Annotated in this window: 96 protein-coding genes, 3 rRNA genes and 9 pseudogenes (2 of these 108 cut by a window edge); 67 read left to right on the top strand and 41 right to left on the bottom strand. The window is 70.8% G+C overall.

Going from position 1 to position 114,611, the window contains the following annotated elements; all coding sequences use genetic code 11:
* Together V2W30_RS09005 and V2W30_RS09000 are read left to right on the top strand one after the other, a co-directional pair.
* A protein-coding gene (locus V2W30_RS09005; protein ID WP_338695108.1) for a lysoplasmalogenase crosses the window boundary here: on the top strand, positions 1-29 show its 3' end. The gene continues 649 nt to the left of window position 1, outside the view; only the last 29 of its 678 coding nucleotides appear in the window; its start codon lies beyond the left edge, outside the window; its stop codon occupies positions 27-29.
* 78 nt (positions 30-107) lie between these two features.
* Positions 108-1,150, top strand: a pseudogene (locus V2W30_RS09000) (zinc-dependent alcohol dehydrogenase family protein).
* Positions 1,151-1,181: 31 nt separating this feature from the next.
* Here V2W30_RS09000 and V2W30_RS08995 read toward each other — a convergent pair.
* The 5 genes and pseudogenes from V2W30_RS08995 to V2W30_RS08975 form a co-directional block, all read right to left on the bottom strand.
* Positions 1,182-2,167: pseudogene (locus V2W30_RS08995) on the bottom strand (CopD family protein).
* Between the two features lie 180 nt (positions 2,168-2,347).
* Entirely contained in the window at positions 2,348-3,706 is a 1,359-nt protein-coding gene (locus tag V2W30_RS08990; protein ID WP_338695106.1) for a CoA transferase, read from the bottom strand.
* 64 nt (positions 3,707-3,770) lie between these two features.
* On the bottom strand, positions 3,771-5,276 hold the full coding sequence (locus V2W30_RS08985; protein WP_338695104.1) for a S8 family serine peptidase: 1,506 nt from the start codon (positions 5,274-5,276) through the stop codon (positions 3,771-3,773).
* A 60-nt stretch (positions 5,277-5,336) separates the two neighbouring features.
* A complete protein-coding gene (locus V2W30_RS08980) occupies positions 5,337-6,791 on the bottom strand; it encodes a S8 family peptidase (RefSeq protein ID WP_338703538.1) in 1,455 nt (484 codons plus the stop codon).
* Positions 6,792-6,853: 62 nt separating this feature from the next.
* A complete protein-coding gene (locus tag V2W30_RS08975; protein ID WP_338695101.1) occupies positions 6,854-8,386 on the bottom strand; it encodes a S8 family serine peptidase in 1,533 nt (510 codons plus the stop codon).
* Between the two features lie 358 nt (positions 8,387-8,744).
* Between V2W30_RS08975 and V2W30_RS08970 the strand changes: the two genes are divergently transcribed.
* From V2W30_RS08970 to moaA, 3 genes are all read left to right on the top strand, one after another.
* On the top strand, positions 8,745-9,113 hold the full coding sequence (locus V2W30_RS08970; protein ID WP_338695099.1) for a DUF485 domain-containing protein: 369 nt from the start codon (positions 8,745-8,747) through the stop codon (positions 9,111-9,113).
* Positions 9,110-10,735 carry a cation acetate symporter gene (locus V2W30_RS08965; RefSeq protein ID WP_338695097.1) on the top strand — a complete coding sequence of 542 codons (1,626 nt, stop codon included), beginning with the start codon at positions 9,110-9,112 and terminating at the stop codon, positions 10,733-10,735. The genes V2W30_RS08970 and V2W30_RS08965 overlap by 4 nt, the downstream gene beginning before the upstream one ends.
* 152 nt (positions 10,736-10,887) lie before the next feature.
* Complete coding sequence (moaA, locus tag V2W30_RS08960; RefSeq protein ID WP_338695095.1) at positions 10,888-11,886, top strand: GTP 3',8-cyclase MoaA; 999 nt, start codon at positions 10,888-10,890, stop codon at positions 11,884-11,886.
* 3 nt (positions 11,887-11,889) lie between these two features.
* Here moaA and V2W30_RS08955 read toward each other — a convergent pair whose 3' ends face one another.
* Together V2W30_RS08955 and V2W30_RS08950 are read right to left on the bottom strand one after the other, a co-directional pair.
* A complete protein-coding gene (locus V2W30_RS08955) occupies positions 11,890-12,150 on the bottom strand; it encodes a hypothetical protein (RefSeq protein ID WP_338695093.1) in 261 nt (86 codons plus the stop codon).
* A 309-nt stretch (positions 12,151-12,459) separates the two neighbouring features.
* On the bottom strand, positions 12,460-12,810 hold the full coding sequence (locus tag V2W30_RS08950) for a DUF3099 domain-containing protein (RefSeq protein WP_338695091.1): 351 nt from the start codon (positions 12,808-12,810) through the stop codon (positions 12,460-12,462).
* Positions 12,811-13,034: 224 nt separating this feature from the next.
* Between V2W30_RS08950 and V2W30_RS08945 the strand changes: the two genes are divergently transcribed.
* Positions 13,035-13,310: a GlsB/YeaQ/YmgE family stress response membrane protein gene (locus V2W30_RS08945; RefSeq protein ID WP_338695089.1), complete on the top strand. Its 276-nt coding sequence runs from the start codon at positions 13,035-13,037 to the stop codon at positions 13,308-13,310.
* A 60-nt stretch (positions 13,311-13,370) separates the two neighbouring features.
* Here V2W30_RS08945 and tyrS read toward each other — a convergent pair whose 3' ends face one another.
* The 3 genes from tyrS to V2W30_RS08930 all read right to left on the bottom strand — a co-directional run bounded on the left by tyrS (position 13,371) and on the right by V2W30_RS08930 (position 17,760).
* On the bottom strand, positions 13,371-14,642 hold the full coding sequence (tyrS, locus tag V2W30_RS08940) for a tyrosine--tRNA ligase (protein ID WP_338695087.1): 1,272 nt from the start codon (positions 14,640-14,642) through the stop codon (positions 13,371-13,373).
* A 66-nt stretch (positions 14,643-14,708) separates the two neighbouring features.
* The gene (locus tag V2W30_RS08935; protein WP_338695085.1) at positions 14,709-16,103 is read right to left on the bottom strand and encodes a metallopeptidase TldD-related protein; all 1,395 of its coding nucleotides are present in this window, start codon (positions 16,101-16,103) and stop codon (positions 14,709-14,711) included.
* A gap of 109 nt (positions 16,104-16,212) precedes the next feature.
* Entirely contained in the window at positions 16,213-17,760 is a 1,548-nt protein-coding gene (locus tag V2W30_RS08930; RefSeq protein ID WP_425244668.1) for a TldD/PmbA family protein, read from the bottom strand.
* A gap of 172 nt (positions 17,761-17,932) precedes the next feature.
* On the opposite strand from V2W30_RS08930, the gene fabG reads away from it, so the two are divergent.
* The 3 genes from fabG to V2W30_RS08915 all read left to right on the top strand — a co-directional run bounded on the left by fabG (position 17,933) and on the right by V2W30_RS08915 (position 19,897).
* Positions 17,933-18,652 carry a 3-oxoacyl-[acyl-carrier-protein] reductase gene (fabG, locus tag V2W30_RS08925; RefSeq protein WP_338695081.1) on the top strand — a complete coding sequence of 240 codons (720 nt, stop codon included), beginning with the start codon at positions 17,933-17,935 and terminating at the stop codon, positions 18,650-18,652.
* Positions 18,653-18,657: 5 nt separating this feature from the next.
* Positions 18,658-19,443 (top strand): enoyl-ACP reductase FabI, encoded by a 786-nt coding sequence (gene fabI, locus V2W30_RS08920; RefSeq protein WP_338695080.1) that lies wholly within the window; start codon positions 18,658-18,660, stop codon positions 19,441-19,443.
* A 79-nt stretch (positions 19,444-19,522) separates the two neighbouring features.
* Positions 19,523-19,897 carry a hypothetical protein gene (locus V2W30_RS08915; RefSeq protein ID WP_338695079.1) on the top strand — a complete coding sequence of 125 codons (375 nt, stop codon included), beginning with the start codon at positions 19,523-19,525 and terminating at the stop codon, positions 19,895-19,897.
* Here the strand turns inward: V2W30_RS08915 and V2W30_RS08910 are convergent.
* Positions 19,872-20,567, bottom strand: coding sequence for a FadR/GntR family transcriptional regulator (locus V2W30_RS08910; RefSeq protein WP_338695078.1), 696 nt, complete (start codon positions 20,565-20,567; stop codon positions 19,872-19,874). The two genes, V2W30_RS08915 and V2W30_RS08910, sit on opposite strands and share 26 nt — an antisense overlap.
* Positions 20,568-20,692: 125 nt before the next feature.
* Between V2W30_RS08910 and V2W30_RS08905 the strand changes: the two genes are divergently transcribed.
* From V2W30_RS08905 to V2W30_RS08890, 4 genes are all read left to right on the top strand, one after another.
* Entirely contained in the window at positions 20,693-22,039 is a 1,347-nt protein-coding gene (locus tag V2W30_RS08905) for a CynX/NimT family MFS transporter (RefSeq protein WP_338695077.1), read from the top strand.
* A 29-nt stretch (positions 22,040-22,068) separates the two neighbouring features.
* The gene (locus V2W30_RS08900; protein WP_324772382.1) at positions 22,069-22,188 is read left to right on the top strand and encodes an SGM_5486 family transporter-associated protein; all 120 of its coding nucleotides are present in this window, start codon (positions 22,069-22,071) and stop codon (positions 22,186-22,188) included.
* Positions 22,189-22,388: 200 nt separating this feature from the next.
* The gene (locus V2W30_RS08895; protein ID WP_338695074.1) at positions 22,389-22,595 is read left to right on the top strand and encodes a hypothetical protein; all 207 of its coding nucleotides are present in this window, start codon (positions 22,389-22,391) and stop codon (positions 22,593-22,595) included.
* A gap of 104 nt (positions 22,596-22,699) precedes the next feature.
* Positions 22,700-23,218, top strand: coding sequence for a histidine phosphatase family protein (locus V2W30_RS08890; protein ID WP_338695073.1), 519 nt, complete (start codon positions 22,700-22,702; stop codon positions 23,216-23,218).
* 106 nt (positions 23,219-23,324) lie between these two features.
* On the opposite strand, the gene serB is transcribed toward V2W30_RS08890, so the two are convergent.
* On the bottom strand, positions 23,325-24,584 hold the full coding sequence (serB, locus tag V2W30_RS08885) for a phosphoserine phosphatase SerB (protein ID WP_338695072.1): 1,260 nt from the start codon (positions 24,582-24,584) through the stop codon (positions 23,325-23,327).
* Between the two features lie 403 nt (positions 24,585-24,987).
* Positions 24,988-26,366, bottom strand: a pseudogene (locus tag V2W30_RS08880) (streptophobe family protein).
* 378 nt (positions 26,367-26,744) lie between these two features.
* Between V2W30_RS08880 and V2W30_RS08875 the strand changes: the two are divergent.
* The gene (locus V2W30_RS08875; protein WP_338695071.1) at positions 26,745-29,267 is read left to right on the top strand and encodes an FHA domain-containing protein; all 2,523 of its coding nucleotides are present in this window, start codon (positions 26,745-26,747) and stop codon (positions 29,265-29,267) included.
* 106 nt (positions 29,268-29,373) lie between these two features.
* Here V2W30_RS08875 and V2W30_RS08870 read toward each other — a convergent pair whose 3' ends face one another.
* The 3 genes from V2W30_RS08870 to V2W30_RS08860 form a co-directional block, all read right to left on the bottom strand.
* A complete protein-coding gene (locus V2W30_RS08870; RefSeq protein ID WP_338695070.1) occupies positions 29,374-30,111 on the bottom strand; it encodes a transglycosylase SLT domain-containing protein in 738 nt (245 codons plus the stop codon).
* A 297-nt stretch (positions 30,112-30,408) separates the two neighbouring features.
* Positions 30,409-31,476 carry an S-adenosylmethionine:tRNA ribosyltransferase-isomerase gene (locus tag V2W30_RS08865; protein WP_338695068.1) on the bottom strand — a complete coding sequence of 356 codons (1,068 nt, stop codon included), beginning with the start codon at positions 31,474-31,476 and terminating at the stop codon, positions 30,409-30,411.
* Complete coding sequence (locus V2W30_RS08860) at positions 31,473-32,171, bottom strand: SDR family oxidoreductase (RefSeq protein ID WP_338695066.1); 699 nt, start codon at positions 32,169-32,171, stop codon at positions 31,473-31,475. Before V2W30_RS08860 ends, V2W30_RS08865 begins: the two co-directional genes overlap by 4 nt.
* Before the next feature lie 183 nt (positions 32,172-32,354).
* On the opposite strand from V2W30_RS08860, the gene V2W30_RS08855 reads away from it, so the two are divergent.
* From V2W30_RS08855 to V2W30_RS08840, 4 genes are all read left to right on the top strand, one after another.
* Positions 32,355-33,500, top strand: coding sequence for a GAF domain-containing sensor histidine kinase (locus V2W30_RS08855; protein WP_338695064.1), 1,146 nt, complete (start codon positions 32,355-32,357; stop codon positions 33,498-33,500).
* Complete coding sequence (locus tag V2W30_RS08850; protein WP_338695062.1) at positions 33,493-34,134, top strand: response regulator transcription factor; 642 nt, start codon at positions 33,493-33,495, stop codon at positions 34,132-34,134. Before V2W30_RS08855 ends, V2W30_RS08850 begins: the two co-directional genes overlap by 8 nt.
* A 169-nt stretch (positions 34,135-34,303) precedes the next feature.
* On the top strand, positions 34,304-34,549 hold the full coding sequence (locus V2W30_RS08845) for a chaplin (protein ID WP_338695060.1): 246 nt from the start codon (positions 34,304-34,306) through the stop codon (positions 34,547-34,549).
* A 285-nt stretch (positions 34,550-34,834) separates the two neighbouring features.
* Positions 34,835-35,074 (top strand): chaplin, encoded by a 240-nt coding sequence (locus V2W30_RS08840; protein ID WP_338695057.1) that lies wholly within the window; start codon positions 34,835-34,837, stop codon positions 35,072-35,074.
* A gap of 188 nt (positions 35,075-35,262) precedes the next feature.
* On the opposite strand, the gene V2W30_RS08835 is transcribed toward V2W30_RS08840, so the two are convergent.
* Positions 35,263-36,045 (bottom strand): hypothetical protein, encoded by a 783-nt coding sequence (locus V2W30_RS08835; protein WP_338695056.1) that lies wholly within the window; start codon positions 36,043-36,045, stop codon positions 35,263-35,265.
* A 141-nt stretch (positions 36,046-36,186) separates the two neighbouring features.
* On the opposite strand from V2W30_RS08835, the gene V2W30_RS08830 reads away from it, so the two are divergent.
* The 3 genes from V2W30_RS08830 to V2W30_RS08820 all read left to right on the top strand — a co-directional run bounded on the left by V2W30_RS08830 (position 36,187) and on the right by V2W30_RS08820 (position 38,549).
* Entirely contained in the window at positions 36,187-36,984 is a 798-nt protein-coding gene (locus tag V2W30_RS08830; protein WP_338695055.1) for an ABC transporter ATP-binding protein, read from the top strand.
* A 68-nt stretch (positions 36,985-37,052) separates the two neighbouring features.
* The gene (locus tag V2W30_RS08825) at positions 37,053-37,484 is read left to right on the top strand and encodes an NfeD family protein (protein WP_338695053.1); all 432 of its coding nucleotides are present in this window, start codon (positions 37,053-37,055) and stop codon (positions 37,482-37,484) included.
* Positions 37,485-37,610: 126 nt separating this feature from the next.
* Positions 37,611-38,549 carry an SPFH domain-containing protein gene (locus V2W30_RS08820; RefSeq protein WP_338695052.1) on the top strand — a complete coding sequence of 313 codons (939 nt, stop codon included), beginning with the start codon at positions 37,611-37,613 and terminating at the stop codon, positions 38,547-38,549.
* A gap of 81 nt (positions 38,550-38,630) precedes the next feature.
* On the opposite strand, the gene V2W30_RS08815 is transcribed toward V2W30_RS08820, so the two are convergent.
* The 3 genes from V2W30_RS08815 to V2W30_RS08805 form a co-directional block, all read right to left on the bottom strand.
* Positions 38,631-39,143, bottom strand: coding sequence for an HNH endonuclease (locus V2W30_RS08815; RefSeq protein WP_338695051.1), 513 nt, complete (start codon positions 39,141-39,143; stop codon positions 38,631-38,633).
* Positions 39,144-39,287: 144 nt separating this feature from the next.
* A complete protein-coding gene (locus tag V2W30_RS08810) occupies positions 39,288-39,830 on the bottom strand; it encodes a YbhB/YbcL family Raf kinase inhibitor-like protein (RefSeq protein ID WP_338695050.1) in 543 nt (180 codons plus the stop codon).
* Between the two features lie 58 nt (positions 39,831-39,888).
* A complete protein-coding gene (locus V2W30_RS08805) occupies positions 39,889-40,671 on the bottom strand; it encodes a sporulation protein (RefSeq protein ID WP_338695049.1) in 783 nt (260 codons plus the stop codon).
* Between the two features lie 128 nt (positions 40,672-40,799).
* On the opposite strand from V2W30_RS08805, the gene V2W30_RS08800 reads away from it, so the two are divergent.
* The 6 genes from V2W30_RS08800 to V2W30_RS08775 all read left to right on the top strand — a co-directional run bounded on the left by V2W30_RS08800 (position 40,800) and on the right by V2W30_RS08775 (position 49,426).
* Positions 40,800-41,441 (top strand): DNA-3-methyladenine glycosylase, encoded by a 642-nt coding sequence (locus V2W30_RS08800; RefSeq protein WP_338695047.1) that lies wholly within the window; start codon positions 40,800-40,802, stop codon positions 41,439-41,441.
* A 556-nt stretch (positions 41,442-41,997) separates the two neighbouring features.
* Positions 41,998-43,523, top strand: a 16S ribosomal RNA gene (locus tag V2W30_RS08795).
* 308 nt (positions 43,524-43,831) lie between these two features.
* Positions 43,832-46,954: ribosomal RNA gene (locus tag V2W30_RS08790) — 23S ribosomal RNA — on the top strand.
* A 135-nt stretch (positions 46,955-47,089) separates the two neighbouring features.
* Positions 47,090-47,206 (top strand): 5S ribosomal RNA (gene rrf / locus V2W30_RS08785).
* Together the 16S, 23S and 5S rRNA genes form the textbook arrangement of a ribosomal RNA operon.
* A 304-nt stretch (positions 47,207-47,510) precedes the next feature.
* Positions 47,511-48,749, top strand: coding sequence for a hypothetical protein (locus V2W30_RS08780; protein WP_338703942.1), 1,239 nt, complete (start codon positions 47,511-47,513; stop codon positions 48,747-48,749).
* Positions 48,641-49,426: a hypothetical protein gene (locus V2W30_RS08775; RefSeq protein WP_338703537.1), complete on the top strand. Its 786-nt coding sequence runs from the start codon at positions 48,641-48,643 to the stop codon at positions 49,424-49,426. Before V2W30_RS08780 ends, V2W30_RS08775 begins: the two co-directional genes overlap by 109 nt.
* A gap of 50 nt (positions 49,427-49,476) precedes the next feature.
* Here V2W30_RS08775 and V2W30_RS08770 read toward each other — a convergent pair whose 3' ends face one another.
* Positions 49,477-50,751, bottom strand: a complete 1,275-nt coding sequence (locus V2W30_RS08770; protein ID WP_338695045.1) for a DUF1015 domain-containing protein — start codon at positions 50,749-50,751, stop codon at positions 49,477-49,479.
* 71 nt (positions 50,752-50,822) lie between these two features.
* On the opposite strand from V2W30_RS08770, the gene V2W30_RS08765 reads away from it, so the two are divergent.
* A complete protein-coding gene (locus V2W30_RS08765) occupies positions 50,823-51,878 on the top strand; it encodes an HAD hydrolase-like protein (protein WP_338695043.1) in 1,056 nt (351 codons plus the stop codon).
* Between the two features lie 59 nt (positions 51,879-51,937).
* On the opposite strand, the gene V2W30_RS08760 is transcribed toward V2W30_RS08765, so the two are convergent.
* Positions 51,938-52,816 (bottom strand): siderophore-interacting protein, encoded by an 879-nt coding sequence (locus V2W30_RS08760; RefSeq protein ID WP_338695041.1) that lies wholly within the window; start codon positions 52,814-52,816, stop codon positions 51,938-51,940.
* Between the two features lie 197 nt (positions 52,817-53,013).
* Between V2W30_RS08760 and V2W30_RS08755 the strand changes: the two genes are divergently transcribed.
* The 3 genes from V2W30_RS08755 to V2W30_RS08745 are packed head-to-tail and all read left to right on the top strand — an operon-like array spanning position 53,014 to position 55,960.
* The gene (locus tag V2W30_RS08755) at positions 53,014-54,060 is read left to right on the top strand and encodes a FecCD family ABC transporter permease (RefSeq protein WP_338695039.1); all 1,047 of its coding nucleotides are present in this window, start codon (positions 53,014-53,016) and stop codon (positions 54,058-54,060) included.
* Positions 54,057-55,094 (top strand): FecCD family ABC transporter permease, encoded by a 1,038-nt coding sequence (locus tag V2W30_RS08750; protein WP_338695037.1) that lies wholly within the window; start codon positions 54,057-54,059, stop codon positions 55,092-55,094. Before V2W30_RS08755 ends, V2W30_RS08750 begins: the two co-directional genes overlap by 4 nt.
* Positions 55,091-55,960, top strand: a complete 870-nt coding sequence (locus tag V2W30_RS08745; protein ID WP_338695036.1) for an ABC transporter ATP-binding protein — start codon at positions 55,091-55,093, stop codon at positions 55,958-55,960. Before V2W30_RS08750 ends, V2W30_RS08745 begins: the two co-directional genes overlap by 4 nt.
* Here V2W30_RS08745 and V2W30_RS08740 read toward each other — a convergent pair.
* The gene (locus V2W30_RS08740) at positions 55,944-56,291 is read right to left on the bottom strand and encodes an alkyl sulfatase C-terminal domain-containing protein (RefSeq protein WP_338695034.1); all 348 of its coding nucleotides are present in this window, start codon (positions 56,289-56,291) and stop codon (positions 55,944-55,946) included. The two genes, V2W30_RS08745 and V2W30_RS08740, sit on opposite strands and share 17 nt — an antisense overlap.
* Before the next feature lie 42 nt (positions 56,292-56,333).
* Here V2W30_RS08740 and V2W30_RS08735 point away from each other — a divergent pair, with 42 nt between their 5' ends.
* The 6 genes and pseudogenes from V2W30_RS08735 (at position 56,334) to V2W30_RS08710 (ending at position 62,435) form a co-directional block, all read left to right on the top strand.
* Positions 56,334-56,606, top strand: a complete 273-nt coding sequence (locus V2W30_RS08735; protein WP_338695032.1) for a hypothetical protein — start codon at positions 56,334-56,336, stop codon at positions 56,604-56,606.
* 7 nt (positions 56,607-56,613) lie between these two features.
* Complete coding sequence (locus V2W30_RS08730) at positions 56,614-57,429, top strand: TlyA family RNA methyltransferase (protein WP_338695030.1); 816 nt, start codon at positions 56,614-56,616, stop codon at positions 57,427-57,429.
* Positions 57,426-58,331: an NAD kinase gene (locus tag V2W30_RS08725; RefSeq protein WP_338695029.1), complete on the top strand. Its 906-nt coding sequence runs from the start codon at positions 57,426-57,428 to the stop codon at positions 58,329-58,331. Before V2W30_RS08730 ends, V2W30_RS08725 begins: the two co-directional genes overlap by 4 nt.
* A 176-nt stretch (positions 58,332-58,507) precedes the next feature.
* A pseudogene (gene recN, locus V2W30_RS08720) lies at positions 58,508-60,264 on the top strand (DNA repair protein RecN).
* A gap of 46 nt (positions 60,265-60,310) precedes the next feature.
* A pseudogene (locus tag V2W30_RS08715) lies at positions 60,311-61,083 on the top strand (hypothetical protein).
* Positions 61,084-61,305: 222 nt separating this feature from the next.
* Positions 61,306-62,435 (top strand): annotated as a pseudogene (locus V2W30_RS08710) (glycosyltransferase family 4 protein).
* Positions 62,436-62,465: 30 nt separating this feature from the next.
* Here V2W30_RS08710 and V2W30_RS08705 read toward each other — a convergent pair.
* The gene (locus tag V2W30_RS08705; RefSeq protein ID WP_338695027.1) at positions 62,466-64,130 is read right to left on the bottom strand and encodes a PucR family transcriptional regulator; all 1,665 of its coding nucleotides are present in this window, start codon (positions 64,128-64,130) and stop codon (positions 62,466-62,468) included.
* Positions 64,131-64,353: 223 nt separating this feature from the next.
* On the opposite strand from V2W30_RS08705, the gene V2W30_RS08700 reads away from it, so the two are divergent.
* Together V2W30_RS08700 and V2W30_RS08695 are read left to right on the top strand one after the other, a co-directional pair.
* Complete coding sequence (locus V2W30_RS08700; protein WP_338695025.1) at positions 64,354-65,883, top strand: APC family permease; 1,530 nt, start codon at positions 64,354-64,356, stop codon at positions 65,881-65,883.
* Between the two features lie 80 nt (positions 65,884-65,963).
* Entirely contained in the window at positions 65,964-67,574 is a 1,611-nt protein-coding gene (locus V2W30_RS08695; protein WP_338695023.1) for an NAD(P)/FAD-dependent oxidoreductase, read from the top strand.
* Here V2W30_RS08695 and V2W30_RS08690 read toward each other — a convergent pair.
* A complete protein-coding gene (locus tag V2W30_RS08690) occupies positions 67,571-69,373 on the bottom strand; it encodes a glycoside hydrolase family 15 protein (RefSeq protein ID WP_338703536.1) in 1,803 nt (600 codons plus the stop codon). The genes V2W30_RS08695 and V2W30_RS08690 overlap by 4 nt on opposite strands.
* A gap of 535 nt (positions 69,374-69,908) precedes the next feature.
* On the opposite strand from V2W30_RS08690, the gene V2W30_RS08685 reads away from it, so the two are divergent.
* Both V2W30_RS08685 and V2W30_RS08680 read left to right on the top strand, forming a co-directional pair.
* Complete coding sequence (locus V2W30_RS08685; RefSeq protein WP_338695021.1) at positions 69,909-71,600, top strand: CTP synthase; 1,692 nt, start codon at positions 69,909-69,911, stop codon at positions 71,598-71,600.
* Positions 71,601-71,715: 115 nt separating this feature from the next.
* Entirely contained in the window at positions 71,716-72,345 is a 630-nt protein-coding gene (locus tag V2W30_RS08680; RefSeq protein WP_338695020.1) for an NUDIX hydrolase, read from the top strand.
* 9 nt (positions 72,346-72,354) lie between these two features.
* Here V2W30_RS08680 and V2W30_RS08675 read toward each other — a convergent pair.
* Positions 72,355-73,211: pseudogene (locus V2W30_RS08675) on the bottom strand (IS5 family transposase).
* A 293-nt stretch (positions 73,212-73,504) separates the two neighbouring features.
* Between V2W30_RS08675 and V2W30_RS08670 the strand changes: the two are divergent.
* The 10 genes from V2W30_RS08670 to V2W30_RS08625 all read left to right on the top strand — a co-directional run bounded on the left by V2W30_RS08670 (position 73,505) and on the right by V2W30_RS08625 (position 84,500).
* Positions 73,505-75,628, top strand: coding sequence for a tetratricopeptide repeat protein (locus tag V2W30_RS08670; protein ID WP_425244510.1), 2,124 nt, complete (start codon positions 73,505-73,507; stop codon positions 75,626-75,628).
* 145 nt (positions 75,629-75,773) lie between these two features.
* On the top strand, positions 75,774-76,889 hold the full coding sequence (gene ald, locus V2W30_RS08665) for an alanine dehydrogenase (RefSeq protein ID WP_338695018.1): 1,116 nt from the start codon (positions 75,774-75,776) through the stop codon (positions 76,887-76,889).
* A 315-nt stretch (positions 76,890-77,204) separates the two neighbouring features.
* Entirely contained in the window at positions 77,205-78,386 is a 1,182-nt protein-coding gene (locus V2W30_RS08660; RefSeq protein ID WP_338695016.1) for a ParA family protein, read from the top strand.
* Positions 78,371-78,949: a hypothetical protein gene (locus V2W30_RS08655; RefSeq protein ID WP_338695014.1), complete on the top strand. Its 579-nt coding sequence runs from the start codon at positions 78,371-78,373 to the stop codon at positions 78,947-78,949. The genes V2W30_RS08660 and V2W30_RS08655 overlap by 16 nt, the downstream gene beginning before the upstream one ends.
* An 80-nt stretch (positions 78,950-79,029) precedes the next feature.
* The gene (locus tag V2W30_RS08650) at positions 79,030-79,950 is read left to right on the top strand and encodes a segregation and condensation protein A (protein WP_425244509.1); all 921 of its coding nucleotides are present in this window, start codon (positions 79,030-79,032) and stop codon (positions 79,948-79,950) included.
* Positions 79,947-80,585 (top strand): SMC-Scp complex subunit ScpB, encoded by a 639-nt coding sequence (gene scpB, locus V2W30_RS08645; RefSeq protein ID WP_338695010.1) that lies wholly within the window; start codon positions 79,947-79,949, stop codon positions 80,583-80,585. The genes V2W30_RS08650 and scpB overlap by 4 nt, the downstream gene beginning before the upstream one ends.
* Before the next feature lie 10 nt (positions 80,586-80,595).
* Positions 80,596-81,744, top strand: a complete 1,149-nt coding sequence (locus V2W30_RS08640; RefSeq protein WP_338695008.1) for a pseudouridine synthase — start codon at positions 80,596-80,598, stop codon at positions 81,742-81,744.
* A 194-nt stretch (positions 81,745-81,938) separates the two neighbouring features.
* Positions 81,939-82,676, top strand: a complete 738-nt coding sequence (locus V2W30_RS08635; RefSeq protein ID WP_338695006.1) for an NUDIX hydrolase — start codon at positions 81,939-81,941, stop codon at positions 82,674-82,676.
* The gene (locus V2W30_RS08630; RefSeq protein ID WP_338695004.1) at positions 82,673-83,689 is read left to right on the top strand and encodes an ADP-ribosylglycohydrolase family protein; all 1,017 of its coding nucleotides are present in this window, start codon (positions 82,673-82,675) and stop codon (positions 83,687-83,689) included. The genes V2W30_RS08635 and V2W30_RS08630 overlap by 4 nt, the downstream gene beginning before the upstream one ends.
* A 40-nt stretch (positions 83,690-83,729) precedes the next feature.
* Positions 83,730-84,500: a nucleotidyltransferase domain-containing protein gene (locus V2W30_RS08625; RefSeq protein WP_338695002.1), complete on the top strand. Its 771-nt coding sequence runs from the start codon at positions 83,730-83,732 to the stop codon at positions 84,498-84,500.
* Here V2W30_RS08625 and V2W30_RS08620 read toward each other — a convergent pair.
* Genes V2W30_RS08620 through V2W30_RS08605 form a run of 4 tightly spaced genes read right to left on the bottom strand, consistent with a single transcriptional unit; the run spans position 84,478 to position 86,983 of the window.
* Positions 84,478-85,182, bottom strand: a complete 705-nt coding sequence (locus V2W30_RS08620) for a nucleotidyltransferase domain-containing protein (RefSeq protein ID WP_338695000.1) — start codon at positions 85,180-85,182, stop codon at positions 84,478-84,480. The two genes, V2W30_RS08625 and V2W30_RS08620, sit on opposite strands and share 23 nt — an antisense overlap.
* Positions 85,183-85,203: 21 nt before the next feature.
* Positions 85,204-85,686: a Rieske (2Fe-2S) protein gene (locus V2W30_RS08615; protein WP_338694998.1), complete on the bottom strand. Its 483-nt coding sequence runs from the start codon at positions 85,684-85,686 to the stop codon at positions 85,204-85,206.
* The gene (locus tag V2W30_RS08610; protein ID WP_338694996.1) at positions 85,683-86,267 is read right to left on the bottom strand and encodes a DUF6529 family protein; all 585 of its coding nucleotides are present in this window, start codon (positions 86,265-86,267) and stop codon (positions 85,683-85,685) included. Before V2W30_RS08610 ends, V2W30_RS08615 begins: the two co-directional genes overlap by 4 nt.
* Before the next feature lie 20 nt (positions 86,268-86,287).
* Positions 86,288-86,983: a hypothetical protein gene (locus V2W30_RS08605; RefSeq protein WP_338694994.1), complete on the bottom strand. Its 696-nt coding sequence runs from the start codon at positions 86,981-86,983 to the stop codon at positions 86,288-86,290.
* A gap of 131 nt (positions 86,984-87,114) precedes the next feature.
* Between V2W30_RS08605 and V2W30_RS08600 the strand changes: the two genes are divergently transcribed.
* The 6 genes from V2W30_RS08600 (at position 87,115) to der (ending at position 92,121) form a co-directional block, all read left to right on the top strand.
* Positions 87,115-87,561 (top strand): YidB family protein, encoded by a 447-nt coding sequence (locus V2W30_RS08600; RefSeq protein ID WP_338694992.1) that lies wholly within the window; start codon positions 87,115-87,117, stop codon positions 87,559-87,561.
* Positions 87,562-87,701: 140 nt separating this feature from the next.
* Positions 87,702-88,064 (top strand): chorismate mutase, encoded by a 363-nt coding sequence (gene aroH, locus V2W30_RS08595; RefSeq protein ID WP_338694990.1) that lies wholly within the window; start codon positions 87,702-87,704, stop codon positions 88,062-88,064.
* Entirely contained in the window at positions 88,061-89,146 is a 1,086-nt protein-coding gene (locus V2W30_RS08590) for a prephenate dehydrogenase (RefSeq protein ID WP_338694988.1), read from the top strand. The genes aroH and V2W30_RS08590 overlap by 4 nt, the downstream gene beginning before the upstream one ends.
* 86 nt (positions 89,147-89,232) lie before the next feature.
* Positions 89,233-89,919, top strand: a complete 687-nt coding sequence (gene cmk, locus V2W30_RS08585; RefSeq protein ID WP_338694986.1) for a (d)CMP kinase — start codon at positions 89,233-89,235, stop codon at positions 89,917-89,919.
* Positions 89,877-90,563 (top strand): lysophospholipid acyltransferase family protein, encoded by a 687-nt coding sequence (locus V2W30_RS08580; RefSeq protein ID WP_338694984.1) that lies wholly within the window; start codon positions 89,877-89,879, stop codon positions 90,561-90,563. The genes cmk and V2W30_RS08580 overlap by 43 nt, the downstream gene beginning before the upstream one ends.
* Before the next feature lie 79 nt (positions 90,564-90,642).
* Positions 90,643-92,121 (top strand): ribosome biogenesis GTPase Der, encoded by a 1,479-nt coding sequence (gene der / locus V2W30_RS08575; protein ID WP_338694982.1) that lies wholly within the window; start codon positions 90,643-90,645, stop codon positions 92,119-92,121.
* A gap of 28 nt (positions 92,122-92,149) precedes the next feature.
* Here the strand turns inward: der and V2W30_RS08570 are convergent, their stop codons facing one another.
* Entirely contained in the window at positions 92,150-92,473 is a 324-nt protein-coding gene (locus tag V2W30_RS08570) for a hypothetical protein (RefSeq protein WP_338694979.1), read from the bottom strand.
* Between the two features lie 184 nt (positions 92,474-92,657).
* Positions 92,658-93,434, bottom strand: coding sequence for a hypothetical protein (locus tag V2W30_RS08565; RefSeq protein ID WP_338694977.1), 777 nt, complete (start codon positions 93,432-93,434; stop codon positions 92,658-92,660).
* A gap of 368 nt (positions 93,435-93,802) precedes the next feature.
* On the opposite strand from V2W30_RS08565, the gene V2W30_RS08560 reads away from it, so the two are divergent.
* Positions 93,803-94,420: a transglycosylase family protein gene (locus V2W30_RS08560; protein WP_425244508.1), complete on the top strand. Its 618-nt coding sequence runs from the start codon at positions 93,803-93,805 to the stop codon at positions 94,418-94,420.
* A 91-nt stretch (positions 94,421-94,511) separates the two neighbouring features.
* A complete protein-coding gene (locus tag V2W30_RS08555) occupies positions 94,512-95,108 on the top strand; it encodes a transglycosylase family protein (protein WP_338694973.1) in 597 nt (198 codons plus the stop codon).
* Here the strand turns inward: V2W30_RS08555 and V2W30_RS08550 are convergent.
* The 5 genes and pseudogenes from V2W30_RS08550 to V2W30_RS08535 all read right to left on the bottom strand — a co-directional run bounded on the left by V2W30_RS08550 (position 95,083) and on the right by V2W30_RS08535 (position 99,069).
* Complete coding sequence (locus V2W30_RS08550; RefSeq protein ID WP_338703534.1) at positions 95,083-95,754, bottom strand: ATP-binding cassette domain-containing protein; 672 nt, start codon at positions 95,752-95,754, stop codon at positions 95,083-95,085. The genes V2W30_RS08555 and V2W30_RS08550 overlap by 26 nt on opposite strands.
* A gap of 32 nt (positions 95,755-95,786) precedes the next feature.
* Complete coding sequence (locus V2W30_RS08545; RefSeq protein WP_425244507.1) at positions 95,787-96,992, bottom strand: ABC transporter ATP-binding protein; 1,206 nt, start codon at positions 96,990-96,992, stop codon at positions 95,787-95,789.
* Positions 96,950-97,228: pseudogene (locus V2W30_RS41530) on the bottom strand (ABC transporter permease subunit); the annotation flags it as partial. The gene V2W30_RS08545 and the pseudogene V2W30_RS41530, both read right to left, overlap by 43 nt.
* 361 nt (positions 97,229-97,589) lie before the next feature.
* The gene (locus V2W30_RS08540; protein ID WP_338694971.1) at positions 97,590-98,600 is read right to left on the bottom strand and encodes a branched-chain amino acid ABC transporter permease; all 1,011 of its coding nucleotides are present in this window, start codon (positions 98,598-98,600) and stop codon (positions 97,590-97,592) included.
* A gap of 4 nt (positions 98,601-98,604) precedes the next feature.
* Positions 98,605-99,069, bottom strand: coding sequence for a hypothetical protein (locus tag V2W30_RS08535; protein WP_338694969.1), 465 nt, complete (start codon positions 99,067-99,069; stop codon positions 98,605-98,607).
* Positions 99,070-99,206: 137 nt separating this feature from the next.
* On the opposite strand from V2W30_RS08535, the gene V2W30_RS08530 reads away from it, so the two are divergent.
* From V2W30_RS08530 to V2W30_RS08515, 4 genes are all read left to right on the top strand, one after another.
* A complete protein-coding gene (locus V2W30_RS08530; protein WP_338694967.1) occupies positions 99,207-99,764 on the top strand; it encodes a hypothetical protein in 558 nt (185 codons plus the stop codon).
* Positions 99,739-101,037, top strand: a complete 1,299-nt coding sequence (locus V2W30_RS08525) for an ABC transporter substrate-binding protein (RefSeq protein ID WP_338694965.1) — start codon at positions 99,739-99,741, stop codon at positions 101,035-101,037. The genes V2W30_RS08530 and V2W30_RS08525 overlap by 26 nt, the downstream gene beginning before the upstream one ends.
* Before the next feature lie 165 nt (positions 101,038-101,202).
* Positions 101,203-102,459 (top strand): glycosyltransferase family 4 protein, encoded by a 1,257-nt coding sequence (locus tag V2W30_RS08520; protein WP_338694963.1) that lies wholly within the window; start codon positions 101,203-101,205, stop codon positions 102,457-102,459.
* Positions 102,456-103,295 carry a hypothetical protein gene (locus V2W30_RS08515; RefSeq protein WP_338694961.1) on the top strand — a complete coding sequence of 280 codons (840 nt, stop codon included), beginning with the start codon at positions 102,456-102,458 and terminating at the stop codon, positions 103,293-103,295. Before V2W30_RS08520 ends, V2W30_RS08515 begins: the two co-directional genes overlap by 4 nt.
* Before the next feature lie 40 nt (positions 103,296-103,335).
* On the opposite strand, the gene ctaD is transcribed toward V2W30_RS08515, so the two are convergent.
* Positions 103,336-105,048 carry a cytochrome c oxidase subunit I gene (gene ctaD, locus V2W30_RS08510; RefSeq protein WP_338694959.1) on the bottom strand — a complete coding sequence of 571 codons (1,713 nt, stop codon included), beginning with the start codon at positions 105,046-105,048 and terminating at the stop codon, positions 103,336-103,338.
* Between the two features lie 425 nt (positions 105,049-105,473).
* Here ctaD and V2W30_RS08505 point away from each other — a divergent pair, with 425 nt between their 5' ends.
* The gene (locus tag V2W30_RS08505) at positions 105,474-105,689 is read left to right on the top strand and encodes an I78 family peptidase inhibitor (RefSeq protein WP_338694957.1); all 216 of its coding nucleotides are present in this window, start codon (positions 105,474-105,476) and stop codon (positions 105,687-105,689) included.
* Here V2W30_RS08505 and V2W30_RS08500 read toward each other — a convergent pair.
* Both V2W30_RS08500 and V2W30_RS08495 read right to left on the bottom strand, forming a co-directional pair.
* Entirely contained in the window at positions 105,652-106,821 is a 1,170-nt protein-coding gene (locus V2W30_RS08500) for a phosphatase PAP2 family protein (RefSeq protein WP_338694955.1), read from the bottom strand. The genes V2W30_RS08505 and V2W30_RS08500 overlap by 38 nt on opposite strands.
* Before the next feature lie 224 nt (positions 106,822-107,045).
* A pseudogene (locus tag V2W30_RS08495) lies at positions 107,046-108,157 on the bottom strand (hypothetical protein).
* A gap of 318 nt (positions 108,158-108,475) precedes the next feature.
* Between V2W30_RS08495 and V2W30_RS08490 the strand changes: the two are divergent.
* Positions 108,476-110,098 carry an MFS transporter gene (locus tag V2W30_RS08490; RefSeq protein WP_338694954.1) on the top strand — a complete coding sequence of 541 codons (1,623 nt, stop codon included), beginning with the start codon at positions 108,476-108,478 and terminating at the stop codon, positions 110,096-110,098.
* Between the two features lie 81 nt (positions 110,099-110,179).
* Here V2W30_RS08490 and V2W30_RS08485 read toward each other — a convergent pair whose 3' ends face one another.
* Positions 110,180-110,626: a cell division protein SepF gene (locus V2W30_RS08485; protein ID WP_338694953.1), complete on the bottom strand. Its 447-nt coding sequence runs from the start codon at positions 110,624-110,626 to the stop codon at positions 110,180-110,182.
* Between the two features lie 356 nt (positions 110,627-110,982).
* On the opposite strand from V2W30_RS08485, the gene V2W30_RS08480 reads away from it, so the two are divergent.
* Both V2W30_RS08480 and V2W30_RS08475 read left to right on the top strand, forming a co-directional pair.
* Positions 110,983-112,281, top strand: a complete 1,299-nt coding sequence (locus V2W30_RS08480) for a DUF5685 family protein (RefSeq protein ID WP_338694952.1) — start codon at positions 110,983-110,985, stop codon at positions 112,279-112,281.
* A gap of 194 nt (positions 112,282-112,475) precedes the next feature.
* On the top strand, positions 112,476-114,611 hold the 5' portion of the coding sequence (locus V2W30_RS08475) for a sensor histidine kinase (protein ID WP_338694951.1). The gene runs 114 nt beyond the window's last position; only the first 2,136 of its 2,250 coding nucleotides appear in the window; it begins with the start codon at positions 112,476-112,478; its stop codon lies beyond the right edge, outside the window.

The raw sequence follows: 114,611 nt of genomic DNA, 5'->3' as shown, positions 1-114,611 counted from the left end.
GCGCCGAAACCCGGCGCACGCCTCACTGACCTGCACCGACCTGTGCCGATCCGCATCGACCTGCTCCCGATCGGCACGGCACTGATCCGCACGAAGGAACACCCCGTATGCGCGCCACCACCATTCACGCCCCGTTCGACATGCGGGTCGAGGACGTCCCGGAGCCCGTCGTCCAGCTCCCCACCGACGCGGTCGTACGAGTCCTGCGCGCGTGCATCTGCGGCAGCGACCTGTGGGCCTACCGGGGCGAGGCGGCGCGCCGGCCGGGCCAGCGGATCGGGCACGAGTTCCTCGGCATCGTGGAGGAGACCGGCACCGAGGTGACCGGCGTCCGGCGCGGCGACCTCGTCGTCGCGCCGTTCATGTGGTCGGACGGTGTGTGCGACTACTGCCGCGAGGGCCTGACCACCTCGTGCGAGCACGGCGGCTTCTGGGGCGCGGTCGGCCACGACGGCGGCCAGGGCGAGGCCGTGCGCGTCCCGTACGCCGACGGCACCCTCGTGCAGCTGCCGGCCGACGCCGCCTCCGACGACCACCTGCTGTCCGCCCTCCTGACGCTCTCCGACGTGATGGGCACCGGCCACCACGCGGCCCTCGGCGCGGGCGTGCGCAAGGGGCCACGGTCGCCGTCGTGGGGGACGGCGCGGTGGGCCTGTGCGGCGTCCTCGCGGCCAAGCGGCTCGGCGCCGAGCGGATCATCGCGCTCGGCCGCCACCAGGCCCGTACGGACATCGCGCGGCGCTTCGGCGCCACGGACGTCGTCGCCGAGCGCGGCGACGCGGCCGTCGAGGCGATCCGCGAACTCACCCGCGGCCAGGGCGCGCACGCCGTGATCGAGGCCGTCGGCACCGAGCAGTCCATGAAGACGGCCGTGAACATCACCCGCGACGGCGGCGCCATCGGCTTCGTCGGCGTTCCGCACGGCAGCGGCACCGGCCTCGACCTGGGCGTCATGTTCGACCGGAACATCGCGCTGCGCGGCGGTGTCGCCCCCGTCCGCAGCTACATCCCCGAGCTGCTGCCCGACGTCCTGGACGGCACGATCGACCCGTCGCCCGTCTTCGACATGACGGTCGACATCGAAGGCGTGCCCGGCGGCTACAAGGCGATGGACGAGCGCACCGCCCTGAAGGTCCTCGTCACCAACTGACCGTCATCGGCCGAGCGACCGCACCGGTCGCTCACCAGCGGATCGGCAGCGGCAGCGCGGTCAGGACCGCGGACACCGCCACCACGACGGCGAGCACCGCGACCTCCGCGCGCGCGGGAACGTACGCCCGTGTACGGTCCCGCGCGCCGCGCAGCCGCAGCCGCGCCACCAGCGCGAGCCCGGCGACGACCACCACGAGCAGCACCTTCGCGAGGAGGGTGCGCCCGTACGCCGTCGTCGTGAGCTGGTCGACGACCGTGCTCGGCGGCATCCGGCGCAGCGTGCTGCACACCCCCGTCGCCGTGATGGCGGCGAGCAGGAGCGCGGCCACGCGCGCGTAGAGCCCGAGCAGCCCCGTGCCGGCCTCGGGGGCGCGCGTCCGCCACGCGTGCGTGGTGCGCAGGACGTACAGGAGCCCGCCCACCCACAGGGCGGCGCTCGTCAGATGGACCAGGGTGAGTCCGGAGCCGACGAGCGGGGTGTCCTCGACCGGCGGGTGGGCCCGCAGCGCCTCCGCGACCACCACGGCGGCCAGCGGCAGCACCGCGGTGCCCGGACGGCGCGAACGGGCGCACAGGGCCGCCACCAGGAACGCGTTCACCTCGACGAGGGCGAGGGTGCCGTCGCGCGTCCCGTACAGGCCGCCGATGTCCAGGGCCGCGACGCTGTGCGGGACGAGATTCCCGGAGGCCACCACGGAGGCGAGCCCGAGCGCCGCGGCGAACCCCGCCCAGGGCGCGTACCGCGACCAGCGGCGGGGCCGGGGGCCAGCGGGTCGACCTTGCGGGCGAGGAACCCGGCGAACACCTCGCCCAACTGCACGCACAGCGCGGCGAACAGCACGGTCCGCAGCAGCGCGATCCCGCCCACGCCGGGCGCCGAGGCCTCGCCCGTGCCGTCGAGCGCGGCCCGCGGCCCGAACATCGGGATCAGGGCCGCGGCGGCGACGAGCACGACGACGGCGACGGCGCGCCCGGCGCCGGGTCTGCGCACGGGCACGTCCGCCGGAACGGACATCTCGGTGGTCGGTGGAATCGAACTCACGGTTGGATCTTCGCCAGTGCGGGCAGATCAGGGCAAGTGCACAGGGACAACTGGAGCAAAGCGATCCGGACGTTCGCCCGCCTGATGCCCCCAGCCCCGCTCCCCGCCCACCTCGCGGACCCGCTCAGCGTGGCCCCGTTCGCCGGCAGGCGCTCAGACCCACGCGGGGACGTCGGTTCCCCAGACCCCCGGCGGACGCGCCCAGTCGGTGGGGCCACCGGCGAACGACACCGGCGGCGGCGCGTACCGCAGCCGCCCCACCGGGCTGTCGCGCTCCGCGAGCACGGGGGCGAGAGCCCGCCCCTCGGCCGGGACGCCCCGCTCGTCCCGTTCGCCGCCGAGCAGCCAGTGCGCCGTCTGCGCGAGCGCGAACCGCAGCACCCGTGAACCGCCGTCCCGCGCCTGCTCGGTGAGCGAGCGCAGCACCCCCGCCGCGATCAGATACCCCGTGCCGTGGTCGAGCGCCTGCGCCGGCAGCGCGCCCGGAGCGTCGGGCGAACCCTCCACCGCCGCGATGCCCGTCGCCACCTGGACGAGGCTGTCGAAGCCGCGCCGCCCGCCCCACGGCCCGTACGCGCCCCACGCCGACAGCGACGCCACCACGAGCCCGGGACGCCGCTCCACGAGCGTCTCGGCGTCGAGCCCGAACCGGTCGAGCGCGCCGGGGCGGTACCCCGTGACCACCACATCGGCGCCGGACAGCAACTCGTCGAACGTGCGCCGGTCCGCTCCGTCGCCCAGGTCGAGCCGCGTCGAGCGCTTCCCGAAACCGGTGTCGGCGTGCGCGTCCGGGTCTTCCCGCAGCTGCGGCGCGTCCACCCGCAGCACGTCCGCCCCGAGCAGCGCCAGCGTGCGCGTCGCGACCGGGCCCGCGATGACCCGGGTGAGGTCGAGGACCCGTACCGGCCGATCCGCCGGGCGCGGCGGCGCCTCGTCGACCCGCTCCCGGGTCAGCAGCGGACGGGCCGCCACCGCGGCGCCCTGCGGATGGGCCGCCCACTCCTCGGGCGTGCGCAGCGCGACGGCCAGGCCCCCGGCCGCGTACACGCTCTCCTCGACCTCGTACGCCGACCGTCCGGCGAGCAGCGCCGCCACCTCGTCGACCGTGGCGTCCTCGGCGACGCCGAGCGCCGCGCACAGCCGCGCGCGGTGGTGCGGGTAGTTGGCGTGGGTGCGCAGCCGGCCCTCCTTGGTGTGCCAGAAGCGCGACAGGGGCGCGAAGTTGACCGGCGCGCGCCCGTCGATGAGCAGATGCCGCTCGCTGATGAAGGAGGTCGCCACCGCGCCGTCGTCGACCCGCACCTGTATGTCGTCGACGGGCCGCCCCGCGCGCGTGGCGGCGAATTCCGCCGCCGCGAGCGAGCAGGCACCGACGCAGGCGCCGGCCAGCGCGCGTACGGGGAGGCGGGCGGGCAGCGCGCCCGCGCGCGTGAGGTGCGAGATGCGGGACAGCAGGGCCGGGTCGCCGCCCAGCGCGTCCCAGGCGACTGAGGTGTCGACTGCGTAGGTCATACGAGAACTATCCAGGAGCGGTGGGTGCGGGATCCGGCCGGACCCCGCACCCACCGGATCGCCCCTACTTGGTCACGGCGTCCAGCGCGTCCGCCGTACCGGCACCGTAGAAGCTGTTCCTGTTCTTGCTTCCCTCGCACACCGCGTCGACCGTACCGTCGCCGTCGATGTCGTACGGGTCGGTGCACGCGGTCGCGTCGGCCTCCCCGTACAGAAGGGCCTTCACCTGCGCCGCCGAGGCGCGCGGGTGCGTCGACTTGATGAGCGCGGCGACGCCCGCGACATGCGGCGACGCCATCGACGTACCGGCCTTGTAGCCGTACGCGCCGCCCGGCAGGGTCGACAGGATCCGGCCGTCGACCGCCGGGGGAGCGGGCGTCTGGTACTTGGTGCTGTCGCCGCCCGGCGCCGCGATGTCGACGACGTTCTTGCCCCAGTTCGAGTACGACGCCTTGATGCCCTTGGCGCCCGTCGCCGAGACGGTGACGACACCCGGAAGCTGCGACGGGATGTCGAAGCAGTCCTTCGTGTCGATCGTCCGCGGCACCGGAGTGGTGTCGTCGGGCGACGTGTCGTCGACGATCTGGTCCTGCGCGAGGTCCGTCGCCGCGTTGCCCGCCGCCGCCACGTTCACCGCGCCCTTGTGCTCGGCGTACCGCGTGGCCCGCGTGACGGCCGTGACGAGCGCCTTCTGGTCGGCGTCCGTCGTGCAGTTGAAAAGCCAAGGGTCGGTGTAGTAGCTGGAGTTGGTGACATCGACGCCGTGGTCGGCCGCCCACATGAAGCCGCAGACCACGGCTTCCGTGTAGTACATGCCGGTGGCCGGCTCGGCCACCTTCAGGCTCGCGACCTTCACGCCCGGCGCGACGCCGGTGACGCCGACGCCGTTCTTCGCGGCGGCGATCGTGCCCGCCACGTGCATGCCGTGGTTGGACTCGCCCGCCACCGGACGCCACGCGTGGTCCTTCTGCACGGGGACGCCGCCCAGACAGTTGGCCGACGCCTCCTTGTCGAAGTTCGGCGCGATGTCCGGGTGGGTGTCGTCGACGCCCGAGTCGAGCACGCCGACGGTGACCCGCGGGCTGCCCAGCGACTTCTGGTGCGCCTGGTCCGCGTTGATGGCGGGCAGGTCCCACTGCAGGGGCTCCAGCGGGTCCTGGCCCGAACTCGCCGTTGCGGCGGCCTTCTTGACCTCGTCGGCCGTCAGCACCTGCTCGGTGGCGAGGTCGTCACTGGACTGCGCGGCCAGCGGCGCGGTGCGCGTGGCACCGGCCGACTCGATGCCCCGCGCGGCCCGGACCGTGCGTGCGAAGTCCGGGTTCTTCGAGTGGACGACGACGACACCGATCGAGTCGTACGTGATGACGACGGAACCGCCGGCCGCCGCGATGGCCTGTCGCACGGAGGCGGAACCGCCGTGCCCCGGGCGGACGTTGACGACATAGCTGAGCCGCGGCCCGTCCGCGGCGACCGGTGCCTGCGAGGCCACCGCGTTCGGGACGACGGCGAGCGCCGCCGCCGTGGCGAGCCCCGCCGGAAGCGCCAGGGTCCGTATGAGACGCGATTTCATGGGTGATGGAATCCCTTACGTCGTGACGAGCTACTCCATGACGAGCTACTCCGTGACGAGCTACTTCGTGACGGCCTTGAGCGCGTCGACGATTCCGTGGCCGTAGAAGCCGTTGTGCTGCGCGACGCCCTCGCAGACCGCGTCGACGACACCGTCGCCGTCACTGTCGTACGGGTCGCTCGGGCACGCCTGCTCGTCGGCCTGCTTCTTCAGGAGCGACTCCAACTGGCCCGGAGTCGCCTTCGGATGCGTGGACTTGAGCAGCGCGAGCACGCCGGACACGTGCGGGGCCGCCATCGACGTGCCCTGCTTGTAGCCCCAGCCGCCGCCCGGCAGCGTCGACAGGACACGGCCGTTCCTGTCCGGGGTGTCGGCCGGCTTGCGGCCGTCCCCACCCGGCGCGGAGACGTCGATGACGCCGTTGCCGTAGTTGGAGTAGTACGCCTTCTCCTTGGTGACACCCACCGACGACACCGTCACGATCCCCGGCAGCATCTCCGGGGCGATCGGGCACTCGGACGGGTCGACGGTGCGCTCGACAGGAGTGCCGTCGTCCGGACTCGACGTGTCGGTCACCGAGTCCGACGCCAGGTCGTCGTTGAAGTTGTGGGCGCTCGCCACGCTCGTGACGCCCTTGTCCCGCGCGTAGCGGATGGCCCGCGAGATCGAGTCGACCAGAGCCTTCTGATCGGCGTCGGTCACGCAGTTCATGTACCAGGGGTCGGAGTAGTAGCTGTTGTTGGTGATGTCGATGCCGTGGTCGGCGGCCCACACGAACCCGCAGACCACGGACTCCGTGTAGAAGAGCTGCGTGCCCGGGTCGGCCACCTTGATCGCGGCGACCTTCACGCCCGGCGCGACACCCGCGACGCCGACCCCGTTGCGGGCGGCGGCGATCGTGCCCGCCACGTGTGTCCCGTGGTCGGCGGCGGCCTCGTACGGGCGCCACGCGCCGAACGACGCGTCCGGCTTGCCGCCCACGCAGTTCGCGGACTGGGAGGCGGAGAAGTTCGGCGCGAGGTCGGGGTGGGTGTCGTCGACGCCGGTGTCGATGACACCGACCGTCACGGTGCGGCTGCCGTCCTCGATCGCGTTCGCCCTGTCGGCGCCGATCAGCCGCATGTCCCACTGGTTGGGCTCCAGCGGCTCCTGCGTCGCGGCGGCCCGCGCACCGGCCTTCGCGACCTGCGCGCCGGTCAGCGCCTGCGTCGTGCCCGTCTCGTCCGTGGCCGACGCGGCGAGCGGCGCGGTACGGGTCGCGCCCGCGCTCCGCACCCCGCGCGCACCGCGGATCGTCGTCCCGAAGTCCGGGTTCTTGGAGTGGGCGACGATGACGCCGATCTTGTCGTACGCGATGACGACGCTGCCGCCCGCCGCCGCGATCTCCCGCCGCACGGACGACGAAGTCCCGTGCCCGGGTGCGACGTTGACGACGTAGCTCAGCAGCGGTCCGTCCGTCGCGACGGGCGCGTCGGCCGCGACGGCGTCGGGCACCACGACGAGCGCGGACGCCATCGCGAGCCCGGCCGACACCGCGAGCGCTCTCGCAAGGCGCGCTCTCCCACGCGCGACGCCCCTCACTTCTTGACGGCCTTGAGGGCGTTCACGATGCCGTAGCCGTAGAAGCCGTTGCGCTGCACGCCGCCCTCGCAGGTGGCGTCGACGACACCGTCGCCGTCACCGTCGTACGAGGCGGGGCACGCCTGCTCGTCGGCCTGCGCCTTCATCAGGCGCTGGAGCTCGGCCGGACCGGCCTTCGGGTGCGTCGACTTGAGGAGCGCGGCGACACCGGCGGCGTGCGGCGACGCCATCGACGTGCCCTGGAGGAAGCCGTACTGGCCGCCGGGCATCGTGGAGAGGATGCGGCCGTTCTTCGACGGGGTGTCCGGGATCTGGTACTTGTCGCCGCCGGGCGCCGCGATGTCGATGACGCCGTTGCCGTAACTCGAGTAGTACGACTTGGACTTGTTCACGCCCGTCGCGCTGACCGTCACGACGCCCGGGAGCTGGGTCGGGACGTCGAAGCAGGTGTGCGGGTCGATGGTGCGGGTGACCGCCGTCGAGTCGTCGGGGCTCGACTCGTCGACGATCGCGTCGGAGTCGAGGTCGTCGTTGGAGTTGCCCGCCGAGGCGAGGTTCAGGGTGCCCTTCTTGGTGGCGTACAGCTGGGCCCGGTTGACCGCGTCGACGATGGCCCGCTGGTCGGGGTCGTCCATGCAGTTGTAGAGCCAGGGGTCCACGTAGTAGCTGTTGTTGGTGACCTCGATGCCGTGGTCGGCGGCGAACACGAAGGCGCACACGACGCTCTCCGGGTAGAACAGCTCGCTGACCGGGTCGGCCACCTTGATGCCCGCGACCTTCACGCCGGGCGCGACGCCCGCGACGCCGATGCCGTTGCGCGCGGCGGCGATCTCACCGGCGACGTGGGTGCCGTGGTAGTGCTCCGGGTTCGCGGGCCGCCAGGCGCCCGGCGAGGTGTCCGCCTTGCCGCCGACACAGTTCGCGGACTGGGAGGCGGAGAAGTTCGCGGCGAGGTCGGGGTGGGTGTCGTCGACGCCGGTGTCGATGACACCGACCGTGACGTTGCGGCTGCCCGGGTTGATGGCCGCGGCCTTGTCGGCGCCCATGGCCCGCAGGTCCCACTGGTCCGCCTCGAGCGGTTCCTGGCCCGAAGTGGCCTGCGCCGCCAGGGACTTGGCGTCGGCGGCGGAGAGCTTCTGGACCGCGCCCTCGTCGGTGGTGCCGGCCAGGCTGAGCGGCGCGGTGCGCGTGGCGCCCGCCGTGGCGACGCCCTTCGCGGCCCGTATCCGCTTGCCGAAGTCCGGGTTCGAGGAGTGCACGACGAAGACGCCGATCTTGGCGTACGTCTCGACAATGGAGCCTCCGGCCGCGGATATCGCGCGGCCCACGGAGGCGATGGTGCGGGAGTCGGTGCTACGCGTGTTGACCACGTACGCGAGGGAAGAGGCCGAGCTCGCCGAAGTCCCCGAGGCGGCAGGGGAGTCGGCCGGCGCGGCGACCGCGGACGGCAGGAAACCGAAGGAGGCCGTGAGCGCGATGCCGATCGGCAGGGCGAGGGCCATGCGGCGTCTGGCGGGCAGATGAGCCATGGGATCTCCACATCATCCGTCGTATGAGGCGAATACGGAAAAGCCCGAGACACGAGTGGTGCTCGGGCAGGTACATGACGCGTGGTGCGGTGCGAACGTATCTCTAGTCGCCGCAGGTCATCAACGAGTTCCGAAAGAAATCAGGGGAGTTGAACCACCCCGCGCGTGTCCCCGTGACGTTGGACAGGGGGTACGAGCACGATCCAGCCCCCTGTTGGATCACGCCGGAGAGCCCTACCATCGCGACCCGGCCCACGTGATCCACGTCACTGTGAGGTCCAGTTCCACCATGCGCACACCCCCGTCCCCCAGCCCGTCCCCGTCCCTGCCGACCGCATCCGCACCGCGAGGAGACTCCGTGGCCACCGACGCACCACCACCCCAGAAGGGCAGTCCGGACGCCCGTCCCACCCTGCCCTCCACCGAGGAGTTCATCGAGGTGCAGGAGAGCGCGGAGTTCGGTGAACTGCGCCGCGCGCACCGCTCGTTCGCGTTCCCGCTGACGATCGCGTTCATCGCCTGGTACCTGCTGTACGTCCTGCTCTCCAACTACGCGGGCGACTTCATGGGCACCAAGGTCTTCGGCAACATCAACGTCGCCTTCCTCCTCGGCCTCGCCCAGTTCCTGACCACGTTCCTCATCGCCTGGTGGTACGCGCGGTACTCCGCCGCGAAGCTCGACCCCAAGTCCGAGGCCCTCAAGTCCCGTCTGGAGGGCGGCGCATGAGCCCCGCACCGCAGCTGCTCGCCGCCGCAGAGGCCAGCGAGCACCGGCCGCTGATCATCACCCTGTTCGCTGTGTTCGTCGTCGCGACCCTCGTCATCACCGTATGGGCCGGCCGCCAGACCAAGAGCGCGTCCGACTTCTACGCGGGCGGCCGCCAGTTCACCGCCTTCCAGAACGGCCTCGCCGTCTCCGGCGACTACATGTCGGCGGCGTCCTTCCTCGGTATCGCCGGCGCCATCGCCCTCTTCGGCTACGACGGCTTCCTCTACTCCATCGGCTTCCTGGTCGCCTGGCTCGTGGCGCTCCTCCTGGTCGCCGAACCGCTGCGCAACTCCGGCCGCTACACGATGGGCGACGTCCTCGCCTACCGGATGCGCCAGCGCCCGGTCCGCACGGCGGCCGGCACCTCCACGATCGTCGTCTCGATCTTCTACCTGCTCGCGCAGATGGCGGGCGCGGGCGTCCTCGTCTCGCTCCTGCTCGGCATCACCTCGGACGCGGGCAAGGTCGGCATCGTCGCCCTCGTCGGCGTCCTGATGATCGTGTACGTGACGATCGGCGGCATGAAGGGCACCACCTGGGTGCAGATGGTCAAGGCGGTCCTGCTGATCGCCGGCGCCATCCTCCTCACCTTCCTGGTCATGCTGAAGTTCAACTTCAACATCTCCGACCTGCTCGGCACGGCCGCCTCGAACAGCGGCAAGGGCACCCCGTTCCTGGAGCCCGGTCTCAAGTACGGCGCCACCGGCACCTCGAAGATCGACTTCATCTCGCTGGGCATCGCGCTCGTCCTCGGCACCGCCGGCCTGCCGCACATCCTGATCCGCTTCTACACGGTGCCGACCGCCAAGGCCGCCCGTAAGTCGGTCAACTGGGCCATCGGCATCATCGGCGCCTTCTACCTGATGACGATCGCGCTCGGCTTCGGCGCGGCCGCCCTCATCAAGCCGGACGAGATCATCGCCTCCAACCCGGCGGGCAACACGGCGGCGCCCCTGCTGGCCCTGCATCTGGGGGGCGTCGACTCCAACTGGGGCGCGATCCTCCTCGCCTCGATCTCGGCGGTCGCGTTCGCCACGATCCTCGCGGTCGTCGCGGGCCTCACCCTCGCCTCGTCGTCCTCGTTCGCGCACGACATCTACGCGAACGTCATCAAGCGCGGCAAGGCGTCGGAGAAGCAGGAGATGCAGGCGGCCCGCTGGGCGACCGTCTTCATCGGCATCATCTCGATCGCGCTCGGCGCGCTCGCCCGCGACCTGAACGTGGCCGGCCTGGTCGCGCTCGCCTTCGCGGTCGCCGCCTCCGCCAACCTGCCGACGATCCTCTACAGCCTCTTCTGGAAGCGCTTCAACACCAACGGCGCCCTCTGGTCGATCTACGGAGGCCTCTTCACCGCGGTCTTCCTCGTCCTGTTCTCACCGGTCGTCTCGGGCAACCCGAAGACCTCCATGTTCAAGGGCGTCGACTTCCACTGGTTCCCGCTGGAGAACCCCGGCATCATCTCGATCCCGGTCGGATTCCTGCTGGGCGTCATCGGTACGTACATGGCCAAGGAGAAGGCCGACAAGGGCAAGTACGCGGAGCTCGAGGTCCGGTCCCTGACCGGCACCGGAGCCCACTGACCCACCCGTACGCCGCGCGCCCCCGCCGTAGAAGGCTGTAGCTCTCTACGACGGGGGCGCGGCACGCTCGTGGGATCTTCGGCCTGTCGATGTCATACCCGTCACGTAGGCTCGGCGGTGTCAGGCAGAACGCGCTCAGGGAGGGGGCCCACGTGCTCATCGACACTTTCGGCCGAGTGGCCACCGACCTCCGGGTCTCGTTGACCGACCGGTGCAATCTCCGCTGTACGTACTGCATGCCCGAAGAGGGCCTGCAATGGCTGGCCAAGCCGGACCTGCTGACGGACGACGAGATCGTCCGCCTCATCCGCATCGCCGTCACCCACCTCGGCATCACCGAGGTCCGCTTCACCGGCGGCGAACCCCTGCTCCGCCCGGGTCTGGTCGGCATCGTCGAGCGGGTCGCCGCCCTGGAGCCCCGCCCCCAGATGTCCCTGACGACGAACGGGATCGGGCTCAAGCGCACCGCGCGGGCGCTCAAGGAAGCGGGCCTCGACCGGGTGAACGTGTCGCTGGACACCCTGCGCCCGGACGTCTTCAAGACACTGACCCGCCGCGACCGCCACAAGGACGTCATCGAGGGCCTGGAGGCCGCCCACGACGCGGGCCTGACCCCGGTGAAGATCAACTCGGTCCTGATGCCGGGGCTGAACGAGGACGAGGCTCCCGAGCTCCTGGCCTGGGCGGTCGAGCACTCCTACGAACTGCGCTTCATCGAGCAGATGCCGCTCGACGCCCAGCACGGCTGGAAGCGCGACGGCATGATCACCGCGGGGGACATCCTCACCTCGCTCCGTACGCGCTTCGAGCTGACGCCCGAGGGTTCCGACGAGCGCGGCTCCGCCCCGGCCGAGCGCTGGGTCGTCGACGGGGGCCCGCACCGCGTCGGCGTCATCGCCTCGGTCACCCGCCCGTTCTGCTCGGCCTGCGACCGCACCCGCCTCACCGCCGACGGCCAGGTCCGCACCTGCCTGTTCGCCACGGAGGAGACGGACCTGCGCGCGGCCCTGCGGGCGGACGGCGCGGAGAGCGACGACGAGGGCATCGCCGATATCTGGAAGCGCGCGATGTGGGGCAAGAAGGCCGGCTCGGGTCTCGACGACCCGACGTTCCTCCAGCCCGACCGCCCGATGTCCGCGATCGGCGGCTGACGCCTACGCGCCGTCGTTGTCGGGGTGGGACTCCCACTCCGACAGCGTGACGACGTCCTTCAGGAACCCCCGCACGCCCAGGAACTGGGAGAGGTGCTCGCGGTGCTCGTCGCACGCGAGCCACGTCTTGCGCCGGTCCGGGGTGTGCAGCTTCGGGTTGTTCCACGCCAGCACCCACACGGCGTCGGCGCGACAGCCCTTGGCCGAGCACTGGGGCGTGGTGGGCGAGGGCTGCGACGAGGCGGAGAGATCGGCGAGGTTCACGCCTCAACCTTAAAGGCCCCGGGAAAGGCCCCGCCAAAGCCCCGGGACAGGGTCTGCGCGGACGTCGCGAGAGGCCGTCGAGGCCGGCAAAAAGCCCCCGGAAATGGCGACGCCGAGCAGCCACGGGGGGAGCTGCCCGGCGTCGGTCCGTCGCTCCGACGGGGGATGCGGAGCGCGTACGAAGTATGTCATGGGGCACCCCCGACCCGGCACCGGAACCACATGATTGATCTGAGCTTTTCTTGAGCTTTGCGGACTAGTCGCACAGCGCGTTCGCGCGGCACCGGACGGTGTGCGCCGGGCCGTCCGCTAGCCGCGGTCCTCCGGGACGGATTCCGCGGGACCGCCGGTCGGAGCCGGTGCGATCATGGGCCGCGTGGGGGCGGGCACGAAGGTCGAGGGCAGCCCCGGCACGTTCTCCCGGCCCGCGTTGGCGATGACCACGGCGACGTAGGGGAGGAAGGCGCCGACGACGAGCGTCACGATGGCGACGTGCCTCTCCACGTTCCACAGCACCGCCGTGAGGATCACCGCGAGCGTGCGGATCCCCATCGAGATGATGTAGCGGCGCTGCCGCCCGCGGACGTCCTCGGCGAGGCCCTGCCGGGCCCCTGTGATCCGGAAGACCTCTGCTCCGCCGTTGCTGCCGCGCTTCCGCATCACATTCCACCACCCGCCGACTAGCCGGACTCTCCCCGGACCGGACCGTCTCCACGTTACGCCCGGGGTGCGTCGGCTACGAGACCGGGGCAGGTCTGACCTGGGCGTGCCGTCTGCGCCGTACCGCGTACGGGCTCACCCGACATGCGCCGTACGGAGTACGGACCGAAACTGATCACAAGTGCGCAGGCGCGCATCCTCGCGCCGCCAGAGGAGGCGACGGCATGGCCTGGTTGTGGGCAATCATCGTGGGCTTCGTTCTCGGCCTGATCGCCAAGGCGATCCTGCCGGGCAAACAAGCGATCCCTCTGTGGCTGACGACGGTCTTCGGCATCATCGGCAGCGTCCTGGGCAACTGGGCGGCCACGGGCCTGGGCGTCAACGACACCCGGGGCATCGACTGGACCCGCCATCTGTTGCAGCTCATCGGCGCCATCGTGGTGGTCGGCGTCGGCGACATGGCATGGGTGGCGCTACGCGGCAACAAGAGGAAAGCCTGACGAAGCACAATTCCCCCGCACCCCTCATGAGGGGTGCGGGGCACTGTCGCGTGTGAGCGGTCAGCCCTTGAGCTCCACGGCGGCCAGGTTCTTCTTGCCGCGCCGCAGCACCAGCCACCGGCCGTGCAGCAGTTCCTCGGTGCCCGGGACGAAGTCCTCGGCCGCGACCTTCACGTTGTTCACGTAGGCCCCGCCCTCCTTCACGGTGCGCCGGGCGGCCGACTTGCTGGCGACCAGACCGACCTCGGCGAAGAGGTCGACGACCGGACCGAGCTCGGCGACCTCCACCCGGGGCAGCTCCGAGAGCGCCGCGGCGAGCGTCGCCTCGTCCAGGTCCGCCAGGTTGCCGTCGCCCTGCCCGAACAGCGCCTTCGACGCGGAGATCACGGCGGCCGTCTGGTCGGCGCCGTGCACCAGCGTCGTCAGCTCCTCGGCCAGTGCACGCTGCGCGGCACGGGCCTGCGGCCGCTCCGCGGTCAGCGTCTCCAGCTCCTCGATCTCCTCACGGGACTTGAAGGAGAAGGTGCGCAGGAACTTGGAGATGTCCCGGTCGTCCGCGTTCAGCCAGAACTGGTAGAAGGCGTACGGCGAGAACATCTCCGCGTCCAGCCAGACGGTGCCGGACTCGGTCTTGCCGAACTTGGTGCCGTCCGCCTTCGTGAGCAGCGGGGTGCCGATCGCGTGCACGACGGCCTCCGGGTGGACCCGGTGGATCAGGTCGGTGCCGGAGGTGAGGTTGCCCCACTGGTCGCTGCCGCCGGTCTGCAGGACACAGCCGTACTGCTCGTACAGCTTGAGGAAGTCCATCCCCTGCAGGATCTGGTAGCTGAACTCGGTGTAGCTGATGCCCGCGTCCGAGTTGAGCCGCCGGGAGACGGCCTCCTTGGCGATCATCTTGTTGACCCGGAAGTACTTGCCCATGTCCCGCAGGAACTCGATGGCGGACATGCCCTGGGTCCAGTCCAGGTTGTTCACCATCGTCGCCGCGTGCGGGCCCTCGAAGTCGAGGAACTTCTCGATCTGGCCGCGCAGCCGGTCCACCCAGCCGGCCACGACCTCGGGGGAGTTCAGCGTGCGCTCCGCCGTCGGCTTCGGGTCGCCGATCAGACCCGTGGCGCCGCCGACCAGACCCAGCGGACGGTGCCCCGCCTGCTGGATGCGCCGCATGGTGAGGATCTGCACCAGGTTGCCCAGGTGCAGGCTCGGCGCGGTCGGGTCGAAGCCGCAATAGAACGTGACAGGACCGTCCGCGAACGCCTTGCGCAGCGCGTCTTCGTCGGTGGACAGGGCGATGAGCCCGCGCCACTTGAGTTCGTCGACGATGTCCGTCACGGTTCTGAGTCTCCTCGTACGTACCTGAAAAGTGATCCCGGCCAGTCTATGGGCGAAACCCTGGGGTCAGACGCCCTGGCTGACCGAGCTCATGTTGAAGTCCGGCACCCGCAGCGCCGGCATCGCAGCTCTAGTGAACCAGTCGCCCCACTCCCGGGGCAGCGTCTTTTCCGTGCGCCCGGCCTCGGTGGCCCGGCTCAGCAGGTCGACCGGCGACTCGTTGAACCGGAAGTTGTTCACCTCGCCGACCACCTCGCCGTTCTCCACGAGGTACACGCCGTCGCGGGTGAGGCCGGTGAGCAGCAGCGTCGCCGGATCGACCTCCCTGATGTACCAGAGGCAGGTGAGGAGCAGCCCGCGCTCCGTGGCGGCGACCATCTCGTCCAGCGACTTCCCCGAGCCGCCGTCGAGGATGAGGTTGTCGCCGGCCGGTGCGACGGGCAGCCCGGTGAGCGCCGCGCTGTGCCGGGTCGTCGTCAGATGCCGCAGCTCACCGTCCGCGATCCACTCCGTGGCGCCGACCGGCAGCCCGTTGTCGAAGACGGAGGCGTCGTCCCCGGAGGTGTGCGCGAGCACGAACGGCGCGCATTCGAGGCCCGGCGCGTGCGGGTCGCTGCGCAGCGTCAGCGGCAGTTCGCTCAGCTTCTCGCCGACGCGCGTGCCGCCCCCTGGCCTGCTGAACACGGTCCGGCCCTCGGCCGCGTCCCGCGCGCCCGCCGACCACAGCTGGTAGATCAGCAGGTCCGCCACGGCCGTCGGCGGCAGCAGCGTCTCGTAGCGCCCGGCCGGCAGGTCGATGCGCCGCTCGGCCCAGCCGAGCCGGGTGGCGAGGTCCGCGTCCATCGCGGCCGGGTCGACGTCCGTGAAGTCGCGGGTCGAGCGCCCCGCCCACGCCGAGCGCTTGCGGTCCGGCGACTTGGCGTTCAGTTCGAGCGTTCCGTTCGGCTGGTCGTGCCGCAGCCGCACCCCCGTCGACGTACCGAGGTAGCTGGAGGTGAGCTCGTGGTGGGCGAAGCCGTACAGCTCACGCCCGCCCGCCCTGGCCCGCGCGAACGCCTCGCCCAGGGCGGGCGCGAACTCCGCGAAGATGGCCGACGACGTCTCGGCCGGCGGCTGAGTGAACGCGGGGGAGTGCGGTACGCCACTGACGAGCGGCTGCGCGTCCTCGGCGGGCCCGGCCTTCGCCGCCGCCTCCTCGGCGGCCCGCACCAGCGGCTCCAGGTCGTCGGCGGTCACCGCCGACCGCGACACGACGCCGGTCGCCGTCCCCTCCTTGCCGTCCACGGTCGCGACGACGGTCAGGGTGCGCCCGCGCGTCACCCCGTTCGTGGTCAGCGCGTTGCCCGCCCAGCGCAGATTCGCGGAGGACGTCTCGTCGGCGATGACGACACAGCCGTCGGCCCGCGACAGTTCGAGGGCGCGCTCGACGATCTCGTAGGGCTTGTTCGTACGAGGACTCATCGACCCGCCTCCTGCGTCGTGTTCAGACTGTGCTTGCCCGGGGGACGACCCCCGGACCCCCAGCCGTTTCCGGGGCTGTGGTCGGCGCGGGGCATGTCACCGTGCACGCTCATCGACCCGCCTCCTGCGTCGTGTTCAGAATGTTGACGCCCTTGAAGAGGGCCGAGGGGCAGCCGTGCGAGACGGCCGCGACCTGGCCCGGCTGGGCCTTGCCGCAGTTGAAGGCGCCGCCGAGGACGTACGTCTGCGGGCCGCCGACCGCCGCCATCGAGCCCCAGAAGTCGGTCGTCGTCGCCTGGTAGGCGACATCGCGCAGCTGACCGGTGATCCGCCCGTTCTCGATCTTGAAGAAGCGCTGGCCGGTGAACTGGAAGTTGTAGCGCTGCATGTCGATGGACCACGACCGGTCCCCGACGACGTAGATCCCGCGCTCGACCCCGGAGATCAGGTCCTCGGTCGAGAGTCCGCCCGGGTCCGGCTGGAGCGAGACGTTCGCCATCCGCTGCACCGGCACGTGCCCGGGGGAGTCGGCGTACGCGCACCCGTTGGACCGCTCGAACCCGGTCAACTTCGCGATGCGCCGGTCGAGTTGATAGCCGACCAGCGTCCCGTCCCTCACCAGGTCCCAGGACTGCCCGGCGACGCCCTCGTCGTCGTACCCGATCGTCGCGAGCCCGTGCTCGGCGGTGCGGTCACCGGTCACGTTCATGATCTCGGAGCCGTACTTCAACGTCCCGAGCTGGTCGAACGTGGCGAAGGACGTGCCCGCGTACGCCGCCTCGTAGCCGAGCGCGCGGTCCAGCTCGGTGGCGTGCCCGATCGACTCGTGGATGGTCAGCCAGAGGTTCGACGGATCGACGACCAGGTCGTACGAGCCCGCCCGGACGCTCGGCGCCCGCATCTTCTCGGCGAGCAGCTCGGGGATCTGCCCCAGCTCGCTCTGCCAGTCCCAGCCGGTGCCCGTCAGATACTCCCAGCCGCGCCCCACCGGCGGCGCGATCGTGCGCATCGAGTCGAACTCGCCGCTGGAGTCGTCCACGGAGACGGCCGTCAACTGCGGGTGCAGGCGCACCCGTTGCTGTGTCGTGACGGTCCCCGCCGTGTCCGCGTAGAACTTGTTCTCGTGGACGGAGAGGAGCGAGGCGTCCACGTGGGAGACGCCGTCGGCCGCGAGCAGCCCCGCGCTCCAGTCGGCGAGCAGCGCGGACCGCTCCTCCTCCGGTACGGAGAAGGGATCGATCTCGTACGAGGAGATCCAGGTGCGGTCGGCGTGCACGGGTTCAGCGGCGAGCTCCACGCGCTCGTCGGACCCGGCCGCCTTGATCACCTGCGCGCTCAGCTTCGCCATCGCCACGGCCTGCGAGGCCACCTTCGCCGCGGCGTCCATCGTCAGATCGACGCCCGAGGCGAACCCCCACGTACCGCCGTGCACGACCCGCACCGCGTAGCCCAGGTCCGTGGTGTCGGAGGAGCCCGACGGCTTGGCGTCCCGCAGCCGCACCTCCGCGCTGCGCACCCGCTCCAGGCGGAAGTCCGCGTGCTCGGCGCCCAGCGCGCGGGCGCGGGCGAGCGCCGCGTCGGCGAGGGCGCGCAGCGGGAGCGCCGTGAAGGCCGCATCGATCGTATGAGGCACGAATGTCTCCCTCTCGTCCGTCATGACGGTCATGCCGGTCGCCCCGATCATGTCGCGCGGCGGGGGTGCGCGGCCAGACCTTTCTGTAGGGACCCGACAGTGAGTCGAGTGCGCCACTGTCGGTGGTCGATTCTCCGTACGAAGGGTCGTACCGATAGGTTTCGAGGACCACCACCGCTATCGAAAGGGTGATCCGTTGAGCCGCTCGGTTCTCGTCACCGGAGGAAACCGGGGCATCGGCCTCGCCATCGCCCGTGCTTTCCTGGAGCAGGGTGACAAGGTCGCCTTCACCTACCGCTCGGGCGAGCCGCCCAAGGAGCTCGTCGATGCGGGCGCCCTGGCCGTTCGGTGCGACATCACGGACTCCGCGCAGGTGGACGCCGCCTACAAGGAGATCGAGGAGAAGCACGGCAACGTGGAGGTCCTGGTCGCCAACGCCGGCGTCACCAAGGACCAGCTCCTCATGCGTATGTCCGAGGAGGACTTCACGTCCGTCCTCGACACGAACCTCACCGGCACCTTCCGCGTCGTGAAGCGCGCCAACCGCGGCATGCTGCGCGCCAAGAAGGGCCGCGTCGTGCTGATCTCCTCCGTCGTCGGCCTGCTCGGCTCGGCGGGGCAGGCGAACTACGCCGCTTCGAAGGCGGGTCTGGTCGGATTCGCGCGCTCCCTCGCCCGTGAGCTCGGGTCGCGCAACCTCACCTTCAACGTCGTCGCCCCGGGCTTTGTCGACACCGACATGACCCAGGCGCTCACGGACGAGCAGCGCGCCGGCATCGTCGCGCAGGTGCCGCTCGGCCGGTACGCGCAGGTCGAGGAGATCGCCGGAGTGGTCAAGTTCCTGACCTCCGACGACGCTTCGTACATCACTGGAGCCGTCATCCCGGTTGACGGCGGACTGGGAATGGGTCACTGAGCACGATGACGAACACGACTGGCATCCTCGAGGGCAAGAAGATCCTCATCACCGGTGTGCTGATGGAGTCCTCCATCGCCTTCCAGGCCGCGAAGCTGGCCCAGGAGCAGGGCGCGGAGATCATCCTCACCGCCTGGCCGCGGCCGACGCTGACCGAGCGCATCGCCAAGAAGCTGCCGCTGCCCGACAAGGTCAAGGTCCTCGAGCTCGACGTCTCGAACGACGAGCACCTCGCCCGCCTGGAGGGCCAGGTCCGCGAGCACCTCGGCGGTCGGCTCGACGGCATCGTGCACTCCATCGGCTTCGCGCCGCAGGACGCGCTCGGCGGCAACTTCCTGAACACGCCGTTCGAGTCCGTCTCCACCGCCATGCACGTCTCCGCCTTCTCCCTGAAGTCGCTGACGATGGCGCTGCTGCCGCTGATGAACGAGGGCGGCTCGGTCGTCGGCCTCACCTTCGACGCGCAGTTCGCGTGGCCGCAGTACGACTGGATGGGCCCGGCCAAGGCCGCCCTGGAGGCGACGAACCGCTACATGGCGCGTTACCTGGGCGAGCACGACGTCCGCAGCAACCTGGTCTCTGCGGGCCCGCTCGGCTCCATGGCCGCCAAGTCCATCCCGGGCTTCAGCGACCTGGCCGCCGTGTGGGACACGCGCTCCCCGCTGGAGTGGAAGCTGGACGACCCGGAGCCGGCCGGCAAGGCCATCGTCGCGCTCCTGTCGGACTGGTTCCCGAAGACCACGGGCGAGATCATCCACGTCGACGGCGGTCTGCACGCCATCGGAGCCTGACGGCTGTTGACCCGTTCGGCCCACCGGCCGGGCGGGCCGGGGGACCTCTGCGCACCCTGGGTGCGAGGAGGTCCCTTTGGTGTACCTGCCCCGACGCGTCACCCCGGCCCGCACGGTCCCCGCGCTCGCCGCGCTGGCCCTGCTGCTCCTGGTCCCGTTCGAAGCGTTGTCCGACACCGGCGCGAAGGCCGCGGCGCGGCCCGTCGAGAAGCGTGAACTGTTCGGCGCCGACTGCCGGATCCGTGTCGAAGGCCCCCTGGTGAGCGCCACCTGTCACAACCCGTACCCGCGCACCGACCGCGTCGCCCTGCACATCGAGTGCGACGCGTGGTGGGACATCGACGTCGACGCGAAGCCCGTCCCGGCGGGCCCGGCCGAGACCGTGCGGCTCGACGGCCGCTGCTGGAAGAAGGTGCGGACCGCCTGGGTCAGTCACCGGAAGGCGGCGGTGTGAGCCGCCCGGGACGGCACAGGAACGGATAGCCCGCGGCCTCCGCGGCGGCCGCCTCCTCGTCCCCGACCCTGATCGCGTCGACCAGACGCGTGTGGTCCATGTGGTTCTCTGCGCTGAGCTTCTCGCCCACGTCCTCGCGCAGCCAGTCGCGCATGACCTCGCCCAGATCCGCGTACATCGCCGTCATCACGTCGTTGTGCGACGCGGCCACCACGGCCAGGTGGAACGTGGCGTCCGCCGCCACGAACGCCTCCGTGTCCCCCGAGTCCCACGCCTCCTCACGGCGTACGAGCAGGGCGTCCAGCTGCTTCAGATCGCGCTCGGTGCGCCGCTGGGCGGCCAGCTTCGCCGCGCTCGACTCCAGGGTGGAGCGCAGCTCGGCGATGTGCCGCGGATCGGCGTCCGCGAACCGCCGCTGCATGACCCCCGCCAGCTCGCTGGTCGCCACGACGTACGTGCCCGAGCCCTGCCGGATGTCCAGGAGCCCGTTGTGCGCCAGGGCGCGCACCGCCTCCCGCACGGTGTTCCGCGCGACGCCCAGCTGTTCGACGAGCTCGGGCTCCGTCGGGATGCGGGTGCCCACCGGCCACTCGCCCGAGGAGATCTGGGCGCGCAGAGCGGAGATGACCTGCTCGGACAGGGCCGAGCGCCGGGGGGAGGACAGCGGCATGGCGTTCCTTTGCGGAGGAGGACCTGCCCGTCGTGGGCGGCCGGAGGGTGTGACGCAGACGGACCGGAGGGTGTGACACAGACGGATTGGACAACCAATCATCCCATGATTCTAAGATGGGTCTCATGGCTAGTGAGGAAACCCCGACGATGACAGCGCCGTCCGTCCCGACACCCGTACCGAGCGACATACGTACGGAGAAGGAGGACAGCGCGGCGAGCGCCGAGGAGGCGGAGAAGAACGCCCCGCGCGCGTGGGCCGTACGCCTCGTCACCGTCGGCATCGTCCTCGCCGCCCTGAACCTGCGTCCCGCGATCACCAGCCTCGGCGCCCTCCTCGAAGAGGTCCGCGACGGGCTCGGCATGAGCGGCAGCGTCGCCGGACTCCTCACCTCCGTACCGCCCCTGTGCTTCGCGATCTTCGGCGTGATGGCGCCCCGGCTCGCCAAGCGGTTCGGCGCGAGCACCGTCGTCTGCGCGGGCATGGTCGCGATCACCGTGGGCCTGCTGATCCGCCCCTACACGGGGAACACGGTCGGCTTCCTGGTCGCCAGCGCCCTCGCCCTGATGGGCATCGCGGTCAGCAACGTCCTGATGCCCGTCATCGTCAAGCGCTGGTTCCCCGACCGCGTCGGCTCCATGACCGGCGTGTACTCGATGGCCCTCGCGGCCGGCACCTCCCTCGCCGCCGCCGCGACCGTCCCCATGACCTCGGCCCTCGGCGGCAGCTGGCAGACCGGCCTCGCCGTGTGGGCCGCGCTCGGCGCCGCCGCCGTCCTGCCCTGGATCCCGCTCGTACGGCACAGGGGCGCGGGCCCCGCCGAGCCGTCGCAGGCCGTCGCCGGCGGTGGTGGCGGCGAGGAGCTGCGCATCACCCGCAGCCGCACCGCCTGGGCGCTCGCCGTCTTCTTCGGGCTCCAGGCCACCGCCGCGTACATCACCATGGGGTGGATGGCGCAGATCTTCCGGGACTCCGGGGTCTCCGCGTCGACCGCCGGTGTGCTGCTCGCCGTCACCATGGTGATGGGCGTGCCGCTGGGCTTCGTCATCCCGCGCGTCGCCGCCCGGCTGCCCAGCCAGGGCCCGATGGTGATCGCCCTCGGCCTGTGCGGTCTCGCCGGATACGCGGGCCTCTACCTCGCCCCGGCCTCCGGCGCCTGGGCGTGGGCGATCCTGCTCGGCGTCTCCAACTGCGCCTTCCCTCTGGCCCTCACCATGGTCGGCATGCGCGCCCGCACCGGCGCCGGCGTCGTCAAGCTGTCCGCGTTCGCGCAGTCCACCGGCTACCTGATCTCGATCCCCGGACCGCTGCTCGTCGGCGTCCTCTACCAGCACACCGGCGGCTGGGGCGTGCCCATCGCCCTCATGGCCGCGCTGATGGTGCCGCAGATCGCGGTCGGCGTCCTGGCGGGCCGCAACCGCACCGTCGAGGACGAGGTCGGCCCCGCCACCGAGGCGGCCCCGGCGTCCTGACGAGCGGGGACGGGTGCGACACTTGCCGCATGTCGCCTGTGCTTGAACCGAACCCCCAGAACGGCCAGAAGAAGCTTCTCCTCGTGCTCGGCGCGATGCTGGCCGTCACCGTGATCGTGGCCGTCATCGCGACGATCGCCTCCCCCTGACCCCACCTCCGCGCACGGGGGTGGGGTTAACTCCACCATCCCCTAGGGGGCCAGTGTCAGGGTCAAGTGGGTGGATCACCGGATGGGTCGAGGCCCCCGGAGTCCGTACCGTCGAAGTGTCGCCGAGATCGTGGGCGTACGAACGAAGAACACGACGGATCACGGAGCACGTACTCCGCACCCCGACCTCGGAGGCACCCATGTCGGCCCCCACGCACACCCGGCCCCACCCGGCTGCCTCGGGCGGCGTCGACGTCCGGCTGCCCTGGTGGGCGATCGTGCTCCCGGCCGTCGCGTTCGTGGCGCTGCTCCTGCTCATCCTCAACCCGGCCGACGCACAGGCCGCGGCGGGCGACCCGACCATCGCGCACGTCCTGGAACGCGCCAAGGAACTGGTCCTGCGCTAGCGCCTGTCCGTTTCGGCAGGGCCCCGCGGAGGTCGTTCACCCGTGCCGGGCGAGCCCCCCAACTCCCTGCGCCCCGTGCCCGGTTTCATGCGAAGCTGGGACTCATGAGCGTCGCAGAACCCCGCAGGATTGTCCTTTTCCGGCATGCCAAGGCGGACTGGCCCCAGGTCTCGGATCACGAGCGGCCGCTCGCCGAGCGCGGGCGCAAGGACGCCCCCGTCGCCGGCCGCAAGCTGGCCGACTCCGGCATCGCCTTCGACCTGGCCCTCTGCTCGACCGCCGCGCGCACCCGGGAGACCTGGAAGCTCGCCGTCGCGGAGCTGCCCGAGCGGCCGAAGACCGTGTACGAGGAGCGGATCTACGAGGCGTCCCCCGGCGAGCTGATCGCCGTGCTGAACGAGACGCCGGACGACGCCCGCGATGTCGTCCTCATCGGCCACAACCCCGGGGTGCACGGCCTCGCGGAGGTCCTGACCGGCGAGGCCGAGGACGAAGCGGCCCGGCGGATGCGCCGCGGCGGCTTCCCGACCTCCGCCTTCGCCGTGCTGACCTTCACCGGCCCGTGGAAGTCCCTGGAGCCGGGCACCGCCACCCTGACCGACTACTGGTCGCCGAACGACTGACACGTACGCATACGCATACGTAGCTCGCCCGCACAGGTGCGCACGCGCGCGCATACGCAGAGGGGCCCGGTACCGCGCATCGGTACCGGGCCCCGCCTACGGATGCTCACGCCCCCTGGGCGTCCGCGGCCTCGACCTCTTCCCGGGTGATCCCGAGGAGGTACAGGACCGTGTCGAGGAACGGCACGTTCACCGCGGTGTGCGCGGCCTCGCGCACGACGGGCTTCGCGTTGAAGGCGACCCCGAGGCCCGCCGCGTTCAGCATGTCCAGGTCGTTCGCGCCGTCACCGATCGCCACGGTCTGCGCGAGCGGAACCCCGGCCTCGTCGGCGAACCGGCGCAGCAGCCGCGCCTTGCCCGCCCGGTCCACGATCTCGCCGACGACCTTCCCGGTCAGCTTCCCGTCGACGATCTCCAGCGTGTTGGCCTGCGCGAAGTCGAGCCCGAGCCGCTCCCGCAGATCGTCCGTGACCTGGGTGAACCCGCCCGAGACCACACCCACTTGGTAACCGAGGCGCTTGAGCGTACGGATGAGGGTGCGGGCGCCCGGGGTCAGCCGGACCTCGCTCCTGACCTTCTCCACGACCGACGCGTCGAGGCCCGCGAGCAGCGCCACGCGCGCGTGCAGCGACTGCTCGAAGTCCAGCTCGCCGCGCATCGCCGCCGCCGTCACCTCGGCGACCTTGTCCTCGCAGCCCGCGTGGGCCGCGAACAGCTCGATCACCTCGTCCTGGATGAGCGTCGAGTCGACGTCCATCACGACGAGCCGCTGCGCGCGCCTGTGCAGCCCGGCCGCGACGACCGCCACGTCCACGCCCCACTTCGCGGCCTCCGTCGCGAGGGCCGTGCGCAGCTCCTCCGTGCCCGTGCCGGAGACCGCGAACTCCACCGCGGTGACCGGGTACTTGGCGAGCCGGAAGATACGGTCGATGTTGCCGCCGGTGCCGGTGATCGACGCGGCGATCGCGGCGGTCGACTCGGCGGTGAGCGGGTGCCCGAGCACGGTGACCAGGGAGCGGCCCAGGCCGCGCGGCCGGTTGTCGCCGAGGCCGGAGATGATCTCCGCCTGCATCTTCAGGGACTCCGCCCAGCTGTGGACGGTGGCCCGCAGGTCACCCTCCAGTCCGGCCGGGGGCTCGGTCACCAGGGCGCACAGGACGATGCGTCCGCGCGTGACGACCTGCTCGATGTCGACGACGTCGACGGAGTAGGCGGCGAGGGTGTCGAAGAGCCCGGCGGTGATGCCGGGCCGGTCCTTGCCGAAGATCTTGACGAGGAGAGTCGGGACGTCGGTCTGCACGTATGCGGCGTCGACCAGGGCATCAACCGGGGCATCAGCGGGGTGCTGGGGCTGCGAAGCGCTCATGATGGTCTTACGTTATCGGGCTTGTGTACGGGTACGGCGACGCGGTCCGCGTACCGGACACGCACCCGCCGCCGCACCCGGCCCCCACCCGTCGACATGTACCGGGCCCGCACCCGTCGACGGACCCGACCCGCGTACGGCGATCGGGCGCCGGCGCGGCGCACCGCGCCCTCCCGCCGGTTCAGCGCCCGTCGTCGCCCGGCCGGCGCGGCCGGTCCCGCGGTCGGCCCGGCGCGGGGGCGGTGGAGGCGGGGCGGACCCCCGCCGTTCCGATTCCCGTCGCCGCCGCGAGGCCGGGGCGGCAGCGGTGGACGGGACCGCGAGGGATCGGGCCGCACCGGTCCGATCACCGTGGGCGCCCCGTTCACCCCGCCCGGCTGCTCGTACGGGCTCTCGTACGGCCTCAGATACGGGTTCGTGTCCGCGTTCGACGGCCGGTAGGGGCTGCTCGGCCGATACGGCCCCGCCGGCCCGGCCGCCTCCTCCGGCACGCCCCCGCTGCCGCGACGGCCAGCGGCGACACCCGCCCACCCGCCGCCCCGGTCCCGTACGCGAGCAGCGCTCCGAGTCCGCCCGCCCCCGCTCCCCACGCCGCCCCGAGCAGCAGCGCCATCCCGAGATGGCCGTGCAGATCGATGCCCGCCCCGAACGCGTCGAAGCCCAGCACCGACAGGGACGCGCCCGCCGAGACGTCCGTCAGCCACACGAGGAGCGGCAGCGCGAGCGCCGTCACCACGCCGAGCCGCAGCGCGCACCGCCCGGCGAACCCCAGCGCGCCCGTGCCCTGCGGCACGGGGGAGCGGACCGCGGCGAGCACCCCGGCGAGGAGCATCATCACGGCCATCGCGATGGCCAACAGCCAGACCCTGCTGTCGAGTTCGGCGAGGCGGCCCACCGTCACGGGCTGGTCCGACGACACCAGCAGGTCGTCCAGCGGATCGGGCAGGGCCTTCGCGAGTTCGCCGGTCGCCTTCCCGTCCCACGGCACGAACAGGCCGATCGGGACGCCCAGCCACGTCCCGTTCGGCGCCCCCAGCAGCGCCGCGCCCGCGATGCGCTTGGGGTGGTCGTCGCCGATCATCGCGTACGCCGCCGCGGCGAGCCCCGCGACGACCGTCACGAGCAACACCGTCACCAGGGCCGACGCCGCGGGCCGCACCACCCGGTGCGCCACGGACAGGGCCCGCGGCAGGGAGTGCGCCGCGACGCGAGCAGCGCGATGGCCAGCACCCCGGCCACGAACGCGGCGCCGCCGAGCAGCGTCGCCCCCGTCTGGACCGTGAAGCCCACGGACGCCTTCGCGTCCACGAGGTCGCCGAGCCGGTCGGGGAGCAGCCCACCGATCCCGCCGGGCAGCTTGTCCCCGATGCCGCCCGGCAGGTCCCCGGCGCCCGGAACGTCGTTCAGACCGAGCTCCGCACCGTCAATCGTGATGATGTCGTGACCCGCCCAGGCGAGCCCGCCGAGCATCCCCACGAACAGCACCACCACGGCCCCCGCGCGGACCAGGAGTTCGCGCGGTGAGATCTCAACTCCCGCGCTGCGCAAGGATCGTAGGAAGAACCAGCTGAGCAGCAGCGCGCCCACGAGACCCACGCCGAGCGGCGCGATGTCGATCGCCGTGTGGGCCTGCGCGCCCTCCAGACCGAAGGCCGAGACGTCCCCGGACGGTGTCACGCGCCCGCCGACGGCGAGCGCCACCACCGCGGCCGTCATCGGGCCGAGCGAGCCCGCCGAGTCGGCCCCGAGGAGATGCAGTCCGAGCGCCGCGATCCCCGCCATGGCGATGAACGCCCAGCTCACAGCGGCGATGGCGGACAGCAGCACATCGCCGACGGGCAGCCGGTCGCGACGCGTCGTGTGGTGGTCGCCGGTCTTCGTCAAGGACATCAAGGACCCCCCGATCCGTACCGCATCGCCCCTGATTTCCCCTTTGCGCATGATCCGTAGGGAGTTGTGGGCGCTTACTACTCTCCGGGCCCGTATCTGCCCCGTCAACGGCGCGGACGTCGGCGCTCCACCCGAGTCTTCACAACCCCCGACGCGGGGTTCGACTTTCGGTCATGGGGCCGTTCCTGAAATAGTTCCTCACGATGTTCGACATCCCTAGACTCCCCATGACGGGGGCAATACTCGGGGGACAACTCAGTGGGGCATGGAGTGCCTGAACTCGTACTGGAATTGAATGGCAGGACCTGGACGCTCGATCCGTCCAGGTCGTACACCCTCGGACGCGATCCGCAGGGAGACGTCGCGCTGGACGACGCCAGGGTGTCGTGGCGCCACGCCACGATCAGCTGGGGTGGCCGCAGTTGGGTCATCGAGGATCACGGCTCGACCAACGGCACGTTCGTGCAGGGTCAGCGGATCCACCAGATGGAGATCGGTCCGGGCTCCTCGGTGCATCTGGGCAACGCGACGGACGGCCCGCGGCTGAACGTGCAGGGCAGCGCCCAGGCCGCGGCCGTGGCCACGCCGCACCAGGCGCAGCAGCAGGCCGCCGGTCTCCACCAGCAGCCGCAGCAGTCGCAGCAGCCCGGCTGGTCCCAGCAGGCGCCGCAGCAACAGCCGGTGCCGCAACAGCAGGCGCAGCAGTGGCAGCAGCCGCCGGTGCAGAAGGTGCCGCAGCAGCAGGGACCCGGTGGAGTCGCGGGGGCGCCGCCGGTCTACGGCGACCGCAGCCCGACCACGTTCCACCAGCTGGCCCTCGGCCGTGTCATGCGCATCGGCCGTGCGCTGGAGAACGAGCTGGTGGTCTCCGACCTTCAGGTCTCGCGCCACCACGCCGAGTTCCACGCGACGCCCGACGGCCGCTTCGAGATCCGCGACCTCGGCTCGCACAACGGCACGTACGTCAACGGCCAGCCGATCACCAAGGGCGGCACCCAGCTCCTCGGGCCGAACGACATCGTCGGCGTGGGCCACTCGACGTTCCGCCTGGTCGGCGACCGCCTCGAGGAGTTCGTCGACACCGGTGACGTCTCCTTCTCGGCACGCCACCTCACGGTCACCGTCGACGGCGGCAAGCAGATCCTCAAGGACGTCTCCTTCGGCGTCCCGGAGAAGTCGCTGATCGCGGTCATCGGCCCGTCGGGCTCCGGCAAGTCGACGCTCCTGAAGGCGCTCACGGGCTACCGCCCGGCCAACCAGGGTGACGTCCTCTACGACAACCGGAACCTGTACAAGCAGTTCGCCGAGCTGCGCCAGCGCATCGGTCTGGTCCCGCAGGACGACATCCTGCACAAGGAACTGACGGTCAAGAAGGCGCTCAAGTACGCGGCCAAGCTCCGCTTCCCCGCCGACACCAGCGAGCAGGAGCGCCAGCAGCGCATCGACGAGGTGCTGCGCGAGCTCAAGCTGGACATCCACAAGGAGAAGAAGGTCACCTCCCTCTCCGGTGGCCAGCGCAAGCGCGTGTCGGTGGCCCTGGAACTGCTCACCAAGCCGTCGCTGATCTTCCTGGACGAGCCGACCTCCGGCCTCGACCCGGGCATGGACCGCGACGTCATGCAGCTCCTGCGCGGTCTGTCCGACGACGGCCGTACGGTCCTCGTCGTCACCCACTCGGTGGCCGAACTGGCGCTCTGCGACAAGCTCCTGGTGATGGCGCCCGGCGGTGCCGTCGCCTACTTCGGCCCGCCGGAGGAAGCGCTCAACTTCTTCGGCTACGACACCTGGGCCGATGTCTTCTCGGCGTTCGAGAACTACCGCGACTACGACTGGGCGGGCCGCTGGAAGGGCTCGCAGCACTACCAGATGTACGCCGCCGACATCGACGCCGTCGCCGCGCAGTCGGTGCAGATGCCGCCGCCCGCCGCGGTCAAGCCGCCCAAGCCGCAGCCGTGGGGCGCCCAGCTGATCACGCTGATCCGCCGCTACGTCTCGGTGATCGCCTCCGACAAGGGCTTCATGGGCCTGATGGTGATCCTGCCGGCGGTCCTCGGCATCGTCTCCGTCGTCATCCCGGCCGACTTCGGCCTGGCCCCGCCCAAGCCGCCGTCGAGGTTCAACGGCGACGCGGGCACGATCATGCTGATCATCGCGGTCGGCATGTGCTTCTCGGCCGCGGCCAACTCGGTCCGAGAACTGATCAAGGAACGGGTCATCTACGAGCGCGAACGCGCGACCGGCCTGTCCCGCTCGGCCTACCTGATGTCCAAGGTCATCGTCCTCGGCTTCATCACGGCCATCCAGGGCGTCATCATCTGCGCCATCGGCTTCATCCCGCGCGACCTTCCGTCCGAGGGTCTCCTGATGCCGCCGGCCGTGGAGCTGTGCATCTCGATCATCGCGCTCGGCTTCACGTCGATGATGTTCGGTCTCGTCATCTCCTCGCTGGTGAAGACCTCCGAGAAGACGATGCCGCTGCTCGTCATGTTCGCGATCGTCCAGGTCGTCTTCACCGGCGTCCTGTTCCAGATCTACGGCTCGATCGGCCTGGAGCAGTTCGCCTGGCTGATGCCGTCCCGCTGGGCGATCGGCGCGGCCGGCGCGACGCTGGACCTCGCGCACCTGATGCCGCCGTGGGACCCGAAGAAGCCGAACGACCTCGACCCGCTGTGGGAGCACTCGGTCAGCCAGTGGGGCATCAACCTCGCGGTCCTGATCGCGCTCGGCGTCATCTGCGGCTTCGCGGTGGCCCGCCTGCTGCGCCGCCACGAGCCCGAGGTCATGCGCAAGTAGTCGTCCGGTCATCGGACGCGGAGAAGGGCGGCACCCTCGCGGGGTGCCGCCCTTCTCCACCGTGGGGGTCAGCGTGCTGAGGACCCAGAGGTCCCGGCAATGAGTCTCAGTAGGCGCTGTTCACGTTGTCGATCGAGCCGTACTTGTCGGCCGCGTAGTTCGCGGCGGCCGTGATGTTGGCGACCGGGTCGTAGATGTTCGTCGAGGTGCCGTCGACGTGGTACGCGTTGAACGTCGGCTGGATGACCTGGAGCAGGCCGATCGACGGGGTGCCGTTCTGGGCGTTGACGTCCCAGCCGTTCATGGCGTTCGGGTTGCCCGTGGACTCACGCATGATGTTGCTGTAGAGCCCGTTGTAGGTACCCGGGATGCCCTTGGCCTTCATGATGTCCAGGGACTGCTTGATCCAGCCGTCGAGGTTGTTGGCGTAGACCGGCTTGCGGGCGGCGGCACGGGAGGCGGCCTGCTGGGCCTCGCGCTCCTTGGCGGCCTTCGCGTCGGCCTCGGCCTTGGCCTTCGCCTCGGCGTCCGCCTTCTTCTGCGCCTCGGCCTTCGCCTGGGCCTCCTGCTGCGCCTTCAGCTTCGCGGCGGCGGCCTTGGCCTTCTCCGAAGCGGTGGCCTGCTGGTCGGTGACGCTGGCGTGCACGTCCTTGATCTGCTGCGCACCGGCGTCCGTCGTGAAGGCGACGGGGGCGGCGGAGACCGTCTCGGCCTGCGCCTGCGTGTCATGACCCGGGACCAGCGTGACCGCGAGAGCGGCGGCACCGAGAGCGGCGACACCGGCCATCGAGAACTTGTGGGCGCGGGTCAGCTGACTATGGCCGGGGAAGCTGTGCTTGGACATGGAGACGGGGACCTCTCGAAGCGTTTGGGACGTGAGCGCCACGGGTAAGCCGTTACGGCGCCGAGCGACGGTGGCAATTCTTAGCGGCCGCAAAATTCCGTGGCAAAGGTGTGACGTACGAAGCCAGGTAGTGGTCCGGGGCGCGAAAAAGAGGGCCGGGAGCCCGCTCTCGGCTCCCAGCCCTTACGCCACCTCGGGACTTAAGTCCCTGCCTCCTCCACTACGGACCTTCGTACGTGATGTGCGCCCTATGCGCGGGGTCACACGCGACCCCCACCGTTCTCACTCACCGTTGCCCTAGCAACGCTCTGTGTGAGGCATCTCCTCCGGAAGGATGAGGTGGACGTCCCCGAACTCGTGCCAGAGGTAGCGATGCCGCAGCGCCTCCTCGTACGTACGGCTCACCGCGGCCCCTCCGGCGACCGCCTCCAGCATCAGCAGGTGCGACGCCTCGGGCTCGTGCAGCCCTGTCAGGAGGCCGTCCACGACCCGCACCCCCCGCTCCGGCGTCACGACGAGCCCCGTCATGCCGCCCGCCGCCCGCACCACCCCGTCCGCGCCGACCGCGGACTCGACGGCCCGCACCGCGGTGGTCCCGACCGCGATGACCCGGCCGTCCCCGGCCTTCGCCGCGTTGATCAGCCGGGCCGACGCCTCCGGCACCTCGAAACGCTCCTCATAAGGAGGCTCGTGCGACTCGGCGGACGCCACACCTGTATGCAGCGTGATGGGCGCGAACTGCACACCGCGGCTCACCAGCTCCGCCACGATCCGGTCCGTGAAGGGCCGCGCCGCACTCGGCATCTCCGCGCTGCCCGCCCCGTCGGCGTACGACAGCGCGAACACCGTCTGGTAGGCGGACAGCGGCTGGTCCCGCTCCGTGTACACATAGCGGATGGGCCGCCCGTGCCGGCGCAGCACCGCGGCCACGTCCCCGGTCGCCCGCACCCACCACAGCCGCTCGCTCCCGGCCGTCACCGGCTCCTCCCACACCAGATGCACACAGCCGGGCAGCGACACCACTGAACCCGCGCGCACGCCCGCACGGGGGCGCGTGGTACCCCGCCCGTCCGGATCCCGCATCTCGACGGCCCAGCGCCCGTCATCGCCCTGCGTGGAGAAGTGCACGACCACGCGCGCGTCCCCGGTCGTCCCGTCGACGGCAGCCGCCAGCGTGGGAGACGTGTTCACCACAAGGAGGTCCCCGGCCCGCAGGATGTCCGGCAGCTCGGGGAACCGGTGGTGGGCGACCTCCGTGCCGCGGGACACCAGAAGTCGTACGGACGATCTGTCCAGGCCGGGATCGCGCTGCTCGGCGGGCACCCGCGCCGACAGCTCCTCCGGGACACGCAGCGCCAGCGTCATCGCGTCTCCAGCAAGGAAGGAGCCGCGTACCGCCCGCTGACCGGCCGCTGATCAAGAAGGCGGAGGAAAGCGGGCACGACGTCCTCGGGGCGTGGCACCTCGCTCAGATCCTCGTCCGGTTCCGCCGCCGCCAGCATGTCCGTCCGCATCCCGCCCGGATCCACCGCCCACACCCGCAGCTCCGGCTCCTCCACCGCGAGCACGGCCGACAGCTGGTCGAGGGCCGCCTTCGTCGCTCCGTAACCGCCCCACGTGCGATACGCCTCCACCGCCGCGTCCGAACTCATGTTGATCACCGCTCCGGCCGGCGCGGTGCGCAGCAGCGGCAGCGCCTCCTGGAGCAGACCCAGCGGCGCCACCACATTGACGTCCAGCGCCCTGCGGAAGTCGTCGAGCGAATGCTCGCCCAGCGGCACGAGCGGCTCCGCGCCCAGCACGCCCGCGTTGTTCACCAGAAGATCGATGCCGCCCAACTCCCAGGCGGCCGCGATCAGTGCGACCCGGTGTCCGCCGTCGGTGACATCCCCGGGCACGGCCGTCACGGTCCCGCCGTGCCCCTTCAGCGCCGCCGCCACCTCGTGCAGGGGCTCCGCGGACCGCCCGTCGAGGACGAGATCCCAGCCCCGCTCGGCCAGCGCCGTGGCGAGGGCCCGGCCGAACCCGCGCGAAGCCCCGGTGATGATCGCTACTGCCATGACAACCGTCCCCTTTGCCGTACCGATCCTGCGTCGTGCCTTCAACGTAGGAAGCGGACGGTCCCGGGCGCCTCGTGCGCCGGCCGCAACGCCCACGGGCCCTTCGGCCTACGCCCACGGACCTAGGAGGCCGCCGCCACGGGACCGATACGCGCTGTCACACCCCGCCGGTACGGTGAGGTCATGAGTCACCGTCCACAGAGCGGCATCGCCGCCGTGAGCGCCGCGCTGCTGGCCATGAACAGGCACCTGGAGATGCGCGACGTCCTCAAGACGATCGTCGCGTCGGCGCGTGAGCTGCTCGACGCCGAGTACGCGGCGCTCGGGGTGCCCGACGACCACGGCGGCTTCGCCCAGTTCGTCGTGGACGGTGTCAGCGACGAGCAGTGGAAGGCCATCGGCCCGCTCCCGCGCCAGCACGGCATCCTCGCCGCGATGCTCCGCGAGGCGAGGACCGAGCGCCTCGCCGACGTCCGCGAGGACCCCCGCTTCGAGGGCTGGCCCGCAGCCCACCCGGACATGTCCGACTTCCTGGGCCTGCCCATCAAGGACGGCGACGAGACGATCGGCGCCCTGTTCCTCGCCAACAAGACGTGCCCCAAGCCCCAAGGCGGTTGCGGCTTCACCGAGGAGGACGAGGAGCTGCTCCAGATCCTCGCCCAGCACGCCGCGATCGCCCTGACGAACGCCCGCCTCTACGAGCGCAGCCGCGAGCTCACCATCGCCGAGGAGCGCTCCCGCCTCGCCCACGAACTGCACGACGCCGTCAGCCAGAAGCTCTTCTCGCTGCGCCTGACCGCCCAGGCCGCGGCCACCCTCGTGGACCGCGACCCGGCCCGCGCCAAGGACGAGTTGCAGCACGTGGTCGCGCTGGCCGCGGAAGCCGCGGACGAACTGCGCGCCGCCGTCGTGGAGTTGCGCCCCGCCGCCCTCGACGAGGACGGCCTCGTGGCCACGCTGCGCACCCAGATCCAGGTCCTCGACCGCGCCCACGACGCCCGCGTCACCTTCGACACCGGCGGCATCCGCGCACTGCCCGCGGCCCAGGAGGAGGCGATGCTCCGCGTCGCCCAGGAAGCACTGCACAACGCCCTGCGCCACTCGGGAGCGGAGCACGTCGCCGTGACACTCGACAAGCACGGCTCCGGCGCGGTCCTGCGCGTCAGCGACGACGGCTCGGGCTTCGACCCGATGGCGATACGCCGCGCGGGGCGCCACCTCGGCCTGGTCTCCATGCGCGACCGGTCGAGCGGCGTCGGCGGCCGGCTCACAGTGGAATCGGAGCCCGGCAAGGGCACCACGATCGAGATGGAGGTCCCCGGTGGCTGACCGAATCAAGGTGCTCCTTGTCGACGACCACCAGGTGGTCCGCCGGGGCCTGCGCACCTTCCTTGAGGTGCAGGACGACATCGAGGTCGTCGGCGAGGCCGCCGACGGCGCCGAAGGAGTCGCCCGCGCCGAGGAGTTGAAGCCCGACGTCGTCCTCATGGACGTCAAGATGCCGGGCCTGGGCGGAGTCGAGGCCCTGCGCAAGCTCCGCGAACTGGGCAACGCCACCAAGGTGCTGATCGTCACCAGCTTCACCGAGCAGCGCACGGTCGTCCCGGCCCTGCGCGCCGGAGCCGCCGGATACGTCTACAAGGACATCGACCCGGACGCCCTCGCCGGCGCCATCCGCTCCGTGCACGCGGGCCACATCCTGCTCCAGCCCGAGGTGGCGGGCGCCCTGCTCTCCCAGGAAGAGGCCAACAACGGCCAGGGGAGAGGCGGTTCCCTGACCGAGCGGGAGCGCGAGGTCCTCGGCCTGATCGCCGACGGCCGTTCCAACCGGGAGATCGCCCGTGCCCTGGTCCTCTCCGAGAAGACGGTGAAGACCCACGTCTCGAACATCTTGATGAAGCTCGACCTGGCGGACCGCACCCAGGCGGCGCTCTGGGCCGTACGGCACGGGGCCGCGGGCTGACCGCACGCTCCGGCGCACTACTTCACGTCAGCACGGAAGGTTCCCGTCCGGTGTGAGATTCATACCGTCGTGTGGACGTCCCCCGTTCGGCGCATCCTGCGGGGCTCGGACGCGTTCTCCAGTGCGTGCCGCGGCGGCTGGCTGCGGCAATCGCAAGGAGGATCCTGAAGTGAAGAACCTGAAGAAGGCCGCGGCTGTCACCCTCGTCGCCGGTGGCCTGGTCGCCGCCGGTGCCGGTCTCGCCTCCGCCACGGACGGTGCGCACGCCGACGGCAAGGCCGTGAAGTCCCCGGGCGTCGGCTCGGGCAACCTGATCCAGGCCCCGATCCACATCCCGGTCAACGCCGTGGGCAACACCGCGACCGTCATCGGTGCCCTCAACCCGACCTTCGGGAACGACGGCTTCAACGGCTGATCCATCGGCCGACACAGGCTCAGGGTCCACAGGACCACCGGCCCTCCGGGTACTCCCGGGGGGCCGGTCCGTGTTCCGCCCCGACCGCCCTGCGGAACCCCGCCGACGTGGGCCTTTACCCTCAACTCCGGCCCGAAGCAAGCCCATGGGAGCCCTCGCCGGGCAATTGATCCCATCGAGGGCATCGCCGCCCGGAGCCGTGTCGTCCAACCGGCCCACGCGTTTCCCAGCGTGCGACCCCGCGGCTGGGGTCGGAACGCACTTTCTGCTGGAGGAACACTTCTCATGAACATCGCCAAGAAGGCCGCCCTGGCCGTCGCCGTCGCCGGTATCGCCGCGGGCGCTTCCGCCGGTTCCGCCTTCGCCGAGGCCGAGGCCGAGGGCGCGGCCACGCAGTCCCCGGGTGTCGCCTCCGGCAACCAGGCGCAGCTGCCGATCCACATCCCGGTCAACGCCACGGGCAACTCCGTCAACGTGATCGGTCTCCTGAACCCGACCTTCGGCAACACCTCGTCGAACGGCTGACGTTCACTGCCGACCAGGCACGGGAAGCCCCCACGGACACCGTCCGTGGGGGCTTCGCGTTCATGCCGTCCTGGCGTCGGCGGGTGCTGCGTGCTTTTGGTGGCCTGGCGTCCGTGGGGGCTTCCTGTTCATGCCGGTCCAGCGTCCGCAAGGGCTGCCCGCTTCTAGCGGCCCGGCGCCCGCGGCGCTCACCCGCGCTCCCGCTCCTCCACGAACGCGTTGTACGCGGCGACGAGCGCCCGCCGAGCCGTCCGCTCCACCGGCCGCAGCGCCACCGCCCGAGCCCCCATCTCCGAGGCGCTCACCGCCCCGCCGTGCCCGCTCTCGTACGCCACCTCCACCAGCGTCCCCACCCGCTGCGCCAGCTCCAGCACCCGCACGGCCCGTGGCGGATACCCCGGCGCGAGCGCCTCGCGGCCGCGCTCGGCCCGTGCCCGGTACGCGTCGACCGCGGCCGCCGCCACCGGCCCGGACCCGGCCACGTCCAGCCGCGTCAGCACGTCCGTGGCCTCGCGCAGCGCCTCCGCCAGCTCCCGCTCGGCCTCCCCGAGCGACGGCACGTCCGCCGGCGGAGCCTCCCGCACCGGCAGGCAGTGCCACAGCACCTCCACGTGGACATCGCCGTCGGGCCCGGCCTCGTACACCTCGGGCACCAGCCCGAGCGCGACCCCGTGGCAGACGACGGCCTCCTCGGCGTCCAGCGCTCGCGCGTTGAACTCGGACGGACCGCTCAGCCCCAGCGGATGCCCCGGCGCGGGCAGCGCGACCCGCAGCCCGCGCACCCCGAGCGCCCGCAGCCGCCCGAGCGCGAGCGTGAGACCGACGGGACCGGTCTCCCCGGGGATCCCGTCCACCCGATGCACGGCGTCGTCGCCCACGATCGCGAGCGCCGCGTCATCAGGACTGATAAGCCCGGCAAACAGGGCATTCCCCCATGCCGCAAGACGTCCAGAGCGTGGTTCCGAGAGCATGCGCACCAGCTTAGAAGCTCCTGACAGCACCAAAAGCCCGGCCGATGGAAGGGACCACCGGACCAGTGGCGTAGGTTTTCCCTGGGGGCTGCGTCCAGGACGCACGAGACAGCCGAGACTGCAATGGGAGACAACGCGCTCATGAGCGATGTACTGGAGCTGGAGGACGTATCCGTGGTCCGCGAGGGCCGGGCTCTGGTGGACCAGGTCTCCTGGTCGGTGAAGGAGGGGGAGCGCTGGGTCATCCTCGGCCCGAACGGCGCGGGCAAGACGACCCTCCTGAACGTCGCCTCGAGCTACCTCTACCCGAGCAAGGGCACCGCCACCATCCTCGGCGAGACCCTCGGCAAGCCGGGCACGGACGTCTTCGAACTGCGCCCGCGCATCGGCGTCGCCGGCATCGCGCTCGCCGAGAAGCTGCCCAAGCGCCAGACCGTCCTCCAGACCGTGCTCACCGCCGCCTACGGCATGACCGCAGGCTGGCAGGAGGAGTACGAGGACGTCGACGAGCAGCGCGCCCGCGCCTTCCTCGACCGCCTCGGCATGAGTGAGTACCTGGACCGCAAGTTCGGCACGCTCTCCGAGGGCGAGCGCAAGCGCACCCTCATCGCCCGCGCCCTGATGACCGACCCCGAGCTGCTCCTCCTCGACGAGCCCGCCGCGGGCCTCGACCTCGGCGGCCGCGAGGACCTGGTGCGCCGCCTCGGCCGCCTCGCCCGCGACCCGATCGCCCCCTCGATGATCATGGTCACGCACCACGTCGAGGAGATCGCCCCCGGCTTCACCCACGTCCTCATGATCCGTCAGGGCAAGGTCCTCGCCGCGGGCCCGCTGGAGCTGGAGCTCACCTCCCGCAACCTCTCCCGCTGCTTCGGCCTCCCGCTGGTCGTCGAGCAGCGCAACGACCGCTGGACGGCCACGGGCCTGCCCCTCGGCTGACGGCCGCGCGCCCGTACGGGCCGGTCGTCCCCTGTCCGCACGGACCCGTGCGGATCTACCATGGCCATGTGGCAGACATCGACGCATGGGTGTGGTGGCTGATCGGGGCGGCCGCGCTCGGAATCCCGCTCGTCATCACGGCCATGCCCGAACTGGGCATGCTCTCCGTCGGCGCCGTCGCGGGCGCCGTCACCGCAGGTCTCGGCGGCGGAGCGGTCCTCCAGGTGATCGTCTTCGCCGTCGTCTCGTGCGCACTCATCGCCGTCGTACGGCCCATCGCCGTACGGCATCGCAACCAACAGCCCCAGCTGGCCACCGGAGTCGAAGCCCTCAAGGGCAAACAGGCCGTCGTCGTCGAGCGTGTCGACGGGGCCGGCGGCCGCATCAAGCTCGGCGGCGAGATCTGGTCCGCCCGAGCCCTGGACGGCGACGCCACGTTCGAACCGGGCCGCCAGGTCGACGTCGTCGACATCGACGGAGCCACCGCGGTCGTCATCTGAATCCGCGTGTGGTCCGAACTTCCCCCACTACAGAGGTAGTTCTGACAGACTCGACGAGCAAGATCTCATGATCTTCCGGCGGGACAGCGCCGGGAGGACGACGGCACGAAGGGCACGGGAGACGCGATGTCAGCGGTCATCATCGTCCTGATCATTCTGGTGGTGTTGGTCTTCATCGCCCTGATCAAGACCATCCAAGTCATCCCGCAGGCCAGCGCCGCCATCGTGGAGCGCTTCGGCCGCTACACGCGCACGCTGAACGCCGGCCTGAACATCGTCGTCCCGTTCATCGACTCGATCCGCAACCGCATCGACCTCCGCGAGCAGGTCGTGCCGTTCCCGCCGCAGCCGGTGATCACCCAGGACAACCTGGTCGTCAACATCGACACCGTCATCTACTACCAGGTGACCGACGCACGAGCGGCGACGTACGAAGTGGCCAGCTACATCCAGGCCATCGAGCAGCTCACCGTCACCACGCTCCGCAACATCATCGGTGGCATGGACCTGGAGCGGACCCTGACCTCCCGCGAGGAGATCAACGCGGCCCTGCGCGGCGTCCTCGACGAGGCCACCGGCAAGTGGGGCATCCGCGTCAACCGCGTCGAGCTCAAGGCGATCGAGCCGCCCACCTCCATCCAGGACTCGATGGAGAAGCAGATGCGCGCCGACCGTGACAAGCGCGCCGCGATCCTCACCGCGGAAGGCATCCGCCAGTCGCAGATCCTCACGGCCGAGGGTGAGAAGCAGTCCGCGATCCTGCGCGCCGAGGGTGAGGCCAAGGCGGCGGCGCTCCGCGCCGAAGGTGAAGCACAGGCCATCCGTACGGTCTTCGAGTCCATCCACGCCGGAGACGCGGACCAGAAGCTCCTCGCCTACCAGTACCTCCAGATGCTCCCGAAGATCGCCGAGGGCGACGCCAACAAGCTCTGGATCGTCCCCAGCGAGATCGGCGACGCCCTCAAGGGGCTGAGCGGCGCCATGGGCAACTTCGGCCCGATGGGGGGCGGCCAGACCCCGGCCGCCCCGTCGAAGGAGCGCCGGGAGCAGCCGCCCATCGACTGAGCACCTGCCCCAGCACGACAGAGCGGGCCGCCGACCTCGGGTCGGCGGCCCGCTCTGTCCGTCGAAGTGCGTCGAGTCCCGCTACGCCGCGACCTTCTGCTGACCCAGCCAGTCCGGCAGCGCTTCCCGCCCGTCGATCCGCAGCGACAGCAGCATCGCGTCGGCCGGCGTCGGCTCGAACGGCTGCCGCAGCAGCGGCATACCGGCCTGCTCGGGTGTCCGGTTCGCCTTGCGGTGATTGTCCTCGGCGCAGGACGCCACCGTGTTCAGCCAGGAGTCCGCACCGCCCTGCGACCGCGGCACGACGTGGTCCACGGTCGTCGCCCGCCTCCCGCAGTACGCGCACCGGTGCTGATCCCGTACGAGCACACCCCGCCTGGACCATGGCGCACGTCTTCGGAACGGCACGCGCACGTACCTGCACAGCCTGATCACCCGGGGCACCGGTATGTCCAGTGCGGCGCCGCGCATGCGCAGCTCGGGGTGGGACTGTTCGACGACGGCCTTGTCCTGGAGCACCAGCACGACGGCTCGGTTCAGCGTCACCGTCGAGAGCGGCTCGAAGCTTGCGTTCAGCACCAGCGTGTCCCGCATCCTGCCCACCTCCCGTACGCAGCGGATCACCCCTCGGCGTCCGTGCGTCAACTCTGGCCGCGCACGCCGAGATGGACAACGCAATAAAAAATGCCCGCCTCTGATCACTTCCAAGACCAGAGGCGGGCAAACGTTCCGTGAACGCTAACTCTCGGCAGGAGCCGCGTATTCGGCGACGACCTGAGCGCGCGCGAGCGTGTGGAACCGCAGGTTGAATCCGACCGCGGCGGGCGACGTGTCCGAGTCGGGGCCGAGCTTCTCCTGATCCACCGCGTACACGGTGAAGACGTAACGGTGCGCGGGATCGCCGGCCGGCGGAGCGGCACCGCCGAACTCCTTCGTCCCGTAGTCGTTGCGCACCTGCACGGCACCCTCGGGAAGCCCTTCGAACTTGCCGCTGCCCGCACCGGTCGGCAGCTCCGTGACCGACACCGGAATGTCGAACACGGACCAGTGCCAGAAGCCGCTGCCCGTCGGGGCGTCCGGGTCGAAGCACGACACGGCGAAGCTCTTGGTCTCCGCCGGGAAGCCCTCCCACCGCAGCTGCGGCGACGTGTTCCCGGCCGCGTACACCTGCGCGTCCTTCAGCACCCCACCGGGCTCGAAGTCCTCGCTCGTGACGGTGAACGACGGCACCTGCGGATGAAAGTCATGCGGCAGTGGAGCCCGCTTGAGCTGCTCGGTCACAGCGACACCTCCTGGATCGGCGGAATCTTGATCCCACCAACCCTAGAACCCCGAGACCCTAGAACCAGTTCTTCTTGCTGCCGACCTCGGACAGCCACTGGTGCAGATACGCCGACCAGTCCGTGCCCTGGAAGTCGTGGTGCCCGACGACGAACGAGCGGAACGTGTCGCTGCCCTCGCTGAACAGTCCGGGCTTCTTGTCCATCTCCAGGACGACGTCCATCTCCCGGTCGTCGGCGACGAAGCTCAACTCGACCTGGTTCAGCCCCCGGTACTGCTGCGGCGGGAAGAACTCGATCTCCTGGTAGAACGGCAGCTTCTGCCGCGTACCCCGGATGTGGCCGCGTTCCATGTCCGCGCTCTTGAACCGGAAGCCGAGCCCGATGAAGGCGTCGAGGATGGCCTGCTGCGACGGCAGCGGGTGCACGCTGATCGGGTCGAGGTCGCCGGAGTCGACGGCCCGGGCGATCTCCAGCTCGGTCGTCACCCCGATGTTCATCCCGCGCAACGGCTGTCCGTCGATGGTCGTGATCGGCGTCTCCCACGGGATCTCGAGCCCGAACGGCACCGCGTGCACGGCGTTCGCCTGGAGCTGGAAGGCACCCCCGAGCCGCACCTTCGTGAACTCGATGTCCTGCTTGGTCTCCTGGTCCGCGCCCTCGACCTCGACCCGCGCCTGAAGCCCGACCGAGAGCCCCTCGATCTCCTGGTCCACGGACCCGCCCTGGATCCGCACCTCGCCCTGGACGACACCGCCCGGAACGACGTTGACCTCGGTCAGCTCCGTCTCCACGGACGCTCCGCCCGCACCAAGACTCGCCAACAGCCGCTTGAACCCCATGTCCCGATCTCCTCCGTACGTAACCGTGATCTCTGAATGACTGGTACAGGTACTGCTGACTACAAACGCGGTACACCCGCGACCGGTTCCGGATGCCCTCCGCGGCCCCTGCACTACCCTCGGACGGCATGATCGCGGCCCCTGACCGTACGCCTCTCACCCGGGACTTCTTCGACCGCCCTGTCCTGGAGGTCGCCCCTGATCTCCTGGGGCGCACCCTTGTACGTCACACCTCCGACGGTCCGATCGAGCTCCGCCTGACAGAGGTGGAGGCGTACGACGGCCCGAACGACCCCGGTTCGCACGCCTACAGAGGTGAGACCGCCCGCAACCGCGTGATGTTCGGTCCGCCCGGACATGTGTACGTCTACTTCACCTACGGCATGTGGCACTGCATGAACCTGGTGTGCGGCCCGCCCGGCACCGCGAGTGCCGTCCTGCTTCGCGCGGGAGAGATTACCGAGGGGGCGGAGCTCACTCGCACCCGTCGGCTCTCGGCCCGCAATGACAAGGAACTGGCCAAAGGCCCCGCGCGCCTGGCCACGGCCCTTGACGTGGACCGCTCCCTGGACGGCGTCGACGCCTGCGCGCCGGCCGATTCCCCCATGTCGGTGCTCCACGGCACCCCCGTCCCCACTGACCAGGTACTCCAGGGCCCGCGCACCGGAGTCTCCGGTGAAGGCGCTGTCCACCCATGGCGCTTCTGGATCGCCAACGACCCGACGGTGAGCCCTTATCGGGCCCATACCCCTCGCCGTCGCCGAACTTGACGCGCCCTTGCGGGATCCGTAACGTAGCCCGAGCCGCTTGACCCGGGTACGGCGTTCAGCCTGCAGCCGGAAGCGGCCAACCACTACCTACGTACGACTTCCCTTGGCGGGGTCTATTCAGCATGTCCGCATGCCGAAATTCGAACTCGCGAAACTCGATTATGAGTTGCAGGAAGATTCCGCTAACGTAGTGGACACGCCGAAAGGCAAAGGCCCTCCAACGGCCACCGGAAATGAAATCCGAACCGGAAACGGAACGGAAAAAAGATCTGGTAAGGTTGGGAAACACAGAAGGGAAGCGCCCGGAGGAAAGCCCGAGAGGGTGAGTACAAAGGAAGCGTCCGTTCCTTGAGAACTCAACAGCGTGCCAAAAATCAACGCCAGATATGTTGATACCCCGTCTCCGGCCCTTTCGGGTCGAAGATGAGGTTCCTTTGAAAAAGTCCTGTCGGCCTCTAGTGGGTTGGCAGGCGCACAGCGAGGACGCTGTGAACGACCGGGATTATTCCTCCTGGTTGTTCCGCTCTCGTGGTGTCACCCCGATTACGGGGAAACATTCACGGAGAGTTTGATCCTGGCTCAGGACGAACGCTGGCGGCGTGCTTAACACATGCAAGTCGAACGATGAAGCCCTTCGGGGTGGATTAGTGGCGAACGGGTGAGTAACACGTGGGCAATCTGCCCTTCACTCTGGGACAAGCCCTGGAAACGGGGTCTAATACCGGATACCACCTCTCCTCGCATGGGGAGAGGTTGAAAGCTCCGGCGGTGAAGGATGAGCCCGCGGCCTATCAGCTTGTTGGTGAGGTAGTGGCTCACCAAGGCGACGACGGGTAGCCGGCCTGAGAGGGCGACCGGCCACACTGGGACTGAGACACGGCCCAGACTCCTACGGGAGGCAGCAGTGGGGAATATTGCACAATGGGCGAAAGCCTGATGCAGCGACGCCGCGTGAGGGATGACGGCCTTCGGGTTGTAAACCTCTTTCAGCAGGGAAGAAGCGAAAGTGACGGTACCTGCAGAAGAAGCGCCGGCTAACTACGTGCCAGCAGCCGCGGTAATACGTAGGGCGCAAGCGTTGTCCGGAATTATTGGGCGTAAAGAGCTCGTAGGCGGCTTGTCACGTCGGTTGTGAAAGCCCGGGGCTTAACCCCGGGTCTGCAGTCGATACGGGCAGGCTAGAGTGTGGTAGGGGAGATCGGAATTCCTGGTGTAGCGGTGAAATGCGCAGATATCAGGAGGAACACCGGTGGCGAAGGCGGATCTCTGGGCCATTACTGACGCTGAGGAGCGAAAGCGTGGGGAGCGAACAGGATTAGATACCCTGGTAGTCCACGCCGTAAACGGTGGGAACTAGGTGTTGGCGACATTCCACGTCGTCGGTGCCGCAGCTAACGCATTAAGTTCCCCGCCTGGGGAGTACGGCCGCAAGGCTAAAACTCAAAGGAATTGACGGGGGCCCGCACAAGCAGCGGAGCATGTGGCTTAATTCGACGCAACGCGAAGAACCTTACCAAGGCTTGACATACACCGGAAAGCATTAGAGATAGTGCCCCCCTTGTGGTCGGTGTACAGGTGGTGCATGGCTGTCGTCAGCTCGTGTCGTGAGATGTTGGGTTAAGTCCCGCAACGAGCGCAACCCTTGTTCTGTGTTGCCAGCATGCCCTTCGGGGTGATGGGGACTCACAGGAGACCGCCGGGGTCAACTCGGAGGAAGGTGGGGACGACGTCAAGTCATCATGCCCCTTATGTCTTGGGCTGCACACGTGCTACAATGGCCGATACAATGAGCTGCGATACCGCAAGGTGGAGCGAATCTCAAAAAGTCGGTCTCAGTTCGGATTGGGGTCTGCAACTCGACCCCATGAAGTTGGAGTTGCTAGTAATCGCAGATCAGCATTGCTGCGGTGAATACGTTCCCGGGCCTTGTACACACCGCCCGTCACGTCACGAAAGTCGGTAACACCCGAAGCCGGTGGCCCAACCCCTTGTGGGAGGGAGCTGTCGAAGGTGGGACTGGCGATTGGGACGAAGTCGTAACAAGGTAGCCGTACCGGAAGGTGCGGCTGGATCACCTCCTTTCTAAGGAGCATCTAGGCTGCCAAGCTTGCTTGGTGGTCCAGGGCCATTACGTCGGCAAATGTTCGACGGTGGTTGCTCATGGGTGGAACGTTGATTATTCGGCACACTTGACCTGCTCTGGTCGCAAGTACTGCTTCGGCGTGGAAAGCGAAAAGATCAGGCGAGGGTGTCGGGCACGCTGTTGGGTATCTGAGGGTACGGATTTCGATCCCGACCTCAATGCCGGCCCCGGTAAAAATCTGCTTCGGTGGGTTGTGACGGGTGGTTGGTCGTTGTTTGAGAACTGCACAGTGGACGCGAGCATCTGTGGCCAAGTTTTTAAGGGCGCACGGTGGATGCCTTGGCACCAGGAACCGATGAAGGACGTGGGAGGCCACGATAGTCCCCGGGGAGCCGTCAACCAGGCTTTGATCCGGGGGTTTCCGAATGGGGAAACCCGGCAGTCGTCATGGGCTGTCACCCATACCTGAACACATAGGGTATGTGGAGGGAACGCGGGGAAGTGAAACATCTCAGTACCCGCAGGAAGAGAAAACAACCGTGATTCCGGGAGTAGTGGCGAGCGAAACCGGATGAGGCCAAACCTTGTATGTGTGAGACCCGGCAGGGGTTGCATGCAGGGGGTTGTGGGATCTCTTTGTCACAGTCTGCCGGCTGTGAGACGAGTCAGAAACCGTTGATGTAGACGAAGGACATGCGAAAGGTCCGGCGTAGAGGGTAAGACCCCCGTAGTCGAAACGTCAGCGGCTCGTTTAAGAGACACCCAAGTAGCACGGGGCCCGAGAAATCCCGTGTGAATCTGGCGGGACCACCCGTTAAGCCTAAATATTCCCTGGTGACCGATAGCGGATAGTACCGTGAGGGAATGGTGAAAAGTACCGCGGGAGCGGAGTGAAATAGTACCTGAAACCGTGTGCCTACAAGCCGTGGGAGCGTCGCGCAAGGAACTTGTTCCTTGCGTCGTGACTGCGTGCCTTTTGAAGAATGAGCCTGCGAGTTTGCGGTGTGTTGCGAGGTTAACCCGTGTGGGGAAGCCGTAGCGAAAGCGAGTCCGAATAGGGCGATTCAGTAGCGCGCTCAAGACCCGAAGCGGAGTGATCTAGCCATGGGCAGGTTGAAGCGGAGGTAAGACTTCGTGGAGGACCGAACCCACCAGGGTTGAAAACCTGGGGGATGACCTGTGGTTAGGGGTGAAAGGCCAATCAAACTCCGTGATAGCTGGTTCTCCCCGAAATGCATTTAGGTGCAGCGTCGTGTGTTTCTTGCCGGAGGTAGAGCACTGGATAGGCGATGGGCCCTACCGGGTTACTGACCTTAGCCAAACTCCGAATGCCGGTAAGTGAGAGCACGGCAGTGAGACTGTGGGGGATAAGCTCCATGGTCGAGAGGGAAACAGCCCAGAGCATCGACTAAGGCCCCTAAGCGTACGCTAAGTGGGAAAGGATGTGGAGTCGCAGAGACAACCAGGAGGTTGGCTTAGAAGCAGCCACCCTTGAAAGAGTGCGTAATAGCTCACTGGTCTAGTGATTCCGCGCCGACAATGTAGCGGGGCTCAAGCGTACCGCCGAAGTCGTGTCATTGCGATATATACCCCCAACGGGGATCGTGATGGGTAGGGGAGCGTCGTGTGCCGGGTGAAGCAGCCGCGGAAGCGAGTTGTGGACGGTTCACGAGTGAGAATGCAGGCATGAGTAGCGATACACACGTGAGAAACGTGTGCGCCGATTGACTAAGGGTTCCTGGGTCAAGCTGATCTGCCCAGGGTAAGTCGGGACCTAAGGCGAGGCCGACAGGCGTAGTCGATGGATAACCGGTTGATATTCCGGTACCCGCTGTGAAGCGTCAAACATCGAATCCAGTGATGCTAAGGCCGTGAAGCCGTTCCGGACCCTTCGGGGAATGGAAAGTGGTGGAGCCGCCGGCCCAAGTTGGTAGTAGGTGAGTGATGGGGTGACGCAGGAAGGTAGTCCAGCCCGGGCGGTGGTTGTCCCGGGGTAAGGGTGTAGCCCGTGTGATAGGTAAATCCGTCGCACATGAGGGTGAGACCTGATGCCGAGCCGATTGTGGTGAAGTGGATGATCCTATGCTGTCGAGAAAAGCCTCTAGCGAGTTTCATGGCGGCCCGTACCCTAAACCGACTCAGGTGGTCAGGTAGAGAATACCGAGGCGTTCGGGTGAACTATGGTTAAGGAACTCGGCAAAATGCCCCCGTAACTTCGGGAGAAGGGGGGCCATCACTGGTGATTGGATTTACTCCATGAGCTGGGGTGGCCGCAGAGACCAGCGAGAAGCGACTGTTTACTAAAAACACAGGTCCGTGCGAAGCCGTAAGGCGATGTATACGGACTGACGCCTGCCCGGTGCTGGAACGTTAAGGGGACCGGTTAGTGCACTTTCGGGTGTGCGAAGCTGAGAACTTAAGCGCCAGTAAACGGCGGTGGTAACTATAACCATCCTAAGGTAGCGAAATTCCTTGTCGGGTAAGTTCCGACCTGCACGAATGGCGTAACGACTTCTCGACTGTCTCAACCATAGGCCCGGTGAAATTGCACTACGAGTAAAGATGCTCGTTTCGCGCAGCAGGACGGAAAGACCCCGGGACCTTTACTACAGTTTGATATTGGTGTTCGGTTCGGCTTGTGTAGGATAGGTGGGAGACTTTGAACCAGCCACGCCAGTGGTTGGGGAGTCGTCGTTGAAATACCACTCTGGTCGTGCTGGATGTCTAACCTGGGTCCGTGATCCGGATCAGGGACAGTGTCTGATGGGTAGTTTAACTGGGGCGGTTGCCTCCCAAAGAGTAACGGAGGCGCCCAAAGGTTCCCTCAGCCTGGTTGGTAATCAGGTGTTGAGTGTAAGTGCACAAGGGAGCTTGACTGTGAGACCGACGGGTCGAGCAGGGACGAAAGTCGGGACTAGTGATCCGGCGGTGGCTTGTGGAAGCGCCGTCGCTCAACGGATAAAAGGTACCCCGGGGATAACAGGCTGATCTTCCCCAAGAGTCCATATCGACGGGATGGTTTGGCACCTCGATGTCGGCTCGTCGCATCCTGGGGCTGGAGTCGGTCCCAAGGGTTGGGCTGTTCGCCCATTAAAGCGGTACGCGAGCTGGGTTTAGAACGTCGTGAGACAGTTCGGTCCCTATCCGCTGCGCGCGCAGGAGTCTTGAGAAGGGCTGTCCCTAGTACGAGAGGACCGGGACGGACGAACCTCTGGTGTGCCAGTTGTCCTGCCAAGGGCATGGCTGGTTGGCTACGTTCGGAAAGGATAACCGCTGAAAGCATCTAAGCGGGAAGCCTGCTTCAAGATGAGGACTCCCACCCCCTTTGAGGGGTTAAGGCTCCCAGTAGACGACTGGGTTGATAGGCCAGATCTGGAAGCCCGGTAACGGGTGGAGGTGACTGGTACTAATAGGCCGAGGGCTTGTCCTCAGTTGCTCGCGTCCACTGTGTAGTTCCCAGACAACGAACAGTTTGTGCTGGCTGAACAGTTCCACTTATCAATTGAAAAGTGTGCTAGTTCGCCGCCCTGTTCATGGGTCCCTCTTGAGGGACGTCTGAAAGGGTTTCGGTGGTCATAGCGTGAGGGAAACGCCCGGTTACATTCCGAACCCGGAAGCTAAGCCTCACAGCGCCGATGGTACTGCAGGGGGGACCCTGTGGGAGAGTAGGACGCCGCCGAACTATTTTTGAGAGGACCCTTGGTCCCGGCACACATGCTGGGACCAAGGGTCCTTTTTGTATTTCCAGAGCTCTTCTCGGAGCGCGCCGGCACCCCGGCTGCGTGAGAATGACTGCGGTACCGATGACAGGAGTCACCCCATGTCCACCAACTCTCCCGACGAGCGTCCGGAGCGCGACCAGCGCCGCCGGGACAGTGGTGACCGCGGCGGGTACCGCGGTGGCGACGGCCCGCGCCGCGACCGTCCGTCGTCCAGCGACCGGGATCGTGGGCCGCGCCGTGACGGCGACCGTCCGCCCTTCCGCCGTGACGACCGTCGAGACGACAACCGGGGCGGTAGCAGCGGCGGTGGTTTCCGTCGTGACGACAGCCGCGGTGGTAGTGGTGGCGGTGGTTTCCGTCGCGATGACAGCCGTGGTGGTGGCGGTGGCGGTTACCGCGGGGATCGTCGTGACGACAGCCGTGGTGGCAGTGCTGGTGGCGGGTTCCGTGGGCGCGACGACCGGCCTTCGTACGGTGACCGTGACCGGGATCGTGGGCCGCGCCGTGACGGCGACCGTCCCCCGTTCCGTCGCGACGACCGTCGGGACGACCGGCGTGATGACCGCGGTGGTAGCAGCGGTGGTGGTTTCCGTCGCGATGACAATCGCGGTGGTGGCGGTGGCGGATTCCGTCGTGACGACAATCGCGGTGGTAGTGGTGGCGGTGGTTTCCGTCGCGATGACAGCCGTGGTGGTGGCGGTGGCGGTTACCGCGGGGATCGTCGTGACGACAGCCGTGGTGGCAGTGCTGGTGGCGGGTTCCGTGGGCGCGACGATCGGCCTTCGTACGGTGACCGCGATCGGGATCGTGGGCCGCGCCGTGACGGCGACCGTCCGCCCTTCCGCCGTGACGACCGTCGGGACGACCGGCGTGATGACCGCGGTGGTAGCAGCGGTGGTGGCTTCCGTCGCGATGACAGCCGTGGTGGTAGCGGTGGCGGTTACCGCGGGGATCGTCGTGACGACAACCGTGGTGGCAGCGCTGGTGGCGGGTTCCGTGGGCGCGACGATCGGCCTTCGTACGGTGACCGCGATCGGGATCGTGGGCCGCGCCGTGACGGCGACCGTCCCCCGTTCCGTCGCGACGACCGCCGCGATGACAACCGTGGCGGCAGCAGTGGCGGCTATCGCGGGCGGGACGACAACCGTGGTGGCGGTGGCGGTTACCGCGGGGATCGTCGTGACGACAACCGTGGTGGCAGCGCTGGTGGCGGGTTCCGTGGGCGCGACGATCGGCCTTCGTACGGTGACCGTGACCGGGATCGTGGGCCGCGCCGGGACGGCGACCGTCCGCCCTTCCGTCGCGACGACCGCCGGGACGACCGACGTGGTGACGACCGGCGCGGTGGCGGTGGCCGGTTCCGCGACGAGCGGGACCGTGAGCCGATCAAGCGGCTGCCGATCCCCGAGGACGTCTCGGGTTACGAGCTCGACAAGGACGTGCAGCAGGAGCTCCAGTCCCTGCCGAAGGGGCTTGCCGAGGACGTCGCCAAGAACCTGGTGATGGTCGCCCGGCTGATCGACGAGGACCCCCGGGAGGCCTACGGGTACTCCAAGGTCGCTCTGCGGCTCGCGTCCCGCGTCGCCGCCGTGCGCGAGGCCGCCGGCTTCGCCGCGTACGCGAACCAGAAGTACAGCGAGGCGCTCGCGGAGTTCCGGGCCGCGCGTCGGATGACCGGGAACGTCGAGCTGTGGCCCGTCATGGCCGACTGCGAGCGCGGTCTCGGGCGGCCGGAGCGGGCGCTCGACATGGCCGGTGCGCCTGAGGTGCAGAAGCTCGACAAGGCCGGACAGGTCGAGATGCGGCTCGTCGCCGCCGGTGCTCGGCGGGACATGGGGCAGCTGGACGCCGCCATCGTGACGCTCCAGAGCCCCGAGCTCGCCTCCCACTCCGTCCAGTCGTGGACCGCGCGCCTGCGGTACGCGTACGCCGACGCGCTGCTGGCGGCCGGGCGTGAGGACGAGGCCCGCGAGTGGTTCGCCAAGGCCGTGGAGTCCGACAAGGACGGCAGCACCGACGCGTCCGACCGGCTCGCCGAGCTGGACGGCGTCGAGTTCGTCGACGCGTTCGACGAGGACGACAGCGACGGCGACAGCGACAGCGACAGCGACAGTGATGATGTCGTGGTTGTCGATCGCGAGCAGGACGAGGACGACGGCGAGGAGCGCGGCGAGCGGTAAGTGCCGACTCGGCGTGTGTGACGGGCGGGTTCCCTTCGGGGGCCCGCCCGTCAGTCGTCGGTGAGGGTGCGCAGGACCAGGCCCGTGGCCGGCTTCGGACCGAAGGACGTCGACTTCCGGGGCATCGTCACGCCCTGCCGGGCCAGCTCGCGGACGACTTCCTCGCGGACCGGGTGCATCAGGACCGCGGTACTGCCGTCACGGCGGGCCTTCTCGACCGTCGCCGCCGTGTCGTGGATGTACGTGATGTCCGCCGGGGAGTCCTCGGGGATGCCCCAGACATGGCCGAGGAGCGTCGAGTGCAGGACGGTCGCGTCCAGGGTGCGCCAGGCCTCGGGGCGGTCCGTCGGGATCGTACGGTCCAGGAGAGCGGCGTCCGGGCGGTCGAGCAGGTGGTACGTGTCGTCGGCGCCGGTCAGGAGGAAGGCGTTGCCGTGTGCCGCCGCCTCCGCCAGCGCTTCCAGCGCTCGGTCGAGCGGCCCGGCGACTTCTCGTACGCGGAAGGACACACGGGCCGTCGCCAGGGCCTGCTCGATCGGGAGGCGGTTCAGGAGGCGGTGGATGGCGCGGACGCGCAGCGGGTAGCGGGCCGTGTCGACCAGGAGGACCAGGCCGTAGTCCCACGGGGTGGGCGACGGGTGCTCGGTGCGCAGCTGCAGATACGTCGCCCAGCGGTGGTGGCCGTCCGCGATCAGGGCCTGATGAGCGGCCAGGTCCTCGCGGATCTGCCGCTGCTCCGCCGCGTCCGTGATCGACCAGAGGCGGTGGCTGTAGCCGTCCTCGGTGGTCGTGGCGAGGATCGGGGGCCGGTGGACGGCGTGCTCGATGACGGCCGTGGCGCCCGTCGCGGCGCCGTTGCCGCGATAGGTGAGGAGGAGCGGTTCGAAGTTCGCTTCCGTGGTGCGCATCAGGCCCGCGCGGTCCTCGACCACATGGGGCATGACGTCCTCGTGGGGCAGCACCACACCCTCCGACGCCTCCGACAGGCGGAGGGCGCCGATGACGCCGCGCTGGAGCATGTCGCCGCTGCGCTGCTCGTACACGTAGAGCGCCGGCGTGGGGTCCGCGGCGAGGACGCCCTCGGCGAGCCAGCGGTGGAGCGTCGAGGCCGCCTGGTCGTTGCGCGACCGCGGGGACGTGGCCTGCGGCAGGATCAGCCGGACGATGTTGTACGGGTCGGCGCTCTCCAGGTGGAGCAGGCCGTCGGGCCGCACGACGACGTCGTACGGGGGCGAGGTCACGGCGGCGAGGCTGCCGACCCGTTCCGGGACGTAGCGCACCCCCCGGAAGGGGACCAGATCCAGGCCGTCACCTGCAGTGTTCATTGGTGCATCGTACGAGTGTCAGTGGCGTGGGGGATGATCGGGGGAGTGGACCGAGCGAGGAGCGATACGTAATGAGCCAGAGTGCGAGGGGTGCGGCCGGCGACGGTTCCCGGGTGCGGCCGCAGGGCAGCGAGCGGGCGCTGAGCGAGGCCTACGACACGGCGCTGCTCGATCTGGACGGGGTGGTGTACGCGGGCGGGCAGGCCATCGCGCACGCCGTCGACTCGCTGGCCGAGGCCAGAGACGGCGGGATGGGGCTCGCCTACGTGACCAACAACGCGCTGCGGACGCCCGACACCGTCGCCGAGCACCTGACGGAGCTGGGGATCCCGACGGAGGCGGGGGACGTCATCACGTCCGCGCAGGCCGTCGCCCGGCTCATCAGCGAGCAAGTGCCCGAGGGCGCGCGGGTGCTGGTGATCGGCGGGGAAGGGTTGCAGGTCGCTCTGCGCGAGCGCGGGCTGGTTCCCGTGGACTCCGCCGACGACGACCCGGCGGCCGTCGCGCAGGGGTACGGGGGACCCGACCTGGCATGGAAGCGGTTCGCCGAGGCCTGCTACGCGATCGCGCGCGGGGTGCCGTGGTTCGCGTCCAACACCGATCTGACGATCCCCAGCGCGCGCGGCATCGCGCCGGGGAACGGGGCGGCGGTCGAGGTCGTCCGGATCGCGACGGGCGCGGAGCCGCAGGTCGCGGGGAAGCCGCTGCCGCCGATGCACCGGGAGACCGTCCTGCGGACCGGCGCGAAGACGCCGCTCGTGGTGGGGGACCGGCTCGACACCGACATCGAGGGGGCGTTCAACGGGGAAGTGGATTCGCTGCTCGTACTGACCGGGGTGACCGACGGGGCGCAGCTGCTCGCCGCGCCGCCGCAGCACCGGCCGACGTACGTGGATGTGGATCTGCGCGGCCTGCTGACCGGGCAGCCCGAGGTGACGGGGGAGGCCGGCGAGGGTTTCCGGTGCGGAGGCTGGACCGCGGTCGCCGGCGACGCGCGGCTCGAACTGGAGGGGGACGGAGAAGCGATCGACGGACTGCGGGCGTTGTGCGCGGCGGCCTGGACGGCTGCGGGCGACGGGGCGTGCGAGCTGGACTCGGCCAAGGCGCTGGCGCGGCTGGGGCTGTAGCACCCGCCGCGCCCACCCGGCTGGGGCTGTAGCGCCCGCCGCGCCCACCCGGCCGTCCCTCAGGCCGCCTCCGCCTCCGCCTTCTCCCCCTTGTCCGCCTCCTCGGCGGCCTGGAGGAGGTGGTCCTCCGACGCGCCCTTGCGCCAGTAGCCCGAGAACTTCACACGCGTGCGGTCGAAGGAGCGGTCCGTCACCAGGTGGCGGCGGACGGCCTTCACCGTGGACGCCTCACCCGCGACGAAGGCGTACGGAGTGCCCTCGGGCAGCGGCGCGGCCGCGATCGCCGCGACCGTGCTGCCGGGGGCGGTCAGCCAGGTGATCTCGGTGTCCGTGCCGGTCGGCAGGGCCTGGCGGTCCGCCGCCTCGGGGACCTCGATCCAGGCGCGGACCGGGACCGACGGCGGCAGGTGTTCCAGGACGGCCGCGAGGGCCGGGAGCGCCGAGGCGTCCGCGGCCAGCAGGACCCAGTCGGTGTCGGCCGGTGGGCGGAACTCGTAGGCGGCGTTCTCCTCGACGACCGGGGCCAGGACGCCGACGCGATCGCCGGGGCGGGCGTGCAGGGCCCAGCGAGAGGCCGGCCCCTCCTCGCCGTGGACCGCGAAGTCGACGGTCAACTCGGCCGGGGCGGCGCGCAGTTCGCGGATCGTGTACGTGCGCATGACGCCGCGGGTCGCCGGGTCGAGGGCGAGCCAGGCCGGGTACCACTGGCCGTCGGAGGTGTCCGGGAGGTGCGGGGTGGACCGGCCCGGGGCCGGCAGGAACAGTTTGACGCGCTGGTCGCGGCCGGCCGACGCCATCCGGGCGAGGTCGGGGCCGGTGAAGTCGACCCGCACCATGTTCGGGGTGAGGCGCAGGGCCCGTACGACGTCGAGGGCGAAGAGGTCGAAGGGTGGTGCGTCGGTCGTGGCGGGAGATGCCGGTGTGGCCGTCTCGGTCATGGCGTGGGCCTCTTGCGGTGATCGGTGCGGGCAGGAGTCGGGGGGCTCCGGCAGGGCTGAACCGGGCCACGCGGGACCGGGGCACGGCCCCGGCCCGCGCGGAAGGCGGGCGGCTTCGCCCAGGTAGCCTCGGGGTTCCCGGGGTCCTTCGGCGCAGCGGGATGTAGCTGATTTGGAGGGTAGGCTAACCTAACCTCGTGTTGGTCGACAGTCCCCCAGAAGCCGGCGCGGAGACCGCTCCCGCGCCCCCCGGCCGTCGTGCGGCGATACGCGGCGCCGGGCTCCTCGCCTCGGCTCTCGTGCTGCTGGTCATGCTCGTCCTGAGCATCGCCATCGGCGCCAAACCGCTGTCCCTGGACCAGGTCTGGCACGGCCTCTTCCACGACACCGGCCGGTACGCCGACATCGTCGTGGGGGAGCGGGTCTCCCGGACCCTGCTCGGGCTCCTCGCCGGACTCGCGCTCGGCCTCGCCGGCGCCGTGCTCCAGGCACTGACCCGCAACCCGCTCGCCGACCCCGGCATCCTCGGCCTCAACATGGGTGCCTCCGCCGCCGTCGTCACCGCCATCAGCTTCTTCGGGGTGACCTCGCTCAGCGGCTACGTCTGGTTCGCGTTCCTCGGCTCCGCCGCCGTCGGCGTCCTCGTGTACGTCCTGGGCGGCACGCGCAACGCGACGCCGGTGCGGCTCGCGCTCGCCGGAACCGCGATCACCGCGGCGCTCTCCGGCTACCTCTACGCCGTCATGATCACCGACGACGTCGCGCTGAACCGGATGCGTTTCTGGCAGGTCGGCTCGCTGGCCTCCGCCAAGATGGACACGATCCAGCAGGTCCTGCCGTTCATCGCCGTGGGCGCGGTGCTGGCCCTCGGTCTCGCCCGGCCGCTCAACGCGATGGCCATGGGCGACGACACCGCCCGCGCGCTCGGTGCCCACCTCAACCGCACCCGCGCCCTGAGCATGGCCGCCGCGACCCTGCTGTGCGGCGCGGCCACCGCGGCCTGCGGGCCCATCGTCTTCGTCGGCCTGATGGTGCCGCACATCGTCCGCTCGTTCACCGGCCCCGACATGCGCTGGATCCTGCCGTACGCGGCGGTCCTCTCGCCGGTGCTGCTGCTCGGCGCCGACGTCGTCGGCCGGCTCGTGGCCCGCCCGGCCGAACTCCAGGTCGGCATCGTCACCGCGATCATCGGAGCGCCGGTCTTCATCCTTCTCGTACGACGCCGGAGGCTGGCCCAGCTGTGAAGACCACCAAGGCCGTCCGCACCCCGGGCGGAATCTCCGTACGGCTCGACGTCCGCTCGGCCGTCGTCGTCGCGGTCTTCGTCGTGGCCGCGCTCGTCGCGAGCGTCGTGCTCATCGGCACCGGCGACTTCCCGATCCCGGCCATGGACGTGCTGCGCACCCTGGCCGGCCAGGGCGACCCCGGGCAGGAGTTCATCATCAACGACCTGCGGCTGCCGCGGGTCCTCGTCGGCCTCCTGGTCGGCGGCGCGCTCGGCCTGTCCGGCGCGCTCTTCCAGTCCATCTCCCGCAATCCGCTGGGCAGCCCGGACGTGCTCGGGCTCGGGCAGGGCTCGACCGCGGGCGCCCTGGCGATGATCGTGCTCGTCGGCGGCAGCGCCACGCAGGTCGCGCTCGGCGCGCTCGTCGGCGGACTCGTCACCGGCTTCGCGATCTACCTGCTCGCCTGGAAGCGGGGCGTGCACGGCTACCGACTCGTCCTCGTCGGCATCGGCGTCTCCGCGTTCATGACCGCCATCAACGGCTATCTGCTCACCAAGGCCGACTTCGTGGACGCGGCCCGCGCCACCGTGTGGATGACCGGCTCGCTCGACGGGCGCGACTGGACCCAGGTCTGGCCGCTGCTGGTCCTCTTCCTCGTCGTCATCCCCCTCGTCGCCGTGTACGCGCGTCCGCTGCGCATGCTGGAGATGGGCGACGACGCGGCGGGCGGGCTCGGCATCCGCGTCGAACGGACCCGCCTGCTGCTGCTCGTCGCCTCCGTCTTCCTGTCGGCCGCCGCGACCGCCGCGGCCGGACCCGTCAGCTTCGTGGCGCTCACCGCCCCGCAGATCGCCCGGCGCCTGACGAAGTCGCCCGGCCCGAACCTGATCGCCGCGACCTGGCTGGGCGCGACCCTGCTGATCGTCGCGGACCTGGCCTCGCAGCGGGCCTTCGGCGCCGACCAGCTGCCCGTCGGCGTCGTGACGGGTGTCATCGGCGGTGTCTATCTGCTGTGGCTGCTGGTCACCGAGCGCAAGGCGGGCCGGATATGACCGCCCGCGGCCCTCATGACCCTCGTACGAACCAAAGGAGCCCCGCTGTGAACAGGCTGATAGCCGACGACGTGACCCTCGGCTACGACCAGCGCGTCATCGCCGAGAAGCTGTCGGTCGAGATCCCCGACAACTCCTTCACGGTCATCGTCGGCCCGAACGCCTGCGGCAAGTCCACGCTCCTGCGCGCCCTGTCGCGGATGCTGAAGCCGAGCGCGGGCCGCGTGCTCCTCGACGGCGGCGTCATCCACTCCATGCCCGCCAAGAAGGTCGCCAAGACGCTCGGCCTGCTGCCGCAGTCGTCGGTCGCGCCCGACGGCATCACCGTCGGCGACCTCGTCGCCCGCGGCCGCTACCCGCACCAGGGTCTGCTGCGCCAGTGGTCGCCGGAGGACGAGGCGGTCGTACGGGAGTCCATGGAGTCGACCGGCGTCGCCGAACTCGCCGACCGGTACGTCGACGAGCTCTCCGGCGGTCAGCGCCAGCGCGTGTGGATCGCGATGGCGCTCGCCCAGCAGACGCCGCTGCTGCTCCTCGACGAGCCGACGACGTACCTCGACATCCAGCACCAGATCGACGTCCTCGACCTCTGCGCCGAACTCCACGAGGAACAGGGGCGCACGCTCGTCGCCGTCCTGCACGACCTCAACCACGCCGCCCGGTACGCGACCCACCTCATCGCGCTGCGCGACGGTGCGGTCATCGCCGAGGGGGCGCCCAAGGACATCGTGACCGCCGAGCTCGTCGAGCGGCTGTTCGGCATGAAGTGCCAGGTCATCGACGACCCGGAGACGGGGACTCCGCTGGTGGTGCCCGCGGCGCGCAAGGCGCGGCGCAAGGAGACGGTGACTACAGCAGCGTCCTGAGGCGCAGCAGATCGCGGAACGACGCCTCCAGCTTGACCCGGCCCGAGGCCCAGGCGCGGGCGAAGTTCAGCTGCCCGTCCACCATCGCCACCAGGTCGTCGCCCGTCATCGCCAGCCGGATCTGCGCCTTCTGCGCGGGCGGACCCGGGCGGGTGTCGAGCACCTTGATCCGGCCGTTCTCGAGACGGCCGGAGAACGTCACGTCCAGGTCCGTGATGCGGCAGCTCAGAGAGCGGTCGAGGGCAGCGGCGGCCTGGACGTCGCCGTTCGCGCCCGCCATGTTGTCCGAGAGTCTCTCGAGTGCCGTGCGGCACTCCTCCGTCGTCGCCATCGTGATCGACGGTACACCGGGCTTCCGAGGTAGCGTCTGGGCATGAGTGAGACTCCTCCCGAGGCGGCGGTTCCCGAGGAACCCTCGTACGAGCCCGCGGCCCCCGCCCCGCTCGGCGTCGAGCGCACCCCCACAGGGCACGCCGAGGTGGACGCGCAGCTGGAGCGGCTCGGCGACGTGGACCACCTCGCGGCCGACGGGCACGTCGAGGTGTACGAGGATGTACATCAGGGGCTGCGCGCCGCGCTGACGGCGCTGGACGCGCGGACCCCGGCCCCCTCTTCGCACGACTCTTCGCACGACAACAGGAGCTGAACCGACCGTGGCAGGTGTGGCACGTCGCCGCCTCGACGCTGAACTCGTCCACCGCAACCTGGCGCGTTCGCGCGAGCACGCCAGCCAGCTGATCGCCGCGGGGCGGGTCAGCGTGGCCAGGATCGTCGCGTCCAAGCCCGCGACACAGGTGGACGCCGGCGTCTCGATCGTCGTCGCGCAGGACGACAGCGACCCCGGCTACGTCTCGCGCGGCGGGCACAAGCTCGCGGGCGCGCTCGCCGCGTTCGTGCCGCAGGGCCTGGAGGTCGCGGGCCGCAGGGCGCTCGACGCGGGCGCGTCCACCGGCGGCTTCACCGATGTGCTGCTGCGGGCCGGTGTCGCCCATGTCGTCGCCGTCGACGTCGGGTACGGACAACTCGCCTGGTCGTTGCAGAGCGATGAACGCGTCACCGTCAAGGACCGTACGAACGTACGCGAGTTGACGCTGGAGGCGATCGATGAGGTGCCTGTGGACATCGTGGTCGGAGACCTGTCCTTCATCCCGCTCGGCCTGGTGCTGCCCGCGCTCGCGCGGTGCGCGGCGCCGGACGCGGACCTGGTGCTGATGGTGAAGCCGCAGTTCGAGGTGGGCAAGGAGCGGCTCGGCAGCGGCGGTGTCGTCCGGAGCCCCGAGCTGCGGGCCGAGGCGGTGCGGGGCGTCGCCGCGCAGGCGCTCAAGCTCGGGCTCGGCGTGCGGGGCGTCACCGCGAGCCCCCTGCCGGGACCCTCCGGAAACGTCGAGTACTTTCTGTGGCTGCGTGCCGGGGCGCCCGAACTGGACCCGGCCGACGTTGACCGTGCAGTGGCGGAGGGGCCGCGTTGACACAGAGCCGAGCTCGTACTGTTTTCCTGCTCGCGCACACGGGGCGGCCCGCCGCCATCCGCAGTGCCGAGCTCGTCGTCCAAGGGCTGCTCAAGAGCGGCCTCGGGGTACGGGTTCTGGAGTCCGAGGCCTCCGACCTGCCGTTGCCGGACACCGTGGAACTCGTGAAGGAGGCCACGCCGGCCTGCCTCGACGGGTGCGAGCTGCTCATCGTCCTCGGCGGGGACGGGACGCTGCTGCGCGGCGCGGAGTTCGCGCGGGCGTCCGGAGTGCCGATGCTCGGGGTGAACCTGGGGCGCGTGGGGTTCCTCGCCGAGGCCGAGCGCGATGACCTCGACCAGGTCGTCGAGCGGGTCGTCAGCAAGGAGTACGAGGTCGAGGAGCGCATGACGATCGACGTCGTCGTGCACCGCAACGGCGACATCGTGCACCAGGACTGGGCGCTGAACGAGGCCGCCGTCCAGAAGACCGAGCCCGAGCGGATGCTCGAGGTCGTCCTGGAGATCGACGGGCGGCCCGTGACGGGCTTCGGGTGCGACGGGATCGTGTGCGCGACGCCGACCGGGTCGACCGCGTACGCCTTCTCCGCCGGCGGGCCCGTGGTGTGGCCCGAGGTCGAGGCGCTGCTGATGGTGCCGATCAGCGCGCACGCGCTGTTCGCGAAGCCGCTGGTGACGTCGCCGGACTCGGTGCTCGCCGTCGAGGTGCAGCCGCACACGCCGCACGGGGTGCTGTGGTGCGACGGGCGGCGGACCGTGGAGCTGCCCGCGGGCGCCCGGGTGGAGGTGCGGCGGGGCGCGGTGCCGGTACGGCTGGCCCGGCTGCACCACGCGGTGTTCACGGACCGGCTGGTGGCGAAGTTCGCGCTGCCGGTCGCGGGGTGGCGCGGCGCCCCCCACTGAGCCCGTCGCCCTGGCGACACGTCGACTTTCCCGGCTCCCCGTGCGCTGCGCGGGGAGCCGCGATGTCAACGAAACCGCACCTGAAAGGTGACACTCGGCCCCCGACCGCGCCGTGTGACCTGCGTCTTCGCCCGTGAGGGGAGGGGCAGCGTCGCGGGGGGACCGCAAAACCTCGTATGGTCAGGGGCGTGTTGGAGGAGATGCGGATACGGTCGCTCGGAGTCATCGACGACGCGGTGGTCGAGCTGTCGCCCGGATTCACGGCGGTGACCGGTGAGACCGGCGCGGGCAAGACGATGGTCGTCACGAGCCTCGGGCTGCTGCTCGGTGGGCGCGCGGACCCCGCCCTCGTACGGATCGGCGCGAAGAACGCCGTCGTCGAGGGCCGTGTCACCGTGCCCGCGGGCTCGGCGGCCGCCGCGCGGGCCGAGGAGGCCGGGGCCGAGCTGGAGGACGGGGTGCTCCTCGTCAGCCGCACCGTCTCCGCCGAGGGCCGCTCACGGGCGCACCTGGGCGGGCGCTCGGTGCCCGTGGGGGTGCTGAGCGAGCTGGCCGACGAGCTGGCCGCCGTGCACGGGCAGACCGATCAGCAGGGGCTGCTCAAGCTCGGGCGGCAGCGGCAGGCGCTCGACCGGTACGCCGGGGACGCCGTCGCGGGGCCGCTCGCCAAGTACAAGACCGTGTACCGGCGGCTGCGGGCCGTCAGCACCGAGCTGGAGGAGATCACCACGCGCGCCCGTGAGCGGGCGCAGGAGGCCGATCTGCTGCGTTTCGGGCTCGACGAGATCGCGGCCGTGGAGCCGCGCGCCGGTGAGGACGTCGAGCTGTCCGAGGAGGCGTCCCGGCTCGGGCACGCGGAGGCGCTGGCCTCGGCCGCCGCCGTCGCGCACGCCGCGCTCGCCGGGAACCCCGAGGACCCGGAGGGGTCGACGCCACGACGCTGGTCGGCGGCGCGTCCCGGGCCCTGGACGCCGTGCGGTCCCACGACCCGGCCCTCGCCACGCTCGCCGAGCGGATCGGCGAGGTGCAGATCCTGCTCACCGATGTCGCCGCCGAACTCGCCGGGTACGCCGACGACCTGGACGCCGACCCGCTGCGGCTCGCCGCGGTCGAGGAGCGGCGGGCCGCGCTCACCCAGCTCACCCGGAAGTACGACGAGGCCGGTGAGGGCACCGCCGGGGTGCTGGCCTGGGCCGAGGCGAGCGCCGCGCGGCTGCTCGAACTCGACGGCGACGACGAGCGGGTCGACGAGCTGGCCGCGGAGCGCGACGCGCTGCGCGACGAACTCGGCGCGCTCGCCCAGGAGTTGACCCACGCCCGGACCGAGGCCGCCGCGCGGTTCGCCGCCGCCGTGACCGAGGAACTGGCGTCGCTCGCCATGCCGCACGCGCGGATCTCCTTCGACATCCGGCAGACCGAGACCGACGCGGCCGACGGCGTGCAGGTCGACGGACGTGTCGTGGTCTGCGGCCCGAGCGGTGTCGACGAGGTGGAGCTGCTGCTCGCGCCCCACCCCGGCGCCCCGCCCCGGCCCATCGCCAAGGGCGCGTCCGGCGGCGAGCTGTCGCGCGTGATGCTCGCGGTGGAGGTCGTCTTCGCCGGGACCGACCCCGTGCCCACGTACCTGTTCGACGAGGTCGACGCCGGTGTCGGCGGCAAGGCCGCGGTCGAGATCGGCCGCCGTCTCGCCAAGCTCGCCAAGTCGGCGCAGGTCGTGGTCGTCACGCACCTGCCGCAGGTCGCCGCGTTCGCCGACCGCCAGCTCCTGGTGGAGAAGACGAACGACGGTTCCGTGACCCGGTCGGGCGTGACCGTGCTCGAAGGGGAGGACCGCGTACGGGAGTTGTCGCGGATGCTCGCCGGGCAGGAGGACTCGGAGACGGCGCGGGCGCACGCGGAGGAACTGCTCGCCGCGGCGCGGGCCGACGCCTGATTCCGTGCGGCCCGCGCCGCCGCCCGGCCCCGCGTAGGGTGACCGCATGATCGACCTCAGCCGTGCCGTCCGCTCCGCCGCGCTCGCCGCGGGCGTCACCCGTGGCGTCTGCGGAGCCTTGCGGCGTACGAAGCCGGAGGGCCTCGGGGAGCGGAAGAACTACGCGGGGCGGACCGTGGACCTGTGCCCCGGCCCCGCCGCCGTGCTCGGTGTCGCGGCCGGCGCGCTCGTCGCGGACCCGGGTGCGCGAAGCGCCGCGCTCGTCGCCACGTTGACGGCCGGGCCTGCGGCGCGTACGACGACGTGGCGGGGGCGGGCGATCCACGGCGTGGCTTCCGGGCCCATCTCGGCGCGCTGCGCGGTGGTGAACTCACCAGCGGCGCCGTGAAGTTGTTCGGGATCGGGGCGGCGGGGCTCGTCGCGGGCGCGCTGCTCAAGGAGCGCCCGGTCGACAAGGTCCTCGCGGGCGTCGTCGTCGCCGGTACCGCGCACCTGATCAACCTCGTCGACGTACGGCCGGGGCGCGCGGCCCAAGTCGCCCTCGCCGTGGGCGCTCCGGGGCTGCTGCGGGGCTCGCTCGCGGCCGCGCCGATGGGCGCCGCCGCTGCCGTGCTCCCCGACGACCTCGGCGAACGCGGCATGCTCGGCGACTGCGGGGCGCACGCGCTCGGCGCCGCGCTCGGCGTGGCGATCGCCGCGGGCAACGGACGCGGCGGGCTGCTCGCGCACGCCGCGGGACTTGTCGCCGCGGCGGCGTACGGGGACCGGGTGAGCGCCCTCGCGAAGGACACGGGCGGGCCGCTCAACTCACCCGTGTGAGTGGTCCGGTGCGTCGTGTTGCCCGTGCGCGCGCGGTGCGGGACCGTGGCCGGTGCCGGAACGTCCGTACGGACTGGCATCCTTGGCCCGGACCATGAGAACGCCATACCACCGGACCGTCAGCGATCCCCGAACCGTCGGAGATTCCCGAGCCTCGCAAACCCCTGAACCATCAGAAGAGCCCGACCGTAGAAGATCCCGACCCCACAGGAGTCCCGCCGCGTGAGCCACGTGAGCAGCCACTCAGCGCACGGACAGTCGCCGCTGCGCACCGTGCAGGTGCTGGGTGGCGGCAGCGCGGGCAGCAGTGCCCATGTCCGGTCCCTGGCCGCCGGGTTGGTGGCGCGCGGGGTCCGGGTCACCGTGTGCGCGCCGTCCGAGGCCGAGCGCGCGTACGGGTTCGGGGACGTCGGCGCCCATCACCTGCCGGTGCCGCGCCGCAGCGACCCGGCGTCCGTCGCCGCGCTCCGCGTGGCCTGCGCCGACGCCGACCTCGTGCACGCACACGGGCTGAACGCCGCGCTGCGCGCCACCCTCGCGCTCAGCGGCCGCCGTGTCCCGCTCGTCGTCACCTGGCACACCCGCTCGTACGCCGAAGGCGCCCGCGCCCACCTGCTGCGGATCCTCGAACGGCGCGTGGCGAGGGCCGCGTCCGTGGTCCTCGGCACCTCGTCCGAGCTGGTCGACCGGGCCCGCGCCCGCGGCGCCCGTGACGCCCGGCTCGCCGCGATCTCCTTCCCGCCGCCGCGCCGCACGGACGCCGGTGACGACGACGCCGAGCGGGCCAGGAACAAGACGCGGGCCGAACTCGGCGCCGTGGGACGGCCGTTGCTGATGGCCGTCGGCAGCCTGGAGCGGCACCGCGGCTACGACGTGCTGCTCGACGCCGCCCACGCCTGGCTCGCCCACGAGCCCGTGCCGCTGCTCGTCATCGCGGGGAGGGGCCGCAGCGGGCGGCGCTCCAGCGGCGTATCGAGAGCGAGGGGCTGCCCGTGCGGCTCACGGGCCGCCGCGACGACGTCGCCGAACTGCTGCACGCCGCCGACCTCGCGGTGCTGCCCAGCAGTTGGGAGTCCCGCTCGCTGCTCGCCCAGGAAGCGCTGCACGCGGGCGTGCCGCTGGTCGCGACCGACGTGGGCGGCATCCCCGAACTGGTCGGCGAAGCGGCCGAGTTGGTGCCGTACGGGGACGCCGTGGCGCTCGCGGAGGCCGTCGAGCGGCTGCTGTCCGACCCCGAGCGCCGCGCCGAGCTGCGCGAGCGCGGGACGGCGCAGGCCGCGTCCTGGCCGACCGAGGACGCGACCGTGGCCCAAGTCCTGAGCGTCTACGACGAGTTGACCGGGGCCTATTAGGCGGCTCGGCGATCGCGATGTGCGCGGGTGCTACTGCACGTGCCGTCGTGCCCGCAGTGCCAGGCTCAGCGCGAGCACCGTCTGCGGGTCGTCCAGGTCCGTGCCGAGCAGTTCCCCGATCCGGCCGAGCCGGTTGTAGAGCGTCTGCCGGTTGAGGTGCAGCTCACGGGCCGTCTCCGCCTTGCGGCCCGCGTGCGCCAGGTACGTCTGGAGCGTGGGCAGCAGCGGCGGCTTCGCGCGCTTGTCGTGGTCCCGGAGCGGGCCGATCGCGCGCTCCACGAACGCCGCCAGGTCCGGGTGGTCGCGAAGGCGCCACAGGAGCAGGTCGATGTCGAGGCGCCGTGCGTCGTACCAGGGGCGGTCGTCCAGGCCCTGCGCGGCCGTCGCGGTCTCCGCCGCGTGCCGCAGCCCGGCCGCGGCCGCCGCCCAGCCGCCGGCCCCGCCGACCACCACGACCGGCGGCTGCCCGCCCGCCCGCTGCATCCCGGCCCGCTCGACGCCCGCCCGCAGCGCCGCCGCGACCCGGTCCGCGACCGCCGTGCGCTCCGACTCCGACCGCAGCCCGAGCAGCAGCGGCACCCGCCCCTCGACGGGCCGCACGCCGAGCAGCACCGGTACGCCGACCGACGCCAGCTCCTCCGAGACGGCCCGCGCGAGCACCGCCCAGCCGCCGCCGGGGGAGAGCCCCACCGAGCCGGCCGCCGCCTCCGGGAGCCGCATCACGACCGGAAGGAGGGGCCCCTGCCCGGTCGGCCTGAATCCGAGGACACGGGCCTGCGCCGGGGCCTCGTCCGGGACGATCCGGCCCTCCGCGAGATCGGTCAGGAAGTCGCCGCGACCCCGCGCCGCCAGCTCCTCCTCCTGGCGGGCCTGCATCAGCACCACGGCGAGGGAGGCCGCGGCCCGCTCGGCGGCGATCCGGTGCACGGGCGCCAGCGTCGCCGACACCGGCAGGAGCACGAGCCGCGCCCGCACGGAGCCGGCTCCCGGGCCGCCGCCCGGCACGTCGACGAGCAGGGCACCGCCCGGGGGCTCGTCCTGGTGCGTGGCGCGCATCCCCTCCCACACCTGGAGCGGATCGGCGGCGTCGCCCTCGGCGCCGGCGGCGTACAGGAGCTGCCCGTCGACGGTCTCCAGGAAGACCGGGTTGCCGCTGAATTCGGCCAGGATGCGCAGCACCTGGGGCACGCCGCCGCCACCGAGCAGCGCGTTCGTGCACCGGCGGTGCACCTCCTCGGCGCGCCGCAGCAGGGCGTAGTGCCCGTTCACGATCTCGGTGTGGATCTCCTCGGTGACCGTCACGAACGGCACTTCGCGGTGCAGCTGGACCAGCGGCAGGCCCGCCGAGCGCGCCGTCTCCACCAGTGCGGACGGCAGCCGCGCGAACCGCTGACCCAGCTCGATGACGAGCGCCGCGATGCCCCGCTCGGCCAGTTTGCGGACGAAGGCCCGCTGCTCGGCGGGTCGCGTCCCGATCCCGTACCCCGTGGTCAGCAGGAGTTCGCCGCCCTTGAGCAGCGACGCGATGTTCGGCACCTCGCCCGCGTGCACCCAGCGCACGGTCCGCTGGAGCCGCTCGCCGCCCGCCACCACCTCGGGCAGCCCGCTGCGCAGTCCGGGCAGTTCCAGGGCGCGCTGCACGGTGATGCCGCCGGGGCCGCCGGGCGGGGAGAAATCGGAGGAGGTGCTGTCCATGCAGCGGACGGTACCGGCGTGCGCGTTCCGGGAACATCTCTGGCCGGTTACGGGGGCGATCATCACCCCCGATTCCGCGACAACTCGTCGTGCCGTGGCGGAAATTGCACTACCTCGTGTCTGTTGTGGCGTACGTCACTGCACCGCCACACTGACGCATCCGAACGCACTCCCCATGTTGATCTACGGATTTCGCAGCGGCAGCCCCCAGAGAGGGACGTAAATGCCAGAGACAGTGGAGAACGGCGCACGCGGTACCACCCCCGGATCGCCCCCGGTGCAACGCCTCAAGGCGAACTCGGTCGGGCTGATCGGCGTGGTCTTCATGGCCGTCGCCACGGCCGCCCCCATCACGGCGATGACCGGCAACCTGCCCATCGCCGTCGGCTTCGGCAACGGCACGGGAGCCCCCGCCGGCTACCTCTTCGCGACGCTCGTCCTGACGGTCTTCTCCGTCGGCTACGTCGCGATGGCCAAGCGCATCACGGCGGCCGGCGCCTTCTACGGCTACATCTCGCACGGCCTCGGCCGGATCGCCGGCATGGCGTCCGGCATGCTCGCCGTCCTCGCCTACGTCGTCTTCGAGGCGTCGATCGTCGGCGTCTTCTCGTACTTCGCGAAGACCACGGTCGACGACCAGCTCGGCTGGGACCTCCCGTGGATCGTCTACGCGGCGGCCATGCTCGCGGTGACCGCGATCCTGTCCTACTTCGACATCAACCTCACGGCGAAGGCGCTCGGCGTGATGCTGATCGCCGAGATCGCGGTTCTCTTCGCGGTGGCGACGGCGGTCCTGATCCACGGCGGCGGCCCCGACGGCATCCCCGTGGAACCGATCAACCCGAAGAACGCCTTCACCGGCACCTCGGCCGGGCTCGGCCTGTTCTTCGCGTTCTGGTCCTGGGTCGGCTTCGAGTCGACGGCGATGTACGGCGAGGAGTCCCGCGACCCCAAGCGCGTCATCCCGAAGGCGACGCTGATCTCCGTCGTCGGCGTCGGCCTCTTCTACATCTACGTCTCCTGGATGACGATCGCGGGCAACGGCCTGGCCGGCTCGGTGAAGGTGTCCTCCGGCACCAGCCCCCTCGACCTGTTCTTCAACCCGGCCGAGACCTTCATCGGCGCGTGGGCGGTCGACGCGTTCCAGTGGCTCCTGATCACCGGCTCGTTCGCCTGCGGCATGGCCTTCCACCAGTGCGCCTCGCGCTACCTGTACGCGATCGGCCGCGAGGGCTTCCTGCACCCCGGCCTCGGCCGCACGCACAAGAAGCACGGCTCGCCGTACATCGCGTCCTACGTCCAGTCGGTGATCGCGGTCGCCATCGTGGCGGCCTTCTGGCTCACCGGCCAGGACCCGTACATCCACCTGTACACGCTGCTCGCGATCCTCGGCACGATGGCGATCCTGATCGTCCAGACGCTGTGCTCGTTCGCGGTGATCGGCTACTTCCGCCACCACCACCCCGAGGACCGGCACTGGTTCAGGACGCTGGTCGCCCCGCTGCTCGGCGGCATCGGCATGATCGTGGTCGTCGTGCTCCTGGTCCTGAACATGGACACGGCGGCGGGCACGGCCGCGGACTCCCTCTTCTTCAAGTCGATCCCCTGGATCGTGGGCCTGGTCTTCTTCGGCGGCCTCGGCCTCGGCCTGTACCTCAAGGCCCGCCGCCCCCAGCGCTACGAGGTCATCGGCCGGATCGTCCTGGAGGACGCCGCCGAGCGGGAGACCGAACCCGCGACCGCCACCGTGTGACCCTCCGCACCCCTCCGCACCCTTCGCACCTCCGCACCGACCGCTCGTCCCGTTCGTCCCGCCCGTCCAAGGAGAACGTCATGGCTCGTACGAACCTGATGCACGCCCTGAGACACCTGGCCACCGAACACCGGGCCGCGGCCCACCTGGGCGTCCCCGTAGCGGAGTTCCGCGAACGGCAGGCCGGCCGCCGCACCGTCCTCAAGGCGGCAGCGGCGGCCGGCGTGGCCGTCGCCGCCCTCCCCGCACCGACGGCGAGGGCGGCGGCCGCCGCCCCGAGGATCGCCGTGGTCGGCGCCGGCATCGCCGGTCTGACCGCGGCCCTCACCCTCCACGACGCGGGCTACGCCTGCACCCTCTACGAGGCGAACCCGGACCGCGTCGGCGGCCGCATGTACTCGCAGCGCGACCACTGGGCGTACGGCCAGACGTCCGAGATCGGCGGCGAGCTGATCGACACCAGCCACAAGAAGATGCTGGAGCTGTGCCGCCGCTTCGGTCTGCCCGTCGAGGACTTCCTGGGCGGCGGACCCAACGGCGCGGAGGAGATCCTCTGGTTCAACGGCCGCTACTACCCGCGCGCCCAGGCCGACGAGGACTTCAACGCCGTCTACCAGGCCCTCCACCAGGACCTGCAGAAGTCCGGCGAGGTCTTCTGGAACCAGACCACGCCCACCGGCACCGCCCTCGACACCATGTCCCTGTACGAATGGATCGACTCACGCGTGCCGGGCGGGCACGGCTCCCCGCTCGGCCGCTGGTTCGATGTCGCCTACAACGTCGAGTACGGCGCGGACACCCAGGACCAGTCCGCCCTCGCCCTGGTGCTCCTGATGGGCTACCAGACCAATCCGGGCAACTTCAACATCTGGGGCCTGTCCAACGAGCGCTACCACATCACCGGCGGCAACGACCAACTCCCGCACGCCATCGCCGACTTCCTGCCCGACGGCACGATCCGCCACGGCATGTCCCTCCAGGCGGTGAAGGCCAACACCGACGGCACCCAGACCCTCACCTTCACCGAGACCGGCGGAGCCACCCGCACCGCCACCGCCGACCACACGATCCTCTGCGTGCCGCTGCCCGTCCTCAAGCAACTCGACCTGTCCAAGGCGGGGTTCGACACCCGCATGAAGAACCTGCTGCGCGACGCCAGAATGGGCTACTGCACCAAGCTCAACATGCAGTTCACCAGCCGCCCCTGGCGCGGCACGGGCCCCTGGCCGGGGGTCTCGGCGGGCGACTGCTTCACCGACGCCGACTTCCAGCAGACCTGGGACACGACGAAGGTGCAGCCGGGCACCGGGGGCATCCTCATCCAGTACGGCGGCGGCACGCTCGCCAAGTCCCTCGCCCCGTCCGGCCCGTTCGCGTACGAGACCGACCCGTACGTCCGCGACCTGGCCACCCGCTACCTCACGCGGATCGAACCGGTCTTCCCCGGCACCAAAGCCGCCTGGACCGGCCGCGCCCAGCTCTCCGCCTGGCACAAGAACCCGTACGCCCTCGGCGCCTACTCGTACTGGCCCGTCGGCTACCTCCACCAGTACGCGGGCTACGAAGGGGTGGCCCAGGGCAACGTCCACATCGGCGGCGAGCACTGCAGCTACGACTTCCAGGGCTTCATGGAAGGCGGCGCGTCCGAGGGGGAGCGCGCCGCCAACGAGGTGATAGCCGCGGTGCGTTAGCCGCCGTACGCCCCTGAGGCGGTCAGCCGCAGTGCCGTGTCGATCAGCGGCACGTGGCTGAACGCCTGCGGGAAGTTGCCGACCTGGCGTTGCAGCCGCGGATCCCACTCCTCGGCGAGCAGCCCCAGGTCGTTGCGGAGCCCGAGCAGCTTCTCGAAGAGCTTGCGGGCCTCGTCGACCCGGCCGATCATCGCGAGGTCGTCCGCCATCCAGAACGAGCAGGCGAGGAACGCCCCTTCGTCACCGGGCAGCCCGTCGACACCGGCGTCCTCGCCGTCCGTCGGGTAGCGCAGGATGAACCCGTCCTCCGTCGACAGCTCCCGCTGGATGGCCTCGATCGTGCCGATGACGCGCTTGTCGTCGGGCGGCAGGAAGCCCATCTGCGGAATCAGCAGCAGCGAGGCGTCCAGCTCCTTGCTGCCGTACGACTGCGTGAACGTGTTGCGTTCCTTGTCGTAGCCCTTCTCGCAGACGTCCCGGTGGATGTCGTCGCGCAGCTCGCGCCACCTCTCCAGCGGTCCGTCGGCGTCACCGGACTCGATGAGCTTGATCGTCCGGTCCACCGCGACCCACGCCATGACCTTCGAGTGCACGAAGTGCCGGCGCGGCCCGCGCACCTCCCAGATGCCCTCGTCCGGCTCGTCCCAGTGGCCTTCGAGGTAGCGGATGAGCTTCAGCTGGAGCAGCGACGCGTAGTCGTTGCGCGCGAGCCCGGTCATATGGGCCAGGTGCAGGGCCTCGGTCACCTCGCCGTACACGTCGAGCTGGAGCTGGTGCGCCGCTCCGTTGCCGACCCGGACCGGGCCCGAGTTCTCGTACCCGGGCAGCCAGTCCAGCTCCGCCTCGCCGAGCTCCCGCTCGCCCGCGATGCCGTACATGATCTGGAGGTTCTCGGGGTCACCCGCGACCGCCCGCAGCAGCCACTCGCGCCAGGCGCGGGCCTCCTCGCGGTACCCGGTGCGCAGCAGCGACGACAGCGTGATCGCGGCGTCGCGCAGCCACGTGTAGCGGTAGTCCCAGTTCCGTACGCCGCCGATCTCCTCCGGCAGCGAGGTGGTGGGCGCCGCGACGATGCCGCCGGTCGGCGCGTACGTCAGCGCCTTCAGCGTGATCAGCGACCGCACCACGGCCTCGCGGTACGGACCGTGGTACGTACAGTGCTCGACCCACTCCCGCCAGAAGTCCTCCGTCGCCACCAGCGCCCCCTCGGGGTCCGGCATCGGAGGCTGTCCCTTGTGCGAGGGCTGCCACTGGATGGTGAACGCGATCCGGTCACCGGGCCCGACCGTGAAGTCCGAGTACGTCGTCAGGTTCTTGCCGTACGTCTCGGCGTCGGAATCGAGCCACACGGAGTCGGGTCCGGCCATCGCGACCGTACGCCCGTCCACCTTGTGCACCCACGGGGTGATCCGCCCGTACGAGAAGCGCATCCGCAGCGCGGAGCGCATCGGCACGCGCCCGCTGACACCCTCCACGATCCGGGTGAGCTGCGGCGCGCCGTCGCGCGGCGGCATGAAGTCGATGACGCGGACGGTGCCGCGCGGAGTGTCCCACTCGGATTCGAGGACGAGCGAGTCGCCGCGGTAGGCGCGCCGCGCCGCCATCGGTGGCGCGGCGTCGGCCGCGTGTGCCGGACCAAGGCGCCAGAAGCCATGGTCCTCGGTGCCGAGCAGCCCGGCGAAAATGGCATGCGAGTCGAAGCGGGGAAGGCACAGCCAGTCCACTGTGCCGTCCCGGCAGACCAGCGCTGCGGTCTGCATGTCTCCGATGAGTGCGTAATCCTCGATGCGCCCGGCCACGTGCATCTCCAGTCGAACGGCCACGTACGCCCCCGGAACGAAAAATTGGGGGCCCAACGGTCAAAGCCAACGGTCAATGGGAGGTCAACGGATCGTTTTGATACGTCGTCCTGATTCGTTGTTGTCAAACGAACTGACGAGCCGGTTGTTCCGGCGGAGGCACCGGCGAACGGACTTCGTGTTCCGGTGAACGGTTGGAACGGGCGGGGGTGTTGCCGTCGTGGTGCCGTTTTCCAGGGTGACTCGCCAGCCGAGTGTCCGAGCAGGATACGTCGCGCTCAAGTGATCTGCGTGCCGCTCACGGCAACGCGCCTGAGCCGAACGGGTGAGCATCGGGTGACGGAGCAGTGCCCCTGTGGTGACCTGTAAGCGGAGCGTGGCCGGAAGCAGCCTCGCCGCGTCGCTGATACCCTGGTAGCCCGTGAGCCGGTGGTCATAGAACCCCCGAACCGCAGCGACGGCGCCTCCCCCGAAAGTCCTGGAGAGCACGCCGGTACGCACCCCAGACCGCGACCACGGGAGCCCCCTCTTGGCCATGCAGCCGCCAGCATTTCGAAACAGCACAGCTTCGACGACCAAGCACATCTTCGTCACCGGGGGTGTCGCCTCCTCCCTCGGCAAGGGGCTCACCGCCTCCAGCCTCGGCATGCTGCTCAAGGCGCGTGGCCTCCGTGTCGTCATGCAGAAGCTCGACCCGTACCTGAACGTCGACCCGGGCACGATGAACCCGTTCCAGCACGGTGAGGTGTTCGTCACCAACGACGGCGCCGAGACCGACCTGGACATCGGCCACTACGAGCGCTTCCTCGACGTCGACCTCGACGGCAGCGCCAACGTCACGACCGGCCAGGTCTACTCGCAGGTCATCGCCAAGGAGCGGCGCGGCGAGTACCTGGGCGACACCGTCCAGGTCATCCCGCACATCACGAACGAGATCAAGCACCGCATCCGCCGCATGGCGACGGACGAGGTCGACGTCGTGATCACCGAGGTCGGCGGCACGGTCGGCGACATCGAGTCGCTGCCGTTCCTGGAGACCGTCCGCCAGGTCCGCCACGAGGTCGGCCGGGACAACGTGTTCGTGGTCCACATCTCGCTGCTGCCCTACATCGGCCCGTCCGGTGAGCTGAAGACCAAGCCCACCCAGCACTCCGTGGCCGCCCTGCGCAACATCGGTATCCAGCCGGACGCGATCGTGCTGCGCTGCGACCGTGAGGTCCCGACCGCCATCAAGCGCAAGATCAGCCTGATGTGCGACGTCGACGAGGACGCCGTGGTCGCGTGCCCCGACGCCCGCTCGATCTACGACATCCCGAAGGTCGTGCACACCGAGGGCCTCGACGCGTACGTCGTCCGCAAGCTGGACCTGCCGTTCCGCGACGTGGACTGGACGACGTGGGACGACCTGCTCGACCGCGTCCACAACCCCGACCACGAGATCGTCATGGCCCTGGTCGGCAAGTACATCGACCTGCCCGACGCCTACCTGTCGGTGACCGAGGCGCTGCGCGCCGGCGGCTTCGCCAACAAGGCCCGCGTCAAGATCAAGTGGGTCACGTCGGACGACTGCAAGACGCCGGCCGGCGCCAAGAAGCAGCTCGCCGACGTCGACGCGATCTGCATCCCCGGTGGCTTCGGCGACCGCGGTGTGTCCGGCAAGGTCGGCGCGATCCAGTTCGCCCGCGAGAACAAGATCCCGCTGCTCGGTCTCTGCCTGGGTCTCCAGTGCATCGTCATCGAGGCGGCCAGGAACCTGGCCGACATCCCCGACGCGAACTCCACGGAGTTCGACGCCGCCACCGCCCACCCGGTCATCTCCACGATGGCCGAGCAGCTCGACATCGTCGCCGGTGAAGGTGACATGGGCGGCACCATGCGGCTCGGCATGTACCCGGCCAAGCTCGCCGAGGGCTCCATCGCGCGCGAGGTGTACGACGGCAAGGAGTACGTCGAGGAGCGCCACCGTCACCGCTACGAGGTGAACAACGCGTACCGCGCCGAGCTGGAGAAGAAGGCCGGTCTCCAGTTCTCCGGCCTCTCCCCGGACGGCAAGCTCGTCGAGTACGTCGAGTACCCGCGCGAGGTCCACCCCTACCTGGTCGCCACCCAGGCGCACCCGGAGCTGCGCTCGCGCCCGACGCGTCCGCACCCGCTGTTCGCCGGTCTGGTGAAGGCGGCCGTGGAGCGCAAGGTCGCGGCCGCGACCGACGCCAAGAAGGCCAAGTAAGGGCCGTGTAGGGCTCTGAAGGGCTTGTAACACAAGCGATGTACGGTTACCGGGGTGCGTGCCAAATGCGGCACGTGCCCCGGTTTCTTTTGCTCACGTGGGAGGACGTTCCGGTATGACGACGATCAAGGACACCGCCGAGGAGTGGGAGGTCCGGGCGACCGAGACCCCCTTCGTCGGGAACAAGACCTCGGTGCGCACGGACGATGTCGTCATGCCCGACGGATCGGTGGCGCGGCGCGACTACCAGGTCCACCCCGGCTCGGTCGCCGTCGTCGCGCTCGACGACCAGGGGCGGGTGCTGCTCCTCAAGCAGTACCGGCACCCCGTGCACATGAAGCTCTGGGAGATCCCGGCCGGGCTGCTGGACATCCCCGGCGAGAACCCGCTGCACGCGGCGCAGCGCGAGCTGTACGAGGAGGCGCACGTCAAGGCGGAGGACTGGCGGGTGCTGACCGACGTCTACACGACGCCGGGCGGCTGCTCCGAGGCCGTCCGCATCTTCCTCGCCCGGGACCTGTCCGAGGCCGAGGGCGACCGGTTCGCGGTGGAGGACGAGGAGGCGGACATGGAGTTCGCCCGGGTTCCGCTGGCGGAGCTGGTGCAGGGCGTGCTGGCCGGTGAGCTGCACAACAACTGCCTGGTCGTGGGCGTCCTCTCGCTGAGCGCCGCGCTGGCCTCCGGCGGGGTGGAGCAGTTGCGGGCGGCCGAGGCGGAGTGGCCTGCGCGGCCGTTCGAGGTCTAGGGCCTGTCTTCAAAGTGGGCGGAGCCAGAGGAGCGTTGATGCGAGGGTGACCGCGGCTTCGAAGGAGGTCGCGGTCTTGTCGTATCGGGTGGCGATGCCGCGCCATTGCTTGAGGCGGTTGAAGCAGCGCTCGACGACGTTGCGGCGCCGGTAGGCAGCCTTGTCGAAGCCGCATCGCCGTTCACGGCGTCGTGCTCGCCCGGCGAGTTGGTCGACCCGTTCGGGAATGGTGGCCTTGATGCCGCGTCGGCGCAGATGGGTGCGGATGGCCCGGGACGAGTAGCCCTTGTCCGCGACCACCCGGTCGGGGCGAGTGCGGGGGCGACCGGGGCCGAGTCGAGCGACGCGGATACCCGCCATGACCTGTTCGAACTGGGTGCAGTCATTGCGGTTACCGCCAGTGAGAGTGAACGAGAGCGGGCGGCCGCGGCCGTCACAGGCAAGATGGATCTTGGTGGTCAGTCCACCTCGGGATCGGCCGAGGGCGTGATCTGCCGGTTCGTCCCTCGACCGGCCCCCCTTTTCGCGCCGGCCGCGTGTTGATGGGCACGGACCAGAGTGGAGTCGACGGCCACCAGCCAGTCCACGTCCGCGTTCGCGTCGCGGTCGGCCTGGACCGCGGCAAGCATGCGGGTGAACGTGCCGTCCAGGGCCCACCTGCGGAAACGTGTGTACAACGACTGCCACGGCCCGTACCGGGCTGGCACATCCCGCCAGGCGGCGCCCGCACGGATCTTCCATACGATCCCGTTCAACATCGTCCGGTCGTCCGCCCGCGGGCGACCGAACGATGCCGCCGGTAGGAACGGGCGTAACAACTCCCATTCCTCATCGGTCAGTTCATAGCGGCGACTCACAAGACCCATCATCCCGCGCCGCTACTTTGAAGACAGGCCCTAGCGCCTCGGGGGGCGCGGTCCCGTCGCCGGGCGCGAGTCGGTGCGGGCTGGTCGCGCGGTTCCCCGCGTCGCTGGAGGCCGCCGCTTCGCCGCGTGCCTTCAGCGACGAGGCGGTCCCCGGCAGAGCTAATGCGACCATCTGCTGATCCGACCGGGTGACTTCGCCGCGCCGCCCGCCCAGGGCACCCGCACCCCCTGAACTACGCTCGGAACCGCCCCTGCCGACCCCCGGAGGGGATGGGTGAGACGGAGCGTGGCCCGTGACGGATCAGGCGGTCGAGTCGGACGACGTGACGGCGGTCGGGGAGTCCTCCGAGCGGTCCCGCAAACGGCGCCGCACCCGTCGGGGCCAGGACGTGACGTCCGGTCAGTTCCTCGGGCGCAGACGCGAGTTGAAGGAGCTCAGGTCCGACATCGAACGGGCCGGGCTCGACACCCTGGCGGGGCGCAAGGCGCCGCGCGCCCGGGTGCTGCTGGTCGCCGGACGGCCCGGCACCGGCCGCACCGCCCTCGCCGAGGAGCTGCTGCGCCAGGTCGCCGACCAGTACCCGGACGGAGCGCTGCGGGCCCGCCTCACCGCCCCCGACGGCACCCCCGTACCGACCGAGCGCGTCGCCCGTGACCTGCTGAACGCGCTCGAACTGCCCGCACCTCCCGGCGAGTCCGCCGACGACCTCACCGAGCGGCTGCGCGAAGGGCTCTCCGTGCGGCGGGTCGTGCTGCTGCTCGACGACGCGGGGGACGCCGAGCAGGTCGACCCGCTGCTGCCCGAGACCGCGGACTGCCTCGTCGTCGCCGTGGCCGAAGGGCCGCTGACCGGGATCCCCGACGTGCGGCCCTGCACGCTCGGCGGACTCGACACCAAGTCCGCCCTCGACCTGTTGACCAGGCACACCGGGTCCGTCCGCGTCACCTGCGACCCGCGCTCCGCCGAGTCCCTCGTCGAGCTGTGCGGCGCGGAGCCGGCCGCGCTGGAGATCGCCGGCGGCTGGCTCGCCGTACGGCCCAAGGAGTCCGTCGCCGACCTGGCCAAGCAGCTGCACGCCCAGGACGGCGAGGGGCCCGCGCTCGCCCGCGTCTTCCGGCACGCCTACGCCTCGCTGGCCGGGCCCGCCGCGCGGATACTGCGTTACCTGTCGCTCGCGCCCGAGGGGTACGTCGACCCGCACACGGCCTCCGCGCTCGCCGGCTGCTCCGTGTCCGCCGCCCGGACCACGCTCGACGACTTCGTGGAGCTCGGCCTCGTCCGGCCCGTCGACTCCGAGCTGCCGCAGTACGAGGTGCCGGGCTGCCTGGTGCCGCTGCTGCGCGGGCTCACCGAGACGCAGGACCGGCCCGGCGAGGTGCAGCTGGCCCGCGCCCGGATGCTGGAGCGGACCGTACGGCTGCTCACGTCCTGCCGCGCGGTCACCGAGCCCGACGGGTCCCCGGGCCGCAAGAAGCTCGCGGGACTGCCCAGCGCCCTGCGGTTCGCGGACCCGGAGGCGGCCGCCGAGTGGCTGCGCGTACGGCAGCCCGCGCTGCTCGCGGCGGCCCGGCTGGCCGTCGCCGACGGGGAGCTGGACACGCTGGCGCGCCGGCTGATGGCCGCCCTCGTGCGGGCGATGGTCGCGCACCGGGGCACCGAGGCGGCGGCGCCCGAGCTGTACGGGATCCACCGGCTCGTGCTCGACGTGGCCGAGCGGCGCGACCTGCCGCGGGAGAAGGCCGCCGCGCTGCTCAACCTCGCCGATCTCGACGCGCAGACCGGCCGCACCCAGGAGGCGCTCGCCCGCTACCGGGCCGCGCTGGACGCCGGACGGGCCGCGCAGGACCCGTACGCGACCGGCCGCGCGATGGAATCCGTAGGAGGCGCGTACCAGGAGCTGGGGGACTGGCAGCGGGCCGCCGACTGGTTCGGGCGGGCGCTGTCGCAGCGGCTCACGCGCGGCGAGCGGGCCGACGCCGCGCGGCTGCACGGGCGGATCGCCGCCGTGCACACGTACGCGGGGCGCTACGGCGAGGCGATGCGCGGCTGGCGCTCGGCCGTCGCCGGGTACCGCAAGGAGGGCGATGTCACCGCCCAGGCACGGGCGTTGAGCGAACTGGCGCGGGTCCAGGAGTACGCGGGGCGGCCCGAGGAGTCGCTGCACACCTGCCAGGAGGCCGTCGAGTGGGCGCGGCAGGCCAAGGACGTACGGCTCCAGGCGGCGCTCCAGCTGCGGCTCGCGGACACCCTCGAACGGCTCGGCGACCCGGCCGCGGCCAAGCTGCACCGCGGTGCGGCCGAGCGCATGCTGGGAGAGGAGCTCACGGGAGGACCCGGAAACCCTGCCGCGGCGGCAAACCCTTCGGAACAAGCCTCTAACGCCTACGAAATCCGTAGTGCATCCGCGAAAGATTGATGCATCGAAAGGCTAGACAGCTCGACAACCTTCATTAGACTGGCTCCGCCGCGTTGATTCGCGGTGTCTCCCGGTGTGTCCGTCGGCGCACTGGTATGCAGTGCATTGACCGAGATATCCCCTGAGCCAAGGACCGTGATCGACGATGAAGGTCGGCATCCCCCGCGAGGTCAAGAACAACGAGTTCCGGGTGGCCATCACCCCCGCCGGTGTGCATGAGCTGGTGCGCCACGGCCACCAGGTCTTCATCGAGCAGAACGCCGGTGTGGGCTCCTCGATCACGGACGAGGAGTACGTCGGCGCCGGTGCGCGGATCCTCGCCACCGCCGACGAGGTCTGGGCGACCGCCGACCTGCTCCTGAAGGTCAAGGAGCCGATCGCCGAGGAGTACCACCGCCTCCGCAAGGACCAGACGCTCTTCACGTACCTGCACCTCGCGGCCTCCAAGGAGTGCACGGACGCGCTCCTGGAGTCGGGCACGACCGCCATCGCGTACGAGACGGTCGAGACCGCCAACCGCCAGCTGCCGCTGCTCGCCCCGATGTCCGAGGTCGCGGGCCGTCTGGCCCCGCAGGTCGGCGCCTACCACCTGATGGCCGCCAACGGCGGTCGCGGTGTCCTTCCGGGCGGTGTCCCCGGCGTGCACGCCGGCAAGGCGGTCGTCATCGGCGGCGGCGTCTCCGGCTGGAACGCCGCGCAGATCGCCATCGGCATGGGCTTCCACGTGACCCTGCTCGACCGCGACATCAACAAGCTCAAGGAAGCCGACAAGATCTTCGGTACGAAGATCCAGACGGTCATCTCGAACTCCTTCGAACTCGAGAAGGCCTGCCTCGACGCCGACCTCGTCATCGGCGCGGTCCTGATCCCCGGCGCCAAGGCTCCGAAGCTCGTCACCAACGAGCTCGTGTCGCGTATGAAGCCGGGAAGTGTCCTTGTCGACATCGCGATCGACCAGGGCGGCTGCTTCGAGGACTCGCACCCGACGACGCACGCCGAGCCGACCTTCCCGGTCCACAACTCGGTCTTCTACTGCGTCGCCAACATGCCCGGCGCGGTGCCCAACACGTCGACGTACGCGCTGACCAACGCCACGCTCCCGTACATCGTGGAACTGGCCAACCGTGGCTGGGTCGAGGCCCTGCGCCGCGACCCCGCGCTGGCCCTGGGACTCAACACCCATGACGGCAAGGTGGTTTACAAGGAGGTCGCCGAAGCGCACGGTCTGGAGCACCTGGAGCTCGAGACGCTGCTCGGCTGACGTCAACCGAAGTCGTCAATCTCACGCCTACGGCCGGACCTTGCGAGGGGTCCGGCCGTAAGTGCATGGGTACGGACATGGTCAACTCGCCGTGAACGTAACCCTTTAACCGATTCGCGCAGCCGCGAAACGCACCGAAGAGCCGTCGTACGCCCTTGACATGAGGGTGTTCCGTTACCGACACATCGTGCCGGGTCCGGCGGATTGTGTTGCTGCGGAGCGGTGACACGCCATAGAGTCGCCAACCGTCGGCATGGTGCCACGCTGACCTATCGATAAATGTTCCTGGTCACATCCAAGGAGGTAAGACGACTTGTGAATGAGTCGACATTTACTCCCGGAGGTGGCCAGCCAGGCGGACAGGTTCCCGCGGGGCTTCAAGCTGTCGGCTCCGTAGCTGTGCGTACCTTCGCGGCCCACCAGAGCGGCTACCAGAGCGCCTCCCAGAAGACGCCGACGCAGACAGCACACCAGAGCATGGATGGCCATCACGTGAACGCCATGGCCGGCGACCGAAGTGGCGACACACACAGCCACTTCGCCGACTACGACGAACTGTCCCCCGAGGGACACTTCTACGACCCCGACGCCGAATACGAGCCCGACCCCGAGTACGCGGCCACGCTCGCCCCGGACGCTGCCCGTCAGCGCCGCGAGCGCGTCGGTCCGACCGGGCGTCCACTGCCGTACTTCCCGATCCCAGGCCCACTGACCGACCACGGTCCCGCGAAGATCATCGCGATGTGCAACCAGAAGGGCGGCGTCGGCAAGACCACGTCGACCATCAACCTGGGTGCCGCACTCGCCGAGTACGGTCGCCGGGTCCTGCTCGTCGACTTCGACCCGCAGGGAGCCCTGTCGGTCGGCCTCGGCGTGAACCCGATGGAGCTCGACCTCACGGTCTACAACCTGCTCATGGAGCGGGGGATGTCCGCGGACGAGGTGCTCCTGAAGACCGCCGTCCCGAACATGGACCTGCTCCCGAGCAACATCGACCTGTCCGCTGCCGAGGTGCAGTTGGTCAGCGAGGTCGCCCGCGAGTCCACGTTGCAGCGGGCGTTGAAGCCGCTGATGGCCGACTACGACTACATCGTGATCGACTGCCAGCCCTCCCTCGGCCTGCTCACCGTGAACGCCCTGACGGCCGCTCACAAGGTGATCGTGCCGCTGGAGTGCGAGTTCTTCGCGCTGCGCGGTGTGGCCCTGCTGACCGAGACCATCGAGAAGGTCCAGGAGCGCCTGAACCCGGAGCTCGAACTCGACGGCATCCTCGCGACGATGTACGACTCGCGGACCGTGCACAGCCGTGAGGTGCTGGCGCGCGTGGTCGAGGCGTTCGACGATCACGTCTACCACACGGTGATCGGCCGGACCGTGCGCTTCCCGGAGACCACGGTCGCCGGTGAGCCGATCACCACGTACGCGTCCAACTCCGTCGGCGCCGCCGCCTATCGCCAGCTCGCCAGGGAGGTGCTCGCCCGGTGTCACGCCGAGTGAGTCTGCCGGGGGCCGACGAACTGTTCCGTACGACCGGGGGCATGGCACTTCAGTCGTCGTCGCCGCGGCGTCCCGCGAACGGTGAGGCGCGGGTGCCGAACCCCGCCGGGGAGAGCGACGAGGCGGCCGCCGCCTCGCCTGCGGCCTCCGGCGCCGGTGAGGACGGTGACGCGGACGCCCCGTCCGCCGAACACACCACCGCCGAGGCGGAGTCGGACGCGGGATCGCGCAGCCGGGGAGCCACGACGGAGGCCGCGGAGAAGTCCGCCAGGCGCGCGCAGGAAGGTTCTGGCAGCGGCCGGGGCACGGCTGCCGCCCGGCGCCGCTCCCGTGCCGCCAACCGGCGCCCCAGCGGCCGTGAGCGGCACGACGAGAAGATCACCGTGTACGTCTCCGCCGAGGAACTGATGGACCTCGAACACGCGCGTCTGGTGCTCCGCGGTGAGCACGGGCTCGCCGTCGACCGCGGCCGCATCGTGCGCGAGGCGGTCGCCGTGGTCCTGGCCGATCTGGAGTCCCGCGGGGACGCGAGCATTCTCGTACGACGGCTGCGCGGGCGGTAGCCTCCGGCATTGTGCCTGTGAACGATTCGCCCTCTTCTGTGCCTGGCCGGGGTGCGCGCCGACGCGCCCTGGGGCGGGGCGTGCCGGCCGCCACGAAGGAGCCGGAGCCCGCCCCCGGGCCGGCCGATCAGGCGCCCGGGGCCGAGGTGGCCCCGGAACCCGACGGCACGGCCGAGGCCGTCGACGACGGGACGTTCACGGTCCGTCTCGCGAACTTCGAGGGCCCCTTCGACCTGCTGCTCCAGCTGATCTCGAAGCACAAGCTCGATGTCACCGAGGTCGCGCTGTCGAAGGTGACCGACGAGTTCATGGCCCACATCCGGGCCATGGGGCCGGACTGGGACCTGGACCAGACGACCGAGTTCCTGGTCGTCGCCGCCACCCTGCTCGACCTCAAGGCCGCGCGGCTGCTGCCCGCCGCCGAGGTGGAGGACGAGGCCGACCTCGCGCTCCTGGAAGCCAGGGACCTGCTGTTCGCCCGGCTGCTCCAGTACCGCGCGTACAAACGGATCGCCGACATCTTCAGCGGGCGGCTCGACGACGAGTCGCGGCGGTACCCGCGCACCGTGGGGCTCGAACCCCACCACGCCGACCTGCTGCCCGACGTCGTCATCAGCATCGGGGCCGAGGGGTTCGCCGAGCTCGCCGTGAAGGCGATGCAGCCGAAGCCCAAGCCGCAGGTGTACGTCGACCACATCCACGCGCCGCTGGTGAGCGTGCAGGAACAGGCCGGGATCGTCGTGGCGCGGCTGCGCGAGCTGGGCGAGGCGAGCTTCCAGGACCTCGTCGCCGACACCGGGGACACCCTCACCGTCGTCGCGCGGTTCCTCGCGCTCCTGGAGCTGTACCGGGAGAAGGCCGTCGGCCTGGAGCAGGAGACCGCCCTCGGGGAGCTGCTCGTGCGCTGGACCGGCGGCGAGGACGCGGCGGAGCCCGTGGTGACGGACGAGTTCGACCGGGCGCCCGAGCCGGAGACCGAGCAGAAGGAGAGTGCGTCATGACCGTGCAGGCCGAGCCGGGGAGCGACGTCGCGGGGCTCGATCTCAAGCCCGCTCTCGAAGCCGTGCTGATGGTCGTGGACGAACCCGCCACCGAGGAGCACCTCGCCAAGATCCTGCAACGGCCGAGAAGGGCCGTGGCCGACGCGCTGCGGGCCCTGGCCGACGAGTACACGGTGCAGGGCCGCGGCTTCGAGCTGCGGCTCGTGGCGGGCGGCTGGCGGTTCTACACCCGGCCGGAGTACGCCGCGGCCGTCGAGGGCTTCGTGCTCGACGGGCAGGTGGCCCGGCTCACACAGGCCGCTCTGGAGACGCTGGCCGTGGTCGCGTACCGCCAGCCTGTCAGCCGTTCCCGGGTCTCCGCCGTGCGCGGAGTCAACTGTGACGGGGTCATGCGGACCCTGCTCCAGAGGGGTCTGGTGCAGGAGGCGGGCGCGGAACCCGAAACAGGTGCGATCCTGTACAGGACGACGAACTACTTCCTGGAGCGGATGGGCCTGCGCGGTCTGGACGAGCTGCCGGAGCTCGCGCCCTTCCTCCCCGAGGCGGACGCGATCGAGGCGGACACGCTGGAAGGGGTTCCGTCGTTCGACCCGGACGCACCCGATGCGCCGGGTTCAGACGACGCAGACGACTAACGGAAATTTGATGCGAAGCAGTAGCGGCAGGAACAGCAGCGGAAACAACGGCGGGAGCCGTGGTGGCAACAGCGGCGGCCGCGGCGGGAGTGGCGGCGGCCGGGGCAACCCCCGTGGCGCCGGCAACGCCCGCGACGACAAGCAGCGCGACGACAAGCAGGGCGGCGCGAGCCGTCCGAAGAGGCCGCGTCCCGAGGAGCGGCGTTACGACGTGGGCCCCGACGCCACCCAGGCCGGCCCGAAGACGGGCCGCGGCGCCTCGGCGCGCGGTGGCGCCAAGGGCGGCCCCAAGCGGGGGCAGCAGTCCTCGCAGACCCGTGGGCGCTGGGTTCCGGCGACCTCGCGCGAGTACGAGGCGCGGGCCGAGGAGCGCAACCGCGAGCGGTACGCGGGCAAGGCGAAGCTGAACCTCCCCAAGACCTTCCCCGGCGCCGAGCAGGAGGGCGAGCGCCTTCAGAAGGTGCTGGCCCGTGCCGGTTACGGCTCGCGCCGCGCCTGTGAGGAGCTGGTCGAGCAGGCCCGCGTCGAGGTCAACGGCGAGATCGTCCTCGAGCAGGGCATGCGCGTCGACACGGAGAAGGACGTCATCAAGGTCGACGGCCTGACCGTGGCCACCCAGTCGTACCAGTTCTTCGTCCTGAACAAGCCGGCCGGCGTCGTCTCCACCATGGAGGACAACGAAGGACGGCAGTGCCTCGGGGACTACACGAACAACCGCGAGACGCGGCTGTTCCACGTCGGGCGGCTCGACACCGAGACCGAGGGTGTCATCCTGCTGACGAACCACGGTGAGCTGGCGCATCGCCTGACCCACCCCAAGTACGGCGTGAAGAAGGTCTACCTCGCGCACATCGTGGGCCCGATCCCGCGTGACCTGGGCAAGCAGCTCAAGGACGGCATCCAGCTGGAGGACGGGTACGCGAAGGCGGACCACTTCCGCGTCGTCGAGCAGACCGGCAAGAACTACCTCGTCGAGGTGACCCTGCACGAGGGCCGCAAGCACATCGTGCGGCGGATGCTCGCCGAGGCCGGGTTCCCCGTCGACAAGCTGGTCCGCGTCGCCTTCGGGCCGATCACGCTCGGCGACCAGAAGTCGGGCTGGCTGCGGCGTCTGTCGAACACCGAGGTCGGCATGCTGATGAAGGAAGTCGACCTCTAGGTCGCGAAGGTCGTGCCGGTCGGCCGGCTCCCGGAGAGATCCGGGGGTCGGCCGATTCCCTTTTCGGCGCCGTGTCCCGCCGGTCGGTGCGGGAGGGCTGGACCTCCAGGACCTCGTGCGCCCAGTGGCATGCCCCTTGCGTGAGCCCGCCCCCCTCTTTATAGTCAACTAGACGCTAAAGAGAGGGGTCGGTCATGCAGGGATACGACAAGCACGCCTACGAGCCCTTCGCCGTCACCGTCGACCTCGCCGTGTTCACCGTCCGCGCGGGCGCCCTGCGCGTCCTGCTCGTCGAGCGCGGACAGGAGCCGTACGCCGGCCGCTGGGCACTGCCCGGCGGCTTCGTGCAGCCCGACGAGGCGGCCGAGACGGCGGCGCGGCGGGAGCTCGCCGAGGAGACCGGGTTCGGTGACGTCGACGGACGGCTGCACCTGGAGCAGCTGCGCACGTACAGCGAACCGGACCGCGACCCGCGGATGCGGGTCGTCTCCGTGGCGTTCGCCGCGCTGGTGCCCGATCCGCCCGAGGTCAGCGGCGGCAGCGACGCGGCGCGGGCCGCCTGGCTGCCGTACGGATCGACGGCGTACGGGCCGCTCGCCTTCGACCACGACCGGATCCTCTCCGACGCCCACGACCGGGTCGGCGGCAAGCTCGAGTACACCTGCCTCGCCACCGCGTTCTGCCCGCCCGAGTTCACGCTCGGCGAGCTGCGGCAGGTCTACGAGGTCGTGTGGGGGACCGAGCTCGACCCCGCGAACTTCCGCCGCAAGGTGCTCGCGACGCCCGGATTCGTCGAGCAGATCCCCGGCGCGTCCCGGCTGACCGGAGGCCGCGGGAAGCCCGCGGCGCTGTACCGGGCCGGCGGCGCCGTCTCGCTCCACCCGCCGCTGCTGCGGCCCGCACCCGAACCCTCGGAAGGGACCCGTCCATGACGAAGACCGCCGCCACCGGAGCGCTGCTCGGACTCGCCCTCGGGGACGCGCTCGGATTCCCGACGGAGTTCAACGACGTACCGTCGATCCTCGCCAAGTGCGGCCCCTGGCGGGAGATGGAACTGCCCGGCCCCGTCGCGTACATCACCGACGACACCCAGATGACGCTCGCCGTGGCGCGGGGGCTGCGCACCGGCATGGAGCGCGGGTCGCTCGGGCCGAAGCGGTTCGAGCGGCCGCTGCGCGAGGAGTTCGTCGACTGGTTCCACTCGCCGGAGAACAACCGGGCACCCGGGCGCACCTGCCTGGTCGCCTGCCAGCGGCTCGACAGCGACCGCCCCTGGCAGGACGCCAGCCAGATCCACTCCAAGGGCTGCGGCGCCAACATGCGGGTCGCGCCGCTCGGGCTCGTGCCCGGTCTGACCGAGGAACAGCGGTCGGGGGCCGCGCAGTTGCAGGCCGCGCTCACCCACGGGCACCCCACAGGGCTCGCGGCGAGCGACCTCACGGCGCGGGCCGTGCATCTCCTCGCGCGAGGCACCGAGCCGACCGGACTCGTGGGACAGCTGCGGTCGTACGCGCTGGAGAGCCGCACCCTGTACCGCGAGCACTGGCTCGGTGACCTGTGGCGGCGGTCCCAGGACCCGAGCCCCGAGCACTTCATCGCGCGCGGCTGGGACGACTGCCTCGAGGTCCTCGAACGCCTGGAGGCAGCCCTGCGCCACATCAACCCGGAGGTCGACCCCTGCCTCGCCACCGGTGAGGGCTGGATCGCCGAAGAGGCCCTCGCCACCGGCCTGTTGTGCTTCCTCCTCTTCGTCGACGAGCCGCTCCTCGCGCTGCGCCGGGCCGCCTGCACCTCCGGCGACTCCGACTCGATCGCGTGCCTGGCCGGGGCGTTCGCGGGGGCACGGCTCGGGGCGGACGCCTGGCCGGCCGCGTGGGTGGAGCGCGTCGAGCACCGGGACGAACTGCTCGGGTTCGGTGCGCAGTGGGACACGGCCGGACGGTAATTCGGTGGGGCGCGGCGCGGTGTTCGGCGAGCATGGGGGCATGCTGATCGCCGACGCCGGGCTGCCTGTCACCGTGGACCTGACGTCCGTCGTGGCCGCCGAACCCGACCCGCTCCTGTTCGCCACCGTCTCCGGCGCGCACCTGTACGGCTTTCCGTCCCGCGACTCCGACGTCGATCTGCGCGGCGTCCACCTGCTGCCCGCCGCGGCGCTCGTGGGGCTGCGCGAACCGCGGGAGACGCGGTCGCGGATGTGGGAGACGGACGGGGTCGAGCTCGACCTCGTCACGCACGACCTCCGGAAGTTCGTCCGCCTCATGCTGCGGCGCAACGGATACGTCCTGGAACAACTGCTGTCCCCGCTCGTCGTGCACAGCACGGACGCGCACGCCGAGCTGACCGCCCTCGCGCCCGGTGTCCTCACGCGGCACCACGCCCACCACTACCGCGGGTTCGCCGGGACGCAGTGGCGGCTGTACGAGCGGACGCGTGAGCTCAAGCCGCTCCTGTACACCTTCCGCGTGCTGCTCACCGGGATCCATCTGATGCGCAGCGGCGAGGTGCAGGCTCATCTGCCCACGCTGCTGGGCGAGTCGGGCGATGTCGCGCCCGGGTATCTGCCGGAGCTGATCGAGGCGAAGGCGGCCGCGGAGCACGGCGCCGCCGAGGTGGAGCACGAGCGGGTGGCCGCCGACATCGAAAGGCTGCACACCGTGCTGGACGCCGCGCAGGCCGGGTCGGAGCTGCCGGAAGCCGCCACCGCGCACGACGCGCTGGACGATCTCGTGGTCAGGGTGCGGCTGGGGCGCTGAGCGCCGAGGCCCTGCGGGTGCGGACCAGGAACTCCTCGACCCGCGCGCGGTCCGGCTCCTCGGGGAGCGGGGTGCGCGACGCCGCCTCCGCCGCCTCGGCCGCCAGCCGGGTCATGCGGCGGTCCACCTCCGGCCACGGCACCTCGCCCCGCTTCACCGCGAGCAGCGACTCCCTGTCCTCGCCCACGTCGATCGTCAGCGTGCCCGTGCGCAGCAGATCGCGGCACGACAGGAGCAGCCGCAGCAGATGCATCGCGTGCTTCCAGCGCGGGGCGCCGTGCGTGCGGACGTCGGCCTCCAGCTTCTTGCGCTGGCCGTCCGCGTACCGGGCGAACGTGGAGTGCGCCTGGCGGGACAGGAACGCGCCGCGCAGGTCGAGGAGTTCACGCCCGGTGTCCGTGACCCGCTCGACGAGCGGCGAGTGCAGGCACTCCAGGATGTTCGGATTGGCCCGCAGCGCCAGCTCGCAAAAGCGCTCCAGCTCCCAGGAGAACTGCTCGTCGGCCGGGCCCTCGACGTGCGTCGGCGGCTTGTCGAAGCGCCAGAACAGCGGGGTCGGCGCCACGTACACACCGCGCCGGTCGGTGTCGCTCGCGTCCGTCGCCAGGCCGAAGGCGCGCGAGCCCATGACACAGCTGTAGATCGTGTGGTCGCGCACCAGGGCGGCGTCTTCGTGGTCCATCCGGTGAGCGTAGGGCGCCGGTCAGGCGAGCGTGATCGAATTTCCGGTGACCTCGATCCGCCGCTTCTCCAGCGGGCGCGGCGCCGGGCCGCCCGCCACCGTCGCGTCCGCGATCGTGTACTTCGAGCCGTGGCAGGGGCAGTTGATCGTGCCGCCCGACACCTCGCGGACCGTGCAGCCCGCGTGCGTGCAGATCGCCGAGAACGCCTTGAAGTCACCCTGGGCGGGCTGTGTCACCACGACCTTCTTGTCGGCGAAGACCTTGCCGCCGCCGACCGGTATGTCGGAGGTCTTCGCCAGTTCGTCGGCCGCGGGCGGCTGTGCGGACCCCGACTCCGGAGTGCCGCCGCCCGGCGTCCCGCCGGTCGGCGAGCCGGTCGTCGACGGCTGCGGCTCGGGCTGCTCCTGCTCGCCCCCGCCGCCCTCGTCGCCGTACTTGCTGCACCCCGCGGCGAGCGCCGCCGCCCCCGCGACGAGCACGCTCCTGCGCCCCGGTGACCTCATGTCGTGACCCCCACCGTCCGGAAGAACCACAGCGCCGACGTCAGCCACAGGAGGGTGAGCACCGCGAAGGCCAGGCCGCCGACCAGCGGCAGGAGCCAGCCCGGCAGCCGCTGCGTGCGCAGCAGCAGCATCTTGGCGCTGAACGCGCCGAAGAAGAAGCAGCCGAGGAACGAGTGCCACATCACGCGCGTCGAGTAGGTCTGATAGCCGAGCGCGTACAGGCAGTGCACCGCCACCGGCACCGCGACGAGGAACGCGATCCGGCCCGACCAGCGGTGCAGGGCCGGCGCCCACGACGGGCCGCGCAGCTTCCCGTAGACCATGAAGGCCGAGACGATCTGGACGAGCGCGAAGGCGAAGGCCACCGTCGCCAGCCACGACTTGACCGCGCTCGTACTGGAGAACCCGGCGATGTTGAACGCCGTGCCCTGCGGGTCGTGGACCTTGCCGTACGCGCCGAGCCCGACCGCCACCACGGCCGCGACGAGCGCGGGCACCAGGAAGCGGGCCGCTCCCGGGCGGCGGTGATCGGGGTCGGCGCCGGGGAAACTCTGCGTGGCGGCGTTCGGATCGACGGTCATGAGAACCCCTTCTCGGGCGGTCAGGGGACGACGGGGCGCGCGGTCAGCTGCTCGCCGTCGACCGTGACGGTCCCGGTCTCCGGGTCGATGGGCGGCGCGGCCGACGGCTCGTCGTCGCGGCGCACGATGCCGACCTGACGGCCGTCGGGCAGCACGATCCAGCCGCCGTCGACCTTCGCGCCGCGCACCTCGGTGGTCGCCCGGTACAGACCGGACGGCTTGACGGCCTTCTTCGCCGTGAACCCGTACGGATGCCGGTCGATCTCGACGGTGCCGCGGATCCGGTCGTTCGCGAGCCGGCCCTCCAGCTTCGCGCCGTGCTTGCCGCTGAGCTTCATGGAGCCGTCGTCCTCGACGTTCCCCTTCAGCCAGGACTCCTTGGTGCGACCGTCGCAGAAGTACGCGATCGCCTTGTCGCCGTTCACGGAGACCGAGACGGCCGAGGTGTCGTCGTCCGTGCGGCCCGCGTAGCTGGTCTTCGGGCGGTCCGCGGTCCGCGTCGGGCCGGGACTCGCCGAGGCGCTCCCCGAGGGGCTCGACGACGGGCTCGCCTTCGAGGGCGACGCGGAGGGGGAGGGCGTGACCGAGGCCGCCGGTTCCTGCCCGTCCTTCCCGTACGAAGTGGTGCCCTCGCCGGTCGTCGCGTTGAGCGACAGCATGAACAGGCCGAGGACCAGTCCTGCGAACAGCGTGAACAGGGGTCCGGAACGCTTCATGGTCGAGCCTCCCCCGAGGCGGCGGCGGTGCCGCTTCTATGCAAGCATCTCCGGCCGAGTGGCGACAGGGGGCGGTTCGGGTGACATTGAGGCGGTCCGGGTTTCCCTGATGTCCCGAAAGGCGCGGAACCATGGCGGGTAACGACCTCGGCAGCCTCCTCGGCGGCCTTCTCGGCGGAGGCGGCCAGAGCGGCTCGACCGGCGGCAGCGGCAACATTCTCGGCGCGCTGCTCGGCGGCCTGATGGGGGGCGGGTCCGGCGGCGCGAGCGGCGGCAGCGGCTCCAACCCCCTCGGCGGCCTGATGGACATGATCACGAAGTCCGGCCTGGTCAACCAGGAGCAGCTGGACTCGTGGGTCGGCAAGGGCGACAACCAGCCACTCAGCCCCGAGCAGGTCAAGCAGGCAGTGCCCGACGAGACCCTCGACCAGGTCGCGGCGCAGGCGGGCGTCAGCCGCGACGAGGCCGCCGCGCAGGTCGCGCAGCAGCTCCCGCAGGTCGTCGACCAACTGACGCCGGAGGGGCAGGTCCCGTCGTCCGGCTCCCTGGAGGACCTCATCAGGGAGCAGAAGCTCTGAGGGCCGTTCCCGAGCCCGACCTTCCGCGGCAGCGGACGCGCGGCGACCGTCTCGGCAGGCGGGCGCCGCGCACCCGTGCGTACGCCCCCAACTACGCTGGAGAGCGGCAGAACGTACGGACATGATCAAGGAGTGACACCGTGGCGGTACGAGCGGTGCGGGGCGCCGTCCAGCTGGAGCGGGACGAGGCCGGGCACATGGACGAGCAGGTCAGCGAGCTGCTCACCGCCGTCATCGAGCGGAACGGGCTGACCCACGACGACCTGATCTCCATATGGTTCACGGCGACGCCCGACCTGCACTCCGACTTCCCGGCGGCCGCCGCCCGCAAGCTCGGCATCGTGGACGTCCCCCTGATCTGTGCCCAGGAGCTCGACATCGCCGGGGCCATGCCGCGCGTCGTCCGCCTCCTCGCCCACGTCGAGACCGAGCTGCCCCGCTCCGAGGTGGCGCACGTCTACCTCGGCGCCGCGGCCGCCCTGCGCAAGGACATCGCCCAGTGAGAACCGCACTCGTCATCGGCACCGGCCTGATCGGCACCTCCGCCGCCCTGGCCCTCGCCTCGCGCGGCGTCACCGTGCACCTCGCCGACCACGACCCGCAGCAGGCCCGCACCGCGGCCGCGCTGGGCGCGGGCACCGCCGAGCCGCCGGAGGGGACCGTCGACCTGTGCGTCGTCGCGGTGCCGCCCGCGCACGTGGCCGCCTCGCTCGCCGACGCCATGCGCCGGGGTCTGGCCCGCGCCTACCTCGACGTGGCGAGCGTCAAGGGCGGCCCGCGCCGCGAGCTCGAAGCGCTCGGCCTCGACCTCACCCCGTACATCGGTACGCATCCGATGAGCGGCCGGGAGCGCAGCGGCCCGCTCGCCGCGACCGCCGACCTCTTCGAGGGCCGCCCCTGGGTGCTCACGCCGACCCGGGACACCGACACCGAGGTGCTCAACCTCGCCCTGGAACTGGTCGCGCTCTGCCGCGCGGTGCCGGTCGTCATGGACGCCGACGCCCACGACCGGGCCGTCGCCCTCGTCTCGCACATGCCGCACCTGGTCTCCAGCATGGTCGCGGCCCGTCTGGAGAACGCCGAGGAGACCGCCGTACGACTGTGCGGCCAGGGCATCCGCGACGTGACCCGGATCGCCGCCTCCGACCCGCGGATGTGGATCGACATCCTCTCCGCGAACCCGGGACCCGTCGCCGACCTGCTCTCCGCGGTCGCCGGCGACCTGGAGGAGACGGTGCGGGCGCTGCGCTCCCTCCAGTCCTCCGACGACGCCAAGCGCCGCGAGGGCGCCGACGGCGTCGAGACGATGCTGCGGCGCGGCAACGCGGGCCAGTCCCGGGTCCCCGGCAAGCACGGGACGGCTCCGGCGGCGTACGAGGCCGTGGCCGTGCTCATCTCCGACCAGCCCGGCGAGCTGGCCCGCATCTTCGCCGACGCGGGCGCCGTCGGCGTCAACATCGAGGACGTACGGATCGAGCACGCGACCGGGCAGCAGGCCGGTTTCATCCAGCTCATGGTGCAGCCCTCGGCCGCGCCCAAGCTGGCCGCCGCCCTGCGCGAGCGCGGCTGGGCCATGCGGCAGTAAGACGCGCTCGCGGGGGCCGGTAACCTTGTGCGGGGCGCTTTTGCGTCCCGCCCCTGCCCCGTGTACTCAGAAAGGTGCCCGTCACCGTGGAAACCGCCGCCCCGGCAGCAGTGATCGTCGCCATCGACGGACCCTCCGGCACGGGCAAGTCGAGCACCTCCAAGGCTGTCGCCGCGCAGCTCGGCCTGAGCTACCTGGACACCGGCGCCCAGTACCGGGCGATCACCTGGTGGATGGTGCACAACGGCATAGACCTGACCGACCCGTCCGCCATCGCCGCGGTGGCCGACAAGGCCGAGATCGTCTCGGGCACCGACCCGTCCGCCCCCACCATCACGGTGGACGGCACGGATGTCGCGGGCCCCATCCGCACCACCGAGGTCACCTCCAAGGTCAGCGCCGTCAGCGCCGTCCCCGAGGTGCGCGCCCGGATCACCGAGTTGCAGCGCGCCATCGCGCGGGGTGCCGAGAAGGGCATCGTCGTCGAGGGCCGTGACATCGGTACGACCGTGCTGCCCGACGCCGACCTGAAGATCTTCCTCACCGCGTCGCCGGAGGCCCGCGCCGCCCGCCGCTCCGGTGAGCTGAAGGGCGCCGACGTCAAGGCCACGCAGGAGGCCCTGATCAAGCGCGACCAGGCCGACTCGAGCCGCAAGACGTCGCCGCTGGCCAAGGCCGACGACGCCGTCGAGGTCGACACCACCGAGCTCACGTTGCAGCAGGTCATCGAGTGCGTCGTGACCCTCGTCGAGGAGAAGCGGGCCTCCAAGTGAGCGAGGCTCCCTCCGAGCGGGGCGCCGAGGTCGGACGGCGCATCGGCGTCGGCCTCATGTACGGGCTGTGGAAGCCGCGCGTGCTCGGGTCGTGGCGGGTGCCCGCCGCCGGCCCGGTGATCTTCGCCGTGAACCACTCCCACAACATCGACGGCCCCATGGTCATGGGCGTCGCCCCGCGGCCGACGCACTTCCTGATCAAGCAGGAGGCGTTCGTCGGACCGCTCGGCCCGTTCCTGGAAGGGATCGGGCAGGTGAAGGTCGACCGCTCCACCGCGGACCGGACGGCCATCACGCGGGCGCTCGGGGTCCTCGCCGACGGCGGCGTGCTCGGCATCTTCCCCGAGGGGACGCGCGGCGAGGGCGACTTCGCCTCGCTGCGGGCCGGCCTGTCGTACTTCGCGGTGCGCTCCGGCGCCCCGATCGTCCCGGTGGCGGTCCTGGGAAGCACGGAGAAGCACGGACGGTTGATAAAGGGGCTGCCCCCGCTCAGGAGCCGGGTCGACGTCGTGTTCGGCGATCCCTTCGAGGCGGGCGACGGCAGTGGACGGCGTACGCGCACGGCCCTCGACGAGGCGACCGTGCGCATCCAGGAGCGGCTCACCGCCCACCTGGCCGACGCCAGGCGCCTGACCGGGCGCTGAGCGAGACTTTCAGTAGTGCGCGCACCTCGCGTGGGTACGCGCACCGATCACCACGAATGAACGACGAGGTACGGACTTCATGAACGACCAGAACCAGCCCGAGGGCGACGGCTTCGCCGAGCACGACCACGGGGCGCTTGGCGACGCCGAGTACGCGCAGTTCATGGAGCTCGCCGCCGAAGAGGGCTTCGACGTCGAGGACGTCGAGGGCGCCATCGAGGAGGCGGGCCACGGTCCGCTGCCCGTCCTCGCCGTCGTCGGCCGCCCGAACGTCGGCAAGTCGACCCTGGTGAACCGCATCATCGGCCGCCGCGAGGCCGTCGTCGAGGACAAGCCGGGCGTCACCCGCGACCGCGTCACCTACGAGGCCGAGTGGGCGGGCCGCCGCTTCAAGGTCGTCGACACGGGCGGCTGGGAGCAGGACGTGCTCGGCATCGACGCGTCGGTGGCCGCGCAGGCCGAGTACGCGATCGAGACCGCCGACGCCGTCGTCTTCGTCGTCGACTCCACGGTCGGCGTCACCGACACCGACCAGGCGGTCGTCCGGCTGCTGCGCAAGGCCAACAAGCCCGTCGTGCTCTGCGCCAACAAGGTCGACGGCCCGTCCGGCGAGGCCGACGCCACCGCCTTGTGGTCGCTCGGCATCGGCGAGCCGCACCCGGTCTCCTCGCTGCACGGCCGCGGCACCGGCGACATGCTGGACGCGGTCATCGAGGCGCTGCCCGAGGCGCCGCCGCAGACCTTCGGCACGGCCGTCGGCGGCCCGCGCCGCATCGCCCTGATCGGCCGCCCGAACGTCGGCAAGTCCTCGCTCCTGAACAAGGTCGCCAACGAGGATCGCGTCGTCGTCAACGAGCTGGCGGGCACCACCCGCGACCCGGTCGACGAGCTGATCGAACTCGGCGGCGTCACCTGGAAGTTCGTCGACACGGCGGGCATCCGCAAGCGCGTCCACCTCCAGCAGGGCGCCGACTACTACGCCTCCCTGCGCACCGCCGCCGCCGTCGAGAAGGCGGAGGTCGCGGTCATCCTGATCGACTCCTCCGAGTCGATCTCGATCCAGGACCAGCGGATCGTGACGATGGCGGTCGAGGCGGGCCGCGCGATCGTCGTCGCGTACAACAAGTGGGACACCCTCGACGAGGAGCGTCGCTACTACCTGGAGCGCGAGATCGAGACCGAGCTCGCGCAGATCGCGTGGGCGCCCCGGGTGAACGTGTCGGCGCGTACCGGCCGTCACATGGAGAAGCTGGTCCCCGCGATCGAGACGGCCATCGCGGGCTGGGAGACGCGCGTCCCGACCGGTCGGCTCAACGCCTTCCTCGGCGAGCTCGTCGCCTCCCACCCGCACCCGGTGCGCGGCGGCAAGCAGCCCCGCATCCTCTTCGGCACGCAGGCCGGCACCAAGCCGCCGCGCTTCGTGCTCTTCGCCTCCGGCTTCATCGAGCACGGCTACCGCCGGTACGTGGAGCGGCGTCTGCGCGAGGAGTTCGGTTTCGAGGGGACGCCGATCCACATTTCGGTGCGGGTGCGCGAGAAGCGCGGCAAGAAGAAGTAGCAGCGGCTACGGAGACGAGGCCACGGGCTCAGAGCTCGTGGCGCGGACCGGGCGGCAGCGCGGCGGGGAAGTGACTTCCCTGGCCGTGCTGCCGCCCGGACGTCTGTGTGTGCTGCGCGTACGGCGTGTGCTGGGTGTGCTGGGTGTTCCAGTGGTGCTGGGCCGTCGGGTAGTACGGGGTGCCGTGCTGCCGCGTTCCGTACGAGCCCGCTCCGAACGCCGTGAACCCCAGGTCCTCCTCGCCGGTGCGGTCGCCGGGCAGGGACCGGAACGACCGGCGGTACTCCGCGTACAGCGCGTCGTAGATCGGGGTGGCCGACCGGGGGGCCGGCTGCTCCTCCGCCGGACGCATCGACGGGATGTGGTGCGGGTAGGGCTGTCGCCGCCCTGCGGAGGATGAGGTGGGGTCGTATGTGTGCACGTATGTGCCAACGACCCGGACCCCCGACGGATGCGCCCTTGGCCTCGGCTTTTGCGGGGCGTCAGGAGTGTGACCGGCGCATTCGTGGGGGTCCGGGGACGGGTTCTGCTACGGCTCAGGTACCGGCGAGCGGCATCGCCGCCGCGACCAGGCGGCCGTTCGCCGCGGCCTTGTCGAGCGCGTCGCGGAGCAGGTCCTCGCGGGGCTGACGGCCGATCGAGTCGACCGGGGCCGCGAAGACGAGCACGGTGTGCGTCTTGTTGGCCGCGGCCCGCCAGCCCTCCGTGACCTGGAGCGGCTGGTGCGCCTGCCACCAGGCGACCTGGGAGGGCGCGCCGCCGGTGCCGGGCTGGAGGACCGCGTGCAGCTGGCCCATGGCGAGCAGCACCGACCAGCCGGGCAGCGTGCGCGGCGCCTCGGTCAGCTCGGCGAGCGGCATGAAGCCCTGCTCGATCAGGAGCGGCAGGAAGTCGTCGCCGCCGGCCTCGGCGCCGGGGCGCGAGATGGGGCCCGTCGGCTCCACGACCAGGGCCGGGTGCAGTTCGCCGCCGAGCAGGACCAGACCGCTGGTCACGCCGAGCACGGCCTGGGCCGGTGCGGCGGGCGAGTCGCCAGAGTCGCCCGAGACGGACCGTACGGCGCCCTGGAGCTGGTCCTCGGCGACCTGGACGACCTGCGAGGGCAGGCAGGCGGCGTGGGCGAAGGCGAGGACGGCGGTCTCGTCACCGACGAACAGCACCGTGCTGGTGCGTTCCTGCTCCGGGTCGCCCGGGGTGCGGCACGACGTGCAGTCGTACCCGCCGGGGGCGTTCTCCCCGGCGAGCAGTCGGTCGGCTTCGTCGTCGCCGATCTCGGCGCGTACGTCGTCACTGACGTCGAGCAAGCGCGGCACGGGTGGCTCCTCACGATCGGATGGGTGCTGATGAAGGGTCAACGGGTGATCTGTGGCCGGAGTCACGCCCGGAACCGAACGGAATCCACCCATCCGAAGCGGACGGTGAGATGCCGCCCGGAATCTGTCACTCCATGGCAACTTGTTGGGATTCCAAGCAAGTTGTACAGGTGAGCTGAGTCACAGATCGCCGGGATGCCTGGTCGATAAATGAGGAAATCAGGCAATTAAGTGGGTGGCCTGAATTCGTTGCTACTACGGGTAACGCCGAACTGGCCTGGAGTGACAAGGAGTTGGTTGATGCGGGCCGTGTGAGCTGCCTAGATTCCAGCGCCGTCTGCAACTCGCAGTCCACGAGAGGGAATCTCATGTCCGTGCCGACACGTACGGCTCGAACGACAGCGGCATTCGCCGGGGCGGCTCTGCTCGCCCCGCTCGGTCTCCTCGCCCTCGGCGGCACCGCCCACGCGGCGGACGCCGGCGTCTGGGACCGCATCGCCCGCTGCGAGAGCGGCGGAAACTGGCACATCAACACCGGCAACGGCTACTACGGCGGGCTCCAGTTCTCCGCCCGGACCTGGCGCGCGTACGGCGGAGGGGCCTACGCCGCGACGGCCGACCGGGCGTCAAAGGCGCAGCAGATCGCCGTCGCCACGAAGGTGCAGCGCGCGCAGGGCTGGGGCGCCTGGCCCACCTGCTCGGCCCGGGCCGGCGCGTACGGCGGTGCTCCGTCGGCCGCGCAGGCGCCCAGGTCCACGGCCCCCAAGTCCACGGCCCCCAAGTCCACGGCACCGAAACGCACTTCGGGGCACGCGGACCGCGGATCGGCCCGGCGCGGCGGCTACGTCGTCCGCTCCGGGGACACGCTCGGCGGCATCGCGGCGGCGCACGGCGTGCGCTGGAAGCGCCTGTACGCCGTCAACGCAGCGGTGATCGGCGGTGACCCTGACCTGATCAGGCCGGGGCAGCGGCTGCTCCTGCCGTAGCCGGTCCGCCGACCGGGTGGGGGCGCCGCCGGTGCGGCGCGGCACGGGAGGCGCCTCCGTTCCCGCTGCCTAGCGTGACGCGACGCACCTGATGCGCAAGCTGATGTCCGGGACGCCGAAGCCGCCCGGGGCGTGGCGCTGGGCGGTGGGCCCGCTGGGCGCACTGCTCGCCCTGGCGCTCGTCCCGGTCACCGCGTCCGCCGTCCCGCCCCCGCCCCCGGCCTCCGGGCCGGGGAGCATCGCCTACAAGCCGTACGACTGCGCCCGCGAACAGTGGCCGTGGTCCTGCCTCGCCGAGTGCGAGAGCAGCGGCGACTGGCACATCAACACCGGCAACTCGTTCTACGGCGGGCTCCAGTTCACGCAGTCGACCTGGGAGGAGCACGGCGGACTCGCGTACGCGCCGCGGGCCGACCTCGCGACCCGCGCCCAGCAGATCGAGATCGCGAAGGAGGTGCTGCGCACCCAGGGCTGGCGGGCTTGGCCCACCTGCTCGAAGGCGTACCGGCTCGACGGCCGCATCCACGTGGTGCGGCGCGGCGACACGCTCGCCGGGATCGCGGCCCGATTCAAGGTGAAGGGGGGCTGGCAGGCCCTCTACAAGGCCAACCGGGACATGATCGGGCCGCACCCGGACCGGCTGAACGTGGGGACGATGCTGCTCATCCCGAAGTCCCGTACGGCGTAGCGCACTCGGCCGCCTCTCCCGCGAACACCACGGTGCCGCGGCCGAGTTCGTACACCACGACCGCCGCCCCGCCCGCGCCGACCGTGCGCAGGCCGGGCGGCAGTCGCTGTTCGGCGAGGGCCACGCAGGCGTCCAGGCCGCGCAGCAGGGCGTACGTGCGCCGCGCCACCTGCGGGGACATGCCCTGGGTGGGCTCGTCGACCAGGATCACGCGGGCCCGCGACAGCAGCGCGCGGGAGACAGCGACCATGCGCTGTTCGCCGCCGGAGAGGGTGCCCGCGCGGCGGCCGAGGAGCGGGCGCAGCTCCGGGTACGCGTCGAGGGCGGCCTCGAAGTCCTGCTCAGGGGAGGCGAGTTCGAGGTTCTCGGCGACGCTGAGCGTGGCGAAGACGGCCTGCCGGTCGGGGACGAAGCACAGGCCCGCCGCGGCGCGGGCGTGCGCGGTGTGACGCGTGATGTCGACGCCGTCCCGGACGACGGCCCCGCCGGTCAGCGGGACGGTCCCGGCGAGGGCCCGCAGGGTGGTGGTGCGGCCCGAGCCGTTGCGCCCGAGCAGCACGGTGACCGTGTGCGCGGGGGCGGCGAGGGTGACGCCGTGGAGTGCTTCCAGGGGGCCGTAGCGGACGCGGGCGGCGCGCAGTTCCATGCCGCGGCGGCGCTTGCTGTTCCTGCCTGTCGTCACGGCGCCGCCCCTCGTCGGCTCGGTTCGTCTCGCCGGTCCAGTACGGTCTCCGGGCGCCCCGACGACACGACGTCGCCCGCCGCCAGGACGTGGACCGTGTCCGCGAGGCCCGCCACCAGGTCCAGGTCGTGCTCGACGACCAGCACGGCCGTGCCGTCGGCGGCCAGGGCTGTCAACAGGACTGCCAGCCGCGCGACTTCGGACGCGTCCAGGCCCGCCGCGGGTTCGTCGAGCAGCAGGACGTGCGGATCGCCGGCCAGCGCACGGGCCAGTTCGACCCGGCGCAGGATGCCCGTCGGCAGATCGGCGGCGCGCCGCTCGCCCCGCAGACCGAACAGTCTGAGCAGGCGTGGAACGGCCGCCGGGTCGCGGACGCGGCCCTGCTCGGCGCCGATGCGAATGTTCTCGGCGATCGTCAACGACGGGAAGACGGCCAGTTGTTGGAACGTGCGGGCCACGCCGAGCCGGGTGCGGGCGTGCGCGGGGAGCCCGGTGATGTCCCGCTCCCCGAACCGCACCCGGCCCGCGTCGGGCCGCAGGGTCCCGGCGAGGCAGTGGAACAGGGTGCTCTTCCCGGCACCGTTGGGTCCGACGACGGCCGTGATCTGCCCGGCCGGGACGCTGATGCCGACGTCGTGCAGGACGGTACGGCCGTTGTAGGTGACGGTGAGGTGGGTGGCGGTGAGGGTTGGGGGTGCGGGGGAAGGGGGAGCGGGGGGAACGAGGGGTCCACCGGCCCGGGGCAGCCCGTCACTCTCGGGTTCTCCACCGGCCCGGGGCGGTCCGCCGTCCCCGGGTTCTCCACCGGCCCGGGGCAGCCCGTCACTATCGGGTTCTCCACCGGCCCGGGGCAGCCTGTCACCCTCACTCTCGGGTTCTCCGACCTCACTCTCGGGTTCTCCACCCTCACTCTCGGGCTCTCCACCGGCCAGGAGCAGCCCGCCACCCCCGCCCCCGCGCAGCCGGTCCCGCGCCGCAGCCCCCGCGCAGTGAGTCGCCCCCGCCCCCGGCTCCGTACGAACAATCCCCGCAGCGCCTCGTACGGGCCTTGTGGGAAGCGGCCCACCAGGACCGCGAGGATGCCCACGACCGCCGCCGCGACACCGCCCCTGGCTCCCGCGTCGAGGCCCACCAGGAGTGCCGCCCCTGCCGGCGCGCCGAGCGGGCTGTCCGCTCCGAGGACCACGATCGTCGCGAACCACAGCAGGCCGCGCACCGGGTCGTACGCGCCCGGGTCGAAGGAGCGCAGCCCGAACGCGAGCAGGCCGCCGCCCAGCGCCGCGAGGCCCGCGCCCGCCACGAACGCCGCCACCTTCAGCGCGGCCACCGGGACCCCGGCCGCCGACGCCCCCGCCTCGTGGTCCCGTACGGCGGCGAGCGCGCGTCCGGTGCGGCCCCGGCGCAGCGCCGCGACGACGGCCAAGGCCGCCGTGAGCAGCGCCAGTTCGAGGACGTAGTACGCCCGGTCGCCGCCGAAGCCCGCCGGGCGTCCGGGGCGAGCCCCGACGCCGCGTACGGCTGCGCGAACACGAACCGGCTCACTGCGACGCCCACCGCGAACGTGGCCAGTGCCAGGGCGAGGCCGTGGCGGCCGATCGCCGGCACGGCGGTGAGCAGCCCCAGCGGGGCGACCAGCAGGACCGCCAGCAGGAGAGCCGTCAGACCAGGTAGTGGGGGGAGGCCGGGGAAGCGTCCCAGCGCCAGGAGCGACGCGAAGAGCGCACCGAGGCCCGCGAAGGCGCCCTGGCCGAGCGCCAGTTGTCCCGCCCGGCCCGTCACCACCACCAGCGACAGCAGGATCAGGGCCAGCGCCGGAACCTGGATCGACGTCCTAAGGTCCCCGCCCGCGAAGCCCAGCGGCAGCAGGAACAGGACCCCCGCGACCGGCCAGGCGCCCGGCGGCGTGGGCACCACGTGGCGGGTCGCCGCGCGCGGCAGCGCCCCTTCCCGCCGATCCCCGGCAGCGCGAGCGCCGCGACGAGCAGCGCCACCACGAAGAGGTTCGCCCCGACCGCCTGGAGCAGCGGCTCGGCCCGGCCGCCCGGATGCAGCCGCGTCAACTGGCTCTGCGCCACCCCGATCGCCAGCGCCGTCCCGATCGCCACCGAGAGCAGCCGCATCCGCGCGGCCACCGCCACCGCGACGACCTCCATCACGAGCAGCGGCAGACCGTACGGGTCGAGCCGCACGTACGGGGCGAGCAGCACGCCCGTCAGACCCGCGGTGAACGCGCCGAACGCCCAGCCCGCCGCCGCGACCCGGTCCGCGTCGATGCCGCCGAGCACGGCGAGCGGACGGTTGTCGACGACGGCCCGCAACTGCCGGCCGAACGGCGTCCACCGGGTCACCGCCCACACCGCGACCCCGAGCGCGCCCACCACCGCCAGCTGCCCCCACGGGTCGGACGACAGGAGGGTCGGCGCGTCCTCCCGCGCGCCCGTGCCCCACAGCAGCGCCGCCGCCCCGACGAGGAGAACGAACACGCCGATGGAGGCGACGAGGGTGCGCGCCGGGTCGGCGCCCGCCGTGGCGAGCGACCTGAACACCCAGCGCTCCAGGGCGAGTCCGAGGGCCGGGGCCGCGACGAACAGCACGAGCGCCGCGCCCGCCCACGTCGGCCACCCCCACACCACCACCGACTGCCGCAGCAGATAGGCGCAGAGCATCGCGATCGCCCCGTGCGCGAAGTTGAGCACGCCCGTCGCGCGGTAGGTGACGACGAGGCCGATCCCGGTCAGCGCCGCCGCCGCGCCCACGGACAGGCCGGCGAGGGTCAGGTCGTACGTGAGGTCGTACGCGAGTGGGGACACCGCCTCACCTCTCGCCGTGCGGCTCGCAGATGGGGCACGGGCCCAGACCGCCGGACGCGATGGCGCCCGCGTCGGCCGGCACCGCCTGGGGCTTGCCCTCGACGAGCGGACAGTCGGCGCGGTGCCACAGGGTGCCGCCGGGGACCATCAGGAGGTCGCCGCTGGAGGCGAGGGGCCCCGGGCCGGGATCGGCCGCGCCTGGCGTGTCGGACGCCACCAGAAGCTCGTACAGCTCCGTCACCCGCGAGGTCGCGAGGGTGCTCCTGCCGTACGTGAGGAGTACCGCGCCCGCGACGATCAGGGCCGCGCCCGGCACCGTGCACGAGGCGAGATAGGGCAGTTGGCGCTCGGCGAACCGCTCGCCGGACATCCCGTACCAGCCGATCACGCACAGCACCGCTCCCGCGGTGAGAGCGGCGAGGCCCGCCCACAGGACAGGGTGCACGGTACGTAGCCGGACGGTCCGCATCGATGGCTCCCCACGGTGTCGTGTGTGGCCCGTGTCTGGTCTTGTCGGCCGATCGCTTGCACTATGCCTTCTGACAGTCCAACCCTGAAAGCTCCGGGCGGAGTTGAGGTCCGGACCGACACCCGGCGGTGAGCCCATTGGTTCTCGGGAGCAGCATCAGGACGGGTCGTGGACGGGCCGCGGCACTCGCACTCGTCACGGCCCTGGCACTCGGACCGGCGCTCACCGCGTGCGGTGACGACAGCGGCGGCGGTGACGAGACCCCGCCGCCCACCCCGTCGTCGCGGGAGCCGAGCCCGTCCCCGCGCAAGTCGAGCCCGAGCGCGACCGCGCCCGCCGACAAGGCGGCCGCGGAGAAGGAGATCAAGAAGAACTGGAAGAAGTTCTTCGACCCGGCCGTGCCGATGAAGGAGAAGGAGGCCGTCCTGGAGGACGGCGCGAAGATGCGGCAGGTCCTCAAGGGCTTCAGCGGCGACAAGCGCGGCGGACAGGTCGAGGCGACCGTCGACACCGTCGCGTTCACGTCGGCGACGGCCGCCGACGTGACGTACGCCCTGGCGCTCAAGGGCGCCACCGTTCTGCCCGACGCCAAGGGGACCGCGGTCGAACAGGACGGCACCTGGAAGGTGTCCGTCAACACCCTGTGCGCGCTGGTGCAGTTGAGCGGCAATGCGTCGCCGGGTCCGGGCTGCTGAGGCGATCGCCGCGGGCCTCGCCCTCCTGGCGGTCGCGGCCTGCGGCTCGCGGCTGCCGGAGAGCGACTTCGAGGACCGCTCCCCACCCAGCCGCGCCACGCCGACGCGGTCCACGGCGCCGATCCGCGTCGGCATCATCACCAGCGCCACCAGCCCTGTCGGCGGCGCCACCTTCACCGACACCCGCGACGGCGCACAGGCGTACTTCCGGAACCTGAACGAGAAAGGCGGCATCCAGGGGCGCCGTATCGAGGTGCACACCTGTGACGACGGCGGCAGCGGCGTCGGCAACAACGGATGCGTGCACGAACTCGTCGACGAGAAGAGGGTCGTCGCCCTCGTCGCCACGACCTCCCTGGACTACGCGGGCGCGGAACGGGTCTCCCGCGCGCGCGTCCCCGACATCGGCGGCCAGCCCATCGGCGCCGCCTACGACACCTATCCGCACCTGTACGGGATCTACGGCAGCCTCGCGCCGCGCGACGGGAGGCCCGGCTGGGACGGGAAGCTGTACGGCGGTACCGAGGTGTACCGCTACTTCAAGCGCGAGCAGGGCGCCCGCACCGCCGCCGTCGTCTCCTACAACCAGGCCGCGTCCGCCGCGTACGCACGGCTCGTGACACGCGGCCTGAAGGCCGAGGGCTACCGCGTGGTCCCCGAGCAGGTCGACTTCGCCCTGCCCAACTTCCGCGCCGTCGCCGCCGACTTGAAGGCGCGCGGGGTCGACCTGGTCTTCGACGCCGTCGACGCGCACGGCAACGCGCGGCTGTGCGCCGCCATGGACCAGGTCGGCGTCCGCGTCACCGCGAAGGTCACGAACGTACAGAACTGGACGTCGTCCGTCGCCGCCGACCACAAGGACGCCCCGCACTGCCGGCGGTCCCTGTGGGCGACCGGCGCGAGCCGCAACTACGCGGACACCGAGCACCCGGCCGTGCGCGCCTTCCGCGCGGCGACACGGAGCCTCAGGACCCATTCGCAGTGGCAGTTGGAGGGCTGGGCCGCCGCGATGTGGTTCACGGACGCCGCGCGCTCCTGCTCCGACGGCGACGTCACGCGCGCGTGTGTGGACCGCTTCATGAACCGGGGGAAGCCGTACAGCGCCGACGGACTCCTGATCCCCGTGACGTACGAGAGGCTCGCCGATCCGCCGAAGGAACGCAGGACCTGTCTGTCGGTCGCGCGGTGGACGGACGGCCAGGGCTGGGTCACCCAGAACGGTGACATGAACGACACGTGCTTTGACGTTCCGCAACTCTCCTACCAGCCATGACGTTCCCCTGATGGACAAAATGGCCAAATGGTTCCCGAAATTGCTTACCGATCGGGCATCTGTTGTGGAACAAGATGATGATGAAGAACAACCCTCGTCGGGCTATCCCTGTCTAACCATGCGGTAGGCGGACTGTCCGCACGATTTGGTGGGATACGGGGACGCATGCAGATTTCTTTCCTGATTCACAATGCGTATGGGATCGGAGGGACGATCCGCACCACGTACAACCTCGCCAATACGCTGGCGGAGCAGCACGACGTGGAGGTCGTCTCCGTCTTCCGGCACCGTGACGAGCCGGTCTTCACGCCCGACCGCCGAGTCCGGGTGCGCCACCTCGTCGACCTCCGTAAAGGCTCCGACGGCTACGACGGCGACGAGCCGGGGTTCACGACCGCGGCGTCCGTCTTCCCGGCGGAGGAGGGCCGCTACGACCAGTACAGCGCGCTGACCGACCGGCGGATCGCCGCGTACCTGGCCGGCGTCGAGGCCGACGTCGTCATCGGCACCCGCCCGGGACTCAACGTGCACCTGGCCAGGGAGACCCGCCGCGGCCCGCTGCGCGTCGGCCAGGAGCACCTCACGCTGGATTCGCACAGCCCCGGCCTGCGCAAGGAGCTGCGCAGCGTCTACCCGCGCCTGGACGCGCTCACCACGACCACCGAGGCCGACGCGCGCGCCTACCGCGAGGGCATGCGGCTGCCCGGCGTCCGTGTCGAGGCCATGCCCAACCCGGTGCCCGCGCCCGGTGTCGCGCCCTCCGACGGCTCCGGCAAATGGGTCGTCGCCGCCGGGCGCCTCGCACCTGTCAAGCGGTACGACCTGCTGATCAGGGCTTTCGACAAGGTGCGCGCCGAGCGTCCCGACTGGCGCCTGCGCATCTACGGCGGCGGAAAGCAGAAGGACCGGCTCCGCGGCCTCATCGACGAACTCGGCCTCTACAACCACGTGTTCCTCATGGGTCCGGCCAACCCCATCGAACCCGAATGGGCGAAAGGTTCCCTCGCCGCCGTGACCTCCACGTTCGAATCGTTCGGCATGACGATCGTCGAGGCGATGCGGTGCGGTCTTCCGGTGGTCTCCACGGACTGCCCGCACGGCCCCGGCGAGATCATCGACAACGGTGTCGACGGACGCCTCGTCGAGGTGGGCAACGTCGACGCGATCGCCGCGGGCCTGCTGGAACTCATCAACGACGACGGCCTGCGGCAGGAGATGTCGGCGCGCGCCGTCAGCCACTCCGCGCGCTTCGACCCGGCGCGCATCGCCGAACGCTACGAGTCCCTCTTCGGCTCGCTCACCGGACGCGGCGGCTCCGGCTCGCTGCTGCACCGGGCACGCGGCTCCCTGCTCGGCGGCGCCTATGCCGTGCGCGACGCGGGACGCACCGTGTTCAAGGCCGGCAAGGGGCGTACCGCATGACGTCACCGACCGCCACCACCCCTGCGCCCGGGGCCGACGACAGGACCGTCAGCATGGCACCACGCGCCGACTGCATCGCCGACTCCGCCGGCGGGCTCACCTTCGACGTCTCCGACCACGGGGCGCCCGAGCCGGCCCACCTCGTGCTGATGAACCGGGCGAGCGGGGAGGAGACGCGGCTTCCGCTCACCCCGGTGGGCGACGGGCGGCTGCGCGCCTCGCTGCCGATCAGCGTGGGGCTGCCCGAGGGGCGCTGGGACGTGTACGTGCAGGTCGCCGCGGACGAACCGGTGCGTCTGATGCCGGGCACGAACGATCTGCGCCTGCTGGTGGACCGGGCGCCGAGCGGATCACGCGGCTACGTCGCCGTCCGGATCCCGTACGCCACCAAGCACGGCAACCTCACGGTGCGCAGCTGGCTGCGGGCGCCGCACGCGGAGGCGGGTGAACTCCTCATCGAGAAGGGTGAGTTGACCGTGGGCGGGCGGCTCTACGGCACGCGGTTCTCGGCCAAGGCCGCGGTGGAGATACGTTCCCGCGCGACGGCGGGCCAGATCCTGCACGGTGAACTGGACGTGGACGGCGACCTGTTCGCGCTGCGGATCGGCTACGACGAGCTCTCCGACGGGCGGTGGGACGTGTGGCTGCGGCCGGACGGCGCGGACGGCCCCGAGGTGCGGGTGGCCCGGCTGCTCGACGACGTCGCCGACAAGAAGCCGATCTTCACGTACCCGGGGACGCTGGTGACCGTCCCCGGGCGGCGGGAGTTGCTCGCGGAGCCGTACTACACGCGGGACAACGACCTGGCGATCGTCGTCGCCACCGTGGACGCGTAGCCGCCGCCCCTGGGGCGGAAGGCCACGCGTCCACCGGTGCTCAGGACTCCTCGGTGCCGTCGGGACCGTGCAGCGCGGCGGTCTTCGACGGCGGGTGCTCCTCGAACGCGGCGAACTCCGGGTGGTGCAGGTCGAACGCGGGGGACTCGGAGCGGATCTTCGGCAGCGTCGTGAAGTTGTGCCGGGGCGGCGGGCAGGACGTCGCCCACTCCAGCGAGCGGCCGTACCCCCAGGGGTCGTCGACCTCGACCTTCTTCCCGTACTTGGCCGTGCGCCAGATGTTGTAGAGGAAGGGCAGGGTCGAGATGCCGACGAGGAACGCGCCCATCGACGACAGCGAGTTCAGGGCCGTGAAGCCGTCGGCCGCGAGGTAGTCCGCGTACCGGCGCGGCATCCCCTCCGCGCCCAGCCAGTGCTGCACGAGGAACGTGGTGTGGAACCCGACGAACAGGGTCCAGAAATGGATCTTGCCGAGCCGTTCGTCGAGCAGCTTGCCGGTGAGCTTCGGCCACCAGAAGTAGAACCCGGCGAACGTCGCGAAGGCCACGGTGCCGAAGACCACGTAGTGGAAGTGCGCCACGACGAAGTACGTGTCCGAGACGTGGAAGTCCATCGGCGGCGAGGCCAGGATGACGCCCGTCAGACCGCCGAACAGGAACGTGATCAGGAAGCCGACCGACCACAGCATCGGCGTCTCGAAGGACAGGGAGCCCTTGAGCATCGTGCCGGTCCAGTTGAAGAACTTCACGCCGGTCGGCACCGCGATCAGGAACGACATGAACGAGAAGAACGGCAGCAGCACACCGCCGGTCACGAACATGTGGTGCGCCCACACGACCACCGACAGACCGGTGATGGCCATGGTCGCGCCCACCAGCATCGTGTAGCCCCAGATCGGCTTGCGGCTGAAGACCGGCAGGATCTCGCTGATGATCCCGAAGAACGGCAGCGCGATGATGTAGACCTCGGGATGGCCGAAGAACCAGAAGAGGTGCTGCCACAGCAGCGCGCCGCCGTACTGCGCCTCGAAGACCACCGAGCCGAACCGCCGGTCCGCCTCCAGGCAGAGCAGGGCCGCCGCGAGCACCGGGAACGCGAGCAGCACGAGGATCGACGTGAACAGCGTGTTCCACGTGAAGATCGGCATCCGGAACATCGTCATGCCGGGTGCGCGCATCCCGATGATCGTCGTCAGGAAGTTCACCGAGCCGAGGATCGTGCCGAACCCGGACAGCGCGAGCCCCATGATCCACATGTCGGCGCCGATGCCGGGGGACCGGGTGAGGCTGTTGAGCGGTGCGTACGCGAACCAGCCGAAGTCCGCGGCCCCGCCCGGCACCACGAGCGAGCCGAGCACGATCAGACCGCCGAAGAGGAACAGCCAGTACGACAGCATGTTCAGACGCGGGAAGGCGACATCGGGCGAGCCGATCTGGAGCGGCATGATCTCGTTGGCGAACCCGGCGAACGTCGGCGTCGCGAAGAGCAGCAGCATGATCGTGCCGTGCATCGTGAAGAGCTGGTTGTACTCCTCGTTCGAGAGGATCTGCAGCCCGGGGCGGGCGAGTTCGGCGCGCATCAGCAGCGCCATCAGGCCGCCGATCAGGAAGAACGCGAACGCCGTGATCAGGTAGAGATGGCCGATCTTCTTGTGGTCGGTCGTGGTCAGCCAGTCCACGACGATCCTGCCCGGCTGCCGCTCCGGTACCGGCTCGGCCGTCGCAGGCCCGGCCTGGACCCCGGTCGTTCCCATCGCTGCCCCCTCGCTGCTCGCGCGCCTCGGGCCTGCTTCGAACTCAGGCCATGATGCTCGCGCCGGGGCCCGCCGCGACAGGGGGCGTACCCCTCTTTCTGGCATGGACAGACAATTCCCGGGCCTCCTCAACTCACCTGTCGCACCGCCGGATTCGGAATGCCGGGGGAATTTCCGTAGGCGGCGGAGATAAAGGTGACGGGTCCGCACGGCACTCTTTCCGCGGACATCCGGAATTGCGTCCGCCGGAAGTGGAGCGCGCTCGGTAAGAAGTGAGTAAGAAGCAAGGAACCGCCCGATCGTGTGAGCGAGTTCGGGCTGATCGACTGTCGTGATCTTGTGACGAAAGCGTGACCGTACGAGTGTGTCGCGGGGGTCCGCGGGCGGGCCTGGCGCCTCCCGCGCGCACCGCCTACGGTGGCCGTATGGCACCCATTCCGACCCCGCCCGCAGACCCCCAGGACGACCTCTCCGCGTACGTCGGACTCGACGCCGAGGGCGCCGAGCGGCAGGCCCGCGACCGGGGCTGGTCGACCGTCAGGCAGTTGCCGCCGGGGGCGATCATCACCATGGAGTACCGCGCGGGCCGACTGAACTTCGAGGTCAGGGACGGCACGGTGACGCGCTCCTGGAAGGGCTGACCCGGCGGTGTGCGAAGGCCCCCGGAACCTGTGAGGTTCCGGGGGCCTTCGCTGTGCGGGCTTGGTTGTGCGTACCGTGCCCGCGGTCTGTGGGGGACCCGCGCCGCGCCGTCAGGCCCGCTGCGGGTCGGTCGTGGCCGTGCGCGCCGTTCCCCGCGCCCCCGCGGGGCGTCTGCTGCCCGCCGGGGTGGCCGGCGTGCGCTCGCCGCGGGGGTGTGCGGCCCCTGCGGCATGAGCGCCGTGTGGCGGCCGGTGGCGCGGGAGGCGCCGACCGGCTCGCGGGCGCGGATCTCGTCCTCGGCCGGGGCCGGCGGGTGCGGGGGACCATCGCGGGCGCCGGGACCGGCTGGGGCGCGGCGGCCGGAGCGGTACGGCGGCTGCGCAACCGGTCGCGGACCGCGAAGATCACTGCCTCGGCACGGGCGACCAGCGGCTCGCACCAGGGCAGGGCGAGCAGGATGAGCAGGCCCGCGGCCCAGCCCAGGAGAACGTCGCTCAGCCAGTGCGTACCGAGGTAGACGGTGGTCAGGCCCACGCTCAGGGAGATCACGGCGGAGACCGCGGAGAGCCAGCGCCGCGCGCGCGGTGTGGAGGCCAGGTAGGCGAGGATGCCCCAGGTCACCACCGCGTTCGCCGTGTGGCCCGAGGGAAATATGTCGCCGCCCTGCCACATCTCGTTCGAGCCGACGAGCGTCGCGTAGTGCGGGCCCGCGCGCCCCATGCCCAGCTTGGCCGCGCCGACCGTGAGGTTGAGCAGCAGCAGGGCCGTGCCGAACATCAGCAGCGGCCGCAGGGTGTGCTGACGCCACGAGCGCCAGCCCAGCCAGGCCATCACCATGACCGCCGTCGGGCCGCGCTGGCCGAGCACCACCCAGTAGTCGAGGAACGCGTGGATCTCGGGCCACTGCTGGTAGGGCCGGAAGAACATGACCTGCCAGTCCAGGGCTACCAGCCACGACGTGACCAGGACCGCCACGACGATGGCGAGGTAGAAGGACAGCGTCAGCCCGAAGAGCACGACGCGGTGCCGGCTCATCCTGGGGATGTCCAGGTCGGCCGGCCGTTCGGGCTCGCGGTCGAGCCGGGCGAAGACCCGCTCGATCCGCCGGGTCAGGTTTCGTTCGGTACGCACCCAATCGACGCTACAGCGGGCGCGCCGCGGACTCGGACGAAACAGTGGCTTTGTGATGACGATGTGATGTGGGATTGATCTCAGGACGTCGTGTATTCCCTGGATTCCGGTAACTCCGCACGGAACTCCGGTGGAATTGAATGATCGTTTCCCCGGGGGCGTTATGGAGCGCTTATCAATGCGTTCACCGTTTCCTGGCACGGAATTCTCCGTCCGCTCATCGGTCAGGGCGGCCCCGACCCGTTCAGCCAGAACGCCCCGTAGACCGCGGACGCCGCCGCGAGCCCCCCGAGCACCCACGCCGACCTGCTCGTTCGCCAACGGGCGAGCGCCACGGCGAGCGGCAGCAGCAGCGGGAACGCGGGCAACAGGAGACGCGGCTTGGATCCGAAGTACCCCGAAGCGCACAGGGCAAGCGCGACGACGATCCCCGTGTACACGAGCAGCGGCACCGGCTGACGGGCCCGCACTCCGGCCACGTAGAGCCAGATCACCAGCGCGACCCCGACGATCAGACCGATCCCGGCGAGCGCCCCCGGCACCGACGTGAACTTGTCGGCGACGAAGCGGGCGAACGACAGGCCCCCGTCGAATCCGTTGCCCCACTGCCCCTGGACGTCGAGGTAGCCGAAGAGTCCGTCGCTCGTGCGGTGCCCGACCCACAGCACGTACGCCGCCGCACCCAGCGGGGCGATCAGCACGCCGAGGACGAGCCGCCACGGCGTCCGCCCCTCGCGCGCCGACGCCCTGCCGGGGTCGCCCGGCGCGCCCTGCCCTTGTGCTCCCGCGCGATCCACAGCGCGGCCGCCACCCACACCGCCCCCACGACGGCCGCGCCGACCGGCCGGGTCAGCCCCGCGAGCGCGGCGAGCAGCCCCGCGCTCACCCAGTGCCGCCGCACGACCGCGTACAGTGCCCACACCGCGAGCGCCGTGAACAGCGCCTCGCTGTACGCCATCGACGCCACGATCCCGACCGGCAGCACGCCCCACAGGACGGCCAGGCAGATCCCCGCCCGGCGCCCGTACAGCAGGTCGCCGACGGCGAAGATCCCCCAGGCCGCCGCGAGCGAGGCGACCCAGGCGACGAGCAGCCCCGCGTCCGCGTACGACAGCGGGCTGATCGCGGCGACGGCCCGCTCCAGCCACGGCAGCAGCGGGAAGAACGCGAGGTTCGAGTGGACGCTGCCGTCCGGCAGCGTCACCGACCAGCCGTAGCCGTGCTCGGCGACCCGCGTGTACCAGAGGGAGTCCCAGCGGGCGGTCAGCAGCGTGTGCGGGCTCTTGCCCACGGCCGCGCTCCACAGCGCCAGGGCGAGCAGGCCGAGCGCGCGCACCCCCGCGTATCCGAGGAGTGCGGGCAGGGCGCGGCGCAGCGAGGGCCGGTCTCGTCGATCCACTTCGGTCACCGCCCGATTATCGGCGCCCACCCCTCGCGTTCCGTACGGACCCCGGCCCCGCGCGAGTGGCGCACGCCACACCGGTCCACGGGTTTCATGAGAGCTCCGCCACGTGTCACCGGCCCGAACTCGCGTACTCTGACGGCTCACTCGCCTTCCGCAGCGGGGCCGGGAGACCGCTCCTCCCGACCGAAGACCGCGGGCTTCCCCAGCCCCCGGATCCGCCGGACGCGAGGACCACTGGGAGGTACGCACATGTCCGGGACGAACACGGCCACCGGACGCCTGCGCCATCGACTGGCCACTGTGGGCGCCCGCACCAATCGCTGGGTCGTCCTCGTCGTCCTCTGTACGAGCCTGCTCCTCGTCGCGCTCGACTCGACCATCCTCTACGTCGCCCTGCCCTCGGTCACCGAGGACCTGCGGCCCACCTCCGTCGAACTGCTCTGGATCGGCGACGCCTACCCGCTGGTCTGCGCCTCGCTCCTGATCCTCTTCGGCACGCTCGGCGACCGCGTGGGCCGCCGCAGAATCCTGCTGCTCGGCTACGCCCTGTTCGGCGCGGCCTCCGCGCTCGCCGTGTTCTCCGACACCGCGCAGGTGCTCATCCTGGCCCGCGCGCTGCTCGGCATCGGCGGCGCGATGATCATGCCCGCGACGCTCTCGATCCTGCGGGACGTCTTCCCCGACCGGCGCGAGCGGGCCGTCGCCATCGGTGTGTGGACCGCGGTCGCCGCGATCGGCGCCGCCACCGGACCCGTCCTCGGCGGTTTCCTCGTCGAGCACTTCTGGTGGGGCTCCGTCTTCCTCATCAACATCCCGCTGATGGCCGTCATGCTGCCGCTGTGCCGGGTCCTCGTACCCGAGTCGAAGGGCCGCGCGGACGGACCGTGGGACCTGTTCGGCGCGCTGCTCGCCGCCCTCGGCGTGCTCGGCGTCGTCTACGGCATCAAGGAACTCGGCATCGAGCGGGACCTGCTCGACGCGGGCGCGGTGCTGCCGTTCCTCGCGGGCCTGGCCCTGCTGGTGCTGTTCGTGCGCCGCCAGCGCCGCCGCGAGCACCCCCTCATCGACATGCGGCTGTTCTCCCGCGCCGCGTTCTCCACCTCCGTGGGCTGCATCGTGATCGCGATGCTCGCGCTGGTCGGCCTGGAGCTCATCGCCGTCCAGTACTTGCAGCTGGTCCTCGGACTGAGTCCGCTGGAGACCGGCCTGCGCATGCTGCCGCTGACCTTCGCGGCGATGATCGCGGGCGTCATGGGCTCCGCGACGCTGCGCCGCATCGGACCGCGCCGCATGGTCAGCTACGGCTTCGCGCTCACCGCCTGCGCCGTCCTGCTGCTGTGCCTGATGGGCGAGCAGGACCGGCCGTGGCTGCTCGGCACCGGCTTCATACTGCTCGGCTTCGGCTTCCAGTCCACGCTCTTCGGGGCCTACGAGTCGATGCTGACGGAGGCGCCGGCCGACGACGCCGGCGGCGCGGCCGCCATCGGCGAGACCTCGTACCAGCTGGGCGCCGGCATGGGCATCGCGCTGCTCGGCTCCGTGATGAACGCGGCGTACGCGCCGGGTCTGTCGCATGTGAACGGCGTGTCCGGGGCGGCCGGCGACGCGGCGGGGAACTCGCTGGGCGAGGCGTACCAGATCGCCGCGCAGCTCGGGGGCGCGGCGGGGGACACGCTGCGGGAAGCCGCGCGTGCGGCGTTCGTGCACGGGCTGCACGTGACGCTCGTGGTCAGCGCCGGGCTGCTGTTCCTCGGCGCGCTGGCCGCGCTGCGCCTGCCCCGGCGGATGGAGTGCGATGCCGACGCACCGGCGGAGGAGGCTGCCGTGGCGGCGCCTCGTCGGCCCTCGCGGACCGAGTCGTCCGTCGTCTGATCACCGGCCGGGCGGTGTCGCCCCTCCCGCCCACCCGGTACGCGATCGGATGGGAAGAAGGGCCGACACCCGGCCGGATGGTCAGCTCTGGTTGAAGAAGCCGTCCGGGTGCGGGCCCGCCTCACGGCCCGAGACGATCTGGGTGTCCGCCGGGGTCAGCAGGAACACCCGGTTCGCGACCCGGTCGATCGAACCCCGCAGACCGAAGATCAGCCCCGCCGCGAAGTCGACGACGCGCTTGGCGTCGGTGGGCTCCATGGACGTGAGGTTCATGATCACCGGGACGCCGTCCCGGAACATCTCACCGATCCGCCGTGCGTCCCGGAAGCTGTCCGGTGTCACGGTGCCGATGCGCCGTCCGACCTCCTCGGCCTCCTCCGCGGCCACCTTCACGCGCGGGTCGGTGACCCAGGCGGCAGCCCCGGTGGCGGGCTCGGGGCCCTCGTCGTAGTCGTCGTCGTAGTAACGCTCGTCATCGTTGTCGTCGACGAGGCCAAGCCAGGCACTCGCCTTGCGCACCGATCCCATGGACGCCTCCTCTCACAGCGGTTCCTCTGCGTTCCGCATGTTGTGCATCCCCAATGTTCGTCCATGATGCAGATGCGGCGCCAAGTGGATAGTCGCCGCGCGGGGTTTTCGTGACGGTACTGGTGCACAGTCAACACGGTGTTGCCCCCGTGTTCCCAAGGCTTGTAGGGGGCCTGGCTGCTGATAGTGAGTGAAATATGATTCTTCACGGCGTTCGGGTGACGCGCGGTGCGTGCGGGTGAACGACGCGTTGTCGCAGGTGCTCGCTACGATGCCGTCCTTCACGGTCAATGGGATGCTGACCACACGCGGCTACCCAGTTGACGCTTCGTCATCCGGCGCACGGGGGAGTCGCCTTGTTCGGAATAGTCAGGCCCTGCAGTCACCGACTCGGGGACGGTCTGAAGACCCAGTGGATGGCCCATCTGTGCGGGCTGTGTCTGGCACTGCGCGGCGATCACGGACAGTTCGCCCGAGTCGTCACGAACTATGACGGTTTGCTGGTATCGGTTCTGACGGAGGCTCAGGCCGACCGGTCCGGGCCCGGCGCCGCGGCCGCGGGATCGCGCAGGCAGGCCGGGCCCTGCCCGCTGCGCGGGATGCGCACCGCGTCCGTCGCGCAGGGCGAGGGCGCGCGGCTCGCCGCCGCCGTCTCGCTGGTCCTCGCCTCGGCGAAGGTGCGCGACCACATCGACGACCGGGACGGCCTCTTCGGCCGCAGGCCGGTGGCCGCCGCCGCCCGGAAGGTCGCCGCGAGCTGGGGAAGGGCCGGTGCCCGTACGGGATCTGACGTCGGGTTCGACACGGCGGTGCTGCTCGACGCCGTCGAGCGGCAGGCCGGGATCGAGGCCCTCGCGGGGCCCGGCACCTCCGTGCTCACCGTGACCGAGCCGACCGAGACCGCGACCGCCGCCGCCTTCGCGCACACCGCGTGGCTCGCCGGACGCCCGCACAACGCGGAACCGCTCGCCGAGGCGGGCCGGCTCTTCGGGCGGCTCGCGCACCTCCTCGACGCCGTCGAGGACCGGGACGCCGACGCCGCGGCGGGCGCCTGGAATCCGCTGACCGCCACCGGCACTCCGCTCACCGAGGCGCGCCGGCTCGCCGACGACGCCGTGCACGGGATCCGGCTCGCGCTCCGCGAGGTCGACTTCGTGGACGGGAAGCTGGCGCACCTGCTGCTCGCGCACGAACTGGGACGGTCCGTGGACCGGGCGTTCGGCACGGGCGGCTGCGCCACGGGACACGCGCACGCCGGGGAGGCGTCCACGCCGCGGCAGCCGCCGCAGGACGGATGGCGGCCGACGGGGGCGCCGGGCAGCCCGTACGCGCCGACGGGTTCGGGGGCGTACACGTCCAACAACCCGTACGGGGGCGGGCCCGGAGGTCCTGGCGGCCCCGGTGGGCCCGGTGGGTTCGGGGGCGGGCCGTCCTTCCAGCCGCCCAAGCCTGGCAAGCGGGGCTTCTTCGCCGGGTGCGCCGTCGCGATCGGGCTCTGCTGCACCTGCAAGGTCTGCTGCGCGGACGAGTTCGAGGGGCCCTGGTCGCGGAAGAAGCGCGAGGGCGCGTGCAGCAACTGCGGCAACTGCGACTGCTCGTGTTGCGAGGCGTGCTCGTGCTGCGAGTGCTGCTCCTGTTGCGACTGCGGGCTGTGAGGCGCTGGCCCTGTATACGGGACAGGGGTTCCCCGAACGAGTGGCGCGGGGCCACCTGCGCGTCTTCCCGATGCCTGTTTCCGGGACGTAAAACAAACACATGATCCGGTGACCGGGCTTGGTGAGGGCTCGTTGGCCGGGCGCAGAAGCACCGTTTCTGCCCCGCCAACTCGCCCTCTCCATAAGGCACTTCAGTGGATCTCGTATCACCCGTCGCGTCCCTCGCGGCGAAACCCAGAACCATCCGCACCCGGCTGCTGCGCATCCTCGGACTCGCCCTCGCCGTCCTGCTCGCCCTGCTCGGTGTGTTCGCCGCCGAGCAGATCGCCGGATACCGCAACGCCGCCGACACCGCCGCCGACGCCCGCCTGGAGGTCACCCTCCAGGGCCTCGTCCACGAGTTGCAGAAGGAGCGCGGCCTCACCACCGGATACGTCGGTGGCGTACGGCAGTTCAGCGCGAAGCTGCCCGCCCAGCGCAAGGCCACCGACGCCGCGCGCACCGCCCTGGAGGACGCCCTCGACGGGCACGACGACGGGTCCACCCGCGCGTCGCTCGGGCGGCTCGCCGGGCTCGCGGGGATCCGCAGGAGCGCGGACGACGGCAGCGGTCAGGTGAAGGCCACCTTCGACTACTTCACCAACACCATCGCCGTCCTCGCCCGCGCCGGGCGCGGCCTCGACGACGTGCAGGACCGCTCGCTGCGCGACGCCTACCAGACCCTTCAGGTCCTCGGCACGGCCAAGGAGTTCATGGGTCAGGAGCGCGCCATCGTGCTCGGTTCCGTCCGCGCCGGAGGACACTTCCGCGGCAGCGACTACAGCCGCTTCATGGAGATCCGCTCCGGCCGGCTCGCCGCGCTCGACACCTTCCCCGCCACGGCGACCGCCGCGCAGGAGAGCCGGCTCGACGACGCGCTGGCCACGCCCGACGCCGTGCGCGCGCTCGGGTACGAGCGGACCGCCGTGCGCGGCTCGGGCCGGCTCGCCGCGTACGACGTACCGCCCATGGCCTGGTGGGACGCGATGACGTCGACCATCAACGGCCTGCGCGACGTGCAGGTCTCCATCGGCGCTGACGTCGAGAACCGGGCCGCGGAGCTGGAGAGTTCGGCCCAGCGCGACCTGCTCCTGTTCGTCCTGTTCGCGTGCGCCGTGATCGCCGCCCTGGGCGCGCTCGCCTACGACTGCGTACGGTCCGTCTCCGCCCCGCTGAGCGGACTCGCCGAGGAGGCCCGCGAGGTGGCGGGCACCCGGCTGCCGCAGGCCGTCGCCGCCGTCCAGGCCGCGGGCGCCAAGACACCCGCCCCGCCCGCGCCGCTCGCCCTCGACTCCCGGGCGGGGGCCGAGGTGCGCGAGGTGGCCGACGCCTTCGACCGGGTGCAGCGCGCCGCGTTCGACCTCGCCACCGAGCAGGCCGTGCTGCGCAGGAACGCCACCGAGTCCCTGGTCAGCCTCGGCCGCCGCAATCAGAACCTGGTGCGCCGTCAGATCAGCTTCATCAACAAGCTGGAGCACGAGGACGCCGACCCCGAGACCCTCGCCAACCTCTTCGAACTCGACCACCTGGCCACCCGTATGCGCCGCAACGCCGAATCCCTGCTCGTCCTCGCCGGGGAGTCCAGCCCGCGCACCTGGTCGACGCCGCTGTCCATGACGGACGTGCTGCGCGCCTCGCTGTCCGAGGTCGAGGAGTACCGGCGCGTCACGCTGCGCCGCGTCGAACCCGCCCACCTCTCCGGCTCCGTCGTCGCCGAACTCGCCCACCTGCTCGCCGAGTTGGTGGAGAACGCGCTGAGCTTCTCGCCGCCCGACTCGGACGTGGAGGTCGAGGGGCGGCGCACCAGCGCGGGCTACCTCATCGCCATCGTCGACCACGGCATGGGCATGGACACCCAGGCCATCGCCGAGGCCAACGTACGGCTGTCCGGCACGGCCAGCTTCATGGCCGAACCCACCCGGTTCCTCGGCCACTTCGTGGTCGGCGCGCTGGCCCGCAAGTGCGGGATCGAGGTGCGGCTCGGGGAGGCACCGGCCGCCGGTGTCGTCGCCCGCGTCCTGATCCCGGTGGGGCTGCTCACCGAGCCGGCCGCGGTGCAGCCGGCGCCGGCCCCCGTCGCCGCCGCGCCCGTCGCGGTGCCCGTGCCCCGCAAGGAGGCCGACCCGGTGCGCAAGCCGGCCGCCGCCGGCTCGTCGTCCGCGGCGCGTACCCGTAACGGGCTGGTCAAGCGACCGCAGCGCAGCGCGATCTCCAAGGCCGTGCACGAGACCGACGCGCCCACCAGGCCCGCGCCGACCGGGCCCGTCGTCGAGCGGAGCCCCGAGGACGTG

It is taken from the genome of Streptomyces sp. Q6, from assembly GCF_036967205.1.
In the GTDB taxonomy this organism is placed as follows: domain Bacteria; phylum Actinomycetota; class Actinomycetes; order Streptomycetales; family Streptomycetaceae; genus Streptomyces; species Streptomyces citrinus.
The sequence above is the reverse complement of the archived record's forward strand: the minus strand, read 5'-3'. Positions and strand labels throughout refer to the sequence as shown.

Bases quoted from the DNA above. Each gene is read 5' to 3' on its own strand.
- V2W30_RS08990 (WP_338695106.1), bottom strand. From the start codon at position 3,706: ATGACCTACGCAGTCGACACCTCAGTCGCCTGGGACGCGCTGGGCGGC.
- V2W30_RS08985 (WP_338695104.1), bottom strand. From the start codon at position 5,276: ATGAAATCGCGTCTCATACGGACCCTGGCGCTTCCGGCGGGGCTCGCC.
- V2W30_RS08980 (WP_338703538.1), bottom strand. From the start codon at position 6,791: ATGGCGTCCGCGCTCGTCGTGGTGCCCGACGCCGTCGCGGCCGACGCG.
- V2W30_RS08975 (WP_338695101.1), bottom strand. From the start codon at position 8,386: ATGGCTCATCTGCCCGCCAGACGCCGCATGGCCCTCGCCCTGCCGATC.
- V2W30_RS08965 (WP_338695097.1), top strand. From the start codon at position 9,110: ATGAGCCCCGCACCGCAGCTGCTCGCCGCCGCAGAGGCCAGCGAGCAC.
- V2W30_RS08950 (WP_338695091.1), bottom strand. From the start codon at position 12,810: ATGCGGAAGCGCGGCAGCAACGGCGGAGCAGAGGTCTTCCGGATCACA.
- V2W30_RS08945 (WP_338695089.1), top strand. From the start codon at position 13,035: ATGGCCTGGTTGTGGGCAATCATCGTGGGCTTCGTTCTCGGCCTGATC.
- V2W30_RS08935 (WP_338695085.1), bottom strand. From the start codon at position 16,103: ATGAGTCCTCGTACGAACAAGCCCTACGAGATCGTCGAGCGCGCCCTC.
- V2W30_RS08930 (WP_425244668.1), bottom strand. From the start codon at position 17,760: ATGACGGACGAGAGGGAGACATTCGTGCCTCATACGATCGATGCGGCC.
- fabI (WP_338695080.1), top strand. From the start codon at position 18,658: ATGACGAACACGACTGGCATCCTCGAGGGCAAGAAGATCCTCATCACC.
- V2W30_RS08910 (WP_338695078.1), bottom strand. From the start codon at position 20,567: ATGCCGCTGTCCTCCCCCCGGCGCTCGGCCCTGTCCGAGCAGGTCATC.
- V2W30_RS08905 (WP_338695077.1), top strand. From the start codon at position 20,693: ATGGCTAGTGAGGAAACCCCGACGATGACAGCGCCGTCCGTCCCGACA.
- V2W30_RS08900 (WP_324772382.1), top strand. From the start codon at position 22,069: ATGTCGCCTGTGCTTGAACCGAACCCCCAGAACGGCCAGAAGAAGCTT.
- V2W30_RS08895 (WP_338695074.1), top strand. From the start codon at position 22,389: ATGTCGGCCCCCACGCACACCCGGCCCCACCCGGCTGCCTCGGGCGGC.
- V2W30_RS08890 (WP_338695073.1), top strand. From the start codon at position 22,700: ATGAGCGTCGCAGAACCCCGCAGGATTGTCCTTTTCCGGCATGCCAAG.
- serB (WP_338695072.1), bottom strand. From the start codon at position 24,584: ATGAGCGCTTCGCAGCCCCAGCACCCCGCTGATGCCCCGGTTGATGCC.
- V2W30_RS08870 (WP_338695070.1), bottom strand. From the start codon at position 30,111: ATGTCCAAGCACAGCTTCCCCGGCCATAGTCAGCTGACCCGCGCCCAC.
- V2W30_RS08865 (WP_338695068.1), bottom strand. From the start codon at position 31,476: ATGACGCTGGCGCTGCGTGTCCCGGAGGAGCTGTCGGCGCGGGTGCCC.
- V2W30_RS08860 (WP_338695066.1), bottom strand. From the start codon at position 32,171: ATGGCAGTAGCGATCATCACCGGGGCTTCGCGCGGGTTCGGCCGGGCC.
- V2W30_RS08855 (WP_338695064.1), top strand. From the start codon at position 32,355: ATGAGTCACCGTCCACAGAGCGGCATCGCCGCCGTGAGCGCCGCGCTG.
- V2W30_RS08840 (WP_338695057.1), top strand. From the start codon at position 34,835: ATGAACATCGCCAAGAAGGCCGCCCTGGCCGTCGCCGTCGCCGGTATC.
- V2W30_RS08835 (WP_338695056.1), bottom strand. From the start codon at position 36,045: ATGCTCTCGGAACCACGCTCTGGACGTCTTGCGGCATGGGGGAATGCC.
- V2W30_RS08830 (WP_338695055.1), top strand. From the start codon at position 36,187: ATGAGCGATGTACTGGAGCTGGAGGACGTATCCGTGGTCCGCGAGGGC.
- V2W30_RS08820 (WP_338695052.1), top strand. From the start codon at position 37,611: ATGTCAGCGGTCATCATCGTCCTGATCATTCTGGTGGTGTTGGTCTTC.
- V2W30_RS08815 (WP_338695051.1), bottom strand. From the start codon at position 39,143: ATGCGGGACACGCTGGTGCTGAACGCAAGCTTCGAGCCGCTCTCGACG.
- V2W30_RS08805 (WP_338695049.1), bottom strand. From the start codon at position 40,671: ATGGGGTTCAAGCGGCTGTTGGCGAGTCTTGGTGCGGGCGGAGCGTCC.
- V2W30_RS08800 (WP_338695047.1), top strand. From the start codon at position 40,800: ATGATCGCGGCCCCTGACCGTACGCCTCTCACCCGGGACTTCTTCGAC.
- V2W30_RS08770 (WP_338695045.1), bottom strand. From the start codon at position 50,751: ATGAACACTGCAGGTGACGGCCTGGATCTGGTCCCCTTCCGGGGGGTG.
- V2W30_RS08765 (WP_338695043.1), top strand. From the start codon at position 50,823: ATGAGCCAGAGTGCGAGGGGTGCGGCCGGCGACGGTTCCCGGGTGCGG.
- V2W30_RS08760 (WP_338695041.1), bottom strand. From the start codon at position 52,816: ATGACCGAGACGGCCACACCGGCATCTCCCGCCACGACCGACGCACCA.
- V2W30_RS08745 (WP_338695036.1), top strand. From the start codon at position 55,091: ATGACCGCCCGCGGCCCTCATGACCCTCGTACGAACCAAAGGAGCCCC.
- V2W30_RS08740 (WP_338695034.1), bottom strand. From the start codon at position 56,291: ATGGCGACGACGGAGGAGTGCCGCACGGCACTCGAGAGACTCTCGGAC.
- V2W30_RS08735 (WP_338695032.1), top strand. From the start codon at position 56,334: ATGAGTGAGACTCCTCCCGAGGCGGCGGTTCCCGAGGAACCCTCGTAC.
- V2W30_RS08705 (WP_338695027.1), bottom strand. From the start codon at position 64,130: ATGGACAGCACCTCCTCCGATTTCTCCCCGCCCGGCGGCCCCGGCGGC.
- V2W30_RS08700 (WP_338695025.1), top strand. From the start codon at position 64,354: ATGCCAGAGACAGTGGAGAACGGCGCACGCGGTACCACCCCCGGATCG.
- V2W30_RS08695 (WP_338695023.1), top strand. From the start codon at position 65,964: ATGGCTCGTACGAACCTGATGCACGCCCTGAGACACCTGGCCACCGAA.
- V2W30_RS08685 (WP_338695021.1), top strand. From the start codon at position 69,909: ATGCAGCCGCCAGCATTTCGAAACAGCACAGCTTCGACGACCAAGCAC.
- V2W30_RS08680 (WP_338695020.1), top strand. From the start codon at position 71,716: ATGACGACGATCAAGGACACCGCCGAGGAGTGGGAGGTCCGGGCGACC.
- ald (WP_338695018.1), top strand. From the start codon at position 75,774: ATGAAGGTCGGCATCCCCCGCGAGGTCAAGAACAACGAGTTCCGGGTG.
- scpB (WP_338695010.1), top strand. From the start codon at position 79,947: ATGACCGTGCAGGCCGAGCCGGGGAGCGACGTCGCGGGGCTCGATCTC.
- V2W30_RS08640 (WP_338695008.1), top strand. From the start codon at position 80,596: ATGCGAAGCAGTAGCGGCAGGAACAGCAGCGGAAACAACGGCGGGAGC.
- V2W30_RS08635 (WP_338695006.1), top strand. From the start codon at position 81,939: ATGCAGGGATACGACAAGCACGCCTACGAGCCCTTCGCCGTCACCGTC.
- V2W30_RS08630 (WP_338695004.1), top strand. From the start codon at position 82,673: ATGACGAAGACCGCCGCCACCGGAGCGCTGCTCGGACTCGCCCTCGGG.
- V2W30_RS08625 (WP_338695002.1), top strand. From the start codon at position 83,730: ATGCTGATCGCCGACGCCGGGCTGCCTGTCACCGTGGACCTGACGTCC.
- V2W30_RS08620 (WP_338695000.1), bottom strand. From the start codon at position 85,182: ATGGACCACGAAGACGCCGCCCTGGTGCGCGACCACACGATCTACAGC.
- V2W30_RS08615 (WP_338694998.1), bottom strand. From the start codon at position 85,686: ATGAGGTCACCGGGGCGCAGGAGCGTGCTCGTCGCGGGGGCGGCGGCG.
- V2W30_RS08610 (WP_338694996.1), bottom strand. From the start codon at position 86,267: ATGACCGTCGATCCGAACGCCGCCACGCAGAGTTTCCCCGGCGCCGAC.
- V2W30_RS08605 (WP_338694994.1), bottom strand. From the start codon at position 86,983: ATGAAGCGTTCCGGACCCCTGTTCACGCTGTTCGCAGGACTGGTCCTC.
- V2W30_RS08600 (WP_338694992.1), top strand. From the start codon at position 87,115: ATGGCGGGTAACGACCTCGGCAGCCTCCTCGGCGGCCTTCTCGGCGGA.
- der (WP_338694982.1), top strand. From the start codon at position 90,643: ATGAACGACCAGAACCAGCCCGAGGGCGACGGCTTCGCCGAGCACGAC.
- V2W30_RS08570 (WP_338694979.1), bottom strand. From the start codon at position 92,473: ATGCGTCCGGCGGAGGAGCAGCCGGCCCCCCGGTCGGCCACCCCGATC.
- V2W30_RS08560 (WP_425244508.1), top strand. From the start codon at position 93,803: ATGTCCGTGCCGACACGTACGGCTCGAACGACAGCGGCATTCGCCGGG.
- V2W30_RS08555 (WP_338694973.1), top strand. From the start codon at position 94,512: ATGCGCAAGCTGATGTCCGGGACGCCGAAGCCGCCCGGGGCGTGGCGC.
- V2W30_RS08550 (WP_338703534.1), bottom strand. From the start codon at position 95,754: ATGGAACTGCGCGCCGCCCGCGTCCGCTACGGCCCCCTGGAAGCACTC.
- V2W30_RS08535 (WP_338694969.1), bottom strand. From the start codon at position 99,069: ATGCGGACCGTCCGGCTACGTACCGTGCACCCTGTCCTGTGGGCGGGC.
- V2W30_RS08525 (WP_338694965.1), top strand. From the start codon at position 99,739: ATGCGTCGCCGGGTCCGGGCTGCTGAGGCGATCGCCGCGGGCCTCGCC.
- V2W30_RS08520 (WP_338694963.1), top strand. From the start codon at position 101,203: ATGCAGATTTCTTTCCTGATTCACAATGCGTATGGGATCGGAGGGACG.
- V2W30_RS08515 (WP_338694961.1), top strand. From the start codon at position 102,456: ATGACGTCACCGACCGCCACCACCCCTGCGCCCGGGGCCGACGACAGG.
- ctaD (WP_338694959.1), bottom strand. From the start codon at position 105,048: ATGGGAACGACCGGGGTCCAGGCCGGGCCTGCGACGGCCGAGCCGGTA.
- V2W30_RS08505 (WP_338694957.1), top strand. From the start codon at position 105,474: ATGGCACCCATTCCGACCCCGCCCGCAGACCCCCAGGACGACCTCTCC.
- V2W30_RS08490 (WP_338694954.1), top strand. From the start codon at position 108,476: ATGTCCGGGACGAACACGGCCACCGGACGCCTGCGCCATCGACTGGCC.
- V2W30_RS08485 (WP_338694953.1), bottom strand. From the start codon at position 110,626: ATGGGATCGGTGCGCAAGGCGAGTGCCTGGCTTGGCCTCGTCGACGAC.